This is a genomic window from Pseudarthrobacter sp. NPDC092439 (assembly GCF_044754945.1).
Classification (GTDB): Bacteria; Actinomycetota; Actinomycetes; order Actinomycetales; family Micrococcaceae; genus Arthrobacter.
Map to the genome: position 1 here is coordinate 1 of NZ_JBIVQB010000008.1, position 92564 is coordinate 92564.

Consider the following 92564-nt stretch of genomic DNA (forward strand, 5'->3'; position numbering starts at 1 on the left):
CGCAAAAAGGGCCGCGAAATCCCCGAACACCTCGCCCACATCGCCGAAGGCATCCAGGACTCCGGCACCACCCGCCAGGAAGCCGCCAGCCTCCTCGCCCGCTAACACCACAACGCGGGGTCACTCCCGGCCCAATAAACCACCATTATCGGACCGGGAGTCACCCCGCGTTGTTTTTTGGAAAGGCAGGGGCCCGGGTCACGTAGAATTAAGGAACTATGGCGAAATCCCCTGACTCCAGCAATTCCCCTTCGGCAGACTCCGGCGCACAGAAGCGCGGTCTGTTCTCCCGCAAGCCCAAGGCGCCCAAAGCCAAGAAGCCGAGCCGGCTCAAGCAGATCCGCGAGGTCTTCAACATGACCCGCCGGCACGACCCCATGGTTCCGTGGCTGATGCTGGCGGTCTTCCTGGGGATCGTGGCCGTCAGTTTCCTGGTGGGCTTCCTGTTGGATAACTGGATCACCGGCCTCATCATCGGTATTCCGCTGGGCCTCCTGGCCGCCACCTTCATCCTGTCCCGAAGGGCGGAGCGTGCCGCTTTCGCCCAGATCGAGAACCAGCCCGGCGCCTCCGGCGCGGCCCTCGGCACCCTCCGCCGCGGTTGGATCACCGAAGAGCAGCCCGTTGCTGTAAACCCCCGCACGCAGGATGCCGTGTTCCGCGCCATAGGCCGTCCCGGCGTCGTACTGATCAGCGAAGGCCCCACGCACCGCGTCAAGCCGCTCCTTGATGCCGAGCGCAAGCGCCTGGCCCGGATCCTTCCCAACGTCACCGTGCACGTGATCGAGAGCGGCCGCGGCGAGGGACAGGTGCCGCTGAGCCAGCTTGCCAGGCACATGGGCAAGCTGAAGAAGGAACTGACCAAGCTTGAAGTGAACGCCGTATCCAAGCGGATTTCCTCGCTGGGCAACCGGCTTCCCATTCCGAAAGGCATCGATCCGTACAAGGCGCGTCCCAGCCGCGGACGTTAGTCCCTCCGCCCCGGTTCCGGCTCCTGCCTGGACCGGGGCTTCTTACTGCCTGGCTTCTTCCACAGCACCTAAGGAACCGTCTTGCCATTCAATAACGCCCTGCTCCGCACCTTCCGTTTCCTCGCCGTGGGCGAGGCAATCAGTTGGGCAGCCCTTCTGGTGGGCATGTACTTCAAATGGATCGCCGGCACCACCGAACTTGGCGTGCAGATCGCCGGCCCCGTCCACGGGGCGCTCTTCGTGGCCTACGGCCTCGCCGCACTTGCCCTGTGGCGGGTGCAGCCGTGGCCCTTCCGGGTGGCCTTCTTTGCAGGCCTTTCGGCCGTGTTCCCGTTCGCCACGGTGCTCTTTGAACGGTGGGCCGGCAGGCGGGGTTTCCTGGATGCTGCGGGCCCGGCTGAACCGGCGAAGGACCCTGCCGGGGAGGCGGCGCTCGAAGGCAGCCGCCAATAGCCGGTCGTGGGCTTCGGCGAAGCCCTCAGTTCCGGACGAGGACCGTATTCATGGCCTTGTCGTGCAGTCCACGCTGGTCGGCGTCGAAAATGACTGCAGGAACCACCAGGCACAGCAGCAGCGCGCGGACCAGGCCTGCCAGCGGCCCGGGCGCCCCGCCGGCCAGACGCCGGACTGAGACCCCCATGGCCCGGTGGCCGATGCTGTATCCGAGCGTTCCGACCAGAAGTGCCTGTTCGATGGCGAAAATCGCCAGGGTTGCCCACCGGTCCCCCTCGAACGCGAAACCCGCGATGAGCATGGCCACGCCCCAGTCGATGATGATCGCTACGATCCGCCGGCCTGCGCGGGCGATGGAACCTGGCCCTGATTCGGGAAGTCCCAGCCGCGCTCCGGGGTACCTCGAGATGCCGGAAGTGTCCGGCCCGGTCAGCCATGAGCCAATGTCTTTGCGATCTACCACCGTCCAAGTTTACCGGCAGAAGCCGCCGCCCATACTGTGGATGCTTCTGGACCACAGTATGGACACCGGATAGCGTGGACATACTAGGGCATTCTGTAACCTGCCCGAAACAATGCGGACATGGACGGGAAATGCCGTGTCCATAGGCTGTTAGCAGTTTCAAGCGATCCCGCCAGGCGGGGCGTGAACCCCGCAGGACAACACGCGCAGGGTATGCCGCACCGGCTCCCTGCGTTTGGATTGCGCTGGATCAGTTGGCTGCAAGCCACATATTTACATATGCGTTAGGAGCATAGATGTTCAAGACTGCGGACGAAGTCCTCAAGTTCATCAAGGACGAAGATGTAAAGTTCGTCGATATCCGCTTCACCGATCTTCCGGGCGTCCAGCAGCACTTTAACGTCCCCGCCAAGAGTGTTGACGCAGATTTCTTCGTCAACGGCCAGCTCTTCGATGGTTCCTCCATCCGCGGCTTCCAGGGCATCGCCGAGTCCGACATGCAGCTGATCCCGGACGTGACCACCGCGTTCCTGGACACCTTCCGCATGGAGAAGACGCTCGCACTGAACTTCTCGATCGTCAACCCGCGCACCGGCGATCCCTACCACCGCGATCCCCGCGGCGTGGCCGAAAAGGCTGAAGCCTACCTGGCCTCCACCGGCATCGCTGACACCGCGTTCTTCGCTCCCGAAGCCGAATTCTTCGTGTTCGACAACGTCCAGTACCAGTCCTCCCCGCAGGGCAGCTTCTACAAGATCGACTCCGAAGAAGCCCACTGGAACACCGGCCGTGAAGAAGAGGGCGGCAACCTGGGCTACAAGACCCCCGTCAAGGGCGGTTACTTCCCCGTCTCCCCCACAGACAAGCAGGCCGACCTGCGCGATGCTATGTGCGTCGCCCTGGACGAAGCCGGCCTTGAGGTCGAGCGCAGCCACCACGAAGTTGGATCCGCCGGCCAGGCCGAGATCAACTACAAGTTCACCACCCTGACCCACGCTGCCGATGACCTGCAGAAGTTCAAGTACGTCATCAAGAACACCGCTGATGCCTGGGGCAAGTCCGTTACCTTCATGCCGAAGCCTGTCTTCGGTGACAACGGCTCCGGGATGCACTGCCACCAGTCGCTGTGGAACGGCGGCGAGCCGCTGTTCTACGACGAAAAGGGCTACGCCGGCCTGTCCGACACCGCCCGCTGGTACATCGGGGGCCTGCTCAAGCACGCCTCCGCCGTCCTGGCCTTCACCAACCCCACGGTGAACTCCTACCGCCGCCTGGTCAAGGGCTTCGAGGCCCCGGTCAACATGGTCTACTCGCAGGGTAACCGCTCCGCCGGTATCCGTATCCCCATCACCGGTTCCAACCCCAAGGCAAAGCGCATCGAATTCCGCGCTCCGGACCCCTCCTCCAACCCGTACCTGGCGTTCGCTGCCCAGCTGATGGCCGGCATTGACGGTATCCGCAACCGCATCGAACCGCCGGCTCCGATCGACAAGGACCTCTACGAGCTCCCTGCCGAGGAAGCCAAGGACATCCCGAAGGCTCCGGGCACCCTGGAGGAAGCACTGGAGGCCCTGCGCGAGGACAACGAGTTCCTGCAGGCCGGCGGCGTCTTCACCCAGGACCTGATCGACACCTGGATCGAGTACAAGTACGAGAACGAGATCCGCCCGCTGTCGCTCCGCCCGAACCCCTACGAGTTCGAGCTCTACTACGGCGTCTAGCCGCAACGCGAGGCTGAAGCAGGCATAGTCCTGCAGAGTCCGCTGCATCTGACAAGAGAAGGGCAGGTCCCGGACGCAGTCCGGGACCTGCCCTTTTCTGCTGCCAGAATGGCAGCGCAGGATTTGATCAAGGTATGCGCAATTTCGGTCAGCGGTTCCCCTCCGCGTGGAAGACTCAACAGCTATGGGGAATAACTTCACACTTAAATCGGCGCTTGTAGCCTTTCTGGCATCGGGCCTCCTGGCTGCCGGCTTCTCCGCCCCGGCGGAGGCCGCTACGACGTACACCACGAGCCTGCGCGCGGCGGTGCGCGCCCTGCCCGTGGCCGCCGAAAACAACGCCGGGTACGACCGCGACCGTTACTTCGGACAGTGGATCGACCAGAACAGGGACTGCCAGAATACGCGTGCCGAGGTCCTCATCGCCGAAAGCAAAGTCGCCCCCCCGGTACACGACCACCCGCAAATGCACGGTGGCCAGCGGCAGGTGGATCACAACATTCGATAACCGGGCGCATACATCTGCCACCACGGTCCAGATCGACCACATGGTGCCGGTCCATGAGGCATGGGGGTCCGGCGCCCGGGCCTGGACGCAGGCCCGCCGGGTTGCCTTCTACAACGACCTCGGTTACGCGGGCTCCCTGAACGCCCAGACAAGCAGCCTGAACTCCTCCAAGCAGGCGTCCGGTCCGGAGAGGTGGATGCCTCCGGCCAACAGGTGCCTTTACATCGCCCAATGGACCACAGTGAAGGCCCGGTGGGGACTGAAGGTGGATACGGCGGAGCGGGCCGCGCTGATCAAGTATGCCGACAGCTGCCCGCAGGTGCAGCTCACCATCACCAGGGTCTAGCGGCTGTCCACCGTTCAGTGGCCGTAGAAGACCCGTTCGAACACCGCGCGCGCCTGCCGGCTGACCCGTAGGTAGTCTTCCTCCAGTGCCGCCGCCTGGCCGGGTTCGTAGCCGCACCAGCGGGCCACGGCCTCAAGGTCCCGCCGCGAAGACGGCAGCAGGTCCGAAGCCTTTCCGCTCCAGATGACGTTGGCCGAACGGATCCTGCCCGCCAGCCGCCACGACCTGGCCAGGATGCCGGCGTCTTCCCGGGCTACGAGGCCCAGGCCGGCGGCTGCCTCCAGTGCTTCCATGGTGGAGGTGGTCCGCAGCTCCGGGTGCGCGCCCGCGTGCTGCAGTTGCAGGAGCTGAACGAGCCACTCAACGTCGCTGAGGCCGCCCCGGCCCAGCTTGAGGTGGCGGGCGGGATCGGCCCCGCGGGGCAGCCGTTCCGACTCGACCCGGGCCTTGACCCTCCTGATTTCCCGGACGTCCTGGTCCGTCACCGATTCGGGGTACCGGATGGGATCGATCAGCTGGGTGAAATCGTCAGCGAGCCCGTCATCGCCGGCCATGGGCCGGGCGCGGAGCAGCGCCTGCGCCTCCCAAATCAGCGACCATCGCCGGTAGTACTCGGCGAACGAATCCAGGGAGCGGACCATGGCCCCGTTCTTTCCCTCCGGGCGGAGGTCAGCGTCGATCTGGAGGACGCGCTCAGCCATAATGGCAGGCTTCAACGGCTGCGTCAGCAGGCTGGACACCTTGCCGACGATCCGAAGGGCCTGTTCCCGGGCCTCCTCCTCGGAGTAGCCCGGCAGCGCGCGGTGGACATACATGACGTCGGCGTCAGAACCGTATCCGATCTCGCGGCCGCCCTGGCGTCCCATGGCCACCACCAGCACAGCGGTCTTCAGCGGACCCGTGCCGGAGACGATGCCTTCGGCAACGCGCAAGGCACCAAGCACGGCCGCCCGGTCCGCGTCCGCCAGTGCCGTGCCCACCCGGTCCTGGTCCACGAGTCCGGCCGAATCGGCGATGGCTATGCGGAGGGTTTCCCTGCGCCGGATCAGCCGGATCAGGCGCATCGCGCTCTCCGGCTCGGAGTGCCGTGCCATCTTGGCCGTGATTTCCTGCCATTGCGCCTCGAAGGACAGCGGCGCAAGGTCTTTGTCCTGGCCAAGCCATGCGACTGATTCGGGCGAAACCTCCAGGAGGTCAGAAATCAGCCGGGAGTTGGAAAGCATGTGGCAAAGCCGCTCAGCGGCGGCATTCGAGTCCCGCAGCAGGCCCAGATACCAGTGCGTGGTGCCCAGGGCCTCGCTGATCCTACGGAATGCCAACAGGCCGGCGTCCGGGTCCACGCCCTCGGCCAACCAGTCCAGCAGGACCGGCAACAGCTGCCTCTGCAGGGCCGCGCGGCGGCTCACGCCGGCGGTCAGCGCCTCGATGTGGCGCATGGCGCCCTGCGGATCGCGGTAGCCCAGCGCGGCCAGCCGCCCCTGCGCCGCTTCCGGGGTGAGACGGGCATCCTCGCTGCTGAGCTTGGCCGCAGTGTTTAGCAGCGGCCGGTAGAAGATACGTTCGTGCAGTTCCCGTACCGATTTCTTGGTTTTCTGCCAGGCGGCCACGAGGGCGTCGGGGTGCGGACGCTCGGTGGAGAACGGCCCAAGCACGCCCTTGGCCAGGGCGCGCAGCGCCGGTTCCGCTACGGGCATCAGGTGGGTGCGCCGGAGCTGAAACAGCTGGATCCGGTGCTCCAGGAGGCGAAGGTAGCGGTAGGCGTTGTCGAACGCGGCGGCGTCCGCGCGGCCAATGTAGCCGCCGCTTGAGAGGGCGGCTATCGCCGAAGTGGTGTCCCGCCGTCGTAATGATTCATCCACTTTGCCGTGCACCAGCTGCAACAGCTGCACGGTGAACTCGACGTCCCGCAGGCCGCCCCTCCCGAGCTTGATCTGGCGGGCCTCCTCGGCCGGCGGTATATGTTCGGTTACCCGGCGCCGCATGGCCTGGACGGACTCCACGAACCCGTCGCGTCCGGCCGAACTCCAGATCAGCGGTGCAACCGCTTCCTCGTAGCGCCGCCCCAGCCCGGCATCTCCGGCGATGTGCCGCGCCTTGAGCAGCGCCTGGAACTCCCAGCTCTCCGCCCACCGCGCATAGTAGGACTCGTGCGAGGCCAGCGTCCGCACCAGCGGACCGGACTTCCCCTCCGGCCGGAGGTTCGCGTCCACCTCCCACAGCCCGGGTTCGCGCGCAACCGAAGAAATGGCGCGGGAGATGCCGCTGGCCAGCACGGTGCCAATGGTGTTGGCCTGCGCGTCCGCCAGGCCGCCGGCGTCGATGACGTAGATGACGTCGACGTCGGAGATGTAGTTCAGCTCCCGGGCCCCGCATTTGCCCATGCCAATAACGGAAAGCCCGACGCCGGCCACCTCGCCTTCGCCGAATTGGCCCGCCGCTTCGGCGCGGGACACCGCCAGGGCGGCCTCGATGGCAGCCCCCGCCAGGTCGGCCAGTTCGCCGCCGACGGAGGGCAGGAAGTCGAGCGGGTCGGCGGCGCAAAGGTCCTTGACCGCCAGGTCCACCACTCCCCTGCGGTAGGCGGTGCGGAGGGCCACGTAAGCCTCCACCCCGGTCATGGCCGACACCGGCCTCGCTGCCCGCGGATCCGCGCCCACTGCCCGCAGCAGGGCCGCCCGAAGGACCGCAGGATCGGACTGGAGCGGCTCAGGGCTGGCCCGGACATCGAAGGCTTCCAGGTGTTCGGGATGCCGGATCAGGAACTCGCCCAGCGCCTCGGAGGCACCGAGCACCCGGTACAGCGGTTCGCTCGCCTCTGGATCCGCCCCGGCCAGGTCCCGCAGCGCCGGGTGCTTCTCGATCAGCCGGACCAGGGACTGCAGCGCGGTGTCCGGGCTCGCCGCCATCTGGAGACCGGCAAACAGCCTGTCCCGGTCCAGGCCGTCCAGTTCCCGGGCAGCAAGGAACCGCTCCCCTTTGTCGAGGTCGCTGAAACCGGCCGCGATGAGGCGGCGTGCCAGGCTCACGCCCGCGGCCCTAGAGGATGCCGAGGTTGCGCTGCAACTCGTACGGCGTCACCTGGAGGCGGTAGTCCTGCCACTCAGCCCGCTTGTTGCGCAGGAAGTGCTCAAAGACCTGCTCGCCCAGGATCTGCGGCATCAGCTCGGATTCCTCCATGGACCGGATCGCGTCGTGGAGGCTTGCCGGCAGCGGGTCATGTCCCATGGCCCGGCGTTCAGCGGAGCTGAGCGACCAGACGTCATCCTCCGCCGCGGCCGGCAGGTCGTAGCCTTCCTCGATCCCCTTCAGGCCGGCGCCGAGGAGGACGGCGTAGGCCAGGTAGGGGTTGGCTGCGGAATCGATGCCGCGGTATTCGATCCGGGCGGACTGGCCCTTGCCGGGCTTGTAAAGCGGAACGCGGACCAGGGCGGAGCGGTTGTTGTGTCCCCAGCTGAGGTAGCTGGGCGCCTCGCCGCCGCCCCAAAGCCGCTTATACGAGTTCACGAACTGGTTGGTGACCGCCGTGAACTCCGGCGCGTGCTTGAGGATGCCGGCGATGAACTGGCGGGCGGTCCGGGACAGCTGGTATTCGGCGCCGGCCTCGAAGAACGCGTTGGTGTCGCCCTCGAACAGCGAGAAGTGGGTATGCATGCCGGAGCCGGGGTGGGCGGTGAACGGCTTGGGCATGAACGTGGCGTAGGTGCCCTGCTGGAGGGCCACTTCCTTGATGACGGTGCGGAACGTCATGATGTTGTCCGCCGTCTGGAGCGCGTCCGCGTAGCGCAGGTCGATCTCATTCTGGCCAGGCCCGGCCTCATGGTGGCTGAACTCCACCGAAATCCCCACGGATTCGAGCATCGTCACGGCCGTGCGGCGGAAATCCTGTGCCACGCCGCCCGGAACGTGGTCGAAGTAGCCGCCCTCGTCCACCGGCACGGGCGCCCCGTCGGGCCCGGGAGCCTGGGACTTCAGCAGGTAGAACTCGATCTCCGGATGGGTGTAGCAGGTGAATCCCATGTCCGCGGCCTTGGCCAGGGTCCGTTTCAGGACGTTCCGCGGATCCGCGGCGGAAGGTTCGCCGTCCGGCGTCAGGATGTCGCAGAACATGCGCGAGGTCTGCTCGGTTTCGCCGCGCCACGGCAGGATCTGAAAGGTGGACGGGTCCGGCTGGGCCAGCATGTCCGATTCGAAAACACGTGCCAGTCCCTCAATCGAGGAACCGTCGAACCCCAGGCCTTCCTCGAACGCGCCCTCCACTTCAGCCGGAGCCAGCGCCACGGACTTCAGGGAACCCACGACGTCGGTGAACCAGAGGCGCACGAAACGTACGTCGCGCTCTTCGATCGTGCGCAGGACAAACTCTTGCTGGCGGTCCATGGTGGCCTCTTCTCCGGTCAACGTCCATGCTCACGGTCCGGGGTGGGCAGCCGGGAGCAGTTCACAAACACTGTACTAAGCATTCCGCGCCGCTGCTTGAGCCGCCGCCGCGCGTAACACAGCGTTAACACGCCCCGCTGCCGCGCCACGGTAGCTAGGACGGCCGGTACCGCATTAAGCTCGTCCTATGGCCACCAGCAACAGCTCAGATTCCAGCATGCCCGCAGAACACCCCGCCCCATACGGGAGCGGGCCGAGGCAGCAGGACAGGCAGCCAGGCGCGCCGGAAGCCGCGCGGACGCCGGCCAAGATCCGGGTGCACCACCTGCAGCAGGCCAAGCGCGACGGCACCAAGTTCGCGATGCTCACTGCCTACGAACAGTATTCAGCCGGGATCTTCGACGAGGCGGGCATCGAGGTGCTTCTGGTGGGCGATTCGGCGTCGAACAACGTCTTCGGCAACGAGACCAGCCTCCCTGTGACGGTGGACGAACTGCTCCCCCTGTGCCGTGCCGTTGCCCGGTCCGCCAAGCGCGCGCTGATCGTGGCCGACCTTCCCTTCGGCAGCTACGAGGTCTCGCCGGAGCAGGCCGTGGCTACGGGAGTCCGCTTCCTGAAGGAGGGGCTGGCCCACGCCGTCAAGATCGAAGGCGGGAAGTACTACGCCCCCACCGTCCGGGCCATGGTCCAGGCGGGCATCCCCGTGATGGCGCACATCGGCTTCACGCCGCAGAGCGAGCACGCCCTGGGGGGCTACCGGGTCCAGGGCCGCGGGGAGGATGCCCGGCGGCTGGTGGATGACGCCGTTGCGTTGGCGGATGCGGGCGCGTTCAGCGTCCTGATGGAAATGGTGCCGGCCGGGGTTGCGGCAGCAGTGGACGCCGCCGTCACCGTTCCCACGGTGGGCATCGGCGCAGGCAAGGAAACCACCGGGCAGGTCCTGGTGTGGCAGGACATGGCTGGCCTGCGCGGCGGGAGGATGGCCAAGTTCGTTAAGCAGTACGCGGACCTGCGCTCCATCCTCCTGGAAGCGGCAACCGCCTACGGGGAAGATGTCCGCTCCGGTGAATTCCCCGGACCGGAACACACCTTTTAGCATGCGGCCTGGCGGCGGCGGTCAGTCGTCGTCGCCCTTTTCCCAGGCTTCATTGCGCGCGTGGACCTTTTCCATCGCGTGTTCCGCCTCTTCCCTGGTCTTGTAAGGGCCGATCAGCTGGCTCCAGTCCGAAAGCCTGTCCTCTTCCACCTGGTGCGTGTTCACGTTGTACCAGTACTCAGTCATCGTCGCTCCTTGGTTCCCGCGGCGGAGCCGGAGGTGATCCGCGTAACTTAAATCCATACGCGGACCTTCCCGGCGTCCCGGTTGTTAGGCGTTCTGCCCTGCCTTATATGATCAATCTATGCCTTCCCTTGCCTCGACTGCACCCATCGGCACCCTCACCCCGGGAACCGTGGGCCCGCAGCGTCCCGTCCCGGCGTCAATCCCCCGCCCCGAATACGTGGGCAGGCCGGCACCGGCAAAGTTCACCGGCTCTGAGGTCAAGACGCCGGAAACCATCGAAAAGATCCGTGTCGCCGGGAAGATTGCCGCGCAGGCCATCGTCGAAGTGGGCAAGCACATCCGGCCCGGCGTCACCACGGACCAGCTGGACAGGGTGGGCCACGAGTTCCTCCTGGACCACCACGCCTATCCTTCGACCCTGGGCTACCGGGGCTTCCCCAAGTCCCTCTGCTCTTCCCTCAATGAGGTCATCTGCCACGGCATTCCGGACAGCACCGTGGTCCGTGACGGCGATATCCTCAACATTGACATCACGGCCTACATCAACGGCGTCCACGGAGACACCAACTACACGTTCCTGGTGGGCGACGTCGATGAGGAATCCCGCCTGCTGGTGGAGCGGACGAGGGAATCACTGAACCGCGCCATCAAGGCAGTCGCCCCGGGCCGCGAGATCAACGTCATTGGCCGGGCCATCGAGTCTTACGCCAAGCGCTTCGGCTATGGCGTGGTACGCGACTTCACAGGCCACGGGGTGGGCGAGGCATTCCACACCGGACTCATCATCCCGCACTATGACGCCGCTCCCGCCTACAACACCGTGATCGAGGCAGGGATGGTGTTCACTATTGAACCCATGCTCACCCTGGGCACGGTGGAATGGGACATGTGGGCGGACGACTGGACCGTAGTGACCCGTGACCGCAAACGCACGGCGCAGTTCGAGCACACCCTCCTGGTGACCGAGTCCGGCGCCGAGGTGCTCACCCTGCCCTAGCTTCCAGCGGCGGGGCGGTCCGGTACCGCCCACGCGCTGACTCCGGCACTGCCGGACAACCCCGGCCGGCACCGGCCGCACATCCACTGACCGCACCTGCCAGAACGGAATCCCATTGGCCAAGAAGGACGAGAAGTCTCCAAAGAACGCACCGCTGATCGGCATCGACATCGGAGGCACGGGCATCAAGGGCGGCATCGTCGACCTGAAGAAGGGCAAACTCCTGGGCGAACGCTTCCGCGTCCCCACTCCCCAGCCCGCTACGCCGGAGGCAGTGGCCGAGGCCGTGGCCCTGGTGGTGGCGGAGCTGTCCGCCCGTCCCGAAGCTCCTGCCGCCGGCTCCCCGGTGGGCGTCACCTTCCCGGGCATCATCCAGCACGGCGTGGTCCACTCCGCGGCCAACGTGGACAAGAGCTGGCTGGACACTGACATCGACGCCCTCCTCACGGCCCGCCTGGGCAGGCCGGTGGAGGTCATCAACGACGCCGACGCGGCAGGCCTCGCCGAGGCACGCTACGGCGCGGGTGCCGGGGTCAACGGCACGGTCCTGGTCATCACGCTGGGCACCGGAATCGGATCGGCCTTCATCTTTGACGGCAAGCTGGTCCCCAACGCAGAACTGGGCCACCTTGAGATTGACGGGCACGACGCCGAGACCAAGGCCTCCGCCGTAGCCCGGGAACGTGACGGCCTCTCCTGGGACGAATACAGCGTGCTGCTGCAGCGCTATTTCTCCCACGTGGAGTTCCTCTTCTCCCCGGAGCTGTTCATTGTGGGCGGCGGCATCTCCAAGCGCGCCGACGAGTACTTGCCCAACCTGAAGCTGCGCACCCCGATCGTGCCGGCTGTCCTTCGTAATGAGGCAGGGATCGTGGGCGCTGCCATTGAGATTGCGCTTCAGCACAAGCTTGCCAAGTAAGGCGTGATGCCGGTGGCGGCCGCGGCTTCCCCTCCGCTGCCGCCACCGGGAGATTAGAGCGGGCTCTTCTCGGAGTTCCCGCCGCCCTTCGCTGCGGCACCCCTGACGTCATCGGCTTCGTGGCGGAGCAGGGCGATGGCGGTTTCGAAGTCTTCGAGGGATTCGAACGCCTGGTAGACGCTGGCAAACCGCAGGTAGGCAACCTTGTCCAGTTTTTGCAGCGGTCCCAGGATGACCAGGCCTACCTCGTGGGCGTCAATCTCCGCAGCGCCGGACGCCCGGATCTGCTCCTCGACCTCCTGGGCCAGCAGCGCAAGGTCGTCTTCGCTGACCGGACGGCCCTGGCAGGCTTTGCGCACGCCATTGATGACCTTGCTGCGGCTGAAAGGCTCTCCCACGCCGGAGCGCTTGATGACCGACAGGCTGGTGGTTTCCACCGTGGTGAAACGGCGGCCGCACTCGGGGCACTGCCGGCGGCGCCGGATTGACGAGCCGTCGTCCGCCATGCGGCTGTCGACGACCCGGGAGTCGGGGTTGCGGCAGAACGGGCAGTACATGTCGTCCCCTCTCTCGCATTGACCGGCAGGGCGCGTGCTTCAGCGGCCCCGTGGCGTCTTCCAGTCTACGGCCACATGTAGGGTAATAACAAGCCTGTAATTACTACATGTAGTGGCTAGGACGGTGTTGTGAAGCGCACTGTAACAGCGTCTCCGTGAGCAGGAAGGTCCTCCGCGCGGGAGAGGCTGACAATGTGGCCGCCCACTTCCTCCAGCGCCTGCCGGGTGTAATTGACCACCTGGATGGCGCGCAGGAAGGTGGTGACGTTCAGGCCCGAGGAAAAGGCCGCGGTTCCGCTGGTAGGAAGGACGTGGTTGGATCCCGCACAGTAGTCGCCCAGGCTGACCGGGCTGTAGTCCCCCACGAAGATGGCGCCGGCATTGCGGATCCGGGCCGCAACGGCGGGCGCGTCCGCCGTCATGATCTCGAGGTGTTCCGCCGCGTAGGCGTCGCACGCCGCGATTCCCTGTTCCAGGCCGTCCACCAGGACCACCCCCGACTGCGGCCCCGACAGCGCCTCCTGCACCCGTGCGGAGTGCCTGGTTGCAGCGGCCTGACGCTCCAGTTCACTGCGCACGGCGGCCACCAGGTCCTCCGAATCGGTGATCAGCACGGACGCTGCCTTGGGATCGTGTTCGGCCTGGCTGATGAGGTCCGCGGCCACCAGCGCCGGCTTGGCGGTAGCGTCCGCCAGGATGGCGATCTCGGTAGTCCCGGCCTCGGAGTCAATGCCCACCACGCCCTTGACCAGCCGCTTGGCTGTGGCCACGAAGATGTTCCCTGGCCCGGTGACGACGTCTACGGGTTCAAGGGCCGGTCCCGATGCCGAAGCTTCCACCCCGTAGGCAAACGCGGCGATGGCCTGCGCGCCGCCAATGGCATAGACCTCGGTGATACCGAGCAGGTGGGCCGCGGCCAGGATGGTAGGGTGCGGAAGCCCGCCAAACTCCTTCTGCGGCGGCGAAGCCAGCGCAATGGAGGCCACGCCTGCGGCCAGGGCCGGCACCACGTTCATGACCACGGAGGACGGATAGACGGCCAGGCCGCCGGGCACATAGAGGCCAACACGCGCCACCGGAACCCAGTTCTGGCTGACCACGGCACCGTCGCCAAGTTCAACGTCCACGTTGCGCGGGCGTTGGGCATCCGCGAATTTCCGCGCCCGGCTGATGGATTCCTCCAGCGCCCGGCGGACTGCCGGATCAAGCTGCTCCAGGGCAGTCCGGAGGGCATCGGCCGGAACGCGCGGGTGCTGCTGCTCCACGCCGTCGAACCTTTCCGCCAGCTCGGACAGAGCTGTGAAGCCACGCCCGCGGACCGCGGAAATGATCGATTGGACCTTATCTTCGGCGTCCGCTGCGGTGCTGCCCTGCGCCCGCGGAACGGCTGCCCGCAGCCCGGCGAGGGACAGGGCCCGCCCGCGGAGGTCGACAGTACGGAAATTCACGGCTGAAGTGGCGGGCACGGCGTCCGGGGAGATAGTCACGGCTCCTATTTTACGGCTCCGCCACCAGGCCTTTTGCGCTGCCGGCAGTCCCGGACTTCCTGCGGCCGCCACCATCGAGCACTTCCAGCGCGAACACCGCGATGGCGGTGGCCGCAGGCCACAGCAGCAGCACCGGCCAGGCGCGCAGGGAAAAAGCGATGCTCGCGTTCGCCGAGGCGTCCACCGGCGGGCTCCACAGCCGTGCCGCCGCCATGCCCGCCTGCCATGCCAGGACGGCGCCCAACGTTGCTCCGGCCAGCGCGAGCAGCAGCGCGGCCTGCCGCCGTGGCCGCCGGCCGTCCACCAGGAACACGGCCAGCAGGCACCCTGCGAACAGCAGGACTGCGCCCAGGGTCAGGTCCCGGGGCAGCCAGGTTAAGGGGTTTGCGCCCGTCCCCAGGGCGGGGTCGCGGGTGATGAGGTTGAGCCCGCCGGGCGACAGGAGCCACCACAGGATTCCGGCCGGAATTCCCGCCAGGGCAGGAACAGCCAGCATGGCCCAGGGCAGGCGGTGGACCCCGCCGCTACTTTTACGCATGCAACAAACCTTAACAAACCCCCGCCGCCGGTCCTTCCGGGCGGAACCTGCGCGGGCAGTTTCCGGGGGCCGGCCGCCGGCAAATACCCTAGGAAGGGGAAACACCAGACATTTATCTTTCAGGAGCACCAGGTGACTGACAATACCGTGCCGTTCGGGCCGACGTTCAAGGAGATCTTCCGCCGCCACGCCGCGGGCGTCGCCATCATCACGGCCAACTACCAGGACCGGCCCTACGGGTTCACGGCCACGTCCGTCGCGTCACTGTCCGCAGAGCCTCCCCGCTTCACCTTCAACATGGCCCGCAGCTCGAGTTCCTGGCCGGCGGTGGCCAACACCACCTACATCGGCGTGCACATGCTGGGCCTGGAAAACCACGAACTCGCGGACCGGTTCGCGCGCACCAGCAACAGGTTCGAAGGCGACCACTGGGAAACCGGACCGCACGGCGTGCCCATCCTCAAGGACGTTGCCGGCTGGCTGATCGGTGAAGTCCAGATGCGGCTGTCCTTCGAAAACAACGCCGTGGTGGTGGTCCAGGTGGTGGACGGCCAGGTGGGCGGCGATGGTTCTCCGCTGCTCTACCACGGCGGCGGCTACAGCCAGCCGGTCCCCCTGGACTACGAAATCTAGCAGCCCCGGCAGTACAGCGGCCGACGGCGGGAGTCTCCTCCCGCCGTCGGCCGCTGTTGGTTTTCAGGCATCCAGGCAGGCCGGACCCAGCAGGACTTTCAGGTCGCCAAAGAGGGAGGGGCTGGGGTTGACCCGCAGGTGCACCGGCAGCGCCATGATTTCCGTCCGGGTGTCGCCCTGCAGGTGCAGGCGCACCTCGGAGTTGCCGCGGTGGGTACGGAGGACGTCGCCGAGTTCGGTGACCACGGCCTCGGTGGCCTTGTGCGTGGGCATGGTGATGACCAGCGGCCCGTTGAGGCCCTCGCTCAGGTCCGGCACCGAAAGCTCCATGCAGTTCAGCGTGATGGCGCCGTCGTCCCGTTTCTGCAGGCGGCCCTTCACCACCACGATGAGGTCTTCGGCCAGCACGGAGGCGATGGGTCCGTAGACCTGGCCGAAGAACATGACCTCGATCGAGGCTCCGAGGTCCTCCACTTCCGCGCGGGCGTACGCGTTGCCGCTGGCCTTGGCGATGCGGCGGCTGAGCGAGGTGATCATGCCTGCGATGGTGATGATGGCGCCGTCCTGCGGTCCGTCCTCACCGAGCACCGAGGTGATCGTCTGCTCCGCGTGCTGGCTCAGGACCCCCTCGAGCCCCTGCAGCGGATGGTCCGAAACATAGAGGCCGAGCATGTCCCGCTCGAAGGAAAGCTTGTCCTTCTTCTCCCACTCGGGCAGGTCCGGGATTTCGATGCTCAGGGATGCCTCGGACTCGGCTTCCTCGAAGCCGGCGAACAAATCGAACTGGCCAATGGCCTCGTTGCGCTTCAGCGTGATCACCGAGTCGATGGCTTCTTCGTGGATCATGGCCAGGGCACGGCGGTGGTGGCCGAGTGAATCGAAGGCGCCGGACTTGATCAGCGATTCTATGGTCCGCTTGTTGCAGACGACCGCCGGGACCTTCATCAGGTAATCCTTGAAGGACGTGAATGCCCCTTCGCTTTCGCGGGCGGCGACCATGGCCTCCACCGCGTTGACGCCCACGTTGCGGATGGCGCCCATGCCGAAGCGGATGTCGTTTCCGACCGGGGTGAAGTTAAGCGCCGACTCGTTCACGTCCGGGGGCAGCACGGTGATGCCCATGCGCCGGCACTCGTTGAGGTAGATGGCCGACTTGTCCTTGTCGTCACCCACGGACGTCAGCAGTGCGGCCATGTACTCCGGGGCATAGTGCGCCTTGAGGTAGGCGGTCCAGTAGGAGATGACGCCGTAGGCCGCCGAGTGCGCCTTGTTGAAGGCGTAGTCGGAGAACGGCAGCAGGATGTCCCACAGGGTCTTCACGGCCTCCATCGAGTAGCCGTTGTCCTGCATGCCCTGGGAGAAGCCGGCGAACTGCTTGTCCAGTTCCGACTTCTTCTTCTTGCCCATGGCGCGGCGCAAAATGTCTGCCTGGCCCAGCGAATAGCCTGCGAGCTTCTGGGCCACCGCCATGACCTGCTCCTGGTACACGATCAGGCCGAACGTGCCGCCGAGGATTTCCCTGAGGGGCTCTTCGAGCTCCGGGTGGATGGGAATGACTTCCTGGATGCCGTTCTTGCGCAGCGCATAGTCCGTGTGCGCGTTGGCGCCCATGGGGCCCGGACGGTACAGCGCCAGGACGGCTGAGATGTCCTCGAAGTTGTCAGGCTTCATGAGCTTGAGCAGGGACCGCATGGGCCCGCCATCGAGCTGGAACACGCCCAGGGTGTCGCCGCGGGCCAGGAGTTCGTAGGAGGCGGCGTCGTCCAGTTCCAGGTTTTCCAGGTCCAGGTCGATGCCGCGGTTCATTTTGATGTTCTCGAGGGCGTCGGAAATGATCGTCAGGTTCCGCAGGCCCAGGAAGTCCATCTTGATCAGGCCAAGGCCCTCTGACGTGGGGTAGTCGAACTGGGTGATCACCTGCCCGTCCTGGAACCGGCGCATGATCGGGATGACGTCGATGATCGGGTCGGAGGACATGATCACGCCGGCGGCGTGGACGCCCCACTGGCGCTTCAGCCCTTCAATGCCGAGCGCTGTTTCGAACACCTTCGCGGCTTCGGGATCCGTGGCGATCAGCTGGCGGAAGTCGCCCGCCTCGCCGTAGCGCTTCGCTTCCGGGTTCTGGATGTCCGCCAGCGGGATGTCCTTGGCCATCACCGCAGGCGGCAGCGCCTTGGTCAGCTGCTCGCCCATGCTGAACGGATAGCCCAGGACCCGTGAGGAGTCCTTGAGCGCCTGCTTGGTCTTGATGGTGCCGTACGTGACGATCATTGCCACGCGCTCATCGCCGTACTTCCGCGTCACGTAGTCGATAACTTCGGAGCGGCGGCGGTCATCGAAGTCGACGTCGAAGTCGGGCATGGAGACACGGTCCGGGTTGAGGAACCGCTCGAAGATCAGGCCGTGCCGCAGCGGGTCGAGGTCGGTGATGCGCATGGCGTAGGCCACCATGGAACCGGCGCCGGATCCACGGCCGGGACCCACCCGGATGCCGTTGTTCTTGGCCCAGTTGATGAAGTCGGCCACCACCAGGAAGTAGCCGGGGAAGCCCATGGAAGTGATGACGCCCAACTCGTAGTCGGCCTGCTTGCGTACCTCGTCCGGCACGCCTTTCGGGTAACGGTACTGCAGGCCCTTGTCCACTTCCTTGACCAGCCATGAGGTCTCGTCCTCGCCGGGCGGGCAGGGGAAGCGTGGCATGTAGTTCGCATCGGTGTTGAAGGAGACTTCGCAGCGCTCGGCGATGAGCAGCGTGTTGTCACATGCCTCGGGGTGGTCGCGGAAGAGCTCGCGCATCTCGCGCGGCGATTTCAGGTAGTAGCCGCTGCCGGAGAACGCGAACCGGGACCCGCCGTTGTCGTACGTCGGTTCCAGCAGGGTGGAACCGGACTGGATGGCGAGCAGGGCCTCGTGGGCCTTGGCGTCATGCTCGTGGGTGTAGTGGAGGTCGTTGGTGGCCACCAGCGGAAGGTTGAGTTCCTTGGCCAGCCGGAGGAGGTCGCCGGTGACCCGGCGTTCGATGTCCAGGCCGTGGTCCATCAGTTCGCAGAAGTAGTTCTCCGCGCCGAAGATGTCCCGGAACTCGGCGGCCGCCTCCAGCGCTTCGCGGTACTGGCCCAGCCGCAGGCGGGTCTGCACCTCGCCTGACGGGCAGCCGGTGGTGGCGATGAGCCCTTCGGAATAGGTGTTGAGCAGTTCGCGGTCCAGGCGGGGCCACTTGCCGAAGACCGAGTCCAGCGATGCGATGGACGATGCCCGGAACAGGTTGCGCATTCCCGCGTTGTTGTAGCTCAACAGGGTCATGTGCGTGTACGAGCCACCGCCGGAGACGTCGTCCTTGCGCTGCGACTCGTCGCCCCAGCGCACGCGTTCCTTATCCGTGCGGGCGGTTCCAGGTGTCACATAGGCTTCGACGCCGATGATGGGCTTGATGCCCTTGGCCTGGGCCTTCTGCCAAAAGTCGAAGGCCCCGAACAGGTAGCCATGGTCCGTGGTGGCCAGGGCCGGCATGCCCAGGCGCTCCGTCTCGTCGAACAGTTCCCCCAGCCGGGCGGCCCCGTCCAGCATGGAATATTCCGTATGCGTGTGCAGGTGGACGAACGAATCATTGCTGGAAGTCACCGCACTATTCTATGCGCTGGCCTCCGCGGGACCCGGTCATGCCCGGCCGGACTCCAGGACTTCGAGCGCGTAGGCGAGGTCCTGCGGATACTCGCTGGTGACCCGTACACGCTCGCCCGTCACGGGGTGGTCGAAGCCGAGTTCCCGGGCGTGCAGCCATTGCCGGGTCAGCCCGAGGTTTGCCGCCAGCCGCGGGTCGGCACCGTAGGTGAGATCGCCGGCGCAGGGGTGGCGCAGTGCTGAGAAGTGCACACGGATCTGGTGGGTGCGGCCGGTTTCCAGGTGCACTTCCACCAGGCTCGCCTTTCCGAACGCCTCCAGCACCTCGTAGTGGGTCACGGACGGCCTGCCGTCCTCGATGACGGCGAACCGCCAGTCATGCCCCGGATGGCGTCCGATCGGCGCGTCAATGGTTCCGGTCAACGGATCGGGCAGGCCCTGCACCACGGCATGGTAGACCTTGTCCACCGTGCGCTCCTTGAACGCCCGCTTCAGGGCGGTGTAGGCGCGTTCGGATTTGGCCACGACCATGACCCCGGAGGTTCCGACGTCGAGCCGGTGGACGATGCCGGCGCGCTCGGGCGACCCGGACGTCGAGATCCGGTATCCCGCCCCGGCGAGGCCTCCGACGACGGTAGGTCCCACCCAGCCCGGCGACGGATGGGCGGCGACGCCCACGGGTTTATCGACGACGACGAAATCATCGTCGTCGAGCAGGATGTTCAGGCCTTCCACTTCTTCCTCCACGACTTTCAGGGGGTCCCGGCGCTCCGGCAGGGTTACCTGAAGCACGTCCCCCGCCACCAGCTTGGCCGACTTGCCCAGGGGTCTGCCGGCGCTCAGCACATGCCCGCCGGCGATGAGCCCGGCCGCAGCAGAACGCGAGATCCCCAGAAGCCCCGCCAGTCCGGCATCGGCGCGCTCCCCGGCAAACGTGTCTGGAACCACCAGGCGGTCAGTCATCTTCATCCCCGTTGCTGCCCTGCTCCGCGCCCTTGTCCTCGTCCCGGTCCGCGGAGGCCGCCCGTGACCCGTCGAGGGCTATCCCCCGCAGCGTCAGGACGCAAATGATCGCCACAGCGGAGACGACCGCTGAATCGGCGATGTTGAAGATGGCGAAATTGGGGAGCTGGATGAAGTCCACCACATGACCCATGCCGAACGACGGTTCACGAAACAGCCGGTCTGTCAGGTTCCCCAGCGCCCCGCCCAGGAGCAGGCCCAGAGCCAGCGACCACCACACCGAGCCGAGCTTGCGGACCTGGAAAAGGATGGTCAGCGCCACCCCGGCCATGATGATGGAAAACAACCATGTGACGTTTTCACCGATGGAAAAAGCCGCGCCGGAATTCCGGATGAAGTACCAGTGCAGCAGCGGGGGAAGGACCGGGATCCGTTCGCCTTCCACCATGGTGGAGGTCACCCAGATCTTGGTCAGCTGGTCCAGCGCGTAGGCGAAGACGGCGCATCCGGCAAAAAGGGACAGCAGCACCGCGCGGCGCGGGCGGCGGGCGGGCGGATGGGGCGGTGCCGCACCAGCGGCAAGTTCGTCTGTCATGGTGCTTTCATTCGTAAAAACAGGTGGCAAGCAGAAAGCCGGCGGCCGAGGAGTCCTCAGCCACCGGCTTTCAGAATACGTGCTTGAAGCGTTAGTTGGCTTCGCTGACTTCGGGCGTTGCCACGGAGCCGCGGGCGTCCAGGTCACGCAGCTGGCCTTCGATGTAGGCCTTCAGGCGCGAACGGTAGTCGCGTTCGAAGCCGCGGAGCTGTTCGACCTTGCGCTCCAGGACCGAGCGCTGCTGCTCCAGGGCACCGAGGATCTTGCGGGACTTTTCCTGGGCGTCGTTGACGAGGCTGCTGGCTTCGATCTGCGCCTCGGCGATGATCTTTTCCTTCTGGGCCTGGCCTTCGGCGACGTGGCGGTCGTGCATCTGCTGGGCCATGGCGAGCAGGCCGGCAGCGGACTCGGCCGAGGGAGTCGAAACAGGAGACTGGGCTGCTGCGGCCTGCGCGGGGACGGGCGCGGCAGCTTCCTTCTTCTTGGCTGCTTCAGCGGCCTTGGCTTCGGCTTCAGCCTTCTCGCGGGCCTCGTCCTTCTCAGCCTTGGCGGGAGCGGGGACCTTCTCCACAACAGGAGCTGCTGCGGAGCTGGCGGGGACGCTGGAACCGGCTTCGGCGAGCTTCTTGCGGAGCTCGTCGTTTTCCTGGTTCAGTCGGCGGAGTTCAACAACGATCTCGTCCAGGAAGTCATCGACCTCGTCCTGGTCGTAGCCCTCGCGGAACTTGGTCGGCTGAAAGCGCTTGTTGACAACGTCTTCTGGCGTCAAAGCCATCTGGTCACCTCACTGGTCTAGTTAGTCAGTAGGCCTTCCGGCCGTCAAAACTACGGTACCTAAATTATGTCTGGTTACTCTAATTCAACACCGGGGTGTCAAACGCGAGGTTTCCTCGCTTTACAGTAACCGTTCAACGCGGGTTCGGCCCGCATTGGGTTGATTGGTCAAGCGAAATTATGCGAGATTCCTTGTGATCCCCATCGCAATGCTCACGGCGATGAAGAGGACCAGGAAACCGAGATCCAGCGATATCCCGCCGAGCCGCAGCGGCGGAATGGCCCTGCGCAGCACCCTCAGCGGCGGATCGGTGATGGAATACACGGCATGGGCTGCCACCAGCGCGGCCCCGCGGGGCCTCCACTCGCGGGCAAACATCTGCACCCAGTCGAACACCAGGCGAATGATAAGGGCCACAAAAAACAGCAGCAGGGCGAGATAGACAAGTCCGAAAACAATTCCCATGACTTAACTCATATCTCCAAGTCCTTTGTTGCCACCGCGGCACCGTGCCGGGCGGTCCTATCCATTTCAGCACAGATGCCAGGCAGGTGTCCCTGCCTGGCATCCCTGATCAGAGCGGGGTCAGCTCTGGTTGAAGAAGCTGGCCTGCGTTTCGCTGGCCTTCTTGTCGTCGCCAATGACCTCGATGTAGGAGGGCGAGAGAAGAAAAACTTTGTTGGTGACCCGCTCAATGCTGCCGCGCAGGCCAAAGACCAGCCCGGCGGAGAAGTCCACCAGGCGCTTGGCGTCGGCTTCACCCATGTCGGTGACGTTCATGATTACCGGGATCCCGTCGCGGAAGCTCTCGCCGATGAGCTTGGCGTCGTTGTAGGAGCGCGGATGGATGGTGGTGATCTGCCGGAGTCCGGAGGATTCCTCGCGGCTGGAGGCCGCACGCTTAATCGGAGTCACAGGGGCGCGGTATTCCTCTTCGGGGGCGTGGGACGATTCGCGGCCGGCCTCGCGGACGGGTGCGGGCGCACGGCGCTCCTCGCGGTCAGCTTCCATCGTTTCGTCCTCATCCTTACGTACAGTCTGGTGCTCGGACTCGTAGTGCTCATCGCCATCGGCGAGCCCAAGATAGATCATTGTCTTGCGCAGAGTGCCGGTCATGGTCGACTCCTTATCGTGTCCCTGTCGCGGGCCGCCCAATGACTTGACAGCACTGGTGTCCCCGCCCATCACTTCCAACAGGTCCGACGCTACCCCACCGCCGGACGCGATCCGAGAATATCGGAACCGATTCTGAGGTGTGTCGCCCCAAACCGCACAGCGGCTTCCAGGTCCTGGCTCATGCCAGCCGAAATCCCGCCCGCACCGGGGTAGGCGGCCACAAGATCAGCGGAAATGCGGGACAGCTTTTCAAAGGCCGGTTCGGGCGGAGCGCCCAGCGGCGCAACGGCCATAACCCCGGCCAGGCGGAGACCGGAAGCCCCGGCAATGCGTTCTGCCAGCCCGGGAACATCGCCGGGGGCTGCCCCGCCGCGGTGCGCTCCGGCGTCGTCCTCCAGGCTGACCTGAATGAAGCATTCGAGGGGAAGCCGGCCGCTGGCCGCAATTTCCGTGGCCATGGCACGATCCAGGGCGTCTACGAGCTGCAGACGGTCCACAGAATGTACTGCTGTGGCGTACTTGGCCACGGATTTGGACTTTTTGGTCTGGAGCTGGCCTACGAAGTGCCAGTTCAGCCCGCAGTCCGACAGTTCGGCAGCCTTGCCCGCCGCCTCCTGGTCCCGGTTTTCGCCGACGTCGGTAATCCCCAGCGCGGCGAGGCGCCGGATGTCCGCAGCAGGATGGAATTTGGTGACGACGATCAGGGCCGGAAGGGAATCGCCGCGCCCGGCCGCAGCGGCCGCGGACGCTATCCGGTGGCGCACCACAGCGAGCCGCCCGGCCAGTTCCCTGGTCCGCTGGTCAGCCGCCTCCGGCAACCGCTCAGTCATGGCACCAGATGATTCCGGCGAACCTGCCGGTGTTCTTGTTGCGTCGGTACGAATAGAGTGACTCCGTTTCCAGCGTGCAGGGGCCAGAATATTCGACGCCCACTCCGGCGTCCTCCAATTGGCTTCGGGCTCCCGCGGGAAGGTCAAGTCCCGGAGTCCCCCACGAGGTCGTGGCCCTCGCGGCAGGCACTGCCGCAGCAACCTGTTCCTGGAGGGCTTCGGGAACCTCATAGCAGCGGCCGCAGATGGACGGTCCGAGCCATGCCCGGATGTCCGTGGCACCCATGGCCCGCATCCGGCCAACGGCGGCAGGCACAATTCCGGCCGCCAGACCCGGGCGGCCGGCGTGGACTGCGGAAAGGACCGGCCCCGAGGGAGACAGGCCGGCAAGCAGCAGCGGAATGCAGTCCGCCACCATGACGGCCAGCGGCGCTCCAAGGGACACCATTGCATCGGCTTCGGGTACCGGCGCTTTCCCGTCCGCAAGCGCAACGGTGGCACGGTGGACCTGGTTCATGAAGTTCAGCGAACCTGCCGCGACGCCCATGGCAGCTTCCAGCCCGCGGCGCCGCTGCAGCACGAGCGACGGGTCATCCCCCACATGCAGGGCAAGGTTGCCGGCAGCCGTATCCGTAAAAGCGGCCGAGACCCCAGGAAGGATCCCGGCCCGCCAGTGGAACAAGCCGGAGCCTACTTCAGGAAGTCGGGGACATCCAGGTCATCAGGGTGGTTGCCGGTCAGGTCCGGCTCCACCACGGAGGGAAGGTCTACGTCGAACCCGGAGTCAGCGGGGATGGACGAGGGGTGCTGCTGCCCCCAGTTGCTCAGCCCGGCCGCTCCAACCGTAGCGGGCACCGGACGGGCGTTGACCTGCTGATTGCCGGCAGCAGGCTGGTGGGCAGGCGCCGACGCCGGAGCAGCGGACGGTGCTGCCGGAGCTGCGGCGGCCGGCTGGGACTGGTCCATGGACGGCGAGGTGGCCTTGACGTCGTCGAACCCGGCAGCGATGACCGTGACACGCGCCTCATCACCCAGGGCATCGTCAATGACAGCACCGAAGATGATGTTCGCCTCGGGGTGGGCCACTTCCTGTACCAGGCGCGCGGCTTCGTTGATTTCGAACAGGCCGAGATCAGACCCGCCCTGGATGGAGAGCAGGACGCCGTGGGCGCCGTCGATCGAGGCCTCAAGCAGCGGCGATGCAATGGCAAGCTCCGCGGCCTTGACGGCACGGTCTTCGCCCCTGGCCGAACCGATGCCCATGAGGGCGGAACCGGCACCCTGCATGACGGACTTCACGTCCGCAAAGTCGAGGTTGATCAGGCCGGGGGTGGTGATGAGGTCCGTGATGCCCTGCACGCCGGACAGGAGTACCTGGTCCGCCGAACGGAAGGCGTCCAGCACCGAGACGTTGCGGTCGCTGATGGACAGCAGGCGGTCATTCGGGATGACGATCAGGGTGTCGACTTCATCGCGCAGCGCGTCGATGCCCGCCTCGGCCGAGCCGGCGCGGCGGCGGCCTTCGAAGGTGAAGGGCCTGGTGACGACGCCGATGGTGAGAGCTCCGAGGGACCGCGCAATGCGCGCCACCACAGGGGCGCCACCGGTGCCGGTTCCACCGCCTTCGCCTGCGGTCACGAAGACCATGTCGGCGCCGCGCAGGACCTCTTCGATCTCGTCGGCGTGGTCCTCGGCTGCCTGCTTGCCGACCTCCGGGTTGGCGCCGGCACCAAGGCCGCGGGTCAGTTCACGCCCGACGTCGAGCTTAACGTCGGCATCGCTCATCAGCAGGGCCTGGGCATCGGTATTGATGGCGATGAATTCAACGCCTCGGAGGCCGACCTCGATCATGCGGTTGACTGCGTTCACGCCACCGCCGCCGATGCCGACGACTTTGATGACGGCCAAGTAATTCTGCGGAGCTGCCACGTTACGTGTCCCTTGTTCGTGTTTATTGCGAAAACTGATGGAGAGCTTGAAGCTTTACAACCTTAACCTTCGAGTTGAAGGTTATAGTTATGTCAAGTAACTCATGTCTGTGACGGTATTTCGTCTGCTACCCACATTCAATAACCGGGTCCGCGTGTCGGATTAATACCGAAAGAATGCCGCTCACCGGGTTACCGGATGGCGCGGAACGCTGACGTCATACACCCGGACCGGGTTCCTGGGGTCCGCCGGCACCTTCAGGAGCGCGGCCAGTACCTTTGCCTTCAGTTCCCTGTCCGAGGCGTTTCCCCAGATAATGGTCTGGCCGTCAACCAGCTTGAGCTGCACTGCGTCCACGGACTGGGCCGAAGCGTTGGAAAGCCTGGCAAGCACGTCGGCAGGCAGGGCGCCAAGGACTGCTGCCGTGGCACGGAAGAGGTCCTTCCCGATGGTTCCGGCACCTCCGTCGATCACGGGCAGCTTGACCGTCGTGGGATCGGCCGTCACAGCCAGGCGCACGCCTTCGACATCCACCAGTTGGTATTGCTTGCCCCGCTTGACCAGTGCCACGGGTACTCGTTCGCGCACTATCACGGCCAGGCCCGAGGGAGGCCGGGCCTGGACGGACACGGACTTCACCTGGACCAGCGGCTCGAGCAGGGTGGCCACCTCCTGGTCCGTGATCTGCGGAAGGGGCTTTCCCCTGAGCGGTTCCAGGGCAGTCTGGACCTGCGCCGGCGTCAGGAGCCGGGTGCCGCTGACCGAGACGCTGTCCATCGCCAGCCAGGGCGAATAGACGGCGGCTACAAGCAGCGCCGCCACCGCTGCCACCACCGTTCCCATGGCCACCAGCACGTTCCGCCGGATCCGCCTGGCCCTGGGCTCAGGGAACGCCACCACGTTCGGAGCATCGGGGGAAGCCGCCGCGGGGCGCTCCTTCCGGCGGAACGCGGGGAAGCCGCGGGGCGCCCTGGGCGCCTTGACCGGGTCTTTGGGCGGCTTGGGGGCCACACCCGGCCCGTTGCCCTTGCGGGGCCCCGGTGCCTTGTCCGGATTCGAGAGCTTGCCCGCCATGCCGGCCGCCGCGGGCGGCGCTGTCTCCGGGACCTCGCGCGAGGCGGAAATGACGTCGTCGCCCTTGCCGCCCTGGCTGCCGGCGGGTGTGTAGGTGGGGCGCCGGTTACCTGCCATGCAGGGCCTCGACAATGCGCGGACCAAAAGCGGTAACGTCACCGGCTCCGGCGGTGAGGATAACGTCGCCGTCCCGGGCAGCGGCCACCATTTCGGCCACGGCATCTTCGCCCGCCACGAGGCGGCCGCCGTGGTGCAGGTGGTCGGCAATCAGCCGGCTTGTGACGCCGGGGATCGGGTCTTCCCGGGCCGGGTAGATGTCCAGTACCAGGGCGGTGTCCGCGAGATTGAGGGCGTCGGCGAAGTCCCGGGCGAATTCGCGGGTCCGGGAGAACAGGTGTGGCTGGAACAGGACATGGACCTTATGCCCGGCAGCCACCGTCCGGGCGGCAGACAGAGCGGCACGGACTTCGGTGGGGTGGTGGGCGTAGTCATCGAAGACCCGCACGCCGCGTGCCGATCCCTTGAACTCGAACCGGCGCGAGGCGCCGGAAAAGCGGGCCAGGGCCTCCGCCGCAGCAGCCGGCTCCACACCGAGTTCCAGCGCCACGGCGAACGCCGCCGCGGCGTTCAGCGCGTTGTGCCGCCCGGGAACCTGGAGGGCCAGGCTGAAGCTCCCCTCCGGTGTGGAGACTGCGACGTCGCCCGGGCCGCCGTCGTGCAGCCTCAGCGCAGCGCCCTCCCCCGTCCCGTAAAGGACCACGCGGGTGTTTCCCCGCCCTCGGGTGCGTTCAGCAAGGGCCAGCGCGCCGGGATCGTCGGCGCACGCGACCAGTACGCCGTCCGCCGGCAGCAAGGCGGTGAACCGGTCGAAGGATTCGTAGACGGCCTCGGCGGTACCGTAGTGGTCCAGGTGGTCCGGCTCCACGTTGGTGACCACGGCGATCCGCGGCCGGTAATTGAGGAACGAGCCGTCCGATTCGTCAGCCTCGGCCACGAATACCGGGGACTTGCCGTGCGCGGCATTGACGCCCAGCGCCGGCACGTTGGCGCCAATCGCGAAGGACGGGTCCAGCCCGGCACCTTTGAGGAGGACGGCCACCATGGCCGTGGTGGTGGACTTGCCGTGCGTGCCGGCAACCGTGACCACTGTGTCGTCCCCCATCGTCGCGGCCAGCGCCTCGGAGCGGTGCAGGACCGGCAGTCCTGCAGCCCGCGCGGCAGCGAGTTCGGGGTTGTCCGGGCGGATGGCCGAACCGGCCACCACGGTCTGGGCGTCCCCGAGGTTGACAGCGGCGTAACCGACGGCGATCCGCGCGCCGGCCGCTGCCAGGTCCGCCATCACGGGAAGGTCCTTGGCGTCCGAACCGCTGACGGGGACACCGCGCGCCACCATGATCCGCGCCACGGCGGACATACCCACGCCGCCGATGCCGATGAAATGGACGTTCCCCAGCCCGCTGAGGCCCGCGGGGGCGGGATTGTTGTGGTGGTTCATGCGCCTACCGCTTCCAAGACAAGACCAGCCATCTGCTGGTCGGCGTTCCGGACGCCAAGCCGGTATGAGTTTGCCGCCATGGCGGCCAGGCGTGCTTCGTCGGTGAGGAGCGGAATCAACTGCTCCGCCACCCACGCGGGGCTGAAGTCGCGGTCCGCCACCAGGAGGGCACCGCCTGCCTCCACGAGGCCGGCGGCGTTCAGCGCCTGTTCGCCGTTGCCGATGGGCAGGGGCACCAGGACGGCGGGGACGCCGACGGCGGCAGCCTCGGAGACGGTGGCCGCACCGGCGCGCGCCAGCAGTACGTCCGCAGCGGCATACACGGTTTCCATCCCGTCCACGTACTCCACCTGGCGGTAGCCTTCGGCGGCAAGCGGCTGACCTGATGCGTCGGTGACGGTCTTGCCGCGGCCGGTGATGTGCAGGGTCTGGATGCCCGCGTCCGCGAGCAGCTGCACAGAGGCCGCGATGGTCCGGTTGATGCTCAGCGCACCGGAGGATCCGCCGGTCACGATCAGGGTGGGCCGCTCTCCATCCAACCCCAGGGAACGCCGTGCCCCGGCTCGCGCCGCTGCCCGGTCCAGTTGTGAAATCCCGGTGCGCATGGGCATGCCCACATGCCGGGCGTGCCGCAGCCGCGTGCCCGCGAATGCCACGGCCACGCGGCGTGTGAACAGGGCGCCTACCCGGTTGGCCAGGCCCGGCCGGGCGTTGGCTTCATGGATCACGATGGGGATCCGGCGGCTGCGGGCGGCGAGGTACATGGGCGTGCAGACGTATCCGCCGACGCCCACCAGGACGTCCGCGGCGGCGCCGTCCAGGATCGCCCCGGCCTGCTTGACCGCTCCGGCCAGGCGGCCCGGCAGGCGGAGCAGGTCCAGGGAGGGTCTGCGCGGAAACGGCACCCTGTCGATCGTGGCAAGCTCAACGCCGGCAGCAGGAACCAGCCGGGATTCCATCCCGGAGGACGTGCCGACGGCGAGGATTGACGATTCCGGGGCAGCCTCACGGACCGCGGCGGCGATGGCAAGCAGCGGGCTGATATGCCCTGCGGTGCCGCCTCCGGCAAGGACGATGGAAGGATTCTTGGAGGTCATCTGGGGTCAGGCACGCTTTCTGGCAGTCTTCGTCTTGCGGCCGGCGGCCCAAGCGGGCGCGGCCTTGAATTTGAGGATCCGCTGCGGCCGGATGGCCGGTGCCATCTGTTCCCTGGCCAGCGACAGGACCACGCCGATGGCGCACAGTGACATCAGCAATGCGGAACCGCCATAGGAAATGAACGGCAGCGGCACGCCGATGACGGGCATCAGGCCGGTGACCACGGACATGTTAACTGTTGCCTGTCCCAGCAGCCATACCATGATGGTCCCGGCCAGAACGCGGTGGAACATGTCTTCCTGCGCCACCACCACGCGGTAAATTGCAGCACCCAGGATGGCGAACAGAACAAGTACGACGACGGTGCCCACCAGGCCGAGTTCCTCGCCGATGATGGCGAAGATGAAGTCGTTGTGGGCTTCCGGGATCCAGTTGTACTTGAGCCTGCTTTGCCCCAGGCCCACGCCGAACCAGCCGCCCGACGCCAGCCCGTACAGTCCGTTGGTGGCCTGGTAGTTCACGTCAGTGCCGTCGGCGCAGTTTTCGCCGCTCCACCATGAGGTGATACGGCACATCCGGTTGGGGCTGGCCATGGCCATGGCCGCGGTTCCTGCCGCGGCAACCAGCCCGGCAAGGCCAAAGAAATAGAGCGGGACGCCGGCAAAGAAAAGCGCAGCAGCAGCGAGCATCATTATGATCATGGCCGTGCCCAGGTCATTGCCCCAGAGCACCAGCCCGATGATGAGGCCCGCCATCGGAACAACCGGCACGGCGATGTGCAGCCACTGCCTCAGCAGCCTGCCCTTCCTGGCAAGGACGGTCGCCATCCACAGGGCCAGGGCCAGCTTGGACGCCTCGGACGGCTGGAAGGTGAACCCGCCAACGTTGATCCAGTTCCGGTTGCCGTTAATTTCGTCGCCCACCAGCTGGACCAGGACCAGGAGCACCAGGGCAACCCCGATCCCCAGCCAGGCAAGCCGTTTGAGCCAAACCACGTTCACCCTGGAGAGGACGAACATGAGGAAGATCCCCAGCGTGGCGAAGATGCCCTGCTTCATGGCGTCACCGTAGGGCGATTTGCCCGCGGCAATGGATTCCACGCTGGAGGCCGAAAGGACCATCATGATCCCGATGGCGGTCAGCGCCAGGGTGGAGCCGAGGATGAGGTAGTAGGTGGAGCCGTTCCTTGATGTGCCGGTGCCCTCGAGGGCGGACCAGAACTTCTGGTAGGCCGACCGGACCCGGGCGCCGCCCTTGCTGACCGGCGGGCGTCGCGTTGCCGTGTTGGCCATATCTACTCCTCGCCGGTCTCGTCCTGCCCTTCCACCAGCCCGCGGACGGCCTCGATGAAAGCGTCGCCACGATGCGCGTAGGACGTGAACTGATCCATGGATGCGGCTGCGGGGGCCATGAGCACGGTGTCACCCGAGCCGGCCACGCCGGCTGCCGCCGCCACCGCCTGCGCCATGACATCTCCAGTCTGGTCCTCTTCCGGCCTGATGACCGGGACGTGCGGAGCGTGTCGCGCCAGGGCGGCGGCAAGTTCCGAAGCGTCCTTGCCGATCAGTACCACCGCCTTGAGCCGGTGCGCATGGCCGCTGACGAGGTCATCGTAGGAAACGCCCTTGGAGAGGCCACCTGCTATCCAGACCACGTTGGTGAAGGCTGCCAGCGAAGCCGCCGCAGCGTGCGGGTTCGTGGCCTTGGAATCGTTGATCCACAGCACTCCCTTCCAGCGGGCCACCGGCTGGATCCGGTGGTCGCCCGGCAGGTAGTCCTTGATGCCCTGCTTCACCGCGGCGGGCTCAACGCCGTAGGCTCTGGCCAGGCCGGCCGCTGCGAGGGCGTTGGCCACCATGTGCCGCGGAGCGATGGGGCCCAGATCTGCCATAGCGGCCAGTTCGGCCGCGCTGTCCCGGCGTTCTTCGATGAAGGCCCGGTCCACCAGGAGCCCTTCAACCACGCCGAGCATGCTGATGGCGGGGGTGAGCGTAGTGAAACCAACGGCCCGGCAGCCTTCCACTACGTCGGCATTTTCCACCATGCGTTCGGTTTCGACTTGTTCGGCGTTGTAGATGCATGCTTTTTGCGTGCGTTCGTAGATCTTGGCCTTGTCCGCGACGTAGGAGTCGTACGAGCCGTGCCAGTCGACGTGGTCCTCGGCGACGTTGAGGCAGACGCTCGCCACGGGCGAGAGGGATGAAGACCAGTGCAGCTGGAAGCTGGACAGCTCCACGGCCAGGACGTCGTACTCCACGGGATCGCGAAGGGCGTCGAGGATGGGCGTGCCCACGTTTCCTACCGCAATGGCTTTCAGGCCGGCGGCTCGAAGGATCGATTCGGTCAGGCCGACTGTGGTGGTTTTGCCGTTGGTGCCGGTGATCGCCAGCCAGTCCGCAGTCTTCCGCCCGGCCCGTTCGCGGACGCGCCAGGCCAGTTCCACGTCACCCCACACCGGAATGTGTGCGCGCGCGGCGGCAGCCAGGAGGGCCTGGTCAGGACGCCAGCCGGGAGAGGTCACGATGAGTTCGGGAAGTTCGCCGTCGATCCGCGGAACGGAGGTCACCGCCTGCGGGCCCAGCAGGACGTCGGCGGCTCCGACGATCCGCAGGGTGTCGGCGTGGGCACGTGCGGTGGCGGTTTCGGCGGCGTCTACGACCACCACCCTGGCGCCGAGTTCAATGAGGGTGTCTGCGGCGGCAAAACCTGACACCCCGATGCCGGTCACCACGACGCGGAGTCCTGACCAGTCGGAGTCCCAGCTGACGAGGTTTTCGAGGCGGGCAGATGTAACGGTCACAGCAGCACAACCCATTCTGCGTAGAAAATTCCCAGGCCCACGGCCACGAAGAGCCCGCACAGGATCCAGAACCGGACGACTACCGTCACTTCTGCCCAGCCCTTGAGCTCGAAGTGGTGCTGCAGGGGCGCCATCTTGAAGACGCGCTTGCCGCCGGACAGTTTGAAGTAGCCCACCTGGATAATCACGGAAAGCGTGATCAGCACGAACAGGCCGCCGATGATGCCCAGCAGGAGTTCCGTGCGGGAAAGGATGGCGAAACCGGCAATGGCACCGCCGATGGCAAGGGAACCGGTGTCACCCATGAAGATCTTGGCCGGTGAGGTGTTCCACCACAGGAAGCCCACCAGCGCAGCACTCAGGATGGCTGCGAGCAGCGCCAGGTCCAGCGGGTCGCGGACTGAGTAGCAGCCGCTGCCGGCCTCCCGTGGGGACCCGCAGGCCTGGTTGCTCTGCCAGATACCCATGAGCGTGTAGGCGCCGAACACCATGACCGACGCGCCGGCTGCAAGGCCGTCCAGTCCATCGGTGAGGTTGACGCCGTTGGTGGCGGCGGTGACGATCAGGTTGGACCAAAGGACGAACAGGATGGCGCCGAGGACGGTGCCGCCGAAGGCCAGGTCGAGCCACGGCAGGTCGCGAACCAGGGAGATCCTGGTCGAGGCCGGCGTGATGCCCCGGTGGTCCGGAAAGTTCAGGGCAAGGACGGCGAAGGCGATGCCAACGGCAGCCTGCAGGATCAGCTTGGCCTTGGCGTTGAGCCCCAGGCTTCGCTGCCGGGAAATCTTGATGAAGTCATCGAGGAAGCCCACCAGGCCCATGCCCACCATCAGGAAGAGCAGGATCAGGGCGGACGCGGAGGGCCCGGGCGAATTAGGGTTCACCATCATCATGATGAGGTGGGTCAGCCCGTAGCTCAGCAGGACCGCGCCCACCACCACCGTGCCGCCCATGGTGGGTGTGCCGCGTTTGGTGTGGTGTGAGGTGGGTCCGTCGTCCCGGATGAACTGGCCGTAGCCCCGGCGGACCAGGAGCCGGATGAAGAGGGGGGTTCCGACCAGGGCGAACAGCAGTGCCAACCCGGCGCCGATCAAAAGTGCAATCACAGCAGAGTGCTCCTTTCTTCGGCGCTTTGCGGGGTTTGTGGTGGTAATGCTATCCGATCGCCCAGGTGCCTCAGCCCCACGCTGTTGGAGGACTTGAACAGGACAAGGTCGCCGGGCAGGAGTTCGGCGTTGAGGAGTTCAAACGCCTCATCGGCGGTTTCCACAAAGACGCATTCGTCGCCCCAGGAACCTTCCTGGACGGCGGAGACGTAGAGCGAACGGGCTTCCCGCCCCACCACCACCAGCCTGGAGATGTTGAGGCGGACAACCTGGGTGCCAACGGCCGTGTGTTCCCGGATCGAATCTTCCCCGAGTTCCAGCATGGCGCCGAGGACTGCCCAGGTGCGGCGGCCGCGGCCCAGGTCCGCCAGCGTGCGGAGGGCCGCCCGCATGGACTCAGGGTTCGCGTTGTAGGCGTCGTTGATGACGGTGACGCCGTCCGGGCGCTCGGTCAGTTCCATCCGCCAGCGGCTGGCGGCAGCCTGGCTGGAGAGCGAAACAGCGATCGCGTCCCCGGGGATTCCCACAGACCAGGCGGCGGCGGCCGCGGCGAGCAGGTTGCCGGTGTGGTGGCCACCGATAAGTCGGCTGCTGACATGGCGGGCCGGGCCGCCATCCGGCAGCAGCAGGTCGAATTCGGGGCCGCCCCCGGCGTTAGTGTCCAGGTTCAGCGCCTGGACAGCGGCGTCGCCGCGTCCTTCGGCGGAGAACCCGACCACGGAAGCAACGGTTCGGTCCCTCATGGCGGCGACCCGGGCGTCGTCAAGGTTGATGATGGCGGTACCGGTTTCCGCGAGGGCTTCAACCATCTCGCCCTTGGCCACGGCAATATTCTCCACGCCGCCGAATTCTCCGGCGTGGGCGGTCCCCACGGCGAGGACAATGCCGACGTCCGGTTCCACCATCCGCGCCAGGTACTCGATGTGCCCGATGCCGGTGGCCCCCATCTCTATCACGAGGTAGCGCGTCTCCGTATCGGCCCGGAAAACGGTGAGTGGCACGCCGATCTCGCCGTTATAGGAACCCTGCGGGGCAACGGTTGGTCCCTGCGCACCAAGGATCCCGGCCAGAAGGTCCTTGGTGGTTGTCTTCCCGGCAGAGCCGGTGATGCCGATGACGGTCAGTTCCAGTCCCGCCGCAGCGCGGACGGCCCGGATCCTGCGCACTGCCTCGGCAGCCAGAGCTCCCATGGCCAGCACGGCATCGGGAACGACGACGGCGGGGTACCGGGTGCCGTCGGGACGGCTGACGGGGCGCTCCACAAGGGCCAGGACGGCCCCTGCCTCGAACGCGGAAGGGAGGAAGTTGTGCCCGTCGGCGTTTTCTCCCGGTTTGGCGACGTAGAGCGAGCCGGGCGCGGCTTCACGTGAGTCCGTGACCACCGAAAGGGGCGTCACTCCAGGATCGGCGTCCAGGCGCCCGCTAGTGATGTCGGCGATCTCCGCCGCAGTAAATGCAATCATGTCGGTCTAGGACTCTATCCGCTCGTCCGGGAGAACGTTGAATCCCCGGGCTGTCAAGGCGCTGCGCAGTTCCACCCTGTCGTCGAGGGCGATGTTCACGCCCTTGACCTCCTGCCACACCTCATGCCCGCGGCCGGCCACGAGGATGGTGTCCTGCGGCCGGGCAAGGTCCACGGCCCTGCGGATCGCCTCGTCGCGCGGGAAGACTTCGAGCACGTCGGCGGTAAGGGACTCCGCTTCCAGCGCCTCCCTGGCGCCGGCCAGGACATCGGCGCGGATTTCGCCGGCGTCCTCGTCATGTGGGTCGTCGTCCGTGACGATCACGGTGTCTGCCAGGCGGACGGCGGTGGCCCCCATTGCCGGCCGCTTGCCCTGGTCCCGCTGTCCGGTGGCACCGAAAACCAGGATGGTGCGCGCCCCTGCCCCGGCCGGCCGCACGGCTTCCAGGGCGCGGGCCAGCGCGTCGGTGTTGTGGGCAAAATCAACAACTGCCGCGGGCTCCCGGCAGATGAGTTCCATTCGCCCCGGTACCGCCACCGTGAAGGGGTCGGCGCGGTCCAGGGCTTCCTGCAGGTCGGCGGGTCCGATCCCGGAGGCCAGGACCATCACGGTGGCAAGGGCCGCGTTGGCCACATTAAAGGTTCCCGGCAGACCCGTGCGGACGGACAGAGTGGCCGCTCCGGGCCCGGTCAGCGTGAACCGGGTTCCCAAGCCGTCCGGGGCGGTATCCGTCACGGTCCAGTCAGCAGCAGGGCCGGGCGCCGTTGCCAGCGTGGTCACCGGCACCGTTGCCGAGCCGGCAAGCCGCCGGCCCCATTCGTCGTCGACCGTTACCACTGCCCGGCGGGCGCGCGCGGGCGTAAAGAGCTGCGCCTTCGTTGCGAAGTACTCTTCCATGGTGCCGTGGAGGTCCAGGTGGTCCTGGGTCAGGTTGGTGAAACCGGCCACGTCGAAGAGCACGCCGTCCACCCGCTGGAACTCGATTGCGTGGGACGAGACCTCCATCGCGGCGGCACCCAGGCCGCGCTCCCCCATGAGCGCCAGGAGCCCGTGGACGTCCGGCGACTCCGGCGTGGTGAGCAGGCTGGGGACGGGCTCGGCCCCGGCAAGGATTTCGATGGTGCCGATCAGCCCGGTGCGGTTCCCGAGCGCACGAAGGAGGGAGGTCAGGAAGTAGGTCGTGGTGGTCTTGCCGTTGGTCCCGGTCACTCCGAACAGCCGCGGCGCGCCGCCCTGCGCCGGCTGGCTGCGGTAGATCATGGCCGCCAGTGGTCCCACCGCGTTGCGCGGGTTCGCGGTGATCAGTACCGGAACGGGGATATCCGAGGACAGCGCCAGCATGCGGGCCCCGGCCTCGTCGGTCAGCACGGCAACCGCGCCGGCCTCGACGGCATCAGCGACGAAGTCCGCTCCGTGGCGGGAGGCTCCCGGAAGCGCCGCGTAGAGATCGCCCGGCTCCACATTCCGGGAGTTCAGCGTGATGCCGCTGACCAGCACATCCGCTGACGCGCCGGGAACGGGGACCCCCACGGATTCCGCAATGCTCTCCAGCCGAAGCGGTTCAACCGCCGACGGGCGGAACCGGACCATGCCGGCCGTATCCGAGGAAGCAGTGCTGTCGGGCAAATCGAACTCAGACAAGGGGTCTCCGATAGTGCTAGTGAACCGTGCCGGGCGCACCGGGCAGCGCCAGCTGGCGCGGCCTGCTGCGGCCAACGTATTACTTCGCGAACTGGGGCAGCCTTGCCGGCTGGCCGGTGGAGGGCTGGACGTTGTAGGTACGCAACGCCTGGCTCATCACCGACCGGAAGACCGGCCCCTGCGTAATTCCGTAGATGCTGCCCTTGGGCCGCTGGAGTACAACCTCCACAATAAACCGCGGATCGTCCATCGGTGCCATGCCCACCATGGATGCGGTGTATCCGCAGAAGCCTGCGGTGCCGTTGTCGCAGGGCGATTCCGAAGTGCCCGTCTTGGCACCCACCCGGTAGCCGTCAATGGCGGCATCCTTGATCTGGCCCTCGGTCACGGCGCTCTCCAGCATGTCCTGGACCTGCTGGGCGGTTTTCTCGGAGACGATCCGGCGTGCTTCGGCCGCGGGAGCCTTTTCCTCCGTGCCGTCCGGTGCGATGTAGCTGTCAATCAGCCGTGGCTGGAGCATGACGCCGTTGTTGGCGATGGACTGGAAGGCGCGCACTGTCTGGAGCGTGGACTGGGAAACGCCCTGTCCAAAGAGCACGGTGTATTCCTGCCGCCCGTCCCATTGCCGGTACGGAGTGAGGATCCCGCCGGCCGTGGCGGGGAGGCCGATATCGGGTGCGTCGCCGATGCCGAACTTCTTCAGCCAGTCATACCGCTGCTTCTTGTTCAGCCGCTGGCCGGCCATCACCGTGCCGGTGTTCATCGAATAACCCAGGATCCCGGCAAGCGTCCGCTTCTCCGTGCCGTGGGTGAACGAATCGTTGAACGTCTGCCCGTTGACCGTGTAGGAGGGCGGGAGGGTGAACTCGGACAACGGTGAGGCCTTGCCCTCTTCGATGAGCGCGGCAGCCGTCAGGACCTTTTCCACGGACCCCGGTTCGTAAGCCGCTGTCACGGCCCGGACTCCGCGGTCCTGTGGAGCCACGAGCCCGGGGTTGTTCGGATCCGGAGCGTTGGTGTCGGCCATGGCCACGAGGTTTCCGGTCTTGACGTCCAGGACGATGATCACGCCCCACTCGGCGCCCAGCTTGTCCGACTGGCTCTGGATGGCCTGTTGGGCGAAGTACTGCAGGTCGGAGTTGATAGTGAGCTTCACATCCTTGCCGTCCTCCGGCGGCGTCAGTTCATCCACGCCCACTGGAATGCGGAGGCCGTCCGCGCCGATTTCGAAGCGCCGCTCGCCGTCCTTGCCCCGCAGGATTCCGTCCTGTGTTTGCTCGATCCCTGCCTGGCCGGTGTTGCCGTCTTCCAGGAAACCGATAATCCCTCCGGCGATGGAGCCGTTGGGATACACGCGCTTACTCACGCCCTGCGTGACGATGCCGGGTATCTGCAGCCTGGAGATCCGGTCTTCGACATCAGGCTTCACGTTCTTCGCCACAATGTAATAGGGCTGCTCACCGGTGAGTGCCTCGCGGATGGTTTCCCGGTCCATCCCCAGCACGCTCGCCAGTTCGGAATGTCCCTGGTCGCGGCTCACGTCCACCAGCCGGTCCTGCCCGTCCACGGTCTCAAGCCGTTTGAAGGTATCAGTCTTGGTGTTCACGCGCTGGTCCACAACCACGTTGTAGCGGATCACGCTGTTGGCCAGGACCGTTCCGCGGCTGTCAAGGACACTGCCCCGTTCGGCGGGCAGCGCCGTGTGCATCATGCGCTTATTGAGCGCTGCCTCGGCCATGCCGCCGACGTCCAGACCCTGGACCAGGAAGAGCTTGCCGCCCACCACCAGCAGCAGCGTCAGCATGATGCCGAGGCCAAGACGGAGGCGTTTGGTGGCGTCAGGTTCTTTCGCGTTCCGCGGCTTGCCGGTCTTCTGCGCCACCGTGATCTTCCTTGCTGCTCGGCTGTCCTGCGTGAATCCGTACTACTGCTCCGGGGTCTTCTGTTCCGGGACCGGAACGGACCCGCCGTAGAGTTCCACCGCAGGTTTCTTCGGTGCGGCCACAGACTTCTTCTTGGCCGGTGCTGCGGCGGCTGCCTGCGCGGGCTTGCGGCCCGACAGCGGTTCGCCCTTGGTCGCAGGGGGCACCACGATCAGCTGGCCGGGAACGGCCGGCGCAGGAATGACTGCCCCTGCTGCGCCGCCCTCGACAGCCGGGACCGCCTTTCCTGTTACAGAGAGGTTGGACAGGTCGATCTGTCCCTTCACGGTGGATGCAACCATGCCCAGTTCCGTGGCCTTGGCGGCGAGGTTCTGCGGTGCTTCGAAATTCTGGACCTGCTGGGTCAGGTCCTGGTTCTGCTTGGTCAGGGTGCTCTGCCGCGCCTTGAGGGTGACCAGTTCGTACTGGGCGGTGGAAACTGAAATATTCAGGACCAGCACTGTCACCAGGGCAACTGCCAGCATGGCGAAGCACAGGACCACGAAGGGAGCGCGCCGCTTCCTTGGGGCCGTGCGGACCACGGACAGCGGGGTGCGCGCCTTCCTCGCCGGGCCCGCCGCGCCGGCGGGAAGGTGGGCGTCAGTTGCCGAGGTGCCCGGGACGACCGGAAACGTCTTGGCGGCTGCTGTGCTCATTCGGCTCTCCTGGCTCTGATTCGTTCCACAGCGCGCAGCCTGGCTGACGCAGCGCGGGGGTTTTCGGCGATTTCGTCGGCGGTTGGCACCTCGGTGCCTTTGGTGAGGGTTTTCAGTTCCGGCTTATGTTCTTCAAGCTCCACGGGGAAACCCAGTGGGGCCGATGACTTGGAGCGGGCCTGGAATACGCCTTTGACGATCTTGTCTTCCAGCGAGTGGTAGGACATGACAACGATCCGTCCGCCCAGGCCAATGGCGTCCACTGCCGCCGGAACTGCCCGTTCGAGGACATCCAGTTCCTCGTTGACCTCGATGCGGAGGGCCTGGAATGTCCGTTTAGCGGGATGGCCGCCGGACTTCGCAGCGCCGGCAGGCACCACAGCCCGGATCTGTTCCACCAGTTCGCCTGTGGTGGTGAACGGCCTGGCCGCCCGGGCCGTGACGATCCGGCTGGCGATGCGGCCAGCGAACTTCTCCTCGCCCCATTTCCGGATGATCCGGACAAGCTCTTCCTCGCCGTAGCTGTTAACCACGTCTGCCGCGGTCTGGCCACGGCTGGTGTCCATCCGCATATCCAGCGGAGCATCAAACGAGTAGGCGAAGCCCCGTTCCCTTTCATCGAGCTGGAGGGATGAAACTCCAAGATCCATCAGGATGCCGTGAACCTCGGAGACGCCAAGGTCTTCGAGGACATCGGGGATCTCGTCATAGACGGCATGGACCAAATCGGTGCGGGCCGCGAACGGAGCGAGCCGTTCCCCGGCCAGCGCCAAAGCTTCCTCGTCCCGGTCGATGCCGATGAGGTGCAGGTCCGGGAACCGCTGCAGCATGGCTTCCGAATGGCCGCCCATGCCGAGGGTGGCGTCGATCGCGATGGGAGTTTCGCCCCTGAGCCGCGCAGCCTCGAATCCGGGTGCCAACAAATTGATGCACCGGTCGCGAAGGACCGGCACATGGCGTTCGGACGTAGGCCTGCTCTCATCCATGCCGTGGTCCCTTCCGCCGTTGCTGGTGCCTGTCCTTTTCTTGGACCAGATCCCCATCCGCGCCTACCGGGCCCGCCTGGCTCCGGGGAAGTGAGCCAGGTTGGCCGGCCGGTGGGCCGGCTGGAGATCTCATCCAAGAATCTGCTGCTGTCCCGTCCGTCATTCAGAGAATGCCGGGAATGGGATCGTCCGTTTCGGAGAAGGCTGTTTCCTTCTCCGCCAGGTACTCATTCCAAGCCTGGGCATCCCAGATCTCCGCTCGGGAACCTGCGCCAATGACCGCCAGTTCCCTGCCGAGACCTGCATATTCCCGGAGCGCCGGTGGTATGGTCACGCGCCCCTGCTTGTCAGGTACCTCGTCCGAGGCTCCAGAAAGAAAGACGCGGATGTAGTCACGTGCCTGCTTGGAGGAGATCGGTGCCTCCCGCATTTGCTCGTGGACCCGCGCAAATTCCTTCTCGCTGAAGACGTAGATGCAACGCTCCTGGCCCCGCGTGAGAACCAGCCCGCTGGCAAGTTCCTCGCGGAACTTCGCGGGGAGAATGATCCGCCCCTTTTCATCCAGACGCGGCGAATGGGTTCCCAGGAACACTGGCCCACCGCCTGTCTGCTGTCAGGAACTGCACATCCCCTGTGTTGCAACCACCCTCTTATGTCCTCCACATTACTCCACTTTCCACCACAGTCAACGCAAACGCGCGCCTCTGCCAGCCTTTTCCACCAAATCCCGCCGCGGAATGACGCGGTTTTCGGGCCGGTGGTGCAAAGTGGAGGGATTGTGCGCCGCCGGCAGGGGCTTGACGCGAGCAGCGTGGAATAGCGCGCCCCGGACCACGGGTGCTGCGGGGCGATATGCGGGGCCGGCAAACGCTGCAATTGGGCGCAAAAAAAAAGACCCGCCGAAGCGGGTCTTTCACTGTTGTCCCGCTCCCGGCAATTGATCCGGGGAGCGGAATGGAGGAGAGCGGGCTTAGGGTTCCCCGCGGCGGCGTTCGTCCCACCGCTCTTCAAGATTGCTCATAAAGGACCCGCGCTTACCCGGCTTTCCTTTTAGGGTTTTTCCGGATTTCGCAGCGGGCGCGCTGCTGCGCATTGTTGCGAAGTACACGCCGCCGCCCATGACGATAAAGCCCAGAACGCCAACAAATATGTTTTGGAAAGTAACGCCAACCAAGAGCAGGAACACGCCGGCCAAGGCGCACAACACGCCAATCACCACATGCCTGGTGGACCACGAGCGCCCCGGGTCGGAACCCATCGAATTCGCAAACTTCGGGTCGTCCTCGTGAAGCTGCTTTTCAAGCTGCTCCAGCAGCTTCTGTTCGTGCTCCGACAGCGGCATCACGACCTCCTTTGGTAGGCCAACGTCCGGGCTGGTCCCAGCCACGACTTCTGCACCATTAACGGCTGTGATGCCTAAGAGGTTCCCGTATTTGCCGGTGCAGGCAAAAACGGAAACCCGGCATGCAGCCGCGGGAGCGGGAGCATGTCCAAGAGGGTCCGGCAGTATGTCCATTCGCTCATAAACTATGTACCTCTAAGGATAGTTTGTCGCGGGCCGTTCTGAAAGACGCCAATGGGTTTCGCAAGGGTTGCCCGGGACCGGCATTTCAGCCATGCCGGGAGGCTCCGTCCGTGCCTCGGCCCGGCTCCATCAGCCGGGCCGGAAGCACCGATTTGCTTCCAAATTTCCGCGTGACCTGGTCCAGTGCCTGCTCGGCCGCGCGCCAGTTCTCATCGCGCCGGTCGAAACTCAGCTGCAGCGACGTGGTGGCGGACTCCTCCAGCTGTTCGGCGCGCACGCCGACCAGCCGTACGGTCTGGCTCCGTTCTCCCACCGAGCCCAGGAGTTGCACGGCCACCGAGTAGATCAGCTGCGCGCTGTCCACGGGAGTCTGGACGGTCCTGCTGCGGCTAATGGTGGAAAAGTCCGCGTACCGCAACTTCAAGGCAATAGTCCGGGCCACAAGCCCTGCTGCCCGGAGGCGGCCGGCCGTGCGGTGAGACAGCCTCAGCAGTTCACGGTGGAGCAGGGCGTCATCGGCGGTATCCACCACAAAGGTTTCTTCCGCGCCGATGCTCTTCTCCGCCCGGACGGGCGTAACCGCACGGGGATCGATGCCCCAGGACAGCTTGTGGACATGCTCGCCGGCGGCACCGAGGATCCTCTTCAGGGTGGGCAGGGGCGTCGCTGCGACATCAGCCACGGTCCGGATCCCCATCCTGGCAAGCACTTCGGCAGTCTTGGCCCCCACGCCCCATAGCGCCCCAACGGGAAGGCTGTGCAGGTAGGGCACAGTTTCATCAGGCGTGATCATCAGCAGGCCGTCCGGCTTGCAGCGCGTGGAAGCAATTTTGGCCACGAACTTGGTCTCGGCGATCCCCACCGAGGCAGTGATTCCCAGCTCCGTGGCGACACGCCCCCGGATCAGCTCCCCGATACCCCGTGGCGGCCCCAGCCGGCGAAGGGCTCCGCTGACATCAAGGAAGGCCTCGTCCACGCTGAGCGGTTCAACCAGTTCCGTCACAGATTCGAAGATTTTCATCAGCTGGCCGGATACCTCGTAATAGAGGGAATGACGGGGTTCAATGACCACCGCCTGGGGACACAGCCTGTAGGCCACTGCCATGGGCATCGCCGACTTTACCCCGAAGGCCCGGGCCTCGTAGGAAGCCGAGAGTACCACCGACCGCTCCCCCGGAAACCCGACGATAACCGGCACGCCCAGGAGCTCGGGACGGCTCCGGAGCTCTACAGAGACGAAAAAGGCGTCCATATCCACATGCATGATGCACATGGGCCGGCGGCCTGGCGGCCGTGCCGGCACTGGCTGGTTCTTACCTTCTGGCCCCACGGCTGCAATCCTATCGGCAGCTACTGACTAAACTGGAGGCTGATCCGGCATCAACTCCAGGAGGAATGACCCTGTGACGGTCTTTGGAAATCCCAGGCAGGCTGGCCTGACCGCCCTCGCAGCGGCGGTTGCCGTCACCCTGGCAGCATGCAGCAGTCCTGCCCCCTCCGCGTCGCCGGAATCCACGACATCGGCATCCGCCACCGCTTCTGCGGCCTCCGCCGGTCCAAGCCCGTCCGCTTCGCCCGGGACAACTGCCACCGTTGGCGGATTCGTGCCAGGTTTTCCGCAGAAGCTGCTGCCCCTGATGCCGGGCGCCACGGTGCTTTCCAGCAGCTTCGACAAGACCACCTCGCCCGCTACAGCCGCGCTGGTTGCCACAACCAAAGCCACACCGGCCGCAGTCCTGGCCTTCTACACCAAGTCCCTCAGCGGGCAGGGGTTCAAGGCCGTCCCCGGAGACGCCGTGGGAACCGTCGCTTCCAAGGACTTTGTGCGCGGGGACGGCGAAACGGTCAACGTCTCTGTAGTTAAGGCCGGCGACGTAGCCACGTTCACAATTGGCGCCAACGTGGCAGCGAAGTCCGTCAAGTGACGGCGGCAGAGCAGTTAAGGGACGAACAGGCCGGCTTCGTCGCATCCGTTGCCGGGGAACTTAACGGGTTCCTCGCCGGACGGCAGGCTGTCATGGCGTCCATCTCCCCCGATATCGAGCCGATCATGGGTTCGATATCCAACCTGGTGACCGGCGGCAAACGGCTCCGCGCCCTGATGTGCTACTGGGGCTGGCGGGGGGCCGGCGGGCAGTCAGGCGCCCGTGAAGTCATAGCCGCGGGAGCCGCGCTGGAGTTGTTCCAAGCGGCAGCACTCATCCACGATGACATCATCGACCGGTCCGACACGCGCCGCGGCGGGCCCAGCGTCCACCGCCGGTTCAGCCAACTCCATGAGGCGCAGGGTTGGGCGCTGGACAGCGAACGTTTCGGCCATGCCGCAGCCATCCTGGCCGGCGACCTGTGCCTGTCCTTTAGCGAGGAAGCGTTTACGGACATCGGCGAACGGGCCGCTGCCGGTGGGCGTGCCCGCCTTATCTTCAATCTCATGCGCGCCGAAGTGATGGCGGGACAGTACCTGGACATTCTCGAGGAAGTAGCCGGCCCGGTACGCGACCGGGCCGGGGCGGTGGACCGGGCACACTCCATCATCAGGTTCAAGAGCGCAAAGTATTCGACGGAGCATCCCCTTGCCCTGGGCGGGGCGCTCGCCGGCGCGCCTGATGAACTGCTGCGGGGCTACTCGGCCTTCGCACTGCCCCTGGGTGAAGCGTTCCAGCTGCGGGATGACGTCCTGGGCGTCTTCGGGGATCCGCTGACCACCGGCAAACCGGCCGGCGATGACCTCCGGGAAGGAAAGCGCACCGTCCTCGTGGCGCTGGCACTGGACCAGGCATCGCCTGCAGAATCCGCTTTCATCGATGCCAGGCTGGGGAACCCGGACCTGTCGGCTGAGGACATCATGGAAATCCGGCGGATTATCGAGGATTCAGGTGCACTCCAGGCCACCGAAGTACTCATCGCCGAATTCGGCAGCCGTGCCTTCGACGCGCTGGCGGCACTGCCTTTGGAGGACCTGCCCAAGACGGCCCTGCAACGGCTGGCGGAATCGGCGGTCAGCCGGGCCTCCTGAGGGCAGAGCCCGCATAAGAGCGGAACGGCCAGGACCCTGACGGGGCCTGGCCGTTCCGCTCTTTGACTTTCGCGCCCTTACCAGGCCAGCGTCTGCGCCCTGCGGCGGATCTCCGTCTTCCGCCCCTCACGGAGGGCGTCGATGGGCCGTCCGCGCAGGGAGGGATCCTCAGTGAACAGCCAGACAATCAGGTCTTCGTCCGAATAGCCGGCATCGGCAAGGACGACGATGGTGCCCTTAAGGCTGTCAACCACCTGGCCGTCCTGAATGAATTCCGCCGGGACGCACCGGATATTGCGCTCACCGACGCGGACGGCGGCCAGCGCCTTTTCGTCGATCAGGCTGTGCACGCGGGTGATGGAGACATCCAGCAGCCGGGCGACGTCGGGCAGGGGCAGCCATTCGCCCACAAGGTTCTCAACATTAGTCACTGACCAAGGTTGCCACGGCGCCGGCCCCGGCGCCTAGTCGACGGTCCGTCGAGAGAGCAGGCGGAGCAATCCGCCGGAACACTCCGCCCAATTCCTATTGCCGCCAATGCCGGAATTCTTGTGCTATTCGCAAATTCGTGAGAGATTCACATTGATCACAGTCATAACACTATTCACTTAAGTCACACTAGTACCGGATAACACCGCTATCCCCGACCGCCCCGCAGTTGAGAAGAGGATTCCTTCCATGACGACGTCCCACTCGCCTAAGCAGCACCCCAGGCCGAGTCTGCCGATGATCGCCGCAACCACGGCGGCGCTGCCGGCAGTCGTGTTGTCCTCCCTGGCCCTCGCCGAGCCTGCCGCGGCAGAAAAACCGGCCCGCGCCGTGCCTGCGACCCTCGCCGCAGCCATGAAGGCCCAGGCCGCCCAGGCAACCGCGCCGGTGATTCCCGCCGCAGCTGTTTCTACTGCGATCCCCTCCGCACTTCAGCCCGCGCGGCCCTCTGCGCCGGCCAGCTACACGATCGCGCGCGGCGACACCATCGGCGCCGTTGCCCGGCGGTTCGGCCTGAACACGGGTGAACTGCTGAAGCTGAACGGCCTGAAGGCCACCACGATCATCTACCCCGGACAGAAGATCAAGTTGTCCGGAAAAGCGGCTGCCGCACCCGCAGCACGCAAGGCGGGCGCACCTGCCGCGGCACGTCCCGCCGTCGCGGTCTCCGGTGCCACCTATACCGTTAAGGCCGGGGACACCCTGGGTGCAATTGCCGCCCGCCACGGGGTGCGGCTTGCCGATGTCTTCGCCTGGAACAACCTCTCGGGCCGTTCCATCATCTATCCGGGTCAAAAGATCAGGATCGGTGCCGCAAAGGCTGCGCCTGCACGGGCAGCCGCGCCCGCACCGGCCAAGGCATCAACCCCCAAGCGCACCGGCGGCTCCTACACTGTCAGGGCCGGCGACACGCTGTCCGCCATCGCGTCGCGGCATGGAGTCAGGCTCTCCGCCCTGCTCTCGGCCAACCGGCTGAGCATGAGCTCCATCATCTACCCGGGCAACAAGCTGGCCATCCCGGGCGGCGTACCCGCGTCCCCCCTTCAGCCGGTTGCCGCAACCAAGCCCCTGGTTCCGAGTACTTTCCTCGGGTTCACCTATCCCCCGGCCGTAGTGAGTTCGGCCAACGCGAACAAGGCGCTGCTCAACGCTTCCCCGGTGCCGACGCGGGAGCAGATGCGCGGCATCGTGGCGGACACTGCACGCAGGATGGGCGTCGAACCGTCCCTTGCACTTGCCTTCGCGTACCAGGAGTCGGGGTTCAACCAGCGCGCAGTTTCACCAGCCAACGCGATCGGCACCATGCAGGTCATTCCCAGCTCGGGGCAGTGGGCTTCGGACCTGGTGGGCCGGAAGCTGAACCTGCTCAACCCCCAGGACAACGTCACGGCCGGCGTTGCCATCATCCGCCAGCTCCTTGCCACCAGCAAGACCAAGGACCTGGCCATTGCGGGCTACTACCAGGGCCAATATTCAGTCAGCAAGTACGGCATGTACCAGGACACGAAGGCATACGTCGCCGCCATTAAGGCGCACCAAAAGAACTTCAGCTGACTGCCCGCCCCTCACCACGAGGCGGCTGCGACACACCCGACGGGTCCGGACCGGTGACGGTTCGGACCCGTTTCACTGCCGATTAGGATCGTATGGTGAACGAACCTGCCACAGACCCCTTCGTGGGAACGCTCGTGGACCACCGCTACGCTGTCCGCTCGCGGGTGGCCGGCGGCGGCATGTCAACGGTCTACCTCGCGACCGACCAACGGCTGGACCGGGATGTTGCTTTGAAAGTGCTGCACCCCCACCTTGCTGCGGACGAGTCTTTCCTGGGCAGGCTGGCTCGCGAGGCCAAGGCGGCTGCCAGGCTTTCGCATCCTCATGTGGTGGGTGTCCTGGACCAGGGCATTGACGGACGCACCGCCTACCTGGTCATGGAGTACATCCAGGGCCACACCCTGCGCGACCTCATCAATGAGAAAGGCGCCCTGCCTCCGCGCCTTGCCCTGGCGCTCATTGATCCGGTGGTGGAGGGACTCGCTGCCGCCCACAGCGCCGGGTTCATCCACCGCGACGTCAAACCCGAAAACGTTCTTATCGCCGACGACGGCCGGATCAAGGTAGGAGACTTTGGCCTGGCCCGCGCCGTCACGGCGTCCACCGGCACAGGCACCCTGATCGGCACCGTGGCCTATGTTTCCCCCGAGCTGGTCCTGGGCAAGCCGGCGGATGCCCGCAGCGACGTCTACTCCGTGGGAATCATGCTGTACGAGATGCTCACCGGCCGCCAACCTTTCGAAGGGGAAGTCCCCATCCAGGTGGCATACCAGCACGTCAACGGGACGGTAGGGCCGCCGTCGGACCTGATCCCGGGCCTGGCAGCGGAGGTGGACGAACTGGTGCAATGGTGCACCGCCAACGACCCCGAGCACCGGCCCGTTGACGGAACCGCACTGCTGCAGGAACTGCGTCACATCAGGACGAACCTCAGCGACGCGGAGCTGGACCTGCACCCGCCCGCCGCGGACAACCGGAAGCCCGCACCGGCAAGCCCTGCCGCTGCGGGCAACGCCCCCACCGAGATCATTTCCCGAACAGCCAACCCCACAGCCGCGCTGCCGTTCGGCCGGCACCCGGTGGTTCCACTTCCCCCGGCAGAGCCCGCCCCGCTGGGCAAGCGCGCCCTGAAGAATGCAGCACGCGAAGAAGGGAAGGCGCGTGCACGTGCCGCCGCCACCCCGGCCAGGAGCCTGCGTGAGGGCAACCCGCGGCGGCGTGGAGCGCTCTGGGCGGTCCTGCTGGTCCTCCTTGCCCTGCTGGCTACCGGGGCAGGCTGGTTCTTCGGCATGGGCCCGGGCTCGGCCGCCACGGTCCCGCCAGTGGCCAACAAGACCGTTGCGCAGGCGCAGCAGTTGTTGGAGCAGGCGGGATTCCGTTCCAGCACGAGTGATGTTTTCGACGACGACGTCGCCGCCGGCCTGGTGGTGGGCAGCGACCCTGCCGCCGGCCAGGAGATCCGGAAGCTGCAGCCTGTGTCGTTGTTTGTTTCCAAGGGCCCCCAGCTCTTCCCGCTGCCGAAACTGGCAGGCGAAACCCTGGCTGATGCCCGGACCGCAGTGCAGCGCGCCGAAATGGCGTTGGGCGCCGTGACGGAACGCTTCGACGAGAACGTCGCGGCCGGCGTCGTAATTTCCCAGGACCCCGTGGCCGGGACGGAGGTCCGCCGCGGAACTCCCGTCGCACTCGTGGTCTCCAAGGGCCCGCGGCCCATCCCCGTGCCGGCGGTAGTAGGCCGGGACAGGAACGACGCGGTGAAGGCGATCGAGGATGCGGGCCTGTCTGCGGAGGTTGCCGCCGAAGAGGTCTTCGACCGCAAGGTCCCCAAGGGCGCGGTGGTGAGCCAGTCGCCCGGCAGCGGAACGCTGGCGCGCGGCGGAACTGTCACCCTGACGGTCTCCAAAGGCCCGAGGATGGTGAAGGTCCCCAGTTACATCGGCAAGCAGGCCGCGGACGCGCGCGAGGCGCTGGAAGGGCTCGGATTCGAGGTTCGGGTGAACAACATCCTGGGCGGCTTCTTCGGGACGGTCCGGGACCAGGACCCTGTGGACGCCGAGGCGCCCGAAGGTTCGGTCATCACCCTGACGGTGGTGTAGCCGGAACGCTCCGCCCGCAACACCGCCAGGGGTATGAATGCACTGATCAGTGCCTGGCCAGCGCGCCTGCCACCAGGAACGCCATTTCCAACGACTGCATGTGGTTCAGCCGCGGGTCGCAGACGGACTCGTAACGGTCCAGGAAGGCTTCCTGGTCGATGGGGTCGGCGCCGCCCAGGCACTCGGCGACGTCATCGCCGGTCATCTCGACATGCAGGCCGCCCGGGACCGTGCCCAGGGCGTGGTGCACTTCGAAGAACCCGCGCACCTCGTCAATGACGTCGTCGAAATTGCGCGTCTTGTAGCCGTTCGGGGAGGTGACGGTATTGCCGTGCATGGGGTCGGTGACCCACAGTACCTGCGCGCCGGAGGCAGTAACCTTTTCGACGACGGCGGGCAGCTTCTCACGGATGTTCCCTGCGCCCATGCGGGTGATGAAGGTCAGGCGGCCCGGCTCGCGCTCTGGATCCAGCCTGTCGATGAGGCGCAGGGCGTCATCGCCGGTGGTGGAGGGGCCAAGCTTTACGCCGATCGGGTTCCGGACCCGGGACAGGAAGTCCACGTGTGCGTGGTCAAGTTCGCGGGTGCGCTCCCCGATCCAGAGGAAGTGCGCGGAAGTGTCGTACGGGAAGCCGGTGCGCGAGTCGATCCTGGTGAGGGCACGCTCATAATCCAGCAGGAGCGCCTCGTGGCTGGCGAAGAATTCCACCCTCTTGAGGGCTTCGAAGTCCGCACCACAGGAGTCCATGAACTTGATGGCCCGGTCGATATCGCGGGCCAGGGATTCGTAGCGGGCGTGTGCGGGGTTTTCCGTGAAGCCCTTGTTCCACTGGTGCACCGAGCGCAGGTCCGCGAAGCCGCCTTGGGTGAAGGCGCGGATCAGGTTAAGGGTCGAGGCAGACGTGTGGTAGGCACGGAGCATGCGTGCAGCGTCGTGGCCGCGAGATTCGGGGGTGAACTCGTAGCCGTTGACGATGTCGCCGCGGTAGGCCGGGAGGGTCACGCCGTTGCGCGTTTCGTCGTTGGAGGAGCGGGGCTTGGCGAACTGGCCGGCCATCCGGCCCATCTTGATGACGGGCATCGCAGCGCCGTACGTCAGCACGACAGCCATCTGCAGGATGGTCTTGACCCTCGCGCTGATCTTGTCCGCCGTGGCGGCTTCAAAGGTTTCCGCGCAGTCCCCGCCCTGGAGCAGGAAGGCCTTGCCCTGTGCCGCGGCCGCGAGGCGCTCCCGGAGGACGTCCACTTCACCCGCGAAAACGAGGGGCGGCAGGACGGAAAGTTCCTTCACCGAGGCATCAAAAACGGTCTTGTCCTGCCAGCTGGGCTGCTGGGAGATGGGAAGGTCCCGCCAGTCGTCCAGTCCGGGATAGTTGGCGGCTCCGCTCTGGGCGGTGCTGGACAGCGAAAAGGCGGGTTTGGCAGATAGCTCAGTCACCCTCTAAGCCTAGCGCCCGTGTTCCTGTGGCCGACACTGCCCTGTCACGCTGTGGACCCGGCGCGTCACACGCCGCCGGAAGCTCCCACGCCCGGCTCTCCCGGCGCTGCGGCCTCCGCGGCCAGCCGGAGCTTGACCGCGGCAGCGTATTCGTCGACATATTCCTGCCCGGACAGGCGCATGAGTTCGAACATGATCTGGTCCGTAACCTGGCGCTGCACCAGCCGGTCCTCCGCCTGGTCCCCGAACCCGCTGAAGTCCATGGGTTCACCGAAGATCATGCCGATCCGCCGGATGTTTGGGAGGCGCTTCCCTATGGGCTGCACCTTATCCGTCCCGATCATGGCCACCGGAATCACCGGGACGCCCGCCTGCAGCGCCAGCCTGGCAACGCCAACCTTGCCCCGGTACAGCCGGCCGTCAGGGCTGCGGGTACCCTCCGGATAAATTCCCAGCAGGCCGCCGTGCATCAGCACTTCCATCCCGGCGCTCAGCGAAGCGGCTGACGCCGCGCCGCCGGAGCGGTCCATCGGCAGCTGGTTGGTGAGCCGGAAGAACAGCGCGGTGAGCCGTCCCTTAACGCCGGTGCCGGTGAAATATTCGGACTTCGCGAGGAATACCACGGGACGGCGGACCATCAAGGGCATGAAGATGGAATCCGAGAAGGACAGGTGGTTTGAGGCGATAATCGCGGCGCCCTCGGCCGGAATGTTATCCAGGCCCTTGACCCAGGGGCGGAACAACAGCTTTATCACCGGACCCAGGAAGATCCTCTTCATGACCCAATAAAACACGTGGCGAACCTCTCCGGACGGCGACTTTCAAGGCCTTCTGGTCGGGCCTGGCGGGCAGCTCAATGCAACCCTACTCTAGTGAGAATTGTCCGGAACAGTGACACGATGGACGCATGACCGAAAGCAGCATCCCGCCCCGTCCCGCGGCTCTCAGCTACCCGGGACACGGCGGGAACGCCCGCATTGGCGTAGCGATCTGCCATGGCTTCACCGGAAGCCCGCTGAGCGTCCAGCCGTGGGCGGAACACCTGGCCGCCCAGGGCTATGCGGTATCCGTCCCGCTCCTGCCCGGGCACGGCACGGACTGGCGCCAACTGGCGCGGACCGGCTGGCGCGACTGGTACCGCAGCTATGAAGCCGCTTTCCTTGAGCTGCGCGGGCGCACGGAAACCTGCTTTGTCGCGGGGCTTTCCATGGGCGGGGCGCTGGCACTTTTGACGGCTTCGAAGCACCGCGTAGCCGGCGTCTCCGTTGTCAATCCGGGGTTGAGCTTCTACGACCGCCGCATACGTGTCATCGGTGTCCTGAAGTACTTCCAGCGCACCACGCTTCCCATCGAGGAAGAGCAACCCACGGCGGCCGCCACGTACGACGGCGACTATTCCCGCACGCCGCTGGCTGCGGTACATGAGCTCAAGAAGCTGTACGGTGCAGCCATCCGGGGGCTGCACCGGATCGATGCCCCCGTCCAGGTCTTCAAGTCCCGGACCGACGTGGTGGTGCCACCCACCTCCCTGGCCCTCCTGCGGCGGCGGCTGGGCCCGCAGCTTACCCAGGTGGTTGATCTTGCCAGCAGCGGACATGTGGCTACGCTGGACGTTGATGCGCCCCTGATCTTCGGGGGGTCAAGCGCCTTCTTCAACGCCCATGCACACCAGACCAATGCCCTGGAGACTCCATGACGTCCGTTCCGGACCACAGCCCCTTCCGCAGTCCCGCCACCCTCCAGGGCCCCCGGACCGGAGTGGTCCTCTCCCACGGCTTCACAGCAAGCCCGCACGGCCTCCGGGCCTGGGCCGAGGCACTGGCAGAAGCCGGTTTCGCCGTGCGCATGCCGCTGCTGCCCGGGCACGGCACCACCTGGCAGGACCTGTCCCGAACCCGGTGGCGGCAGTGGCATGATGCCCTGGACCAGGCCTGGCTTGAGCTGGACTCCGAGTGCGACCAGGTGTTTTCAGCCGGCCTGAGCATGGGCGGGACGCTCGCCCTGCGGATTGCCGCCACCCGCCCCGTAGCGGGCGTGATCCTGGTGAATCCGGGTCTGGTGGTGGACGACGTCCGGGCTCCGCTGGCCGGCATCCTTAAGCTCGTTATGAAGAGTACCCCCGCCATCGCCAATGACATCCTGAAGCCGGGAATGGACGAGGCTGCCTACGCCAGGACTCCCGTCGCTGCGGCGCACGAGGTCAACAAGATGTTCAAGGACACCATCCGGCTGCTCCCACGGATTGGCGCGCCCGTGCAGGTGTACCGGTCAACGCGCGACCATGTGGTGTCCGATGCCAGCATCCGGGTGCTGCGGCGCGGGCTCACGCACGCGCCGCTGGAGCTCGTGCCACTGGAAAACAGCTACCATGTGGCCACGCTGGACCACGACGCGGAAAAGATCTTCCAGGGTTCAGTGGACTTTATCCGGCGCCTGCAGCCCGCCGCCCCCGGAGAGGAAGTCCGCCATGACCAGGCCTGACCCGGAGTCGGCGGACCAGGGCGCCAACCAGGACGATGCCGTCTGGCTGGACCTTGTGGCACGCCTGGAGGGGGACCAGCCGAACACCGGCACGGTCTCCCCGGCGCCGGGCACCGCCGAAGCGCCCCCTCCGCGGCCGGCTTTCCGCGACTTCGACCCGCTGGGGCTCGCAGGCGGTCCGGTCACTGATCCCGCCGCGCCCGGTCCGCGCGACTACGCAGTGGATGACGACGACGAAGGCCGGTTCATCCCCGAGGAGCCACCCAGCCTTGCCGGCACCGAGCCGCTCACCATGCTTGCCTGGCTCGCCGCCGTGGGCGGGCCGGTGGCGCTGCTCTTCGCGGCCATGTTCTGGCGCTCCGCTCCCCTGCCCGCCATCCTGGGCATCGTGGCGGCTTTCGTCCTGGGCACGGTGTACCTGATCATGCAGCTTCCGCAGGAGAAGGACGAGGACGACGACGGCGCCCGCGTTTAGCTGCCCCCATGTCCTAACGGATGCGCGACAGGTCAGCCGCGCCAATGAGGCCGGCATTGGGCCCCAGCGCGGCCAATTGGATGTCCGCCGCCGGACGGAATCCGCGGCCGGTCAGGTTCCGGGCAAAGGCCTTGCGCGCCGGTTCCGCCAGGAGGTCTCCGGCTGAACACAGGCCGCCGCCGATCACGAACAGCCCCGGGTCCAGGGCCGCGGCCAGGTTGGCCAGCCCAAGGCCCAGCCATTCGCCCACCTCATCGAGCAGTTCGCGGGACGCTCCGTCCCCGCGCAGTGCCAGCTCCGTCACGGTGGCTCCGGTGATGGCGTCGGCCTGGCCTGCCACCGCTGCCAGGAGGTCCTGGGCGACCGGGGAGTTGGCGGAGGCCAAAGTCCTGGCCTCCCGGCCCAGGGCGTTTCCTGATGCGTACTGCTCCCAGCAGCCCCGGTTGCCGCATTCACAGCGGTGCCCGCCCGGCATGATGACCTGGTGGCCAAACTCGCCGGCCACGCCGAAACGGCCGCGCTCCAGCCGGCCATCCATGACCATCGCACCCCCGATGCCCGTGCCCAGGGTGATGCACACCAGGCGGCTCTCGCCCTGCCCGGCACCGAAGCGCCATTCCGCCCACGCCGCGGCATCGGCGTCGTTGGCCAGGAAAACCGGGCGGCGCAGCAGCTGCTGGAGGTTGTCGCGGAGGGGTTCATTGCGCCAGGCGAGGTGCGGGCTGAACAGCACCGTGCCGCCGTCGAGGTCCATCCAGCCGGCCGCGCCGATGCCCACCGAACGGATCCGCCGGCCGCGCCCCAGCTCTTCGACCAGCTCCACGATGACCTTTTCCACCGCCCGGGGATCACTGCCGGGCGTGTTGCGCCGCGCTTCGCTCAGGATCCGGCCGTCCGGGTCCACCACGCCCGCCGCCACCTTGGTTCCGCCGATATCGATCCCGATCGCCAGGCCACGGCGGGCCGGCCGCAGCCGGCCTTGGAAGCCTGCGCCGCGCAGCCGGGGACGGCGGGAAGCGGGCAGTTTCCGCCAGGGCGTCCTTCTGTTCAGGAGGCCGGAAGATCCCCCGGCAGGCGCAGCGTACATAGTGCCCCATTCTAGGACCGACTCCTTGCCGGCCGTGACGGATGTTGTTTGTGTCAACTGTTCGGCCATTGACGGCTAAGTTACCGGACAGTAACTTTAGGTACTGCACAGCCCGCGGGAGGCGTACTAGTCTTTAGGCATGCCCCTGCTTGGGCCACGGATATCAAAGGAGCTATAGTGCGTGAATTCAGTGTTCCGCCCCTGGTTGTCGTTCCCCCGGAGACCAACATCACCGACCTGGTGCTGCGGCAGGCCGGCAAGGCCAGCAACCCGGCGCTGTTCTCACGCCTCGACGCGGCCGGCGCCTGGCAGGACATCTCCGCCACGGAGTTCCTGGCCGACGTCAGCGCCCTGGCCAAGGGCCTGATCGCCAGCGGAGTGAACCCCGGCGACAGGGTGGGAATCATGTCGCGCACCCGGTATGAATGGGCACTCGTGGACTTTTCCATCTGGTTCGCCGGCGCAGTCTCGGTTCCCATCTACGAAACCTCGTCCCCGTCCCAAGTGGCTTGGAACCTCGGGGATTCCGGAGCCGTCGCAGCCTTCGGCGAAGCAGCACACCATGAGGCCATCATCCGGCAGGCCGTGGCGAACGAGGGACTCACTGACCTCCAGCACGTCTGGCAACTGGAAGGAACAGGCCTGGATTCCCTGCGGGAGGCAGGCCGGGGCGTCAGTGACGACGAGCTCGAATCCCGCCGAGCCTCCGCGGGCCTGCAGGACCTGGCCACCATTATCTACACCTCCGGAACCACCGGCCGGCCCAAGGGCTGCGAACTCACCCATGGCAACTTTGTGGAACTGTCCGAGAACGCCCTCGGCATCATCGGCGACATCGTCCACGAAGGTGCCAAGACCATCATGTTCCTCCCCCTGGCCCACGTCTTCGCGCGGTTTATCTCGGTCCTGGCCATGGCAGCGGGCACCACGGTGGCCCACACGCCGGACATCAAGAATCTCTTGGGCGATCTGCAGAGCTACAGCCCCACGTTCATCCTTGCCGTGCCCCGCGTGTTCGAGAAGGTGTACAACTCAGCCCTGACCAAGGCCGAGGACGGCGGCAAGGGCGCCATCTTCCATAAGGCCGCGGACACCGCGATTGCATTCTCCAAGGCGCGGCAGGACGGCCGCGTTGGGCTGGGCCTGAAACTCAAGCACGCCCTGTTCGACAAGCTGGTCTACGGCAAGCTTCGGGCAGCGATGGGCGGCCATGTCTCGCACGCGGTCTCCGGTGGCGGTCCCCTGGGCGAACGCCTGGGCCACTTCTTCCAAGGCATCGGGCTGCAGGTGCTGGAGGGCTATGGCCTGACGGAAACCACCGCGCCGGTCTCCGTTAACACTCCGGCCAGGATCAAGATCGGTTCGGTGGGCAAGCCGCTGCCCGGCAACGCCGTCCGGATCGCCGGTGACGGCGAGATCCTCGCCAAGGGCGTCAGCGTCATGCGCGGCTACTACAAGCGCCCTGACCTCACGAATGAAACGTTCGACGACGGCTGGTTCCGCACCGGGGACATCGGGAGACTCGATGACGACGGGTTCGTCTGGATCACCGGCCGCAAGAAGGAAATCATCGTGACGGCAGGTGGCAAGAACGTGATCCCTGCGCTGCTCGAGGACCAGATCCGGGCCGACGCGCTGGTTTCCCAGGTGCTGGTGGTGGGCGATAACCGGCCGTTCATCGGCGCCCTGGTCACGCTTGATCCGGAGGCCCTCCCGGGCTGGCTGCAGCGCCACAGCCTGCCCGGCGACATGACGCTTGGACAGGCTGCCATGAATCCGGTGGTCAAAGCCGCCGTGCAGGACGTCATCACGGCCGCCAATGCTTCCGTCTCGCAGGCTGAAGCCATCAAGTCCTTCCGGATTGTGCCCGCAGACTTCACGGAAGCTTCGGGCCACCTCACCCCGTCCATGAAGGTCAAGCGCGCACAGGTGATGAAGGACTTCGAAACGGTCATCGAGGAGATGTACAGCGCCAAGCGCCCTGACAACGGCTAGGAAAAGCAACGCGGGGTCACCTCCTGCCCAATAACGCGCCGTTATTGGACCGGAGGTGACCCCGCGAATGCTTTATGGGTTACTCGATGACCAGGAGCAGGTCCCCGCCCTGCACCTGTTCCACCGCTGAAATGGCGAGGCGGGCCACCTTGCCGCCCACCGGCGTCGTAATGGACGCTTCCATCTTCATCGCCTCAATCGTGGCAACGGTGTCTCCCGCATTTACGGTGTCACCCACCTTGACGGTGACGGTGACGGCGCCGGCGAACGGGGCCGCAACGTGTCCCGGCTGGGCGGGATCGGCCTTCTCGGCGGCCTTGACGTTGCTGACCACCGAACGGTCGCGGACAACCACGGGACGGGATTGGCCGTTGAGGGTGCACATGACGGTGCGCATGCCCTTTTCGTCGGGCTCCGAGACCGCCTCCAGGGAGGCGATCAGCCGCACGCCCTTCTCCAGCTGGATCTCGTGCTCCTGGCCGCGCTGGAGGCCGTACAGGTAATCGCGCGTATCCAGGACCGAGATGTTGCCGTAGGTCTCCACGCTCTTGAGGTAGTCCTTGGTGGGACCGTCAAAGAGAAGGCGGTTCAGGGTCTGCTGGCGGGTCTTCGAATCGGACTTCAACGCCGCGCTGTCCTCGGAACTCAGCTCCACGTCACGGACCTTCACGCTCCGGCCCTGCAGGGCCTTGGTGCGGAAGGGTTCCGGCCAGCCGCCCGGAGGGTCGCCGAGTTCGCCGGAAAGGAAGCCGATCACCGAGTCGGGGATGTCGTAGTTCTGCGGGTTTGCTTCGAAGTCCGCCGGGTCGGCGTTGAGGCCCACCAGGTGGAGTGCGAGGTCGCCCACAACCTTGGACGACGGCGTGACCTTGACCAGGTGCCCAAGGATCCGGTCCGCGGCGGTGTACATGTCCTCGATGGCTTCGAAGCGCTCCCCCAGTCCCAGCGCCATGGCCTGCTGTCGAAGGTTGGACAGCTGGCCGCCCGGAATTTCGTGCTTGTACACGCGGCCGGTGGGGCCCGGCAGTCCGGACTCGAACGGAGCGTAAACGCGGCGCACGGCTTCCCAGTAGGGCTCCAGGGAGCTGACGGCATCCAGGCTCAGGCCGGTGTCCCGCGGGGTATGGGCCAGGGCGGCCACCAGCGCAGAGGCCGACGGCTGGCTGGTGGTGCCTGCCAGCGACGCGGAGGCGACGTCCACCGCATCCACGCCGGCGTCCACTGCGGACAGCAGGGTTGCCAGCTGGCCACCCGCGGTGTCGTGCGTGTGCAGGTGGACCGGCAGGTCGAAGCGTTCACGGAGCGCGGACACCAGTTTGGCCGCGGCAGCGGGCCGAAGCAGTCCCGCCATGTCCTTGATGGCCAGGATGTGGGCGCCGGCGTCGACAATCCGCTGGGCGAGCTCCAGGTAATAGTCAAGCGTGTAAAGCTTCTCGGCCGGGTCCAGCATGTCGCCGGTGTAGCACAGCGCCACCTCGGCGACGGCGGTCCCCGTGGCCCGGACGGCGCGGATGGCGGGTGCCATCTGGCTGACGTCGTTCAGCGCATCGAAGATCCGGAAGATGTCGATGCCGGTAGCGGCCGCCTCGTTCACGAAGGCTTCGGTGACTTCCTCCGGGTAGGGCGTGTAACCCACGGTGTTGCGGCCGCGCAACAGCATCTGCAGGCAAACGTTGGGCATGGCCTTGCGGAGCGCCGACAGCCGGTCCCAGGGGTCCTCCCCCAGGAAGCGGAGTGCGACGTCGTAGGTGGCGCCGCCCCAGGCCTCGACGGACAGCAGCTCCGGCATCAGGGCGCTGACCGCGGGACCTGCAGCCACGAGGTCGCGGGTGCGGACACGGGTGGCCAGGAGGGACTGGTGCGCGTCGCGGAAGGTGGTGTCCGTGACGGCGACGGCGGTCTGCTCCCGCAGCGCCCGGGCAAATCCTTCGGGGCCAAGCTCCAGGAGCCGCTGCCGGGAACCTGCGGCCGCGGGCCGGTCCTTGACGTTGGGCAGTTTGTCCGCGGGGTTCGACTGGACCGTCAGTTCGCCGTTGGGCTTGTTAACGGTGACGTCGGCCAGCCAGGTGAGAAGCTTGGTGCCGCGGTCCGCCGACACCCTGGCCTTGAGCAGCTGGGGACGCTCGTCGATGAAGTTGGTGGCTACGTCGCCGGCGATGAAGTCCGGATCGTCGAGCACCGCCTGCAGGAAGGAGATGTTAGTGGACACGCCGCGGATGCGGAACTCGGCGAGGGCACGCCGGGCACGTGCCACGGCGGCGGGATAGTCCCGGCCGCGGCAGGTCAGCTTGACCAGCATGGAATCGAAGTGGGGGCTGATTTCGGCACCCGAGTAGACGGTGCCGCCGTCGAGCCGGACGCCCGCGCCACCGGCGGAGCGGTAGCCGGTGATCTTTCCGACGTCAGGCCGGAAGCCGTTGGCGGGATCCTCGGTGGTGATGCGGCTCTGCAGGGCCGCGCCGCGCAGCTTGACGGTCTCCTGGGAGAGGCCGAGGTCGGCGAGTGTTTCGCCCGCGGCGATCCGCATCTGAGCCTGGACCAGGTCCACGTCCGTGACTTCCTCGGTGACCGTGTGCTCCACCTGGATGCGGGGATTCATTTCGATGAAAACGTGCTGTCCCGCACGTTCACCCACGGTGTCCACGAGGAACTCCACCGTGCCGGCGTTGACGTAATTCAGCGCCTTGGCGAACTTGACCGCGTCGCGGTACAGGGCCTGCCGGATGCCCTCGTCCAGGTTGGGCGCAGGTGCGATCTCGATGACTTTCTGATGCCGGCGCTGGATGGAGCAGTCGCGTTCAAAGAGGTGCATGACGTTGCCCTCGGCATCCGCCAGGATCTGCACCTCGATGTGGCGGGGGCGCAGGACGGCCTGCTCCAGGAACATGGTGGGGTCGCCAAAGGCCGCGTCCGCCTCGCGCATGGCTGACTTGAGCGCTTCGGGGAGGGCCTCGCGGGTGTCAACGCGGCGCATGCCGCGGCCGCCGCCGCCGGCCACGGCTTTGGCGAAGATGGGGAATCCGATTCCGTCCGCGGCAGCCAGGAGCTCGTCCAGGTCCTTGGACGGGGCGCTGGACTTAAGTACAGGCACCCCGGCATCCCGGGCCGCCTTCAGCGCGGCAACCTTGTTGCCTGCCAGCTCCAGGACTTCCGCCGGCGGACCAACGAAGGTGATACCCGCTTCCTTTGCCGCACGCGCCAGGTCAGGATTCTCGGACAGGAAGCCGTAACCGGGGTAGATTGCATCGGCTCCGGATTCTTTGGCCACCCGGATCACCTCGGCCACGTCCAGGTAGGCCCGGACGGGGTGGCCTTCCTCACCGATGAGGTACGCCTCATCGGCCTTCTGCCGGTGAATGGAGTTCCTGTCCTCTTGGGGGAACACGGCAACGGTCTTTGCGCCCAGCTCGTAGCCGGCGCGGAAGGCCCTGATCGCGATTTCGCCGCGGTTGGCCACCAGAACTTTGGAAAACATACTTCTCCTGCATCATTGCGGGGTGGAACGGGTGGTCACAGTGTCTAGGACCTCCAAGGGCAAACACAAATCTTTGTGTCAACCATCACAAACTTTCCCGTCATCTCCAGAACGGCAGCACCGGCGGACTGCAGGCGGGCCGCCGATGAAGCAGCACCCCCACGCGGCCACGCTGCCATGCCGGAGCCCACCCAAGGCGGGTTTCCCCGGCGCATCAACATATGATGGGTGGGGCGGCAGCGCCGTCCGGCTTCGGTACCGCCGGAGCAAACACTACCCCGAACACGGCATCCGGCGTTAGGTTTTGGTCTCTCAAGTGCAAGTAGTCAGCATCAGCAGCCTCAAGGGTGGAGTCGGCAAGACTTCCGTCACCACAGGACTGGCGTCTGCGGCGCTGGCCACGGGAATCAGCACGCTGGTGGTGGACCTGGATCCGCACGCGGACGCCACAACGGCGCTCGGCGTCCAGCCCGGCGACCAGCTCGATATTGGCCGCATGCTCAAGAACCCGCGCAAGGCCAGGCTCACGGACAACGTGGTGGGCAGCACCTGGACATCCCATGCGAACGGCAACGGATCCGCTGTCCTCGATGTCGCCGTCGGCTCTGCTTTCACCGGGATCTACGACCGGCCGGACCTCGGCCGCCGTGACCTCCGCCGGCTTTCTGCCGTGCTCGCGGGGGCCGGGAACTACGACCTGGTCCTCATCGACTGCCCGCCCTCGCTCAACGGGTTGACCCGGATTGCGTGGTCGGCCAGCGACAAGGTTGCACTGGTGGCCGAGCCCGGCCTGTTTTCCGTGGCCGGAACCGAACGGACTATGCGTGCCATCCAGCTCTTCCGCCAGGAATTCGCCCCCAACCTGGCCCCGGCCGGAATCGTGGCCAACCGCGTGCGCACCGGGTCGTCAGAGCACACCTACCGGCTCGCGGAAATGGAATCGATGTTCGGGGATCTGCTCTTGAACCCCCGTATTCCGGAACAGGCCAACTGGCAGCAGATCCAGGGCGCGGCCCACCCTGTCCACCACTGGCCCGGCGATTCAGCGAAGACGACGGCCGGGCTCTTCGACCAGTTGCTGGCAAACCTCATGGCAGCCGGAAGCCTGCGTCCCCGGACCCGCTAGGCGGAACCGTCAGGCCCGCCTCCACGCAGCGAAGGCCCCCTTCCTGCTGGAGGGCGGCCTTCACCGTTTTAATCCTGCTGCGGAGCTAGCTGATCTTGCGAGCGGCCCGACGCTTGCTGAGCTCATCGTCCGGGAAAGACTGTTCTGCCGCGTGCTCGCTGGGCAGGGCGGCCAGGCTGCCCTCCACCTCACGCCAGACCCGGCCGACGGCAATACCGAAGACGCCCTGGCCGCCCTGGACCAGGTCGATGACCTCGTCCGCGGAGGTGCATTCGTATACGCTGGCACCGTCGCTCATGAGCGTGATCTGCGCCAGGTCCTCGACCCCGCGTTCCCGGAGGTGTTCCACCGCGGAACGGATCTGCTGAAGGGAGACACCGGTATCCAGGAGCCGCTTGACCACCTTAAGGACCAGGATGTCACGGAAACCATAGAGCCGCTGCGAGCCGGAGCCTGCCGCACCCCGGACCGCGGGCTCAACCAGTCCGGTGCGGGCCCAGTAATCCAGCTGGCGGTAGGTGATTCCGGCCGCTTTGCAGGCAGTGGGACCGCGGTAGCCGGCGTCCTCATCCAGGACGGGAAGGTCTTCCGTGAAGAGGAGGCCCTGGGCACCGCCCGCGGGCACAGCAACACCGCCTGTGGGCTGCTTCAGCCCGCCTGCTTCGCCTTTGGGACTCACGGGGATCCTCCTTGTCCTTAGCTCCCGGGGATCAATTGCAACAGCCTGGCCGGCCCGAAGACCATGCGTGTAATTTTCGCGGGGCGCACTTTCCAGTGTGACTTGCGCGGCTGCCGTAAGCAATGGGAACTTGATACTTCGACGTTAGGGCCGGCCGGGCTCCAGGTCAAAGACCCTGGCTGCTTCGCCCTGGCGTGTCGAAACTTTCAGGCTGAACTTTAACCTTAACGTGACCTAGCCGTCGAAATCTTCCGGCTCTACGTCATCCAGGAACTCGCGGAAGCGCCGCAGCTCGCGTTCCTCGTCCACGGTGGGGCTGGGCTGGGCGTCCTCGCCCTCATCGTGTTCGGTGATGCGGACTCCGGCCTCTTCCATCACCGAGTCCGCGCACCAGATACGGCACTTCGCCCGAAGGGCCACGGCAAGGGCGTCCGACGCGCGGGAGCTGACGGTGGTGCCGTTCTCGAACTGCAGCTGCCCGTAGAAGATATTGTCCTCCACGGCCACTATGTTGACGCTGACCACCGAATGACCCAGCGACTCCACCACATCCACCAGCAGGTCATGGGTCATGGGCCGCGGCGGAACCACGCCCTGCTGGGCAAGCGCGATGGCACTGGCCTCAGGGGTGCCGATCCAGATGGGGACATGCCGTTCACCGTGCAGCTCCCGGAGGAGCACGAGCGGCTGGTTGGACGGCAGTTCGATCCGGACGCCAACAATCTCGACTTCAATCATCAGATATCCATGCGTGAGATATGGTCCTGCACCAGGGCCCGGTGCAGGGTGAGGCAAAGGTCGCTGATTTCGCGGGCAGCCTCGGCAGCCCGCGCCTGGGAGGCGGAATCCTTCCGGGACGCCAGCGGCGCCACGGCGCGTTCCACCAGGCCGAACTCGCGCTCCGCCGCAGCCTGGAAAGGCCGCAGGTGCCGGGGTTCGAGTCCGTGGCTTTCGAGCTGCACGCAGGCGCGTGCAACCTGGAGCGCATGCTCGTCGAACCGGCCATTGGTGTGGCTGATGAGTCCGAAACTCAGCAGCGACTGCAGCAGCGGGACACTGGCGCCGGACTCCGCGCGCAGCTGCTCTTCGGACAGCTTCCGCCCGCGGTTCTGCAGCTCGGCGGCAAGTTCGTCGGACACGATCCGCGGGGAAACCACGACGCCGGGAGGCAGGTTTTCAGGCCGGTCCCCCCTGTCGATGGCGTCAAGGTAGTCCTTGATGACTTTCAGCGGCAGGTACTGGTCGCGCTGGAGGGCCAGCACGAACCGCAGACGTTCGACGTCGCTCTCGGCGTACTGGCGGTAGCCGGCGGGGGTGCGTCGGGGGTTGATCAGCCCCTTTTCCTCAAGGAACCGGATCTTGGACGCGGTCATGCCGGGAAAGTCGCCGCTGAGCTGGGCGAGGACTTCCCCGATATTCAGGACCTGGGGTGCCCGGCGGTCCGGTTGTGCCATTGCCACAGGCAGCGGTCCCCGAATCAGCTGCGGCCTGCGCCGGCAGGACTGAGGTAGAAGGTGAGGCGGAACTTGCCGATCTGGACCTCACTGCCGGATTTAAGCTCTACGGAGTCCACGCGGTCATGGTTGACGTAGGTGCCGTTGAGGCTGTTCATGTCAACTACCTCAAACCCGCGGGAAGTACGGCGGAACTCGACATGGCGGCGCGAAACGGTGACGTCGTCGAGGAAGATGTCCGCATCCGGGTGGCGGCCCGCCGTGGTGACGTCTGAGTCCAGCAGGAAGCGCGCGCCCGCGTTGGGGCCGCTGTGCGCCACGAGCAGGGCCGACCCCGCCGGGAGCGCCTCGATGGAACTGCGTTCCTCACCGGAGAGCTTGGGAGCAATGGTGGGTTCTTCCCGGACCGGGGTGAGGTGGATGGAAGTGGTCTCCGACGCCCCGGCCGCACCCGTGCCGTGTTCCCCGTCGGCAGGGTTGTGTGTGTGGCCAGCCATGGATTCCTCCTCTTCCCGCCGCGGCCACCGGCCACGGCAACAATTGCCCTCCGGGCCTGCGCCGCAGGCCCGGTCCCGGCACCTGGCCGCGGCGGTGACGTGCGAAAACGTACTGCCGGGGCCGTGGGGCCGGACCGGAATTACCGGTTAGCTTTAGCCTACCTGCTGTTCGTACTCGGATGCACTGAGCAGCGAGTCCACGGCGTCCGGTTCGGCCAGCTTGATCTCGATGAGCCAGCCGTCACCGTAAGGGTCCGAATTGATAAGCGCGGAATCGGTATCCAGCGATTCGTTGCGGGCCACGACTTCGCCGCTCACGGGCGCGTAGATGTCGCTGACGCTTTTGGTGGACTCGACCTCCCCGACCACGTCATTGGCCGTGACGGTGGTCCCGGCTTCCGGCATCTGGGCATAAACCACGTCGCCCAGGGCATCCTGGGCGAAGTCGGTGATGCCCACACGGACCACACCGTCGGCATTGGGAGCAGTAACCCACTCGTGTTCGGCGGTGTAGGACAGGTCTTCGGGAATATTGCTCATCAGGGGCCTTTCATCGGGGTCGAACACCAATGTCAACGGGGCCAGGAAACAGGCCGCCGCTGAAAGTATAGGCACAAGTCCCGGGACGGCCGCCGGGGTTTCTGCCAAGATGGGAGCCATGAGTTTAAGCACCGGTAAAGACCTCCCGGGCCCGGACAGGTAACACCCATGCCGGAACTTCCCGAAGTGGCCGGGCTGGCGCGCTACCTCGACGAACAGCTGCGGGGAACCGTCCTGGCGAAATTGCAGCTTGTTTCCTTTGCCGTACTCAAGACCGTTGACCCGCCCTACAGCGGCCTGGAAGGGCGGAGCGTCACCGGTGTCCGGCGGTTCGGCAAGTTCATCTGCATCGATACCGGCGGGGTTTCGCTGGTCTTCCATCTGGCACGGGCCGGTTGGCTACGCTTCACCGACTCCCCCGCGGACCGGCCGCTACGGATGGGCAAAGGCCACATCGCCGCCCGAGTGGCCTTCACCGGTCCGGACGGGCCGCGCGGGTTCGACCTCACCGAAGCAGGCACCAAGAAGAGCCTGGCCGTGTACGTGGTGCGGGACCCGCAGGACGTTCCCGGGATCGCCGCCCTGGGCCCGGACCCGTTCGCGGAAGCGTTCGACGCCGGCATGCTGGCGGAGATCCTTGGCGGCAGTTCGCAGCAAATCAAGGGCCTCCTGCGCAGCCAGAGCGTGATCGCCGGGATCGGGAACGCCTACAGCGACGAGATCCTGCATGCCGCCCGGATTTCTCCGTTTGCGCCGGCTAAATCGCTGAACCGCGCCTCGGTTCAGGTCCTCTATGACGCCATCCACAGCGTGCTGGGCGAAGCCCTCGCGGAGGCGGCTGGAAAACCGCCGCAGGAACTGAAGGACGTCAAGCGCAGCCATCTGCGTGTGCACGGACGTACCGGTGAACCATGTCCGGTATGCGGAGACACGGTCCGTGAAGTGTCGTTCGCCGACTCGGCATTGCAGTACTGCCCGACCTGCCAGACGCACGGCAAGATCCTGGCCGACCGCCGGACCTCGAAGTTCCTCAAGTAACCGCATGCCCCCGGCAGCGGCAGTGCGTTTCGACGCGCAAATCCGGCCTCGACCCCCATGCTCAAAACCGCACCCTGTATTTGAGGCGCGCCACCCTGTATCCGGGTCGAAAAGGGGATGCGCGTCGAAAAGGGGCTGTCAGGGGGCACGAAAAAGCGGAAGCGCCGGAGTTGATCTCCGGCGCTTCCGCTTTTTCGGTCGGGCTGACAGGATTTGAACCTGCGACCCCTTGACCCCCAGTCAAGTGCGCTACCAAGCTGCGCTACAGCCCGTCAGTTCCGCCGTTCTCCGCTGCGCGTTAACCCGGATTACTCCGTGGTTTCCACCAGCAGTCCGGCCGAACCACCTAGAAGAGCTTACACGATTCCAAAGGGTGCTCGTGACACTTTCCAGGAATCAGTGGCGTGGTGTGTCGCAATTAACGCTTCTTGCCGCGCTTTTCCCGGACACGCATGCTGACCTCGATGGGAGTGCCCTGGAAACCGAAGGTTTCGCGCAGCCGGCGTGTGATGAAGCGGCGGTATCCGGGGTCCAGGAACCCGGTGGTGAACAGGACAAACTTGGGCGGCCGGCTGGAAGCCTGGGTGCCGAAAAGTATACGGGGCTGCTTGCCGCCGCGGACCGGGTGCGGGTGCGCTGCGACGAGTTCACCGAGGAACGCATTGAGGCGTCCGGTGGGGATGCGCTTGTCCCAGTTCTCCAGGGCCAGGTCCAGCGCGGGGACCAGCCGGTCCTTGTGCCAGCCGGTCTTGGCCGAGATGTTCACCCGGGGCGCCCACTCCACGTGCGCCAGGTCCTGCTCGATTTCGCGCTCCAGGTAGCGGCGGCGCTCGTCGTCCAGCAGGTCCCACTTGTTGAACGCCAGCACCAGTGCGCGCCCGGATTCGATGGCCAACTGGAGGATGCGCACATCCTGTTCGCTGAGCACCTCGTCCACCGCCAGGAGCACGACGGCGACCTCCGCCTTTTCGAGCGCGGCCTGAGTCCGCAGCGAGGCATAGAAGTCCGCACCCTGGGCCATGTGCTGCCGGCGGCGGATCCCGGCGGTATCCACGAAGCGCCAGGTGCGGCCGCCGAGTTCGATGAATTCGTCGACGGGGTCGCGGGTGGTTCCAGCGGTGTTGTCCACCACCACCCGCTCGGATCCTGCCAGCTTGTTCAGCAGCGAGGACTTGCCTACGTTGGGGCGGCCGATCAGGGCGATGCGGCGCGGACCCCCGGAGCGTTCCACTCCCTCGATGGTGGAAAATTCGGGGAGGACGTCCATGACGTGGTCCAGGAGGTCCGCCACGCCACGGCCGTGCAGGGCCGAGACCGGGTAGGGCTCACCGAAGCCCAGCCCCCAGAGTGTGGCCGAGTCCGCTTCCTGGGCGAAGTCGTCCACCTTGTTGGCCACCATGATGACCGGCTTCTTGCTGCGGCGCAGCATCTTCATGACGCCTTCATCTGTTGCGGTGGCGCCCACGGCGGAGTCCACCACGAAGAGCACGGCGTCTGCGAGTTCCACGGCCATCTCAGCCTGTTCGGCCACGCGCGCGTGGATGCCGCGGGCGTCGTGCTCCCAACCGCCGGTGTCCACCAGCGTGAAGTTGCGCCCGTTCCAGTGCGCCGAGTACATGACACGGTCACGGGTGACGCCAGGGGTGTCCTCCACCACGGCCTCGCGGCGGCCCAGGATGCGGTTGACCAGCGTGGACTTACCCACGTTTGGCCGGCCGATGATGGCGAGGACGGGGTCAAGCTTGACCGGGCCGTCGAAGTCCTCGTCGCCGTACTCCCCGCTCAGCAGCGCGGCGTCTTCCTCGTCAAGGTCGTAGTCCTCCAGGCCCGCCCGGAGCGAGGCCGCGCGGAGCTCCGCCTCGTCGTCGTCGATTGCCGCCAGCCGTTCGGCCACCTGGTCCGTGCCCGCGGGCGTGTATTCGTCTTCCCCGGCGCCGAAGTGGCCGGGAGTCTGCGTGGTATCGCTCATTGCACTGTCCTTAGTGGTCATCTGCCGGCGTCCCGGCTACTGCTGCTACATCTTGCGGATCATTGGATACGGGCAACCGCTGCCCGCTGAGTTCAATGGCGTCCTGGACATGCCCGGCCAGCGCAGCGCGGATCTCCTGCGCCGCCCTGTCCATTGAAGCACGGCCGCTTTCGCCTGCATGGGCGGCAAGGGTCAGCGCCCTGCCGAAGTTCACGTGGAGCCGGCGGCCCGGACGCGGCACGCTGTCCAGGTGTTCGCTGCCCTGGCGGGTACCAAGGATTGCGACAGGAACCACGGGCGCGCCCGTCTGGAGGGCCAGCCACGCCACCCCGCCGTTGATTCCGGAGGCGTCACCGCTTCCCCGGGTCCCTTCGGGAAGAATGCCCACGCACCGGCCGGCGTCGAGCACGTTCCTGCAGCGCTGCAACGCTGCCCGGCCGCCCCGGCGGTCCACCGGAAGCTGGCCGGCTGCGGTGAGCACGCCGCCCAGGAAGCCGCGGAACATCTCCTGTTTGACCAGGATATGCATGGGCCGGGGCGCCGCCCCGAACATCACGGGCCCGTCCAGGAAGCTGATGTGGTTTCCGGCGAAGATCACCGGACCGCCCGTGGGCACGTTGGACCTGCCGGCGACGGTGGTCCGGTACACCAGGTTGTCCAGGATCCAGCCCACTGGCCGGCTCCATGCCATGGTCCACGTTCCGGGGACGCCGGCCCCGCGGTCAGTCACGGTTGAGGACCTTGGTGACGATCACCAGGGCCGCGTCCACGGTCTGGTCAAAGTCGAGGTCAGAAGAATCGAGGGTCACCACGCCGTCCGCGGCCTGGGTGAAGTTCACCACCGTTGAATCCTTCGCGTCCCGGTGGGTGACCTGCGCCGCGAGTTCCGCCGCGTTCTGCGTTCCGCCCAACTGGATGCCGCGCCGGCGCAGGCGGGCTTCCTCGCTCGCGGTCAGCAGCATGCGCACCTCGGCGCCGGGTGCGACGACGGTGGTGATGTCCCTGCCTTCGACCACCATGCGGCGGTGGTGCTTTTCGATCTGTTCACGCTGCCGGCGGATCAGCTCGGTCCGGGCGCCGAGGGTAGTGGCCACGGCGCTGACGGCGGCCGAGATGGCCGGCTCCCGGATGGCGTCGGTGACGTCGACCCCGCCCACGCGGACGTATTCCTCCTGCGGCGTGGTGCTCTGGTCAAGCACGAAGTCCCGCGCGGCCTGCTCCACGGCAGCGCCGTCTTCGAGGTCGATCCCGTTGGACACGCAGTACCAGGTCAGGGCCCGGTACATGGCACCGGTATCCAGGTAGGCAAGGCGCAGCCTGCGGGCCACTTCCTTGCTCACGCTGGACTTGCCGGAGCCGGAAGGACCGTCGATGGCGACCACCAGGGGCCGTCCGATGCGCAAAGCGGGCATGGTGTCGAGAACTTCCTGTGTCATTACTGCAGTACCCGCCATCCGCGGTCGTTGAGGGCTTCGATCAGGTGGTCGTGCTTGTTGGGCAGGACGGAAATCTCCACCATGCCGACGTTCTGGCCGGACGAGTGGTCCAGCCGGAGGTCCTCGAGGTTCACGCCGATTTCACCGATCTCCGTGAGGAGACGGGCGATCTGGCCCGGCTTGTCGTCAACCAGGACGGTGAGCCACGCGTAAGCCTGCGGGGGCCCGCCGTGCTTGCCCGGGATCCGGGCCTGGCCGGCATTGCCTTCGCTGATCAGCTGGGCAAGGTCCAGGCGGGCTCCGGGGGCGGCGGGGTCCTCGAGGGTGTTGATCAGGCGGTTCAGGTCCTCGCGCACGCCGTAAAGGATCTCGACGATCTTTCCGGCGTTGCCCCCGAGGATCTGGACCCACAGCGTGGGGTCGCTGGCAGCGATGCGGGTCACGTCCCGCAGGCCGTTGCCGGCCAGTGACAGCGCGTGCAGGGGGGTCCCCTGCAACCGGCTGGCAAGGAGCGAGGACATGACCTGCGGCAGGTGGGATACCAGGGCCACGGCTTCGTCGTGCTCCTCAGGGGCGAACTGGGAGACGACGGCGCCGAGGTCCATCGCGAGCGACCGTGCGGTCTGCAGCGCCTGGGCCGAAGTTTCCGGACCGGGGCACAGCACCCACGGCATAGAGGTGAACAGTTCCCCGCGTGCAGCGACCGGGCCGGATTTCTCGCGGCCGGCCATGGGATGGGTCCCCACGTACCGGGTCAGGTCAACGTCCATGCCCTGCAGGTGCGCCAGGATCTCCGCCTTGACGCTGGCGATGTCCACCACCACCGCGGCCGGGTAGTCTGCCAGGGCGCCTGCAACGACCTCAGCCGTGACATCCGGCGGGGCCGCCACGACGACCAATTGCGGCATGGCGTCGCCTATTTCGGCCAGCGGCCGGCCTGCGCCGATGTCCACCGCCACCGCCTGGTTGGTGGGCGACGGGTCCGACAGGAAGACCGGGATTGCCCGGCCACGCAGGCCCAGCCCGATGCTGGTTCCGAGCAGGCCCGTACCAATGACCACAACCGGACCGTCCAGGTGGCCGCGGCCGGCGCTGTGGAAGGCGGCCATGCCTCAGAGACCTACGGCTGCCAGCAGGTGGCCGACTTCCTGCTTGCCCAGGTTCCGGATACTGCCCTGGCGCTGGTCACCCAGCCCGATGGGCCCGACCTTGACGCGGACCAGGCGCTGGACGGGGAAGCCGACGGCATCGAACATGCGCCGCACGATGCGGTTCTTTCCGGAGTGCAGCACCACCTCGATGAGCACGTGCCCCGGGGTGGAATCCACCAGCCGGAAGGAGTCAACGGCGGCCACGCCGTCTTCAAGCTCGACGCCGGCCTTCAGCTGCGCGCCAACACCTTGCGGGAAGGGGCCGCGGACCTGGACCAGGTACGTCTTGGGCACCTCATACGAAGGGTGCGTCAGGCGGTTCGCGAGCTCGCCGTCGTTCGTCAGGAGCAGGAGGCCCTCGGTGGCAACGTCAAGGCGTCCGACGTGGAAGAGCCTCTCGCCCTTGTTTTTGTTGTTCTTCAGGAAGTCGCTGATGCACGGGCGGCCGTCCGGGTCCTCCATCGTGGACACCACGCCCTTGGGCTTGTTGAACACCATGTAAACCAGGTTCTCGTCGAGCTGGATGCGCAGCCCGTCAACGTGGATGACTGCCGTCTTGGGATCAATGCGCACGCCCAGTTCGGTGACCACCTGGCCATCGACCTCTACGCGGCCTTCGGCGATCATCTCCTCACAGACGCGGCGGGACGCCACGCCTGCGGATGCCATGACCTTCTGCAGGCGCACGCCGTCGGCGTCGTGCAGTTCCGACTGGGGCACGTCGCCGCGGGGGCCCTTCCTGCGCGAAGGCCTGCGGACGGGGCCCAGGTTCTGGCCGAAACGCTCGCTGCCGAATGCCTTGGACGCAGCGGCGCCGGGAGCACCGGTGCTCGGCCTGGCCTTGGGCGCCCCGGGGGTGCCGGGGGCCTTCTTGGAGCCCGGCTTGCGGGCGGCGGGCTTGCGCGACGACGGTTTGGCAGCACGGGCGCCGGCGCTGCGGTCAGGCTGGTCCCCGGCCAGGTCCGGGTCCACAAAGCGTTCTTCGCGTGGCTTGGGGGCGCGCTGTGGGCGGTCGCTGCCGAAGCCTGAGCCCCGGCTGGCGCCTCCCCGGGCGCTGCCGAAGCCGCCGCCCTTGGAACCGCTGCGCTGAGGTGAGCGTTCGGAGTTGTTGCGCCCCGAACCGTTACGTGGTGAACCCTGGCGTCCCGCCTGTGTCATGACCCGTCCTTCAATGTTTTGGCCGGCAAAGATGTCCACAGACAACCCTAGCCAGCCCTGCAGAAATAATCTGCCCTGATAAAAATCTTTCGCAGCCGCGGGACTCCCCGGCTACATGCGTTCCTCGTCGTAGAACTCGGCGATCCCGTCCAGCCCCGGAAGGTGCGGTGACAGTTGTGGCAGTTCCGCCACAGAGCCAATCCCCATCCGTTCAAGGAAGTAGGAGGTGGTGCGGTAGAGAATGGCGCCGGATTCCGGATCCGTCCCGGCATCCTCGATCAATCCGCGCTGGGCCAGTGTCCTGACGACGGAGTCAACGTTGACCCCGCGAATTGCAGACACCCTGGCCCGCGATACGGGCTGGCGGTACGCGATGACCGCCAGTGTTTCCAAGGCAGCCTGCGTGAGCCTGGCGGTCTGCCCTTCCAGCACGTACTTGCCCACGATGTCAGCGAACTCCGTGCGGGAGTAGATCCGCCAACCGCCGGCGATGTTCCGCAATTCAAAGCCCCGGGGGCTGGAGCCGAAGCCAGCGCTGCTGGCGTTCTCCATATCCGGGGCGTTACCAGTATACCCGTTATACTCGCGCTCCAGTTCTGCCAGCAGGCCGCGGACGGTGTCCACCGTCAGGCCGAGTCCCGCGGCGAGCTCCTCTTCCGTGGCGGGCTGGTCCACCACCATGAGGACAGCTTCCACCGCAGCCTTGGCGCCGCCCGGCAGACCGGCCAGGTCCTGTTGTTCCTGTTGTTCCCGCTGGTCCGTGCCGCTCATGGCTGCTCCTCGTACTCTTCGCTGACGTTTTCCGCCGTCCAGTCCCGGTCCCCCGCCGCCCAGTGCACGGTGAGGTCCGCCAGCGGGGACAGCTGGTCGAAGGACACCGCGGTATCGCGGAACAGCTCCAGCAGTGCCAGGAAGCGGGCCACCACCACCAGCGTGGATTCGGCGTCCGCTATCAGGGAGCGGAACGGCTGCGGCGATTCACGCTGCAGGCGCAGGCCCAGGAGCGCGGCCTGCTCCCGGACGCTGACGGCGCTGCCATGAAGATGGGCAATGCCTACTTCCGTGGGCGGCGCGGGCTTGGGCCGGAGTGCGCTTTCGGCCAGCCGGGCGAACTGTTCCGGCGTGTGCTTCCAGACAAGCTCCGGCAGCATGGCGGCAAAGTGTTCCTCGAGTGCCACCTGCCGGGGAAAGCGGCGCGCCTCCCGGTGGAGGGTGTCATCCAGGATGGCGGCCACCTGCTTGAAGGCTTTGTACTGCAGCAGCCTGGCGAACAGGAGGTCCCGCGCCTCAAGCAGTGCGATGTCCTCGTCATCGACCGCTTCGCCGGACGGCAGCAGCCGCGCGGCCTTCAGGTCCAGCAGCGTGGCGGCGATGACCAGGAATTCGCTGGCTTCATCCAGCGCCCATTCCTCCCCGAGCTCCTGGAGCTTACGGATGTACTTGATGAACTCATCGGTAACGGTGGCGATGGCCACCTCGGTGATGTCCAGCTGGTGCTTGGCGATCAGGCCCAGGAGGAGGTCGAACGGGCCGGTGAAGTTGGCCAGCCGTACCTCAAAACCCGGCTTGGTATCTGCTTTGGCCTCTGCCACGGGATTGCTAGGGCGCGCCGCCGCGCGAAATCAGTTCCTTGGCCAGGCGGCGGTAGGCGTCCGCGCCCACATGGTTGCCGGCATAGCTGGTGATGGGCTCCGCAGCAACGGTGGCGTCCGCGAACTTGATGGAGCGCTTGATGACGGTTTCGAACACCTTGTCGCCGAATGCCTCCACGAGCCGGGTGATCACCTCACGGCTGTGCAGGGTGCGGGCGTCGTACATGGTGGCCAGTACGCCATCCACCTGCAGGCCGGGGTTCAGCCGGTCCTGGACTTTGTCGATGGTTTCCACGAGCAGGGCGACTGCACGCAGGGCGAAGAACTCACAGATCAGGGGAATGATGACGCCATGTGCGGCGGTAAGTGCGTTGACTGTCAGCAGGCCGAGGGAGGGCTGGCAGTCGATGAGCACGACGTCGTAATCGTCCTCGACCTTCTTCAGGGCACGGTCCAGGACCTGCTCCCGGGCAACTTCGTTGACCAGCTGGACTTCCGCCGCGGAGAGGTCGATGTTTGCCGGCAGTAGGTGCACGTTCTCCACGGCGGTCTGGTGGATGGCCTGGCGGATGTCCACCTTGCGGTCCATGAGGACGTTGTAGACGGTGAGGTCCAGTTCGTGCGGGTTGACACCGAGCCCCGCCGAGAGCGCACCCTGCGGATCGAAGTCCACCAGGAGCACGCGGCGGCCATATTCTGCGAGCGCAGCGGCAAGGTTGATGGTGGACGTGGTCTTGCCCACGCCGCCCTTCTGGTTCACCATGGCGATGACGCGGGCCGGGCCGTGCGAGGACAGCGGCGCGGGGTCCGGGAATTCGCGGTGGGGGCGCCCCGTGGGACCCATCACCGCGTTGTCCAGGTCAAATTCCGTGCCTTCCAGAGTTGCTGAACCCTGTTCGCTGCTCACGTATCTATCCACACTTTCACTGACGGTGATTTCCTGCCTCCGGAGCCCCGGAGGCGTTCCTTCTTCTTCCCAAGGTTACAGGCGCCGACACGGTATTCGGGGCAACTTGACTTTCCCCGGATGTTGAGCCTTGACCCTCTAGCTGAGGTCGAAGGTTTTGCCTGTGGACATGGCAGTGCCCCCGCCTGAAGGCTGCGGGGGCACTGCCGGGACCTGCCGGAACGCGGGCTGTCCGTCGTCCTAGACGGTGGCGGGAACCCGACGGGTTTCCACTTCCTCCGCCGGTGCCGTGCCATGTCCGGCGATCATGGTCTGCTCGTCGAACGGCTCGGCCCCGGAGAGTACGCGGCCCACCTGGCCGCCGTCGATCTCCTTGACCCAGGTGCCGATCAGCAAGGTGGCCACGGCGTTGCCCGTGAAGTTGGTCAGAGCGCGGGCCTCGGACATGAACCGGTCGATGCCGACGATCATGCCGACGCCGCCCAGCAGTTCGGGCTTGTGTGCCTGCAGACCGGCAGCCAGCGTGGCCAGGCCTGCGCCGGTCACGCCGGCCGCCCCCTTTGAGGCGATGATCATGAAGATGAGCAGGGAGACCTGGGCGCCGAGGTCCAGCGGGGTTCCCATGGCGTTGGCCACGAAGAGGGAGGCCATGGTGAGGTAGATGGCCGTACCGTCGAGGTTGAAGGAGTAACCGGTGGGAACGGTGACGCCGACGACGGGCTTGGAGATGCCGAGGTGTTCCATCTTGGCGATGAGGCGCGGCAGGGCGGCTTCGGAGGAGGACGTGGAGAAGATGAGCAGGTACTCACGGGCCAGGTACTTCATCAGCTTGAAGATGTTGACGCCGGTGACCACCTTGAGCAGGCCGCCCAGGATAATGACGATGAACAGCGCGCAGGTGATGTAGAAAGCCGCCATGAGCGTGAACATGCTGACGATCGCCTGGAAGCCGGTGGCTCCAACGACGGCGGCAATGGCACCGAACGCACCTACCGGGGCAAGCCACATGATCATGATGAGGATCCGGAACACCAGTACCTGGCCGTGTCCGACCGCCTTGAGGATGGGAGCGCCCTGCGGACCCATCTTCTGCAGGGCGAAGCCTACAAGGATGGCGGCGAAGAGTGTGGGCAGCACCGGGATGTCACCGGGGATGATGCCGAGCAGGAAAGCGACAGTGCTGTCCACCTCGGCCTTCTTGCTGGGGTCGTAGGCCGCCAGTTTCAGGCCCTCGCCCGGGTGGATCAGGTTGCCCACCACCAGGCCGATAGCGAGCGCGAATGTCGACATGACCAGGAAGTACCCCAGCGCGAGGCCGCCCACTTTGCCCACCGTAGCCGCCTTGGCGATGGATCCGATCCCGAGCACGATCGTGCAGAAAATAATCGGCGCGATCATCATCTTGATGAGCTTGATGAATCCGTCGCCCAGCGGCTTGAGGGACTTGCCCACCTCGGGGAACATGAGGCCGACCACGGCACCCAGGATTACAGCGGCGATAACGGCGATGTAGAGAAAATGTGATTTGTCGATGCCCTTGCGCCGCACCCCGGCGGTGTCAAGCGACTCTCCTCGTTGAGAAGCCATTGGTGTCTCTCCTTATGGATAATCTGTTAGACGCTTCGGCGCAGTTTCCGGGCCCAACGTCCTTGTGGTGTGATTCCCATCATTGGCCCTCCCGTGATCCAGCTCACCGTTGCGTTCATATTGGTCGCAGGAGGCACGGTGGCCGCAGGAAGGTTGAAGGAGGCGCGGATGATTCACCACTGGAGCATTGCCCGGCGGCTGTTCGTGGCGAACCTGCTGATCGTGGTGGCGTTTATCGCCATCGTCGGTTCTGCGGCCTATGTGGACGCCCGGGACCGCGCCTACGAAGAGGCCGGGGCGCGCATGGCAGGCATTGCCGCAGCCGTGGCGGCTGCGCCGGTGGTGCTGGAGGCCGCAGCCACGGACGACCCGTCCGCCGCCCTGCAGCCCTACGCCACGGAGGTCATGGCCACTGCCCATGCGGATTTCATTACGATCATGGCTCCGGACCGCACCCGCTGGACGCATCCAAGCCCCGACGAAATCGGCCAGCCCTATATCGGTTCCATCGATGCGGCGCTGCGGGGGGAAGTGTTCACGGAGGTCACCGCCGGCACGCTGGGCCCCTCAGTCCGGACCATCGTCCCGGTGAAGGAAGCGGACGGGAGCGTGAAGGCGCTGGTGTCCGCCGGCGTCACGGTCCGGACGGTGGATGTGGCCTTCGCCGGGCGGCTTCCGGCGCTGGCCGCGATAGGAGGAGCCTTGCTGGTGGGCGGTTCGTTGGCAGCGTGGCTGCTGGGCCGGTACCTGCGCAGGGTCACGCGCGGCTGGGGTCCGGAACAGCTGGCCCAGCTGTTCGCGTATTACGAGTCCGTGCTCCATTCAATCCGTGAGGGGCTGGTCCTGATCGACACCAGGGGCCGCGTGGTTATGTACAACGACCAGGCCGCGGAACTGCTGGGACTGGAACACCGCGGCGGCAATGATCCCAGGGACGCCCCCGCCCTGGCAGACCTTCCGCTCGATGACGAACTCCGCGTCCTGTTCGAATCCGGCCGCACGGCCAAGGACGAGATGGTGCTGGCCGGTCCACGCATCCTGGTGGTCACCCAGGCCCCGGCCAGGGCGCCTTCCTCCCCCGGTTTCCGAGGCCGCGCGCCCGTCTACGGAACGGTGGCCACACTCCGGGACCGCACAGAGGTGGAAGCGCTGGGCAGCGAACTGCAGACGATGCGCACGCTCTCGGATGCGCTCCGCGCCCAGACCCACGAACACGCCAACCGCCTGCACACGATGGTTTCCCTGCTGGAGCTGGGACGGACCACTGAGGCGCTCGACTTTGCCACGAAGGATCTGGAGCTGAGCCAGCAGCTGACCGACGACATAGTGCGTTCCGTGAATGAACCGGTGCTGGCGGCCCTGGTCATGGGCAAGGCCGCCGAAGCGCATGAACGCGGGGTACAGCTGGACGTGGCGGCGCTGGGCACCGGAGGCGCGGCGGGCATCGCCGTCCAGGACCTGGTAACAGTGCTGGGGAACCTTCTGGACAACGCCATCGACGCGGCGGCCGAGGGCGCACCGCCCCGGCATGTCATGCTGACGGTGGAATCGGACGAGGAGGGCCTGGACATCACCGTCCATGACTCGGGGCCGCCCATCGATCCGGCGGCCGCGGAGGGGATATTCCGGCACGGCTACAGCACCAAGCCCGGTTCCCGCGGCCGCGGCATCGGGCTCGCCCTGGTCCGCCAATCGGTTGGGCGCCTGGGAGGCATCCTGACGGTCAATGGCCGCCGCGGGGCCAAGTTCGAAGTCTTCCTCCCCGCCGCCGCCGCAACCCCCGGTAAGGAGCAGCCGTGAGCACCATCCGTGTCCTCGTCGTTGAGGATGAAGCCGTCGCCGCGGCCGCGCACGCCGCCTACATCCAGCGGATTCCGGGCTTTGAGCTGGCCGGGACGGCCGCCGACGGCCAGTCCGCGTTGCGGCTGCTGGGAGAACTCGCCAGCTCAGGAGCCCCTGTCGACCTGGTGCTGCTGGACATGAACCTGCCCGACCTGCACGGACTGGATATTGCGCGCCGGATGCGGTCATCCGGAATCCTGGCGGACATCATTGCCATCACGGCGGTCCGGGAGCTTGGCATAGTCCGGAGCGCGGTGGCCATCGGCGTGGTCCAGTACCTGATCAAGCCGTTCACGTTCGCCACGTTTGCGGACAAGCTGGAGAGCTACCGGAGCTTCCGCCACCAGCTTTCGGACCGGCAGGCCGGCCGCGGCAGGACCGGCGCCTCCCAAAGCGAAGTGGACCAGGCCTTCGCAAGCCTGCGCGCGCCCTCAGAACTTCCGTTGCCGAAAGGCCTCTCTGCAGCCACGCTCGGATCGGTTCAGGACTACCTCCGGGAACATAGGGGTGCTGTCTCGGCGACAGAGGTCATGGACGCGCTGGGCATGTCCCGCGTGACCGCCCGGCGCTACCTGGAGTACCTGGCCGACGCCGGCACGGCCCTTCGCACAGCACGGTACGGCACGCCGGGGCGGCCCGAGAACGAGTACCGCTGGAACGGGCACTGACTCAGGGGCTTGGGCCGTCACACTCCCACGCGTGATGAACAGATAGCCCCCGGGTTGACGCAGCCACGTCACGGTGCGGAGCCAGGCCACGGGGGTGTGTCCTGTATACAAATGGCAAGAATTTTCGAGAGATTCTTCGAACCTGGTGCAACAATGGCTACGCCGTGTATACACTGATCGGGTTGCAGCGAAGGAAGGAGACCGGGATGCGGGCCAGCGACAGGGCATATGCGGCATTGCGCGATGACATCATCGAATGGCGCCTGGGCCCGGGAACCGTCCTGGCGGAAGTCGAACAGTCCGAACGCCTCGGCGTCTCACGTACTCCCCTCCGGGAGGCGCTCAGCCGCCTCACCGCCGAAGGACTGACGACGGCGGCAGGCGGCCGCGGCGTCGTCGTCAGCGGAATTTCGCTGGAGGACATCGGGGAACTGTTCGAACTCCGCGAAACGCTCGAGGGGAAGGCTGCCGCACTGGCTGCCGAGCGCGGCGATCCGGCCACCTTCGAAGAACTCAGGCAGGAGCTGGCCGCGGCCCCGCAGTTGATCGACGGCAGCGAATCCGGCCGGCAGGCCTATTACGCGCTGGCGGCCCGGCTGGACGCCGCCATCGACTCGGCGATCTCCAACTCATACCTGGCGCAGGCCATGCGGAGCCTCCGGGTCCACCTGGTCCGGGTCCGCCGGCTGGCCGCCGATGATGCGGACCGGCTCACCGCTGCCGCCGCGGAGCACGCCGCGATCGCCGAGGCCATCGCGGCCGGCAACCCACGGCTGGCCCAGGCGGCAACCACCGTCCACCTGCACCGCAGCCTCTCCCACGTCAAAGCCACCCACATCCCCTAGAAGGAGCACCATGGTCAAGGAACACCACGTCCGCGTGTACAAGAGCGAGGAAAACCTGCCCCGTGAGGAGCAGCTCGCCTACAAGATCGCCCAGGTGGCCACGGACCCGGTGGCAGTCACCGACGAGGTCACCGACATGGTCATCAACCGGATCATCGACAACGCGTCGGTGGCCATCGCCTCGCTGAACCGCGCCCCGATCGTCGCCGCCCGCGCCCAGGCCCTGGCGCACGGCCCCAGCACCGGCGGCAAGGGCGCCAAGGTGTTCGGCATCGACGAGCGGGTCTCCCCCGAATGGGCAGCCTGGGCCAACGGCGTGGCAGTGCGTGAACTGGACTACCACGACACTTTCCTGGCTGCGGACTATTCCCACCCTGGCGACAATATTCCGCCGATCCTGGCCGTGGCCCAGCACACGGGCGCCAGCGGCGCGGACCTGGTCCGCGGCATCACCACCGGCTACGAGATCCAGGTCAACCTGGTTAAGGCCATCTGCCTGCACAAGCACAAGATCGACCACGTGGCCCACCTTGGCCCGTCCGCCGCGGCGGGAATCGGCACCCTCCTGGGCCTGGACGTGGAAACCATTTTCCAGTCCGTGGGCCAGGCGCTGCACACCACCACCGCCACCCGCCAGTCCCGCAAGGGTGAAATCTCCACCTGGAAAGCGCACGCCCCCGCCTTCGCCGGCAAGATGGCGGTCGAGGCCGCCGACCGCTCCATGCGCGGGCAGACCTCCCCCGTGCCGATCTATGAAGGCGAAGACGGCGTCATCGCCTGGATGCTGGACGGGCCGGATGCGTCCTACATGGTGCCGCTGCCCACCCCGGGCGAAGCCAAACGGGCCATCCTGGACACCTACACCAAGGAACACTCCGCGGAATACCAGGCCCAGGCCTGGATCGACCTGGCCCGCAAGCTCAACCGTGAGCACCCGGAGGCCACGGACCCGGCCAACGTGGCCTCGGTGCTGATCAAGACCAGCCACCACACCCACTACGTGATCGGCTCCGGCGCCAACGATCCGCAGAAGTACTCTCCCACCGCGTCGCGGGAAACCCTGGACCACTCCATCCCGTACATCTTCACCGTGGCCCTGCAGGACGGCTCCTGGCACCACGTGGACTCCTACGCCCCCGAGCGCGCCGCCCGCCCGGACACCGTGGAACTGTGGCACAAGGTCACCACTGAAGAAGACCCGGAATGGACCCGCCGCTACCACTCACTGGATATCAGTGAAAAGGCCTTCGGCGGATCCGTGGAGATCACGCTCACCGACGGCACCGTGATCACGGACCAGATCGCCGTGGCGGACGCACACCCGCTCGGCGCCCGGCCGTTCGCCCGCGAACAGTACGTCAACAAGTTCCGCACCCTGGCCGCCGGCCTCGTGGAGGAGGCCGAAATCGAAAGGTTCCTCGCCGCCGTCGAACGCCTCCCGGAACTGGCCGCAGGCGAACTGGACCAGCTGAACATCGCTGCCGCCCCCGGCGTCATCGACCTGGACGCGGCACCGAAGGGCCTGTTCTAGATGCTGTACTCCAAAGTGACGCCGGAGCAGAAGCGCATCCGGTTCCGCGAACTCCTCGCCGCCGGGACCACCGCACGGTTCCCCGGCGCGTTCAACCCGCTCTCCGCGCGGCTGATCGAGGAAAAAGGCTTTGACGGCGTCTACATTTCCGGCGCCGTGCTGGCCAACGACCTGGGCCTGCCGGATATCGGGCTCACCACCCTCACCGAGGTGGCCACCCGCGCGGGGCAGATCGCCAGGATGACGGACCTGCCGTCGATAGTGGACGCGGACACCGGTTTTGGCGAACCGATGAACGTGGCCCGGACCGTGCAGGAAATCGAGAACGCCGGCCTGGCCGGGCTGCACATCGAGGACCAGTTCAACCCCAAGCGTTGCGGCCACCTCGACGGGAAGAACGTGGTGGACCTGGACACGGCCACCAAGCGGATCCGCGCCGCGGCAGACGCCCGCCGCGACCCGAACTTCCTGATCATGGCCCGGACCGACATCCGCGCCGTGGACGGCCTGGCCGCCGCCCAGAACCGTGCCAAGGCGCTGGTGGAGGCCGGCGCGGACGCGATCTTCCCGGAAGCCATGGCCACCCTGGACGAGTTCCAGGCCATCCGGGATGCAGTGGACGTGCCGATCCTGGCCAACATGACCGAGTTCGGCAAGAGCGACCTCTTCACCGTGGACCAGCTCCACGGCGTAGGCGTCAACATAGTCATCTATCCGGTGACGCTCCTCCGTAGTGCCATGGGCGCCGCGGAGCGTACGCTGGAAGCGATCAGGGCTGACGGCACCCAGCAGGCGCAGGTCGGGAACATGCTCACGCGTGCGCGGCTGTATGACCTCGTGGATTACGAGGCCTACAACCGCTTCGATACCGGGATCTTCAACTTCCAGGTTCCCGGTAACTGAAACCCGCAAACCCCGGCCCGGCACCATCCGGGCCACCAGGCGACAGGAACAAAGGAGTTTCAGCATGGCTGAACAGGACATCAAGAAGGGCCTCGCCGGCGTCGTGGTGGATTACACCTCCGTGTCGAAGGTGAACCCCGAGACCAATTCGCTTCTCTACCGGGGCTATCCGGTCCAGGAGCTGGCGGCCCGGTGCAGTTTTGAGGAGGTTGCGTACCTGCTGTGGAACGGCGAACTGCCCACGGCTGAGCAGCTCGCGGAGTTCACAGCCCGGGAGCGGGCCGGCCGCGCTTTGGATCCGGTGGTCAAGCAGGTCATCGATGCGCTGCCCACCACGTCCCACCCCATGGATGTGTGCCGCACGGCCGCCTCCGTGATGGGCGCCCGGCATCCCATGGCAGAGGACTCCTCGCGGGAGGCAAACATGGCCAAGGCCGTGGACCTCTTCGCCGCAATGCCCGCCGTAGTGGCGTACGACCAGCGCCGCCGGCACGGGCAGGAACCGGTGGCGCCGCGGGATGACCTGGGCTACTCGGCGAACTTCCTGTGGATGGCCTTCGGCGAGGAGCAGGTGCCCGAGGTGGTGGAGGCGTTCAACGTCTCGATGATCCTGTATGCCGAGCACTCCTTCAACGCCTCCACATTCACCGCCCGGGTCATCACCTCGACGCTGTCCGACCTGCACTCGGCCGTGACCGGTGCCATCGGTGCGCTCAAGGGGCCTCTGCACGGCGGCGCCAACGAGGCCGTGATGCACACCTTCGACGAGATCGGCATCCGCCAGGAGGAATCCCTGGAGGAGGCAGCTGCCCGGGCCAAGGCGTGGATGGAGGACGCCCTCGCGCAGAAGAAGAAGGTAATGGGCTTCGGGCACCGCGTCTACAAACACGGCGACTCGCGCGTTCCCACCATGAAGGCCGCCCTGGACAAGATGATTGCCCACTACGGCCGCCCGGAACTGCTGGGGCTCTACAACGGCCTGGAGCAGGCCATGGACGAGGCCAAGGCCATCAAGCCCAACCTCGACTACCCTGCCGGGCCCACGTACCACCTGATGGGCTTCGACACCCCCACGTTCACGCCGCTTTTCGTGGCCAGCCGGATCACCGGCTGGACGGCCCACATCATGGAGCAGCTTGATTCCAACTCGCTCATCCGTCCGTTGAGCGAATACAACGGAGCAGAAGAACGCCACGTGCCGTAGCAACGGCTTAGGGTTAGCGTTCGACGGCGGGCCGGCCACCTTGGGGTGGCGGCCCGCCGTCGCTTGTAGTTTCCGGCCGGGACGGTTACACCGCTTGGAGGCGAAGCTGTTTTCAGCGGGAGGTGTAGTCCAGGACTTCCCGCACGCTTTCGTTGTCATCGTTCATGACCACGGTGAGTTGGAGTGTGTTGCCATCCAGGGCCAGCGGGAGCCAGTGGGCCGCATCCTGCCACATCCGTTCGACCGGCAGCGAAGCTGTGCCAAACCATTCGGGGAGGATTTCGGCCGTTTCGGCCGGCTCCCCGATCCACTGCGCAGCGACGAACAGCCGGGTGCTCATATTCCACTCCGGCCGGGCCGGGAAATCGAAGACCACCAGACCGGCGTCGCGCAGGTCCTCCTCCCTGACCAGCACTCCGGATTCCTCATAGACTTCGCGGCAGGCGGCCTCGGCATCCGTCTCTCCGGGCTCTACATGGCCCCCCAGCCCTACGATCTTCCCGCGTCCGAAGCCGGTTTTCTTCAGGCCGAGCAGGACTTCCCGGCCGGCATCCCCTTCCCGGAGCAGGAAGCAGAGGGTGACGGCGGCGCTCATCCGAGGGCCCGTGGGTGCGCCGCCGCATAGACCTCACGGAGCGTGTCCGCGGTAACGAGCGTGTACACCTGGGTGGTGGTGACGGACGCATGCCCCAGCAGTTCCTGGACCACCCGGACGTCCGCGCCGCCTTCCAGGAGGTGGGTGGCGAACGAGTGCCTCAGCGTGTGCGGCGAGACGTCCCGGGTGATGTTGGCCTTTTCCGCGGCCGCCTTCAGGATGGTCCATGCGCTCTGCCGGCTGATCCGTCCGCCACGGGCGTTCAGGAACAACGCTGGGGTGCCCTTGCCCTTGGCGGCCAGCAGTGGCCGGCCACGGACCAGGTAGGCGTCAAGGGCCCGGGCACCGTAGGAGCCCAGCGGCACCAGGCGCTCCTTGGACCCCTTGCCGAACAGGCGCACAATGGCGGGACCTCCCTCCAGGGATTCCCTCTCTGGCAGGGAGATGTCATCCACGTCCAGGCCCACTGCCTCGCTGATCCGGGCACCGGTGGAGTAAAGGAACTCAAGGAGGGCCCGGTCGCGAAGGCCAGTGGCCGTGTCCGTGCCGGCCGCCTCCAGGATCCGGGTGACCTCGTCCACGCTGATGGCCTTGGGCAGCCTCTTGCCGGCCATGGGTGGGTGCACTTCACTTGCAGGGTCTGCCGGGGTGTGGCCTTCGACCGCCCAGAATTTGTGCAGGCCACGGACCGCAACCACCGTCCTGGCCGCAGAGCGCACGCCCAGCGTGGAGCCCCCGTCGGACCCGTCCGAAAGGGCCTGGACGTAACCGGTGACGTGCCGGCGGGTGATGTCCTCGGGGCGGGTGCAGCCCGCGGCGGCCAGGTAGCGGGAGTAGCGGGCTAGGTCGCGGCGGTAGGCGGCCAGCGTGTTCGCGGCGAGGCCGCGTTCGACGCCCATGTGCTGCAGGTAGTCCGTGATGGCCCTCTCAATGGCGCCGGGAGGTGCCGCCGGGCGGACCGGCGCAGCTTCAGCCGATGGAACCATCAGCGCTGGCTGGGGTGTTCGGGCCAGGGGGCGTCAGCGGGGCGGAGGCTTGCGTAGCCGTCAGCGCGGGCGGCGGCCGCTGCGAGGATTCCGACGACGGCACTCGGGTTGTGCAGGCGGCCCGCCAGAACGGCGGCAAGGGCGTCGTCCAGGCTGATCCAGTGGAATTCGATTTCCGCTTCCTCGTCCGTGCGGTGGTGCCGTTCGGGGCGCGGGATCTCCGTAAGGTCCCTGGCCAGGTAGATCCTGATGGCTTCGCTGGACGAGCCCGGCGAGTTGAAGAAATCCACCAGGACGTTCCAGGTGCCGGCGGCGAGGTCTGCTTCCTCGGCGAGTTCCCGGGCGGCTCCGGCCACGAAGTCCTCACCTTCGACGTCCAACAGCCCGGCCGGGATCTCCCACAGGTCCATGCCCACGGGGTGCCGGTACTGCTTGAGAAGCAGGATCTCCCCGTCCTTGTTCATGGGCAGGACGGCCACGGCGCCTGGGTGGTCGATATAGTCCCGGGTCAGGGCGTGGCCGGAATCCTGCAGCTGGAACGTATCGCTGACGACATCCCAGATCCGGCCGTCGTAGACCTTCTCGGTAGACAAGAGACGGCGCGTGCTCGGTGCATCCGAAACGTGGCCTGCAGCAGGATTGGTTTCAGGTGTACCGGGCATCGCGCCGTCCTTCTTCTGTTGTGCGTTACTTAGCCGCTACGCTACCCGATGCCTTGGCTCCGGACGCGCCGGCGGCCGCCGTGGCGGCGCCGTTCTGGTGGTCCAGGGCGGCCTTGACCAGGCCGGCGAAGAGCGGGTGCGGCCGGGTGGGCCGGGAGCTCAGTTCCGGGTGGGCCTGCGTGGCCACGTAGTACGGGTGGACGTCAGCGGGCAGCTCGACGTACTCAACAAGCTTGCCGTCCGGCGACGTGCCCGAGAAGACCAGGCCCTGGGCGGCGATCTGGTCACGGTACTTGTTGTTGACCTCGTAGCGGTGCCGGTGGCGTTCGCTCACGCTGGTCTTGCCGTAGGTCTTGGCGATGACGGAACCTTCGTCCAGCTTGGCTTCGTAGAGGCCCAGGCGCATGGTGCCGCCCAGGTCCCCGCCGCCTTCGACGAATTCCAGCTGCTCTTCCATGGTGGCGATGACCGGGTACTTGGAGTCCGGCTCAAACTCGCTGGAGGAGGCACCTTCCAGGCCGACCACGTTACGAGCGTATTCGATGACCATGCACTGCAGTCCCAGGCACAGGCCCAGCACCGGGAGCTTGGTTTCCCTGGCGAACTTAAGGGCGCCAAGCTTGCCTTCGAGGCCGCGGATGCCGAAGCCGCCGGGGACGCAGATGGCGTCCACGCCGTCCAGCGCCTTGATGGCGCCTTCGCGGGTTTCGCATTCGTCGGACGGTACCCAGCGGATCTTGACCTTGGCTTCGTTGGCGAAACCGCCGGCGCGCAGCGCCTCGGTGACCGAGAGGTAGGCATCGGGCAGGTCGATGTACTTGCCCACCAGCGCGATTTCCACGTGGTGCTTGGGGTTGTGCACCGCTTCCAGGAGCCGGTCCCAGCTGGTCCAGTCCACGTCCTTGAACGGGAGGTCCAGTGCCCGCACGATGTACGAATCCAGGCCCTGGCTGTGCAGGGTCTTGGGGATGTCGTAGATGCTGGGCGCGTCCGCGGCGTTGACCACGGCGTCGATGTCCACATCGCACATGCGGCCGATCTTTTCGCGCATGGCTTCGGGCACTTCGCGGTCCGAACGGATCACAATGGCCTCGGGCTGGATGCCGATGGAGCGCAAAGCGGCAACGGAGTGCTGCGTGGGCTTGGTCTTCAGTTCCTGGGACGGACCGATGTACGGGACCAGGGAAACGTGGAGGAAGAACACGTTGCTGCGGCCGATGTCCTGCCGCACCTGGCGGGCGGATTCGAGGAAGGGCTGGGATTCGATGTCGCCAACCGTGCCGCCGATTTCGGTGATGATGACGTCCGGAGCGTTCTTGCCCTCGGCGGGCAGGCGCATGCGGCGCTTGATCTCATCGGTGATGTGCGGGATGACCTGGACGGTGTCCCCCAGGTACTCGCCGCGGCGTTCCTTGGCGATCACCGTGGAGTACACCTGGCCGGTGGTGACGTTGGCCGAGCCTTCGAGGTTCTCGTCCAGGAAGCGCTCGTAGTGTCCGATGTCCAGGTCCGTCTCGGCGCCGTCGTCGGTGACGAAGACTTCGCCGTGCTGGAAGGGGTTCATCGTGCCCGGATCCACGTTCAGGTAGGGATCGAGCTTCTGCATAGTTACAGACAGGCCACGCGCCCGCAGGAGGTGGCCGAGGCTCGAAGCCGTCAGCCCCTTACCGAGCGAGGACGCCACACCACCGGTTACGAAGATGTGCTTGGTCGTCTTGGACGAGCCCGGGAACCGGGAATTTACACGGGAATTTGATCGCTGCACCACGGAATTCGAGCCTATCATCAAATGAGCCTTCCACGGACGGGGACACTGTTCCCCCAAACGTCCAAGTCTGCAGTCCCGGATCCCGATGGGCAAGGGCAGCCCGTCCAGCGGGCAGCTGGAATGGCCCGCCACGGGACCCGCGTCCGGGCCGCTCAGGCGCGCTGTGGCAGCAGTTTGGCGTCGTCCAGCAGTTCCTGCGCATGCGCCCGCGCAGACTCTGAGTCCTCCTGGCCCGCGAGCATGCGGGCCAGTTCGCGGACCCGTTCTGGCCCGTTAAGGAGGCGCACATCACTGGAGGTGAACCCGGTGGCGGTGCCGCCGTCGGCTCCCCGGACCGACGTCTTGGTCACCGTGATGTGCTGGTCCGCGAACGCCGCCACCTGGGGAAGGTGGGTGACCACCAGCACCTGCACGTGCCGCGCCAGCATGGCCAGCCTTCGGCCGATCTCGACGGCGGCCCGTCCGCCCACGCCGGCGTCGACCTCGTCGAAGACAAAAGTGGGCACCGGGTCCACGGCCGCCAGCACCACTTCGATGGCCAGCATCACGCGGGAAAGTTCACCGCCGGACGCGCCCTTGCCCAGCGGCCTTGCCGGTGCTCCGGCGTGCGGCTGCAGCAAGAAGCTGATGTCATCCGCGCCGTGCGGGCCGAGCTGGCCCGCCGGTTCGAGGGTGATCACCAGGGTGGCGTCCGCCATGGCCAAAGCGGTCAGCTCGGCGCTGACCCGGGAAGAGAGATCCTTCGCGGCCTTCGTCCGGATCTTACTGATGGCTGCCGCCTGTTTCTTCAGCTCGGCTTCCGCCCGGACCACTTCCGCTTCCAGGGCCTCGATCCGGCTGGAATCGTCCTGCAGTTCGTCGAACCGGGCACGGCTCTTCTCCGCCCATTCCAACACTTCGTCAATGCTGGGTGCATACTTCCGGACCAGCCTGGCCAGCGCGGCACGGCGGTCCTCGATCTCTGCCAGCCGCTCCGGGCCTTCAGTGTCGAGACCGGCCTGGTAACTGGCCAGCTCCGTGGCGATGTCGTTGAGCAGGAATCCCACCTCGGCGAGGCGTGCGGCAGCGGCGCCGAGTTCGGCATCGTGTTCCGCCACGTGCTCAAGGGTCCGCTTGGCGGCGTCGATGAGGGTGGTGGCATCCCCCGCCTCGCCGAAATCCTCGGCTATGAGGGCCTGGTGGGCCGTGCTGGCCGCGATCCGGAGCTCTTCCACGTTGGCGAGCTTTACCGCCTCGGCCTTCAGGAGTTCGTCCTCACCTGGCTGCGGATCAACCTCGTCGATTTCGGCCAGGGCGGCCTGGAGGGACTCTGCCTCGCGAAGCCGGTCCCGGGCTTCGCTGCGAAGCGTGTCCAGTTCGGCCTGGTTCGCCTTCCAGCCGGCGTACAGCTCCTGGTAGGCGGCAAGCTGCCCGGCCAGCGCGTCCCCGGCGAACTTGTCCAGGGCCCCCCGCTGGGCCGCAGCCCCCTTGAGCCGGATCTGGTCCGACTGGCCGTGAACCACCACCAGCGATTCGCCCACCTCCGCCAGGGCGCCCACCGGCGCGGCACGGCCGCCCAGGAAAGCCCGGCTGCGTCCGTCGGCCCCGAGGCGGCGGGCAAGGATCAGCTCCGCGGCGCCGTCGTACTCCTCCGCCTCGGCGCCCGCCTCCAGGGCCCGTACCACGGCGGGGTGGCCCGCCTCGAGCTTCACGACGGCCTCGGCGCTTGCGCTCTTGGCGCCGCTGCGCACCGCGCCGGCGTCGGCCCGGGCCCCAAGCAGGAGCCCGACGGCGGTGACCACCATGGTCTTGCCGGCGCCCGTTTCGCCGGTCACCACGCTGAGCCCGGGTCCCAGCGGAAGGGTCGCGTCGGTGATGACGCCCAGATCGCGGATTCTCAGTTCTTCAAGCATCGGTTCACTTCGCGGTTGACGGATCGGTGTCTGCATCCGGGCGTGCGGCCTGCAGCGGGGGCATGGGGCGCGGGGTCCGGACCACCGGGATGGGGCCTGTGGTGATGGCCTCCGCCTTCGGAACAGGACCGCGCCAGCCGTGGATGGGCAGTTCGAACTTGCGCACCAGCCGGGCCGAGAACGGCGTCTGGTGCGTCCGGGCCAGCCTGACGGGCGTGCCGGACTTGGTGACTTCCACCCGGGAGCCCGGCGGCAGGTCCACGGACCGGCGCCCGTCGCACCAGAGCACCCCCTGCGCGTCGGTGCGGCCCAGGACTTCGACGGCGAGCTTCGAGCGTGGTGACACCACCAGCGGCTTGGCGAAAAGCGCATGCGCGCTGATGGGGACAATCACCAGTGCCTCCACTTCGGGCCAGACCACCGGGCCGCCGGCGGAGAAGGCGTACGCCGTGGAACCGGTGGGCGTTGCCAGGACGATCCCGTCCGAACCGAAGGAGGTGAGCGGACGCTCGTCCACCTCAGTGACCACCTCGATCATCCGTTCCCGGTTGGCCTTCTCGATGGCCGCCTCGTTCAGGGCCCACGTGTGCCAGATCTTCTGGCCGCGCACCCACACCTGAACGTCGATGGTCATCCGTTCTTCCACCGTGTACTCGCGGCTGGCGATCCATTCGACCGTCTGGGCGAGGTCCGCCCGCTCGCTTTCGGCCAGGAACCCCACGTGGCCAAGGTTCACGCCCAGGAGCGGGACATCCACCTCGCGGACCAGTTCCGCTGCGCGCAGGATGGTGCCGTCGCCTCCGAGCACCATGACCAGTTCCACATCGGGAAGCCGGACGTGGTCATGCAGGATCTCCACCGGCTGCGCCAGGTGTCCGAAAAACCGCTCCATGTCCTGGAGCTCCGATTCCTGCATCACCGGCACGATGCCGGAAGCGTGCAGGAGGGCACACGCCTCCCAGGCAGCCTTCAGCGATTCCTCGCGGCCGGTGTGGGCAAGGACCAGTACACGCCTGCTCATTCGGTTCCGCTCTCTAGTGGTTCGGCCAGATTCGTCCAAGCAGAGCAGACACAGCTGCCTCCCGCTCTTCGATCTTAGGCAGGTCCTGGCCCATCCTGCGTCTTATCCACAGGAAGTATTCAACGTTTCCGTCCTGGCCTGGAAGGGGACTGGCCGCCAATCCGCACAGGTCCAGTCCGGCGTCGAACGCCGCCCTGGCCACCTTTTCAACGGCCAGCCGGCGCTCCCGCTCCGACGTCACTACCCCCGTACGGCCCAGCCGGTCCTTGCCGATTTCGAACTGGGGCTTGACCATCAGCACCAGGTCGCCGCCTGGCCGCGTGCAGTCCGCCAGGGGCTGGACTACGAGCGTCAGGGAAATGAACGAAAGGTCTGCGACAGTCAGGTCTGCCGGCCCGCCGATGTCCGAGGGCTGCATGTACCGCACGTTCAGGCCCTCGTGGACTTCCACGCGCGGGTCCTCCCGCAGCCGGGGCACCAACTGGCCGTGTCCGACGTCGACCGCCACCACGTGCGCGGCGCCCCGCCTTAGGAGGACGTCGGTAAAACCGCCGGTGGATGCGCCGGCATCGAGGCAGCGTTTGCCTTCGGGCAGCACCTGCGGGAACTCCGCCAGGGCACCTGCGAGTTTATGCCCGGCCCGGCTGGCATACTCGTCCCGGACGTCGTGCTCCACTTCGAGATCCCGCGCGTCATCCACCTGCAGGGAGGCCTTGGCGAGCACCAGTCCTGCGGAGCTGACCTTACCTTCGGAGATGAGCGCTGCGGCGTGGGTCCGCGACCGGGCCAGCCCGCGAGCCACCAGCGCCTGGTCGAGCCGGAGCGGCATCAGGCGCCGCCGTCCGCGATGCTGTTGGCCGTATCCGTGGGGTCCGCGTTGAGGGCCGCCAGGAGGTCGTCATGAAGCTCGTTGTACGCAGCTTCCTGCTCGCCCACTGGCAGGTGCGGCACGGCCTCCAGGCGCTTGATGGCTTCGGCCACCACCTGGTCGGTCACTCCGGCTCCGGCTGCAAGCCCGGTCGCGTCAGGCGCGGGCCACTCCGCGGGCGGCTGGGCTGCTGCGGATTCGCCAGGTTCGGTCACCTCAGTCATCCGACCAGTCTAATGATCAAGCCACGCCAGTTTGGGCGCATGGGGCGCGGCGGCGTCCGGCGTCGCGGCCCACCAGGCAGCACAGGCAGCGCGCCAGGCGTTCAGGTCATCCTGGCGGCCGATGACGCCCACGGCGCCGTTCGCGACCCTGGCCGTTGCCCCGCCGCAGTAATACGTGCCGTCCTCGTGCGTCACCTCGGGGTACGGCCGGTAAAGGTCCGCAAGGGTTTCGATGATGTAGGCGGGGCGTTCGGCCGCCCGTGCCGCCAGGATGCTGTCCCGGGTGTCCACGCCGGTCAGGACCGCAACGGTGGCAAAGCCGGCATTGTTGCCGCCCAGGATGTCAGTGTCCAGCCTGTCCCCCACCACCAGCGGGCGCTCAGCCCCCAGGCGCTTGGCAGCAGTGTGGAACAGGGGGGCCTCCGGCTTACCGGCAACCCTGGGTTGCCGGCCCGTGGCCGCCGCGACCGCAGCCACCAGTGTTCCGTTGCCGGGGGCAATCCCGCGCGCCTGAGGGATGGACATGTCAGTGTTGGTGGCAACCCAGAGGGCACCGGCGGACACCACATAGGCCGCCTCGGCAAGGTCTTTCCAGCCGATCTCGGGGTTGAAGCCCTGGACTACAGCCACCGGCTGCTCATCCTGGCTGTGGACCGGAACGAGCCCCGCCAGTTCGACTTCGTGCGCCAGCGCCGCGCTGCCCGTAACCAGGACCCGCGCGCCGGGCGCCAGCAGGGACGCCAGCAGCTCCGCAGCGGCCTGGGACGAGCCGACCACCTGGTGGTCCTCAGCCGGGGCGCCCAGCTCACGCAAATGCGCGGCGACCTGCGCCGGAGAGCGCGAGGCGTTGTTGGTCACATAGCCAAGGCCGATGCCCAAGGCGGACAGTTGCTGCAGGGACTCCACTGCGCCCGGGATGGCGTGCGGTCCTGCGTAGACGACCCCGTCCAGATCGGACAGGAGCGCGTCGAAACGGGAAATCAGGGACACCTCTGCCACCTGTCAGTCCTCGTTGCGGTCAGCGTTCGGGGCATCATCGTGGCTTTGTGCGCCGTCGAGCCCCTCGGCCGAGCCGTCCTCTGTCGGGCCGCCGGTGTGCTCTTCATCCTCGTCCACCGAGTCCTGGTCCGATTCCGCGTCGTCGGAGACGAAGTAGTCGGCTTCGGCGTCGTCGATGTTGGCGTCCTGGACGTCGGCGGGTGAAGCGCTGGCAGCTTCGGCGTAGCCGGGAGTGCCGGCGTCGTCCGTTCCTGCTGCGTCCGCGGTGTCGGAGGACCGGCTGTCCGCTGACTTGTTGGTACCTGCCAGCAACCGGCGGCGCTCGGCCTCCTCGCGTGCTTCCTCTTCCTCGTCCCAGCCGAGGTCGATAATGTCGGGTTCTTCATCGACGCCCTGGCCCAGCGCGTTTTCGGCGACGACGGCCTGCTTCTTCCACTTCTCCGCCTCAGCCTCACGGCCCACCGCAGCGAGGGCGTCACCGTAGGCGCGGAAGAGGCGGGGGCTGTATGAGAAGGCCCGGTTGATGTCCAGCTGCGCGATTTCCAGCTCCGCGACCGCTGCGTCCAGCTGTCCCAGGTCGGTGCGGGCGCCAGCCGCCACGATGGCGAGCTCGACCTTGCCGGGAGCGTCCAGGTCCTGTGCTTCCTCGGAGCGTGCCACGTCCAAGGCACGGTCGGGGCGGCCAAGGCCGCGTTCGCAGTCCGCCATCACCGGCAGGTGCACGTTGGAGCCGCTGATCCGCCGGTACGTGCGGAACTCCCGCAGCGCCTCACCGTAATGTCCGGCGGCGTAGGCAGTGAGGCCCACTGCCTCGCGGACGGCGGCGAGCCTGCCGCCGCGGCGGCTTGCCGCCAGGGCGTGCTGGAACGCCAGCTCGGGCTCGTCGTCGATCAGGCGGCCGGCCATCACCAGGTGGCGGGCCACCCATTCGGCACTCTTGGCCTCGAGGGTCTTGATCTGGTGCTGCGTGGCGCGGTCCAGCTCCTTGCCGGTAACGTCCTCGTCAATTTCCGGCGAACGCTCGCGGTCCGGGCGGTTGGCGCTGCGGAGGTCACGCACGTTGGGGACCCGTGCGGGGCGGTCCTCCTGGCGGCCGTAGCCGCGGGGGCCCGAGTCACGGGTGTTGTCACGGGAGTAGCGGTCGACCCGGGTATCCCGGCTGTCACCGTCGCGTGCCGGGCCGCGGCTGAAGCCACGGTCCGGGCCCCTGTCAGCGGAACGGTCGAAGTTGCGGGGTCCGCGGTCCTGCCGGTCGCCGAAGGGCCTACGGTTCTCCCCTGCACCGAAGGTGCGGCGGTCACCCTCGTCGCGGCGCGGCCGGTCACCAAAAGGTTTACGGTCCCGGTCACCGAACGGTTTACGGTCCCGGTCACCACCACCGAAAGGTCGACGCTCGCCCTCGTCGCGGCGCGGCCGGTCACCGAACGGCTTACGGTCCCGGTCACCACCACCGAAAGGTCGACGCTCGCCCTCGTCGCGGCGCGGCCGGTCACCAAAAGGTTTACGGTCCCGGTCACCAAAAGGTTTACGGTCCCGGTCACCGAACGGTTTACGGTCCCGGTCACCGCCACCGAAGCTCCGGCGCTCACCCTCGTCGCGGGGCGACCGGTCACCAAATGAACGGTTCTCACGGTCGCCGTAAGGCTTACGTTCGCCCTCGTCGCGGCGAGGCCGGTCGCCGAAGGGCTTACGGTCACGGTCACCAAAGGGCTTACCGCCGCGCTCGGGCCGGCCGGCGGAATCAGATCCGTCACGGTTGGTGCGGGCGCGGAAACCGCGCGGCTCTCCGCCGGAGTTGTTGTTGCCGCGGAAGGGCCCGCGGTCATTCCTGCGGTTGCCGCCGTTGTGCTCAGCCATGTGGATTCCTCCTGTTGAGAGCCGACTACTGGCGCAACTGCAGCCGCTCGTATCCGTGTTTCGTTTTCCTACGCAACCCGAAATCAAGCGCTTCGAAGTCCGTACATCTCCATCAATTCTAGGGGAGCACGCCCCCGGCGGCTTACGTACCGGGTGCCAGGCGCCTCATCGTGGCCATCTTCACACGTCAACGGCCATGCCGAACGCTCATGGATGTGAGAGAGCGATGCGCGGTTCGTTGCCGGTGAGAGAGCGTTGCGCTGTTCGGTGCCGGATGTGAGAGAGCGATGCGCGGTTCGTTGCCGGATGTGAGAGAGCGATGCGCGGTTCGTTGCCGGATGTGAGAGAGCGATGCGCTGTTCGGTGCCGGATGTGAGAGAGCGATGCGCGGTTCGTTGCCGGATGTGAGAGAGCGTTGCCCGGTTGGGTGCCGGATGTGAGAGAGCGATGCGCGGTTGGGTGCCGGATGTGAGAGAGCGTTGCGCGGTTGGGTGCCGGGTGTGGGAGAGCGTTGCCCGGGGGTGTGGGTGTTTAAATGTGGGAGGCCCCGAACCTGGTGGTTCGGGGCCTCGACCAATGTGTGTCCGGCGGTGACCTACTCTCCCACACCCT

Annotated in this window: 84 protein-coding genes, 1 tRNA gene and 1 pseudogene; 26 read left to right on the forward strand and 60 right to left on the reverse strand. The window is 66.5% G+C overall.

Annotation, left to right across the window (positions count from 1 at the left end):
- From ACIQCM_RS14590 to ACIQCM_RS14600, 3 genes and pseudogenes are all read left to right on the forward strand, one after another.
- A pseudogene (locus ACIQCM_RS14590) lies at nt 1–105 on the forward strand (lipoyl synthase); the annotation flags it as partial.
- A 113-nt stretch (nt 106–218) separates the two neighbouring features.
- Nucleotides 219–971: a DUF4191 domain-containing protein gene (locus tag ACIQCM_RS14595; protein WP_400608440.1), complete on the forward strand. Its 753-nt coding sequence runs from the start codon at nt 219–221 to the stop codon at nt 969–971.
- 81 nt (nt 972–1052) lie between these two features.
- Nucleotides 1053–1424: a DUF3817 domain-containing protein gene (locus ACIQCM_RS14600; protein WP_400608438.1), complete on the forward strand. Its 372-nt coding sequence runs from the start codon at nt 1053–1055 to the stop codon at nt 1422–1424.
- Nucleotides 1425–1449: 25 nt separating this feature from the next.
- Here the strand turns inward: ACIQCM_RS14600 and ACIQCM_RS14605 are convergent, their stop codons facing one another.
- On the reverse strand, nt 1450–1887 hold the full coding sequence (locus tag ACIQCM_RS14605; RefSeq protein ID WP_400608436.1) for an RDD family protein: 438 nt from the start codon (nt 1885–1887) through the stop codon (nt 1450–1452).
- Between the two features lie 296 nt (nt 1888–2183).
- Here ACIQCM_RS14605 and glnA point away from each other — a divergent pair, with 296 nt between their 5' ends.
- The 3 genes from glnA (at nt 2184) to ACIQCM_RS14620 (ending at nt 4462) form a co-directional block, all read left to right on the forward strand.
- Nucleotides 2184–3608: a type I glutamate--ammonia ligase gene (gene glnA, locus ACIQCM_RS14610; protein ID WP_018763577.1), complete on the forward strand. Its 1425-nt coding sequence runs from the start codon at nt 2184–2186 to the stop codon at nt 3606–3608.
- 184 nt (nt 3609–3792) lie between these two features.
- Nucleotides 3793–4116: a hypothetical protein gene (locus tag ACIQCM_RS14615; RefSeq protein ID WP_400608434.1), complete on the forward strand. Its 324-nt coding sequence runs from the start codon at nt 3793–3795 to the stop codon at nt 4114–4116.
- On the forward strand, nt 4082–4462 hold the full coding sequence (locus tag ACIQCM_RS14620; protein WP_400608433.1) for an HNH endonuclease family protein: 381 nt from the start codon (nt 4082–4084) through the stop codon (nt 4460–4462). The genes ACIQCM_RS14615 and ACIQCM_RS14620 overlap by 35 nt, the downstream gene beginning before the upstream one ends.
- A 14-nt stretch (nt 4463–4476) precedes the next feature.
- On the opposite strand, the gene ACIQCM_RS14625 is transcribed toward ACIQCM_RS14620, so the two are convergent.
- Nucleotides 4477–7488: a bifunctional [glutamine synthetase] adenylyltransferase/[glutamine synthetase]-adenylyl-L-tyrosine phosphorylase gene (locus tag ACIQCM_RS14625; protein ID WP_400608432.1), complete on the reverse strand. Its 3012-nt coding sequence runs from the start codon at nt 7486–7488 to the stop codon at nt 4477–4479.
- A gap of 10 nt (nt 7489–7498) precedes the next feature.
- Nucleotides 7499–8839 carry a glutamine synthetase family protein gene (locus ACIQCM_RS14630; protein WP_400608431.1) on the reverse strand — a complete coding sequence of 447 codons (1341 nt, stop codon included), beginning with the start codon at nt 8837–8839 and terminating at the stop codon, nt 7499–7501.
- Nucleotides 8840–9026: 187 nt separating this feature from the next.
- On the opposite strand from ACIQCM_RS14630, the gene panB reads away from it, so the two are divergent.
- Nucleotides 9027–9935, forward strand: coding sequence for a 3-methyl-2-oxobutanoate hydroxymethyltransferase (gene panB, locus ACIQCM_RS14635; protein ID WP_400608429.1), 909 nt, complete (start codon nt 9027–9029; stop codon nt 9933–9935).
- 21 nt (nt 9936–9956) lie between these two features.
- Here panB and ACIQCM_RS14640 read toward each other — a convergent pair whose 3' ends face one another.
- Nucleotides 9957–10121 (reverse strand): SPOR domain-containing protein, encoded by a 165-nt coding sequence (locus ACIQCM_RS14640; protein WP_400608427.1) that lies wholly within the window; start codon nt 10119–10121, stop codon nt 9957–9959.
- A gap of 118 nt (nt 10122–10239) precedes the next feature.
- Here ACIQCM_RS14640 and map point away from each other — a divergent pair, with 118 nt between their 5' ends.
- Both map and ppgK read left to right on the forward strand, forming a co-directional pair.
- A complete protein-coding gene (gene map / locus ACIQCM_RS14645) occupies nt 10240–11118 on the forward strand; it encodes a type I methionyl aminopeptidase (protein WP_400608425.1) in 879 nt (292 codons plus the stop codon).
- A gap of 115 nt (nt 11119–11233) precedes the next feature.
- Nucleotides 11234–12037 carry a polyphosphate--glucose phosphotransferase gene (ppgK, locus tag ACIQCM_RS14650; protein WP_377217054.1) on the forward strand — a complete coding sequence of 268 codons (804 nt, stop codon included), beginning with the start codon at nt 11234–11236 and terminating at the stop codon, nt 12035–12037.
- A 53-nt stretch (nt 12038–12090) separates the two neighbouring features.
- Here the strand turns inward: ppgK and nrdR are convergent, their stop codons facing one another.
- From nrdR to ACIQCM_RS14665, 3 genes are all read right to left on the reverse strand, one after another.
- On the reverse strand, nt 12091–12594 hold the full coding sequence (nrdR, locus tag ACIQCM_RS14655; protein WP_400608423.1) for a transcriptional regulator NrdR: 504 nt from the start codon (nt 12592–12594) through the stop codon (nt 12091–12093).
- Nucleotides 12595–12710: 116 nt separating this feature from the next.
- The gene (gene hisD, locus ACIQCM_RS14660; RefSeq protein WP_400608421.1) at nt 12711–14081 is read right to left on the reverse strand and encodes a histidinol dehydrogenase; all 1371 of its coding nucleotides are present in this window, start codon (nt 14079–14081) and stop codon (nt 12711–12713) included.
- Between the two features lie 10 nt (nt 14082–14091).
- Nucleotides 14092–14619, reverse strand: coding sequence for a hypothetical protein (locus ACIQCM_RS14665; protein ID WP_400608419.1), 528 nt, complete (start codon nt 14617–14619; stop codon nt 14092–14094).
- Nucleotides 14620–14751: 132 nt separating this feature from the next.
- On the opposite strand from ACIQCM_RS14665, the gene ACIQCM_RS14670 reads away from it, so the two are divergent.
- Nucleotides 14752–15252, forward strand: coding sequence for a flavin reductase family protein (locus tag ACIQCM_RS14670; protein ID WP_377217050.1), 501 nt, complete (start codon nt 14752–14754; stop codon nt 15250–15252).
- A 63-nt stretch (nt 15253–15315) separates the two neighbouring features.
- On the opposite strand, the gene dnaE is transcribed toward ACIQCM_RS14670, so the two are convergent.
- The 23 genes from dnaE to dinB all read right to left on the reverse strand — a co-directional run bounded on the left by dnaE (nt 15316) and on the right by dinB (nt 42120).
- A complete protein-coding gene (gene dnaE / locus ACIQCM_RS14675) occupies nt 15316–18873 on the reverse strand; it encodes a DNA polymerase III subunit alpha (protein ID WP_400608417.1) in 3558 nt (1185 codons plus the stop codon).
- Between the two features lie 36 nt (nt 18874–18909).
- A complete protein-coding gene (locus tag ACIQCM_RS14680) occupies nt 18910–19836 on the reverse strand; it encodes an RluA family pseudouridine synthase (RefSeq protein WP_400608416.1) in 927 nt (308 codons plus the stop codon).
- Nucleotides 19829–20431: a signal peptidase II gene (gene lspA / locus ACIQCM_RS14685; RefSeq protein ID WP_400608414.1), complete on the reverse strand. Its 603-nt coding sequence runs from the start codon at nt 20429–20431 to the stop codon at nt 19829–19831. The genes ACIQCM_RS14680 and lspA overlap by 8 nt, the downstream gene beginning before the upstream one ends.
- 91 nt (nt 20432–20522) lie before the next feature.
- Nucleotides 20523–21206 (reverse strand): DivIVA domain-containing protein, encoded by a 684-nt coding sequence (locus tag ACIQCM_RS14690; RefSeq protein WP_400608412.1) that lies wholly within the window; start codon nt 21204–21206, stop codon nt 20523–20525.
- Between the two features lie 177 nt (nt 21207–21383).
- Nucleotides 21384–21671 carry a YggT family protein gene (locus ACIQCM_RS14695; protein ID WP_400608410.1) on the reverse strand — a complete coding sequence of 96 codons (288 nt, stop codon included), beginning with the start codon at nt 21669–21671 and terminating at the stop codon, nt 21384–21386.
- 120 nt (nt 21672–21791) lie between these two features.
- Nucleotides 21792–22322: a cell division protein SepF gene (locus ACIQCM_RS14700; protein ID WP_400608408.1), complete on the reverse strand. Its 531-nt coding sequence runs from the start codon at nt 22320–22322 to the stop codon at nt 21792–21794.
- An 89-nt stretch (nt 22323–22411) separates the two neighbouring features.
- Nucleotides 22412–23152, reverse strand: coding sequence for a YggS family pyridoxal phosphate-dependent enzyme (locus tag ACIQCM_RS14705; RefSeq protein ID WP_400608406.1), 741 nt, complete (start codon nt 23150–23152; stop codon nt 22412–22414).
- Nucleotides 23145–23834 carry a polyphenol oxidase family protein gene (locus ACIQCM_RS14710; protein ID WP_400608404.1) on the reverse strand — a complete coding sequence of 230 codons (690 nt, stop codon included), beginning with the start codon at nt 23832–23834 and terminating at the stop codon, nt 23145–23147. Before ACIQCM_RS14710 ends, ACIQCM_RS14705 begins: the two co-directional genes overlap by 8 nt.
- An 8-nt stretch (nt 23835–23842) precedes the next feature.
- Nucleotides 23843–25081, reverse strand: coding sequence for a cell division protein FtsZ (gene ftsZ / locus ACIQCM_RS14715; protein WP_400608402.1), 1239 nt, complete (start codon nt 25079–25081; stop codon nt 23843–23845).
- Between the two features lie 183 nt (nt 25082–25264).
- Entirely contained in the window at nt 25265–26272 is a 1008-nt protein-coding gene (locus tag ACIQCM_RS14720; RefSeq protein WP_400608400.1) for a cell division protein FtsQ/DivIB, read from the reverse strand.
- Entirely contained in the window at nt 26262–27650 is a 1389-nt protein-coding gene (gene murC / locus ACIQCM_RS14725) for a UDP-N-acetylmuramate--L-alanine ligase (protein ID WP_400608398.1), read from the reverse strand. Before murC ends, ACIQCM_RS14720 begins: the two co-directional genes overlap by 11 nt.
- Nucleotides 27647–28747 carry an undecaprenyldiphospho-muramoylpentapeptide beta-N-acetylglucosaminyltransferase gene (gene murG / locus ACIQCM_RS14730; protein ID WP_400608396.1) on the reverse strand — a complete coding sequence of 367 codons (1101 nt, stop codon included), beginning with the start codon at nt 28745–28747 and terminating at the stop codon, nt 27647–27649. The genes murC and murG overlap by 4 nt, the downstream gene beginning before the upstream one ends.
- Nucleotides 28748–28753: 6 nt before the next feature.
- On the reverse strand, nt 28754–30040 hold the full coding sequence (gene ftsW / locus ACIQCM_RS14735) for a putative lipid II flippase FtsW (RefSeq protein WP_400608394.1): 1287 nt from the start codon (nt 30038–30040) through the stop codon (nt 28754–28756).
- Nucleotides 30041–30042: 2 nt separating this feature from the next.
- Nucleotides 30043–31563, reverse strand: coding sequence for a UDP-N-acetylmuramoyl-L-alanine--D-glutamate ligase (gene murD, locus ACIQCM_RS14740; protein ID WP_400608392.1), 1521 nt, complete (start codon nt 31561–31563; stop codon nt 30043–30045).
- Nucleotides 31545–32654 (reverse strand): phospho-N-acetylmuramoyl-pentapeptide-transferase, encoded by a 1110-nt coding sequence (gene mraY, locus ACIQCM_RS14745; RefSeq protein WP_400608390.1) that lies wholly within the window; start codon nt 32652–32654, stop codon nt 31545–31547. The genes murD and mraY overlap by 19 nt, the downstream gene beginning before the upstream one ends.
- Nucleotides 32651–34117: a UDP-N-acetylmuramoyl-tripeptide--D-alanyl-D-alanine ligase gene (murF, locus tag ACIQCM_RS14750; RefSeq protein WP_400608388.1), complete on the reverse strand. Its 1467-nt coding sequence runs from the start codon at nt 34115–34117 to the stop codon at nt 32651–32653. The genes mraY and murF overlap by 4 nt, the downstream gene beginning before the upstream one ends.
- Nucleotides 34118–34123: 6 nt before the next feature.
- Nucleotides 34124–35758, reverse strand: coding sequence for a UDP-N-acetylmuramoyl-L-alanyl-D-glutamate--2,6-diaminopimelate ligase (locus ACIQCM_RS14755; protein ID WP_400608387.1), 1635 nt, complete (start codon nt 35756–35758; stop codon nt 34124–34126).
- Between the two features lie 79 nt (nt 35759–35837).
- The gene (locus tag ACIQCM_RS14760) at nt 35838–37640 is read right to left on the reverse strand and encodes a peptidoglycan D,D-transpeptidase FtsI family protein (RefSeq protein WP_400608385.1); all 1803 of its coding nucleotides are present in this window, start codon (nt 37638–37640) and stop codon (nt 35838–35840) included.
- A 42-nt stretch (nt 37641–37682) separates the two neighbouring features.
- Nucleotides 37683–38336, reverse strand: coding sequence for a hypothetical protein (locus tag ACIQCM_RS14765; protein ID WP_400608383.1), 654 nt, complete (start codon nt 38334–38336; stop codon nt 37683–37685).
- A complete protein-coding gene (gene rsmH, locus ACIQCM_RS14770) occupies nt 38333–39322 on the reverse strand; it encodes a 16S rRNA (cytosine(1402)-N(4))-methyltransferase RsmH (RefSeq protein ID WP_400608381.1) in 990 nt (329 codons plus the stop codon). Before rsmH ends, ACIQCM_RS14765 begins: the two co-directional genes overlap by 4 nt.
- Nucleotides 39323–39485: 163 nt before the next feature.
- Complete coding sequence (gene mraZ / locus ACIQCM_RS14775; RefSeq protein ID WP_009358613.1) at nt 39486–39914, reverse strand: division/cell wall cluster transcriptional repressor MraZ; 429 nt, start codon at nt 39912–39914, stop codon at nt 39486–39488.
- Nucleotides 39915–40292: 378 nt separating this feature from the next.
- Nucleotides 40293–40664, reverse strand: a complete 372-nt coding sequence (locus ACIQCM_RS14780) for a DUF3040 domain-containing protein (protein WP_400608379.1) — start codon at nt 40662–40664, stop codon at nt 40293–40295.
- Nucleotides 40665–40932: 268 nt separating this feature from the next.
- Complete coding sequence (gene dinB / locus ACIQCM_RS14785; RefSeq protein ID WP_400608377.1) at nt 40933–42120, reverse strand: DNA polymerase IV; 1188 nt, start codon at nt 42118–42120, stop codon at nt 40933–40935.
- Nucleotides 42121–42250: 130 nt separating this feature from the next.
- On the opposite strand from dinB, the gene ACIQCM_RS14790 reads away from it, so the two are divergent.
- Together ACIQCM_RS14790 and ACIQCM_RS14795 are read left to right on the forward strand one after the other, a co-directional pair.
- Nucleotides 42251–42772 (forward strand): hypothetical protein, encoded by a 522-nt coding sequence (locus ACIQCM_RS14790; protein ID WP_400608375.1) that lies wholly within the window; start codon nt 42251–42253, stop codon nt 42770–42772.
- The gene (locus ACIQCM_RS14795; RefSeq protein ID WP_400608373.1) at nt 42769–43863 is read left to right on the forward strand and encodes a polyprenyl synthetase family protein; all 1095 of its coding nucleotides are present in this window, start codon (nt 42769–42771) and stop codon (nt 43861–43863) included. The genes ACIQCM_RS14790 and ACIQCM_RS14795 overlap by 4 nt, the downstream gene beginning before the upstream one ends.
- Before the next feature lie 77 nt (nt 43864–43940).
- On the opposite strand, the gene ACIQCM_RS14800 is transcribed toward ACIQCM_RS14795, so the two are convergent.
- The gene (locus ACIQCM_RS14800) at nt 43941–44294 is read right to left on the reverse strand and encodes an Rv2175c family DNA-binding protein (RefSeq protein WP_400608371.1); all 354 of its coding nucleotides are present in this window, start codon (nt 44292–44294) and stop codon (nt 43941–43943) included.
- A 247-nt stretch (nt 44295–44541) separates the two neighbouring features.
- Between ACIQCM_RS14800 and ACIQCM_RS14805 the strand changes: the two genes are divergently transcribed.
- Nucleotides 44542–45906, forward strand: a complete 1365-nt coding sequence (locus ACIQCM_RS14805) for a LysM peptidoglycan-binding domain-containing protein (protein WP_400608369.1) — start codon at nt 44542–44544, stop codon at nt 45904–45906.
- A 92-nt stretch (nt 45907–45998) separates the two neighbouring features.
- Nucleotides 45999–48002, forward strand: coding sequence for a Stk1 family PASTA domain-containing Ser/Thr kinase (gene pknB, locus ACIQCM_RS14810; RefSeq protein WP_400608367.1), 2004 nt, complete (start codon nt 45999–46001; stop codon nt 48000–48002).
- Nucleotides 48003–48048: 46 nt separating this feature from the next.
- Here the strand turns inward: pknB and ACIQCM_RS14815 are convergent, their stop codons facing one another.
- Together ACIQCM_RS14815 and ACIQCM_RS14820 are read right to left on the reverse strand one after the other, a co-directional pair.
- Entirely contained in the window at nt 48049–49440 is a 1392-nt protein-coding gene (locus ACIQCM_RS14815; RefSeq protein ID WP_400608365.1) for a class II 3-deoxy-7-phosphoheptulonate synthase, read from the reverse strand.
- A 65-nt stretch (nt 49441–49505) separates the two neighbouring features.
- The gene (locus tag ACIQCM_RS14820) at nt 49506–50234 is read right to left on the reverse strand and encodes a lysophospholipid acyltransferase family protein (RefSeq protein ID WP_400608363.1); all 729 of its coding nucleotides are present in this window, start codon (nt 50232–50234) and stop codon (nt 49506–49508) included.
- A gap of 113 nt (nt 50235–50347) precedes the next feature.
- Between ACIQCM_RS14820 and ACIQCM_RS14825 the strand changes: the two genes are divergently transcribed.
- From ACIQCM_RS14825 to ACIQCM_RS14835, 3 genes are read left to right on the forward strand one after another with little or no spacing between them, the layout of a single operon-like run.
- A complete protein-coding gene (locus ACIQCM_RS14825) occupies nt 50348–51136 on the forward strand; it encodes an alpha/beta hydrolase (protein ID WP_400608361.1) in 789 nt (262 codons plus the stop codon).
- Complete coding sequence (locus tag ACIQCM_RS14830) at nt 51133–51921, forward strand: alpha/beta hydrolase (protein WP_400608360.1); 789 nt, start codon at nt 51133–51135, stop codon at nt 51919–51921. Before ACIQCM_RS14825 ends, ACIQCM_RS14830 begins: the two co-directional genes overlap by 4 nt.
- Nucleotides 51908–52396 carry a hypothetical protein gene (locus ACIQCM_RS14835; RefSeq protein WP_400608358.1) on the forward strand — a complete coding sequence of 163 codons (489 nt, stop codon included), beginning with the start codon at nt 51908–51910 and terminating at the stop codon, nt 52394–52396. The genes ACIQCM_RS14830 and ACIQCM_RS14835 overlap by 14 nt, the downstream gene beginning before the upstream one ends.
- 13 nt (nt 52397–52409) lie before the next feature.
- Here the strand turns inward: ACIQCM_RS14835 and ACIQCM_RS14840 are convergent, their stop codons facing one another.
- Nucleotides 52410–53483: an ROK family glucokinase gene (locus tag ACIQCM_RS14840; protein ID WP_400608356.1), complete on the reverse strand. Its 1074-nt coding sequence runs from the start codon at nt 53481–53483 to the stop codon at nt 52410–52412.
- A 177-nt stretch (nt 53484–53660) separates the two neighbouring features.
- Here ACIQCM_RS14840 and ACIQCM_RS14845 point away from each other — a divergent pair, with 177 nt between their 5' ends.
- Nucleotides 53661–55478 (forward strand): AMP-dependent synthetase/ligase, encoded by a 1818-nt coding sequence (locus ACIQCM_RS14845; protein ID WP_400608354.1) that lies wholly within the window; start codon nt 53661–53663, stop codon nt 55476–55478.
- A 79-nt stretch (nt 55479–55557) separates the two neighbouring features.
- Here ACIQCM_RS14845 and ACIQCM_RS14850 read toward each other — a convergent pair whose 3' ends face one another.
- The gene (locus tag ACIQCM_RS14850; protein ID WP_400608352.1) at nt 55558–58953 is read right to left on the reverse strand and encodes a pyruvate carboxylase; all 3396 of its coding nucleotides are present in this window, start codon (nt 58951–58953) and stop codon (nt 55558–55560) included.
- 316 nt (nt 58954–59269) lie between these two features.
- On the opposite strand from ACIQCM_RS14850, the gene ACIQCM_RS14855 reads away from it, so the two are divergent.
- Nucleotides 59270–60079, forward strand: coding sequence for a ParA family protein (locus tag ACIQCM_RS14855; protein ID WP_400608350.1), 810 nt, complete (start codon nt 59270–59272; stop codon nt 60077–60079).
- A gap of 85 nt (nt 60080–60164) precedes the next feature.
- Here the strand turns inward: ACIQCM_RS14855 and ACIQCM_RS14860 are convergent, their stop codons facing one another.
- The 5 genes from ACIQCM_RS14860 to gcvH form a co-directional block, all read right to left on the reverse strand.
- Nucleotides 60165–60758, reverse strand: a complete 594-nt coding sequence (locus ACIQCM_RS14860) for a MerR family transcriptional regulator (RefSeq protein WP_400608348.1) — start codon at nt 60756–60758, stop codon at nt 60165–60167.
- 234 nt (nt 60759–60992) lie between these two features.
- Complete coding sequence (locus ACIQCM_RS14865; protein ID WP_377217014.1) at nt 60993–61496, reverse strand: bifunctional nuclease family protein; 504 nt, start codon at nt 61494–61496, stop codon at nt 60993–60995.
- Nucleotides 61496–62212, reverse strand: a complete 717-nt coding sequence (locus ACIQCM_RS14870; RefSeq protein ID WP_400608346.1) for a MerR family transcriptional regulator — start codon at nt 62210–62212, stop codon at nt 61496–61498. Before ACIQCM_RS14870 ends, ACIQCM_RS14865 begins: the two co-directional genes overlap by 1 nt.
- 23 nt (nt 62213–62235) lie before the next feature.
- Nucleotides 62236–62709 (reverse strand): FHA domain-containing protein, encoded by a 474-nt coding sequence (locus ACIQCM_RS14875; protein ID WP_400608344.1) that lies wholly within the window; start codon nt 62707–62709, stop codon nt 62236–62238.
- Nucleotides 62710–62862: 153 nt separating this feature from the next.
- Nucleotides 62863–63249: a glycine cleavage system protein GcvH gene (gcvH, locus tag ACIQCM_RS14880; protein WP_400608342.1), complete on the reverse strand. Its 387-nt coding sequence runs from the start codon at nt 63247–63249 to the stop codon at nt 62863–62865.
- A 168-nt stretch (nt 63250–63417) separates the two neighbouring features.
- Between gcvH and ACIQCM_RS14885 the strand changes: the two genes are divergently transcribed.
- Complete coding sequence (locus tag ACIQCM_RS14885; protein WP_400608340.1) at nt 63418–64287, forward strand: Fpg/Nei family DNA glycosylase; 870 nt, start codon at nt 63418–63420, stop codon at nt 64285–64287.
- A gap of 198 nt (nt 64288–64485) precedes the next feature.
- Here the strand turns inward: ACIQCM_RS14885 and ACIQCM_RS14890 are convergent.
- The 10 genes from ACIQCM_RS14890 to ACIQCM_RS14935 form a co-directional block, all read right to left on the reverse strand.
- A tRNA-Pro gene (locus ACIQCM_RS14890) sits at nt 64486–64559 on the reverse strand.
- A gap of 146 nt (nt 64560–64705) precedes the next feature.
- Complete coding sequence (der, locus tag ACIQCM_RS14895) at nt 64706–66256, reverse strand: ribosome biogenesis GTPase Der (RefSeq protein ID WP_400608338.1); 1551 nt, start codon at nt 66254–66256, stop codon at nt 64706–64708.
- 10 nt (nt 66257–66266) lie between these two features.
- A complete protein-coding gene (locus ACIQCM_RS14900; protein ID WP_400533902.1) occupies nt 66267–66947 on the reverse strand; it encodes a lysophospholipid acyltransferase family protein in 681 nt (226 codons plus the stop codon).
- Nucleotides 66948–66978: 31 nt separating this feature from the next.
- Complete coding sequence (gene cmk, locus ACIQCM_RS14905) at nt 66979–67692, reverse strand: (d)CMP kinase (RefSeq protein ID WP_400608336.1); 714 nt, start codon at nt 67690–67692, stop codon at nt 66979–66981.
- A complete protein-coding gene (locus tag ACIQCM_RS14910) occupies nt 67692–68801 on the reverse strand; it encodes a prephenate dehydrogenase (protein ID WP_400608334.1) in 1110 nt (369 codons plus the stop codon). The genes cmk and ACIQCM_RS14910 overlap by 1 nt, the downstream gene beginning before the upstream one ends.
- Nucleotides 68802–68804: 3 nt before the next feature.
- Entirely contained in the window at nt 68805–70001 is a 1197-nt protein-coding gene (locus ACIQCM_RS14915; RefSeq protein WP_400608332.1) for a pseudouridine synthase, read from the reverse strand.
- A 111-nt stretch (nt 70002–70112) separates the two neighbouring features.
- Nucleotides 70113–70772: an SMC-Scp complex subunit ScpB gene (locus ACIQCM_RS14920; RefSeq protein WP_400608330.1), complete on the reverse strand. Its 660-nt coding sequence runs from the start codon at nt 70770–70772 to the stop codon at nt 70113–70115.
- On the reverse strand, nt 70769–71593 hold the full coding sequence (locus tag ACIQCM_RS14925; protein ID WP_400608328.1) for a segregation and condensation protein A: 825 nt from the start codon (nt 71591–71593) through the stop codon (nt 70769–70771). The genes ACIQCM_RS14920 and ACIQCM_RS14925 overlap by 4 nt, the downstream gene beginning before the upstream one ends.
- Nucleotides 71594–71600: 7 nt before the next feature.
- Nucleotides 71601–72500, reverse strand: a complete 900-nt coding sequence (locus ACIQCM_RS14930; RefSeq protein WP_400608326.1) for a ParA family protein — start codon at nt 72498–72500, stop codon at nt 71601–71603.
- A gap of 240 nt (nt 72501–72740) precedes the next feature.
- Entirely contained in the window at nt 72741–74087 is a 1347-nt protein-coding gene (locus ACIQCM_RS14935) for a cation:dicarboxylate symporter family transporter (RefSeq protein WP_400608324.1), read from the reverse strand.
- Nucleotides 74088–74255: 168 nt separating this feature from the next.
- Between ACIQCM_RS14935 and ACIQCM_RS14940 the strand changes: the two genes are divergently transcribed.
- The 6 genes from ACIQCM_RS14940 to ACIQCM_RS14965 all read left to right on the forward strand — a co-directional run bounded on the left by ACIQCM_RS14940 (nt 74256) and on the right by ACIQCM_RS14965 (nt 81080).
- Nucleotides 74256–75887 (forward strand): ATP-binding protein, encoded by a 1632-nt coding sequence (locus tag ACIQCM_RS14940; protein WP_400608322.1) that lies wholly within the window; start codon nt 74256–74258, stop codon nt 75885–75887.
- Complete coding sequence (locus ACIQCM_RS14945) at nt 75884–76597, forward strand: response regulator (protein WP_400608320.1); 714 nt, start codon at nt 75884–75886, stop codon at nt 76595–76597. The genes ACIQCM_RS14940 and ACIQCM_RS14945 overlap by 4 nt, the downstream gene beginning before the upstream one ends.
- 206 nt (nt 76598–76803) lie before the next feature.
- Nucleotides 76804–77442, forward strand: a complete 639-nt coding sequence (locus ACIQCM_RS14950; protein WP_400608318.1) for a GntR family transcriptional regulator — start codon at nt 76804–76806, stop codon at nt 77440–77442.
- Between the two features lie 10 nt (nt 77443–77452).
- On the forward strand, nt 77453–78973 hold the full coding sequence (locus tag ACIQCM_RS14955; protein WP_400608317.1) for an MmgE/PrpD family protein: 1521 nt from the start codon (nt 77453–77455) through the stop codon (nt 78971–78973).
- A complete protein-coding gene (gene prpB, locus ACIQCM_RS14960) occupies nt 78974–79876 on the forward strand; it encodes a methylisocitrate lyase (protein ID WP_400608315.1) in 903 nt (300 codons plus the stop codon). It abuts the gene before it with no gap.
- A gap of 64 nt (nt 79877–79940) precedes the next feature.
- Nucleotides 79941–81080 carry a bifunctional 2-methylcitrate synthase/citrate synthase gene (locus ACIQCM_RS14965; RefSeq protein ID WP_400608313.1) on the forward strand — a complete coding sequence of 380 codons (1140 nt, stop codon included), beginning with the start codon at nt 79941–79943 and terminating at the stop codon, nt 81078–81080.
- A gap of 112 nt (nt 81081–81192) precedes the next feature.
- Here ACIQCM_RS14965 and ACIQCM_RS14970 read toward each other — a convergent pair whose 3' ends face one another.
- The 10 genes from ACIQCM_RS14970 to ACIQCM_RS15015 form a co-directional block, all read right to left on the reverse strand.
- On the reverse strand, nt 81193–81675 hold the full coding sequence (locus ACIQCM_RS14970) for an 8-oxo-dGTP diphosphatase (RefSeq protein WP_400608311.1): 483 nt from the start codon (nt 81673–81675) through the stop codon (nt 81193–81195).
- Nucleotides 81672–82661 (reverse strand): site-specific tyrosine recombinase XerD, encoded by a 990-nt coding sequence (gene xerD / locus ACIQCM_RS14975; RefSeq protein WP_400608309.1) that lies wholly within the window; start codon nt 82659–82661, stop codon nt 81672–81674. The genes ACIQCM_RS14970 and xerD overlap by 4 nt, the downstream gene beginning before the upstream one ends.
- Entirely contained in the window at nt 82661–83323 is a 663-nt protein-coding gene (locus ACIQCM_RS14980) for an NUDIX domain-containing protein (RefSeq protein ID WP_400608307.1), read from the reverse strand. Before ACIQCM_RS14980 ends, xerD begins: the two co-directional genes overlap by 1 nt.
- A 25-nt stretch (nt 83324–83348) precedes the next feature.
- Complete coding sequence (locus ACIQCM_RS14985; RefSeq protein WP_400608305.1) at nt 83349–85109, reverse strand: CTP synthase; 1761 nt, start codon at nt 85107–85109, stop codon at nt 83349–83351.
- 134 nt (nt 85110–85243) lie between these two features.
- Nucleotides 85244–86983 (reverse strand): DNA repair protein RecN, encoded by a 1740-nt coding sequence (gene recN, locus ACIQCM_RS14990; protein WP_400608303.1) that lies wholly within the window; start codon nt 86981–86983, stop codon nt 85244–85246.
- 4 nt (nt 86984–86987) lie between these two features.
- Nucleotides 86988–88004 carry an NAD kinase gene (locus ACIQCM_RS14995; RefSeq protein ID WP_400608301.1) on the reverse strand — a complete coding sequence of 339 codons (1017 nt, stop codon included), beginning with the start codon at nt 88002–88004 and terminating at the stop codon, nt 86988–86990.
- A gap of 13 nt (nt 88005–88017) precedes the next feature.
- On the reverse strand, nt 88018–88833 hold the full coding sequence (locus ACIQCM_RS15000) for a TlyA family RNA methyltransferase (RefSeq protein ID WP_400608299.1): 816 nt from the start codon (nt 88831–88833) through the stop codon (nt 88018–88020).
- Nucleotides 88833–89096, reverse strand: a complete 264-nt coding sequence (locus ACIQCM_RS15005; protein WP_400608297.1) for a hypothetical protein — start codon at nt 89094–89096, stop codon at nt 88833–88835. Before ACIQCM_RS15005 ends, ACIQCM_RS15000 begins: the two co-directional genes overlap by 1 nt.
- Nucleotides 89097–89105: 9 nt before the next feature.
- Nucleotides 89106–90095, reverse strand: a complete 990-nt coding sequence (locus ACIQCM_RS15010; RefSeq protein WP_400608295.1) for an HAD-IIA family hydrolase — start codon at nt 90093–90095, stop codon at nt 89106–89108.
- Nucleotides 90096–90098: 3 nt separating this feature from the next.
- Complete coding sequence (locus ACIQCM_RS15015) at nt 90099–91952, reverse strand: hypothetical protein (protein ID WP_400608293.1); 1854 nt, start codon at nt 91950–91952, stop codon at nt 90099–90101.
- Between the last annotated feature and the right edge of the window lie 612 nt (nt 91953–92564).

What these genes read in the sequence shown, in the direction of transcription:
- ACIQCM_RS14595 (WP_400608440.1), top strand. Translation starts at nt 219, where the DNA reads ATGGCGAAATCCCCTGACTCCAGCAATTCCCCTTCGGCAGACTCCGGC.
- glnA (WP_018763577.1), top strand. Translation starts at nt 2,184, where the DNA reads ATGTTCAAGACTGCGGACGAAGTCCTCAAGTTCATCAAGGACGAAGAT.
- ACIQCM_RS14615 (WP_400608434.1), top strand. Translation starts at nt 3,793, where the DNA reads ATGGGGAATAACTTCACACTTAAATCGGCGCTTGTAGCCTTTCTGGCA.
- ACIQCM_RS14630 (WP_400608431.1), bottom strand. Translation starts at nt 8,839, where the DNA reads ATGGACCGCCAGCAAGAGTTTGTCCTGCGCACGATCGAAGAGCGCGAC.
- panB (WP_400608429.1), top strand. Translation starts at nt 9,027, where the DNA reads ATGGCCACCAGCAACAGCTCAGATTCCAGCATGCCCGCAGAACACCCC.
- ACIQCM_RS14640 (WP_400608427.1), bottom strand. Translation starts at nt 10,121, where the DNA reads ATGACTGAGTACTGGTACAACGTGAACACGCACCAGGTGGAAGAGGAC.
- map (WP_400608425.1), top strand. Translation starts at nt 10,240, where the DNA reads ATGCCTTCCCTTGCCTCGACTGCACCCATCGGCACCCTCACCCCGGGA.
- nrdR (WP_400608423.1), bottom strand. Translation starts at nt 12,594, where the DNA reads ATGTACTGCCCGTTCTGCCGCAACCCCGACTCCCGGGTCGTCGACAGC.
- ACIQCM_RS14665 (WP_400608419.1), bottom strand. Translation starts at nt 14,619, where the DNA reads ATGCGTAAAAGTAGCGGCGGGGTCCACCGCCTGCCCTGGGCCATGCTG.
- ACIQCM_RS14680 (WP_400608416.1), bottom strand. Translation starts at nt 19,836, where the DNA reads ATGACTGACCGCCTGGTGGTTCCAGACACGTTTGCCGGGGAGCGCGCC.
- lspA (WP_400608414.1), bottom strand. Translation starts at nt 20,431, where the DNA reads ATGACAGACGAACTTGCCGCTGGTGCGGCACCGCCCCATCCGCCCGCC.
- ACIQCM_RS14690 (WP_400608412.1), bottom strand. Translation starts at nt 21,206, where the DNA reads ATGGCTTTGACGCCAGAAGACGTTGTCAACAAGCGCTTTCAGCCGACC.
- ACIQCM_RS14695 (WP_400608410.1), bottom strand. Translation starts at nt 21,671, where the DNA reads ATGGGAATTGTTTTCGGACTTGTCTATCTCGCCCTGCTGCTGTTTTTT.
- ACIQCM_RS14700 (WP_400608408.1), bottom strand. Translation starts at nt 22,322, where the DNA reads ATGACCGGCACTCTGCGCAAGACAATGATCTATCTTGGGCTCGCCGAT.
- ACIQCM_RS14705 (WP_400608406.1), bottom strand. Translation starts at nt 23,152, where the DNA reads ATGACTGAGCGGTTGCCGGAGGCGGCTGACCAGCGGACCAGGGAACTG.
- ACIQCM_RS14720 (WP_400608400.1), bottom strand. Translation starts at nt 26,272, where the DNA reads ATGGCAGGTAACCGGCGCCCCACCTACACACCCGCCGGCAGCCAGGGC.
- murC (WP_400608398.1), bottom strand. Translation starts at nt 27,650, where the DNA reads ATGAACCACCACAACAATCCCGCCCCCGCGGGCCTCAGCGGGCTGGGG.
- murG (WP_400608396.1), bottom strand. Translation starts at nt 28,747, where the DNA reads ATGACCTCCAAGAATCCTTCCATCGTCCTTGCCGGAGGCGGCACCGCA.
- ftsW (WP_400608394.1), bottom strand. Translation starts at nt 30,040, where the DNA reads ATGGCCAACACGGCAACGCGACGCCCGCCGGTCAGCAAGGGCGGCGCC.
- murD (WP_400608392.1), bottom strand. Translation starts at nt 31,563, where the DNA reads ATGGGTTGTGCTGCTGTGACCGTTACATCTGCCCGCCTCGAAAACCTC.
- murF (WP_400608388.1), bottom strand. Translation starts at nt 34,117, where the DNA reads ATGATTGCATTTACTGCGGCGGAGATCGCCGACATCACTAGCGGGCGC.
- ACIQCM_RS14765 (WP_400608383.1), bottom strand. Translation starts at nt 38,336, where the DNA reads ATGAGCACAGCAGCCGCCAAGACGTTTCCGGTCGTCCCGGGCACCTCG.
- rsmH (WP_400608381.1), bottom strand. Translation starts at nt 39,322, where the DNA reads ATGGATGAGAGCAGGCCTACGTCCGAACGCCATGTGCCGGTCCTTCGC.
- ACIQCM_RS14780 (WP_400608379.1), bottom strand. Translation starts at nt 40,664, where the DNA reads ATGCCGCTGTCGGAGCACGAACAGAAGCTGCTGGAGCAGCTTGAAAAG.
- dinB (WP_400608377.1), bottom strand. Translation starts at nt 42,120, where the DNA reads ATGTGCATCATGCATGTGGATATGGACGCCTTTTTCGTCTCTGTAGAG.
- ACIQCM_RS14805 (WP_400608369.1), top strand. Translation starts at nt 44,542, where the DNA reads ATGACGACGTCCCACTCGCCTAAGCAGCACCCCAGGCCGAGTCTGCCG.
- pknB (WP_400608367.1), top strand. Translation starts at nt 45,999, where the DNA reads ATGGTGAACGAACCTGCCACAGACCCCTTCGTGGGAACGCTCGTGGAC.
- ACIQCM_RS14825 (WP_400608361.1), top strand. Translation starts at nt 50,348, where the DNA reads ATGACCGAAAGCAGCATCCCGCCCCGTCCCGCGGCTCTCAGCTACCCG.
- ACIQCM_RS14830 (WP_400608360.1), top strand. Translation starts at nt 51,133, where the DNA reads ATGACGTCCGTTCCGGACCACAGCCCCTTCCGCAGTCCCGCCACCCTC.
- ACIQCM_RS14835 (WP_400608358.1), top strand. Translation starts at nt 51,908, where the DNA reads ATGACCAGGCCTGACCCGGAGTCGGCGGACCAGGGCGCCAACCAGGAC.
- ACIQCM_RS14840 (WP_400608356.1), bottom strand. Translation starts at nt 53,483, where the DNA reads ATGTACGCTGCGCCTGCCGGGGGATCTTCCGGCCTCCTGAACAGAAGG.
- ACIQCM_RS14850 (WP_400608352.1), bottom strand. Translation starts at nt 58,953, where the DNA reads ATGTTTTCCAAAGTTCTGGTGGCCAACCGCGGCGAAATCGCGATCAGG.
- ACIQCM_RS14865 (WP_377217014.1), bottom strand. Translation starts at nt 61,496, where the DNA reads ATGATTGAAGTCGAGATTGTTGGCGTCCGGATCGAACTGCCGTCCAAC.
- ACIQCM_RS14870 (WP_400608346.1), bottom strand. Translation starts at nt 62,212, where the DNA reads ATGGCACAACCGGACCGCCGGGCACCCCAGGTCCTGAATATCGGGGAA.
- ACIQCM_RS14875 (WP_400608344.1), bottom strand. Translation starts at nt 62,709, where the DNA reads ATGGCTGGCCACACACACAACCCTGCCGACGGGGAACACGGCACGGGT.
- gcvH (WP_400608342.1), bottom strand. Translation starts at nt 63,249, where the DNA reads ATGAGCAATATTCCCGAAGACCTGTCCTACACCGCCGAACACGAGTGG.
- ACIQCM_RS14885 (WP_400608340.1), top strand. Translation starts at nt 63,418, where the DNA reads ATGCCGGAACTTCCCGAAGTGGCCGGGCTGGCGCGCTACCTCGACGAA.
- der (WP_400608338.1), bottom strand. Translation starts at nt 66,256, where the DNA reads ATGAGCGATACCACGCAGACTCCCGGCCACTTCGGCGCCGGGGAAGAC.
- ACIQCM_RS14900 (WP_400533902.1), bottom strand. Translation starts at nt 66,947, where the DNA reads ATGGCATGGAGCCGGCCAGTGGGCTGGATCCTGGACAACCTGGTGTAC.
- cmk (WP_400608336.1), bottom strand. Translation starts at nt 67,692, where the DNA reads ATGACACAGGAAGTTCTCGACACCATGCCCGCTTTGCGCATCGGACGG.
- ACIQCM_RS14910 (WP_400608334.1), bottom strand. Translation starts at nt 68,801, where the DNA reads ATGGCCGCCTTCCACAGCGCCGGCCGCGGCCACCTGGACGGTCCGGTT.
- ACIQCM_RS14915 (WP_400608332.1), bottom strand. Translation starts at nt 70,001, where the DNA reads ATGACACAGGCGGGACGCCAGGGTTCACCACGTAACGGTTCGGGGCGC.
- ACIQCM_RS14920 (WP_400608330.1), bottom strand. Translation starts at nt 70,772, where the DNA reads ATGAGCGGCACGGACCAGCGGGAACAACAGGAACAACAGGACCTGGCC.
- ACIQCM_RS14935 (WP_400608324.1), bottom strand. Translation starts at nt 74,087, where the DNA reads ATGGCTTCTCAACGAGGAGAGTCGCTTGACACCGCCGGGGTGCGGCGC.
- ACIQCM_RS14940 (WP_400608322.1), top strand. Translation starts at nt 74,256, where the DNA reads ATGATTCACCACTGGAGCATTGCCCGGCGGCTGTTCGTGGCGAACCTG.
- ACIQCM_RS14950 (WP_400608318.1), top strand. Translation starts at nt 76,804, where the DNA reads ATGCGGGCCAGCGACAGGGCATATGCGGCATTGCGCGATGACATCATC.
- ACIQCM_RS14955 (WP_400608317.1), top strand. Translation starts at nt 77,453, where the DNA reads ATGGTCAAGGAACACCACGTCCGCGTGTACAAGAGCGAGGAAAACCTG.
- prpB (WP_400608315.1), top strand. Translation starts at nt 78,974, where the DNA reads ATGCTGTACTCCAAAGTGACGCCGGAGCAGAAGCGCATCCGGTTCCGC.
- ACIQCM_RS14965 (WP_400608313.1), top strand. Translation starts at nt 79,941, where the DNA reads ATGGCTGAACAGGACATCAAGAAGGGCCTCGCCGGCGTCGTGGTGGAT.
- ACIQCM_RS14970 (WP_400608311.1), bottom strand. Translation starts at nt 81,675, where the DNA reads ATGAGCGCCGCCGTCACCCTCTGCTTCCTGCTCCGGGAAGGGGATGCC.
- xerD (WP_400608309.1), bottom strand. Translation starts at nt 82,661, where the DNA reads ATGGTTCCATCGGCTGAAGCTGCGCCGGTCCGCCCGGCGGCACCTCCC.
- ACIQCM_RS14980 (WP_400608307.1), bottom strand. Translation starts at nt 83,323, where the DNA reads ATGCCCGGTACACCTGAAACCAATCCTGCTGCAGGCCACGTTTCGGAT.
- ACIQCM_RS14985 (WP_400608305.1), bottom strand. Translation starts at nt 85,109, where the DNA reads ATGATAGGCTCGAATTCCGTGGTGCAGCGATCAAATTCCCGTGTAAAT.
- recN (WP_400608303.1), bottom strand. Translation starts at nt 86,983, where the DNA reads ATGCTTGAAGAACTGAGAATCCGCGATCTGGGCGTCATCACCGACGCG.
- ACIQCM_RS14995 (WP_400608301.1), bottom strand. Translation starts at nt 88,004, where the DNA reads ATGAGCAGGCGTGTACTGGTCCTTGCCCACACCGGCCGCGAGGAATCG.
- ACIQCM_RS15000 (WP_400608299.1), bottom strand. Translation starts at nt 88,833, where the DNA reads ATGCCGCTCCGGCTCGACCAGGCGCTGGTGGCTCGCGGGCTGGCCCGG.
- ACIQCM_RS15005 (WP_400608297.1), bottom strand. Translation starts at nt 89,096, where the DNA reads ATGACTGAGGTGACCGAACCTGGCGAATCCGCAGCAGCCCAGCCGCCC.
- ACIQCM_RS15015 (WP_400608293.1), bottom strand. Translation starts at nt 91,952, where the DNA reads ATGGCTGAGCACAACGGCGGCAACCGCAGGAATGACCGCGGGCCCTTC.